Source organism: Streptomyces sp. NBC_00210, from assembly GCF_045160975.1.
Taxonomy (GTDB): domain Bacteria; phylum Actinomycetota; class Actinomycetes; order Streptomycetales; family Streptomycetaceae; genus Streptomyces.
In genome coordinates this window covers 6,486,004-6,601,044 of the sequence record NZ_CP108120.1, presented here as the reverse complement: position 1 = coordinate 6,601,044, position 115,041 = coordinate 6,486,004, and the positions used below count along the sequence as shown (strand labels likewise).

General features: G+C 70.5%; 105 protein-coding genes (2 of these 105 cut by a window edge). 33 read left to right on the top strand and 72 right to left on the bottom strand.

What is annotated here, in order from left to right; all coding sequences use genetic code 11:
* The 5 genes from OG729_RS29815 to OG729_RS29795 all read right to left on the bottom strand — a co-directional run.
* Positions 1-1,164, bottom strand: partial view of a SidA/IucD/PvdA family monooxygenase gene (locus tag OG729_RS29815; RefSeq protein WP_360873973.1) — the 5' portion only. It extends 276 nt beyond the left edge of the window; 1,164 of the gene's 1,440 nt are visible here — the first part of the coding sequence; its start codon is at positions 1,162-1,164; its stop codon lies off the left edge, out of view.
* Positions 1,161-2,543: a pyridoxal phosphate-dependent decarboxylase family protein gene (locus tag OG729_RS29810; RefSeq protein WP_405808953.1), complete on the bottom strand. Its 1,383-nt coding sequence runs from the start codon at positions 2,541-2,543 to the stop codon at positions 1,161-1,163. The genes OG729_RS29815 and OG729_RS29810 overlap by 4 nt, the downstream gene beginning before the upstream one ends.
* A 234-nt stretch (positions 2,544-2,777) precedes the next feature.
* Positions 2,778-5,270: an aminopeptidase N gene (gene pepN / locus OG729_RS29805; RefSeq protein ID WP_405808952.1), complete on the bottom strand. Its 2,493-nt coding sequence runs from the start codon at positions 5,268-5,270 to the stop codon at positions 2,778-2,780.
* A gap of 361 nt (positions 5,271-5,631) precedes the next feature.
* Complete coding sequence (locus tag OG729_RS29800; protein WP_360873982.1) at positions 5,632-5,937, bottom strand: chorismate mutase; 306 nt, start codon at positions 5,935-5,937, stop codon at positions 5,632-5,634.
* A gap of 11 nt (positions 5,938-5,948) precedes the next feature.
* Positions 5,949-6,836: a helix-turn-helix domain-containing protein gene (locus OG729_RS29795; protein WP_405808951.1), complete on the bottom strand. Its 888-nt coding sequence runs from the start codon at positions 6,834-6,836 to the stop codon at positions 5,949-5,951.
* Positions 6,837-6,991: 155 nt separating this feature from the next.
* On the opposite strand from OG729_RS29795, the gene OG729_RS29790 reads away from it, so the two are divergent.
* Positions 6,992-8,749: a glycoside hydrolase family 35 protein gene (locus OG729_RS29790; protein ID WP_405808949.1), complete on the top strand. Its 1,758-nt coding sequence runs from the start codon at positions 6,992-6,994 to the stop codon at positions 8,747-8,749.
* 276 nt (positions 8,750-9,025) lie between these two features.
* Here the strand turns inward: OG729_RS29790 and OG729_RS29785 are convergent, their stop codons facing one another.
* Positions 9,026-9,778, bottom strand: coding sequence for a serine protease (locus OG729_RS29785; protein ID WP_360873991.1), 753 nt, complete (start codon positions 9,776-9,778; stop codon positions 9,026-9,028).
* Positions 9,779-10,018: 240 nt separating this feature from the next.
* Here OG729_RS29785 and OG729_RS29780 point away from each other — a divergent pair, with 240 nt between their 5' ends.
* Positions 10,019-10,927 (top strand): hypothetical protein, encoded by a 909-nt coding sequence (locus OG729_RS29780; RefSeq protein ID WP_360873993.1) that lies wholly within the window; start codon positions 10,019-10,021, stop codon positions 10,925-10,927.
* Between the two features lie 23 nt (positions 10,928-10,950).
* On the top strand, positions 10,951-12,468 hold the full coding sequence (locus OG729_RS29775) for a HEAT repeat domain-containing protein (protein ID WP_405808947.1): 1,518 nt from the start codon (positions 10,951-10,953) through the stop codon (positions 12,466-12,468).
* A gap of 14 nt (positions 12,469-12,482) precedes the next feature.
* Here OG729_RS29775 and OG729_RS29770 read toward each other — a convergent pair whose 3' ends face one another.
* From OG729_RS29770 to OG729_RS29755, 4 genes are all read right to left on the bottom strand, one after another.
* A complete protein-coding gene (locus OG729_RS29770) occupies positions 12,483-12,869 on the bottom strand; it encodes a barstar family protein (protein ID WP_405808945.1) in 387 nt (128 codons plus the stop codon).
* An 18-nt stretch (positions 12,870-12,887) separates the two neighbouring features.
* Entirely contained in the window at positions 12,888-13,277 is a 390-nt protein-coding gene (locus OG729_RS29765) for a ribonuclease (protein WP_360874002.1), read from the bottom strand.
* A gap of 102 nt (positions 13,278-13,379) precedes the next feature.
* Complete coding sequence (locus OG729_RS29760; RefSeq protein WP_405808944.1) at positions 13,380-14,261, bottom strand: SDR family oxidoreductase; 882 nt, start codon at positions 14,259-14,261, stop codon at positions 13,380-13,382.
* Between the two features lies 1 nt (position 14,262).
* On the bottom strand, positions 14,263-15,015 hold the full coding sequence (locus OG729_RS29755; protein WP_405808943.1) for an SDR family oxidoreductase: 753 nt from the start codon (positions 15,013-15,015) through the stop codon (positions 14,263-14,265).
* Positions 15,016-15,071: 56 nt separating this feature from the next.
* Between OG729_RS29755 and OG729_RS29750 the strand changes: the two genes are divergently transcribed.
* The 4 genes from OG729_RS29750 to OG729_RS29735 are packed head-to-tail and all read left to right on the top strand — an operon-like array spanning position 15,072 to position 18,500.
* Positions 15,072-15,851 carry an enoyl-CoA hydratase family protein gene (locus OG729_RS29750; protein ID WP_360874011.1) on the top strand — a complete coding sequence of 260 codons (780 nt, stop codon included), beginning with the start codon at positions 15,072-15,074 and terminating at the stop codon, positions 15,849-15,851.
* Positions 15,848-16,699 (top strand): CoA transferase subunit A, encoded by an 852-nt coding sequence (locus tag OG729_RS29745; protein ID WP_405808940.1) that lies wholly within the window; start codon positions 15,848-15,850, stop codon positions 16,697-16,699. The genes OG729_RS29750 and OG729_RS29745 overlap by 4 nt, the downstream gene beginning before the upstream one ends.
* Positions 16,678-17,412 (top strand): CoA-transferase subunit beta, encoded by a 735-nt coding sequence (locus OG729_RS29740; protein ID WP_405808939.1) that lies wholly within the window; start codon positions 16,678-16,680, stop codon positions 17,410-17,412. The genes OG729_RS29745 and OG729_RS29740 overlap by 22 nt, the downstream gene beginning before the upstream one ends.
* Positions 17,412-18,500: an NAD(P)H-dependent flavin oxidoreductase gene (locus OG729_RS29735; protein ID WP_405808937.1), complete on the top strand. Its 1,089-nt coding sequence runs from the start codon at positions 17,412-17,414 to the stop codon at positions 18,498-18,500. The genes OG729_RS29740 and OG729_RS29735 overlap by 1 nt, the downstream gene beginning before the upstream one ends.
* Positions 18,501-18,546: 46 nt before the next feature.
* Here OG729_RS29735 and OG729_RS29730 read toward each other — a convergent pair whose 3' ends face one another.
* The 5 genes from OG729_RS29730 to OG729_RS29710 all read right to left on the bottom strand — a co-directional run bounded on the left by OG729_RS29730 (position 18,547) and on the right by OG729_RS29710 (position 23,194).
* A complete protein-coding gene (locus OG729_RS29730; protein WP_405808936.1) occupies positions 18,547-20,100 on the bottom strand; it encodes a DEAD/DEAH box helicase in 1,554 nt (517 codons plus the stop codon).
* A 92-nt stretch (positions 20,101-20,192) separates the two neighbouring features.
* A complete protein-coding gene (locus tag OG729_RS29725) occupies positions 20,193-20,396 on the bottom strand; it encodes a cold-shock protein (protein WP_003969786.1) in 204 nt (67 codons plus the stop codon).
* Positions 20,397-20,594: 198 nt separating this feature from the next.
* Positions 20,595-21,752, bottom strand: coding sequence for an acetyl-CoA C-acetyltransferase (locus tag OG729_RS29720; protein ID WP_405808934.1), 1,158 nt, complete (start codon positions 21,750-21,752; stop codon positions 20,595-20,597).
* Positions 21,753-21,769: 17 nt separating this feature from the next.
* A complete protein-coding gene (locus tag OG729_RS29715) occupies positions 21,770-22,390 on the bottom strand; it encodes a TetR/AcrR family transcriptional regulator (protein WP_405808932.1) in 621 nt (206 codons plus the stop codon).
* A gap of 15 nt (positions 22,391-22,405) precedes the next feature.
* A complete protein-coding gene (locus OG729_RS29710) occupies positions 22,406-23,194 on the bottom strand; it encodes an SDR family oxidoreductase (protein ID WP_405808931.1) in 789 nt (262 codons plus the stop codon).
* Positions 23,195-23,240: 46 nt separating this feature from the next.
* Here OG729_RS29710 and OG729_RS29705 point away from each other — a divergent pair, with 46 nt between their 5' ends.
* The gene (locus OG729_RS29705) at positions 23,241-24,380 is read left to right on the top strand and encodes an acyl-CoA dehydrogenase family protein (RefSeq protein WP_405808929.1); all 1,140 of its coding nucleotides are present in this window, start codon (positions 23,241-23,243) and stop codon (positions 24,378-24,380) included.
* On the top strand, positions 24,380-25,360 hold the full coding sequence (locus tag OG729_RS29700) for an acyl-CoA dehydrogenase family protein (protein ID WP_405808928.1): 981 nt from the start codon (positions 24,380-24,382) through the stop codon (positions 25,358-25,360). Before OG729_RS29705 ends, OG729_RS29700 begins: the two co-directional genes overlap by 1 nt.
* Before the next feature lie 9 nt (positions 25,361-25,369).
* Here the strand turns inward: OG729_RS29700 and OG729_RS29695 are convergent, their stop codons facing one another.
* Entirely contained in the window at positions 25,370-25,843 is a 474-nt protein-coding gene (locus OG729_RS29695; RefSeq protein WP_405808927.1) for a pyridoxamine 5'-phosphate oxidase family protein, read from the bottom strand.
* 110 nt (positions 25,844-25,953) lie between these two features.
* Here OG729_RS29695 and OG729_RS29690 point away from each other — a divergent pair, with 110 nt between their 5' ends.
* Positions 25,954-26,241 (top strand): hypothetical protein, encoded by a 288-nt coding sequence (locus tag OG729_RS29690; protein WP_360874043.1) that lies wholly within the window; start codon positions 25,954-25,956, stop codon positions 26,239-26,241.
* On the opposite strand, the gene OG729_RS29685 is transcribed toward OG729_RS29690, so the two are convergent.
* The 10 genes from OG729_RS29685 to OG729_RS29640 all read right to left on the bottom strand — a co-directional run bounded on the left by OG729_RS29685 (position 26,220) and on the right by OG729_RS29640 (position 41,246).
* Positions 26,220-26,804: a HutD family protein gene (locus OG729_RS29685; protein WP_405808926.1), complete on the bottom strand. Its 585-nt coding sequence runs from the start codon at positions 26,802-26,804 to the stop codon at positions 26,220-26,222. The genes OG729_RS29690 and OG729_RS29685 overlap by 22 nt on opposite strands.
* Positions 26,801-27,520, bottom strand: coding sequence for a VWA domain-containing protein (locus OG729_RS29680; RefSeq protein ID WP_360874048.1), 720 nt, complete (start codon positions 27,518-27,520; stop codon positions 26,801-26,803). Before OG729_RS29680 ends, OG729_RS29685 begins: the two co-directional genes overlap by 4 nt.
* 130 nt (positions 27,521-27,650) lie before the next feature.
* Positions 27,651-29,312, bottom strand: coding sequence for a glycoside hydrolase family 13 protein (locus tag OG729_RS29675; protein ID WP_405808924.1), 1,662 nt, complete (start codon positions 29,310-29,312; stop codon positions 27,651-27,653).
* Positions 29,313-29,359: 47 nt separating this feature from the next.
* Entirely contained in the window at positions 29,360-30,229 is an 870-nt protein-coding gene (locus tag OG729_RS29670) for a carbohydrate ABC transporter permease (protein ID WP_405808922.1), read from the bottom strand.
* Positions 30,226-31,239 (bottom strand): carbohydrate ABC transporter permease, encoded by a 1,014-nt coding sequence (locus OG729_RS29665; protein WP_405808920.1) that lies wholly within the window; start codon positions 31,237-31,239, stop codon positions 30,226-30,228. Before OG729_RS29665 ends, OG729_RS29670 begins: the two co-directional genes overlap by 4 nt.
* Before the next feature lie 88 nt (positions 31,240-31,327).
* On the bottom strand, positions 31,328-32,626 hold the full coding sequence (locus OG729_RS29660) for an ABC transporter substrate-binding protein (RefSeq protein WP_405808919.1): 1,299 nt from the start codon (positions 32,624-32,626) through the stop codon (positions 31,328-31,330).
* 212 nt (positions 32,627-32,838) lie between these two features.
* Positions 32,839-33,852, bottom strand: coding sequence for a LacI family DNA-binding transcriptional regulator (locus OG729_RS29655; protein ID WP_360874062.1), 1,014 nt, complete (start codon positions 33,850-33,852; stop codon positions 32,839-32,841).
* A 215-nt stretch (positions 33,853-34,067) separates the two neighbouring features.
* The gene (locus OG729_RS29650) at positions 34,068-35,528 is read right to left on the bottom strand and encodes a glutamate synthase subunit beta (RefSeq protein ID WP_360874065.1); all 1,461 of its coding nucleotides are present in this window, start codon (positions 35,526-35,528) and stop codon (positions 34,068-34,070) included.
* The gene (gene gltB / locus OG729_RS29645; protein WP_405808916.1) at positions 35,521-40,080 is read right to left on the bottom strand and encodes a glutamate synthase large subunit; all 4,560 of its coding nucleotides are present in this window, start codon (positions 40,078-40,080) and stop codon (positions 35,521-35,523) included. The genes OG729_RS29650 and gltB overlap by 8 nt, the downstream gene beginning before the upstream one ends.
* A gap of 437 nt (positions 40,081-40,517) precedes the next feature.
* Entirely contained in the window at positions 40,518-41,246 is a 729-nt protein-coding gene (locus OG729_RS29640; RefSeq protein WP_405808914.1) for a VIT1/CCC1 transporter family protein, read from the bottom strand.
* 208 nt (positions 41,247-41,454) lie between these two features.
* Between OG729_RS29640 and OG729_RS29635 the strand changes: the two genes are divergently transcribed.
* Genes OG729_RS29635 through OG729_RS29605 form a run of 7 tightly spaced genes read left to right on the top strand, consistent with a single transcriptional unit; the run spans position 41,455 to position 49,472 of the window.
* On the top strand, positions 41,455-42,489 hold the full coding sequence (locus OG729_RS29635; protein ID WP_405808913.1) for an ADP-ribosylglycohydrolase family protein: 1,035 nt from the start codon (positions 41,455-41,457) through the stop codon (positions 42,487-42,489).
* Positions 42,486-44,030 (top strand): ADP-ribosylglycohydrolase family protein, encoded by a 1,545-nt coding sequence (locus tag OG729_RS29630; protein WP_405808911.1) that lies wholly within the window; start codon positions 42,486-42,488, stop codon positions 44,028-44,030. Before OG729_RS29635 ends, OG729_RS29630 begins: the two co-directional genes overlap by 4 nt.
* Positions 43,996-45,159, top strand: coding sequence for an ADP-ribosylglycohydrolase family protein (locus OG729_RS29625; protein WP_360881612.1), 1,164 nt, complete (start codon positions 43,996-43,998; stop codon positions 45,157-45,159). The genes OG729_RS29630 and OG729_RS29625 overlap by 35 nt, the downstream gene beginning before the upstream one ends.
* Positions 45,156-46,598: an ADP-ribosylglycohydrolase family protein gene (locus OG729_RS29620; protein WP_405808909.1), complete on the top strand. Its 1,443-nt coding sequence runs from the start codon at positions 45,156-45,158 to the stop codon at positions 46,596-46,598. Before OG729_RS29625 ends, OG729_RS29620 begins: the two co-directional genes overlap by 4 nt.
* On the top strand, positions 46,595-47,482 hold the full coding sequence (gene rbsK, locus OG729_RS29615) for a ribokinase (RefSeq protein ID WP_405808907.1): 888 nt from the start codon (positions 46,595-46,597) through the stop codon (positions 47,480-47,482). The genes OG729_RS29620 and rbsK overlap by 4 nt, the downstream gene beginning before the upstream one ends.
* Positions 47,479-48,675: a CaiB/BaiF CoA transferase family protein gene (locus tag OG729_RS29610; RefSeq protein WP_405808905.1), complete on the top strand. Its 1,197-nt coding sequence runs from the start codon at positions 47,479-47,481 to the stop codon at positions 48,673-48,675. The genes rbsK and OG729_RS29610 overlap by 4 nt, the downstream gene beginning before the upstream one ends.
* Positions 48,672-49,472 (top strand): CoA ester lyase, encoded by an 801-nt coding sequence (locus OG729_RS29605; RefSeq protein ID WP_360881620.1) that lies wholly within the window; start codon positions 48,672-48,674, stop codon positions 49,470-49,472. Before OG729_RS29610 ends, OG729_RS29605 begins: the two co-directional genes overlap by 4 nt.
* Before the next feature lie 68 nt (positions 49,473-49,540).
* Here the strand turns inward: OG729_RS29605 and lgt are convergent, their stop codons facing one another.
* From lgt to hisI, 11 genes are all read right to left on the bottom strand, one after another.
* Positions 49,541-50,593, bottom strand: coding sequence for a prolipoprotein diacylglyceryl transferase (gene lgt, locus OG729_RS29600; protein WP_405808903.1), 1,053 nt, complete (start codon positions 50,591-50,593; stop codon positions 49,541-49,543).
* Positions 50,594-50,749: 156 nt separating this feature from the next.
* Positions 50,750-51,583 carry a thioredoxin domain-containing protein gene (locus OG729_RS29595; RefSeq protein ID WP_360881624.1) on the bottom strand — a complete coding sequence of 278 codons (834 nt, stop codon included), beginning with the start codon at positions 51,581-51,583 and terminating at the stop codon, positions 50,750-50,752.
* A gap of 64 nt (positions 51,584-51,647) precedes the next feature.
* Positions 51,648-52,463, bottom strand: a complete 816-nt coding sequence (gene trpA / locus OG729_RS29590; protein ID WP_405808901.1) for a tryptophan synthase subunit alpha — start codon at positions 52,461-52,463, stop codon at positions 51,648-51,650.
* Positions 52,460-53,701, bottom strand: a complete 1,242-nt coding sequence (gene trpB / locus OG729_RS29585) for a tryptophan synthase subunit beta (RefSeq protein WP_360881628.1) — start codon at positions 53,699-53,701, stop codon at positions 52,460-52,462. The genes trpA and trpB overlap by 4 nt, the downstream gene beginning before the upstream one ends.
* Before the next feature lie 391 nt (positions 53,702-54,092).
* Positions 54,093-54,332: a tryptophan biosynthesis modulator TrpM gene (gene trpM, locus OG729_RS29580; RefSeq protein WP_360881630.1), complete on the bottom strand. Its 240-nt coding sequence runs from the start codon at positions 54,330-54,332 to the stop codon at positions 54,093-54,095.
* Positions 54,333-54,339: 7 nt separating this feature from the next.
* Positions 54,340-55,149, bottom strand: a complete 810-nt coding sequence (gene trpC / locus OG729_RS29575) for an indole-3-glycerol phosphate synthase TrpC (RefSeq protein ID WP_360881632.1) — start codon at positions 55,147-55,149, stop codon at positions 54,340-54,342.
* 112 nt (positions 55,150-55,261) lie between these two features.
* Entirely contained in the window at positions 55,262-55,714 is a 453-nt protein-coding gene (locus OG729_RS29570; protein ID WP_405811332.1) for a DUF2752 domain-containing protein, read from the bottom strand.
* Between the two features lie 205 nt (positions 55,715-55,919).
* Positions 55,920-56,198, bottom strand: a complete 279-nt coding sequence (locus OG729_RS29565; protein WP_405808898.1) for an HGxxPAAW family protein — start codon at positions 56,196-56,198, stop codon at positions 55,920-55,922.
* A 137-nt stretch (positions 56,199-56,335) separates the two neighbouring features.
* Entirely contained in the window at positions 56,336-56,983 is a 648-nt protein-coding gene (locus OG729_RS29560) for a TIGR02234 family membrane protein (protein ID WP_360881638.1), read from the bottom strand.
* Positions 56,984-57,000: 17 nt separating this feature from the next.
* A complete protein-coding gene (locus tag OG729_RS29555) occupies positions 57,001-58,485 on the bottom strand; it encodes an anthranilate synthase component I (RefSeq protein WP_360881640.1) in 1,485 nt (494 codons plus the stop codon).
* Between the two features lie 11 nt (positions 58,486-58,496).
* Complete coding sequence (gene hisI, locus OG729_RS29550) at positions 58,497-58,868, bottom strand: phosphoribosyl-AMP cyclohydrolase (RefSeq protein WP_405811330.1); 372 nt, start codon at positions 58,866-58,868, stop codon at positions 58,497-58,499.
* A gap of 76 nt (positions 58,869-58,944) precedes the next feature.
* Here hisI and OG729_RS29545 point away from each other — a divergent pair, with 76 nt between their 5' ends.
* Positions 58,945-59,580, top strand: a complete 636-nt coding sequence (locus OG729_RS29545) for a TIGR03085 family metal-binding protein (RefSeq protein WP_360881644.1) — start codon at positions 58,945-58,947, stop codon at positions 59,578-59,580.
* Positions 59,581-59,627: 47 nt separating this feature from the next.
* Here the strand turns inward: OG729_RS29545 and hisF are convergent, their stop codons facing one another.
* The 8 genes from hisF to hisD are packed head-to-tail and all read right to left on the bottom strand — an operon-like array spanning position 59,628 to position 65,346.
* A complete protein-coding gene (gene hisF, locus OG729_RS29540) occupies positions 59,628-60,383 on the bottom strand; it encodes an imidazole glycerol phosphate synthase subunit HisF (protein ID WP_360881646.1) in 756 nt (251 codons plus the stop codon).
* Complete coding sequence (locus OG729_RS29535; RefSeq protein ID WP_360881648.1) at positions 60,380-60,778, bottom strand: RidA family protein; 399 nt, start codon at positions 60,776-60,778, stop codon at positions 60,380-60,382. Before OG729_RS29535 ends, hisF begins: the two co-directional genes overlap by 4 nt.
* Positions 60,775-61,500 carry a bifunctional 1-(5-phosphoribosyl)-5-((5-phosphoribosylamino)methylideneamino)imidazole-4-carboxamide isomerase/phosphoribosylanthranilate isomerase PriA gene (priA, locus tag OG729_RS29530; protein ID WP_360881650.1) on the bottom strand — a complete coding sequence of 242 codons (726 nt, stop codon included), beginning with the start codon at positions 61,498-61,500 and terminating at the stop codon, positions 60,775-60,777. The genes OG729_RS29535 and priA overlap by 4 nt, the downstream gene beginning before the upstream one ends.
* Positions 61,500-62,141, bottom strand: a complete 642-nt coding sequence (hisH, locus tag OG729_RS29525) for an imidazole glycerol phosphate synthase subunit HisH (protein ID WP_360881652.1) — start codon at positions 62,139-62,141, stop codon at positions 61,500-61,502. The genes priA and hisH overlap by 1 nt, the downstream gene beginning before the upstream one ends.
* The gene (locus tag OG729_RS29520) at positions 62,138-62,305 is read right to left on the bottom strand and encodes a hypothetical protein (protein ID WP_360881654.1); all 168 of its coding nucleotides are present in this window, start codon (positions 62,303-62,305) and stop codon (positions 62,138-62,140) included. The genes hisH and OG729_RS29520 overlap by 4 nt, the downstream gene beginning before the upstream one ends.
* Positions 62,306-62,309: 4 nt before the next feature.
* On the bottom strand, positions 62,310-62,912 hold the full coding sequence (gene hisB, locus OG729_RS29515; RefSeq protein WP_360881656.1) for an imidazoleglycerol-phosphate dehydratase HisB: 603 nt from the start codon (positions 62,910-62,912) through the stop codon (positions 62,310-62,312).
* Positions 62,909-64,027, bottom strand: a complete 1,119-nt coding sequence (locus OG729_RS29510) for a histidinol-phosphate transaminase (RefSeq protein WP_405808895.1) — start codon at positions 64,025-64,027, stop codon at positions 62,909-62,911. The genes hisB and OG729_RS29510 overlap by 4 nt, the downstream gene beginning before the upstream one ends.
* Positions 64,024-65,346 (bottom strand): histidinol dehydrogenase, encoded by a 1,323-nt coding sequence (hisD, locus tag OG729_RS29505; protein WP_405808894.1) that lies wholly within the window; start codon positions 65,344-65,346, stop codon positions 64,024-64,026. Before hisD ends, OG729_RS29510 begins: the two co-directional genes overlap by 4 nt.
* Positions 65,347-65,576: 230 nt before the next feature.
* On the opposite strand from hisD, the gene OG729_RS29500 reads away from it, so the two are divergent.
* From OG729_RS29500 to ybaK, 4 genes are all read left to right on the top strand, one after another.
* Positions 65,577-67,181, top strand: coding sequence for an oxidoreductase (locus OG729_RS29500; protein ID WP_360881662.1), 1,605 nt, complete (start codon positions 65,577-65,579; stop codon positions 67,179-67,181).
* 129 nt (positions 67,182-67,310) lie between these two features.
* Positions 67,311-68,333: a hypothetical protein gene (locus tag OG729_RS29495; RefSeq protein ID WP_405808893.1), complete on the top strand. Its 1,023-nt coding sequence runs from the start codon at positions 67,311-67,313 to the stop codon at positions 68,331-68,333.
* 11 nt (positions 68,334-68,344) lie between these two features.
* A complete protein-coding gene (locus OG729_RS29490; RefSeq protein WP_360881666.1) occupies positions 68,345-69,085 on the top strand; it encodes an LON peptidase substrate-binding domain-containing protein in 741 nt (246 codons plus the stop codon).
* A 15-nt stretch (positions 69,086-69,100) separates the two neighbouring features.
* On the top strand, positions 69,101-69,595 hold the full coding sequence (gene ybaK / locus OG729_RS29485) for a Cys-tRNA(Pro) deacylase (protein ID WP_360881668.1): 495 nt from the start codon (positions 69,101-69,103) through the stop codon (positions 69,593-69,595).
* 319 nt (positions 69,596-69,914) lie between these two features.
* On the opposite strand, the gene OG729_RS29480 is transcribed toward ybaK, so the two are convergent.
* The 4 genes from OG729_RS29480 to OG729_RS29465 are packed head-to-tail and all read right to left on the bottom strand — an operon-like array spanning position 69,915 to position 73,653.
* On the bottom strand, positions 69,915-70,562 hold the full coding sequence (locus OG729_RS29480; RefSeq protein WP_360881670.1) for a DUF2567 domain-containing protein: 648 nt from the start codon (positions 70,560-70,562) through the stop codon (positions 69,915-69,917).
* 34 nt (positions 70,563-70,596) lie between these two features.
* Entirely contained in the window at positions 70,597-71,415 is an 819-nt protein-coding gene (locus OG729_RS29475; RefSeq protein ID WP_405808892.1) for an ABC transporter permease, read from the bottom strand.
* Positions 71,412-72,377: an ABC transporter ATP-binding protein gene (locus tag OG729_RS29470; RefSeq protein ID WP_360881724.1), complete on the bottom strand. Its 966-nt coding sequence runs from the start codon at positions 72,375-72,377 to the stop codon at positions 71,412-71,414. Before OG729_RS29470 ends, OG729_RS29475 begins: the two co-directional genes overlap by 4 nt.
* A 46-nt stretch (positions 72,378-72,423) precedes the next feature.
* Positions 72,424-73,653, bottom strand: a complete 1,230-nt coding sequence (locus tag OG729_RS29465) for an NYN domain-containing protein (protein WP_405808891.1) — start codon at positions 73,651-73,653, stop codon at positions 72,424-72,426.
* A gap of 274 nt (positions 73,654-73,927) precedes the next feature.
* Between OG729_RS29465 and OG729_RS29460 the strand changes: the two genes are divergently transcribed.
* A complete protein-coding gene (locus OG729_RS29460) occupies positions 73,928-74,116 on the top strand; it encodes a hypothetical protein (protein ID WP_360881674.1) in 189 nt (62 codons plus the stop codon).
* Between the two features lie 120 nt (positions 74,117-74,236).
* Here the strand turns inward: OG729_RS29460 and dnaE are convergent, their stop codons facing one another.
* Complete coding sequence (dnaE, locus tag OG729_RS29455; protein ID WP_405808890.1) at positions 74,237-77,776, bottom strand: DNA polymerase III subunit alpha; 3,540 nt, start codon at positions 77,774-77,776, stop codon at positions 74,237-74,239.
* A 170-nt stretch (positions 77,777-77,946) separates the two neighbouring features.
* On the opposite strand from dnaE, the gene OG729_RS29450 reads away from it, so the two are divergent.
* The 5 genes from OG729_RS29450 to OG729_RS29430 all read left to right on the top strand — a co-directional run bounded on the left by OG729_RS29450 (position 77,947) and on the right by OG729_RS29430 (position 84,087).
* Positions 77,947-79,275 (top strand): DUF2252 domain-containing protein, encoded by a 1,329-nt coding sequence (locus OG729_RS29450; RefSeq protein ID WP_405808889.1) that lies wholly within the window; start codon positions 77,947-77,949, stop codon positions 79,273-79,275.
* A gap of 55 nt (positions 79,276-79,330) precedes the next feature.
* On the top strand, positions 79,331-80,014 hold the full coding sequence (locus tag OG729_RS29445; protein WP_405808888.1) for a hypothetical protein: 684 nt from the start codon (positions 79,331-79,333) through the stop codon (positions 80,012-80,014).
* Between the two features lie 57 nt (positions 80,015-80,071).
* The gene (locus OG729_RS29440) at positions 80,072-80,887 is read left to right on the top strand and encodes a DsbA family protein (protein ID WP_360881682.1); all 816 of its coding nucleotides are present in this window, start codon (positions 80,072-80,074) and stop codon (positions 80,885-80,887) included.
* A 228-nt stretch (positions 80,888-81,115) separates the two neighbouring features.
* Positions 81,116-82,768, top strand: a complete 1,653-nt coding sequence (locus OG729_RS29435) for an alkaline phosphatase D family protein (protein WP_405808887.1) — start codon at positions 81,116-81,118, stop codon at positions 82,766-82,768.
* 359 nt (positions 82,769-83,127) lie between these two features.
* Positions 83,128-84,087, top strand: a complete 960-nt coding sequence (locus OG729_RS29430) for a zinc metalloprotease (protein ID WP_360881726.1) — start codon at positions 83,128-83,130, stop codon at positions 84,085-84,087.
* A gap of 41 nt (positions 84,088-84,128) precedes the next feature.
* Here OG729_RS29430 and OG729_RS29425 read toward each other — a convergent pair whose 3' ends face one another.
* A complete protein-coding gene (locus OG729_RS29425; RefSeq protein WP_405808886.1) occupies positions 84,129-84,707 on the bottom strand; it encodes a dienelactone hydrolase family protein in 579 nt (192 codons plus the stop codon).
* A 47-nt stretch (positions 84,708-84,754) separates the two neighbouring features.
* On the opposite strand from OG729_RS29425, the gene OG729_RS29420 reads away from it, so the two are divergent.
* Complete coding sequence (locus OG729_RS29420) at positions 84,755-85,864, top strand: mechanosensitive ion channel family protein (protein ID WP_405808885.1); 1,110 nt, start codon at positions 84,755-84,757, stop codon at positions 85,862-85,864.
* Positions 85,865-85,871: 7 nt separating this feature from the next.
* Here OG729_RS29420 and OG729_RS29415 read toward each other — a convergent pair whose 3' ends face one another.
* From OG729_RS29415 to OG729_RS29395, 5 genes are all read right to left on the bottom strand, one after another.
* Positions 85,872-87,458, bottom strand: coding sequence for a Na+/H+ antiporter (locus tag OG729_RS29415; RefSeq protein ID WP_360881690.1), 1,587 nt, complete (start codon positions 87,456-87,458; stop codon positions 85,872-85,874).
* A gap of 347 nt (positions 87,459-87,805) precedes the next feature.
* Positions 87,806-88,279: a GNAT family N-acetyltransferase gene (locus OG729_RS29410; RefSeq protein WP_405808884.1), complete on the bottom strand. Its 474-nt coding sequence runs from the start codon at positions 88,277-88,279 to the stop codon at positions 87,806-87,808.
* On the bottom strand, positions 88,276-89,217 hold the full coding sequence (locus OG729_RS29405) for an RluA family pseudouridine synthase (RefSeq protein WP_405808883.1): 942 nt from the start codon (positions 89,215-89,217) through the stop codon (positions 88,276-88,278). Before OG729_RS29405 ends, OG729_RS29410 begins: the two co-directional genes overlap by 4 nt.
* A 17-nt stretch (positions 89,218-89,234) precedes the next feature.
* Positions 89,235-89,801 carry a signal peptidase II gene (gene lspA / locus OG729_RS29400; RefSeq protein ID WP_360881696.1) on the bottom strand — a complete coding sequence of 189 codons (567 nt, stop codon included), beginning with the start codon at positions 89,799-89,801 and terminating at the stop codon, positions 89,235-89,237.
* Positions 89,802-89,860: 59 nt separating this feature from the next.
* Positions 89,861-90,643, bottom strand: a complete 783-nt coding sequence (locus tag OG729_RS29395; protein WP_405808882.1) for a TraR/DksA family transcriptional regulator — start codon at positions 90,641-90,643, stop codon at positions 89,861-89,863.
* Here OG729_RS29395 and OG729_RS29390 point away from each other — a divergent pair.
* Together OG729_RS29390 and ileS are read left to right on the top strand one after the other, a co-directional pair.
* Entirely contained in the window at positions 90,624-90,947 is a 324-nt protein-coding gene (locus OG729_RS29390; RefSeq protein ID WP_405808881.1) for a hypothetical protein, read from the top strand. The genes OG729_RS29395 and OG729_RS29390 overlap by 20 nt on opposite strands.
* Before the next feature lie 548 nt (positions 90,948-91,495).
* Positions 91,496-94,633 carry an isoleucine--tRNA ligase gene (gene ileS, locus OG729_RS29385; RefSeq protein WP_405808879.1) on the top strand — a complete coding sequence of 1,046 codons (3,138 nt, stop codon included), beginning with the start codon at positions 91,496-91,498 and terminating at the stop codon, positions 94,631-94,633.
* 335 nt (positions 94,634-94,968) lie between these two features.
* Here ileS and OG729_RS29380 read toward each other — a convergent pair whose 3' ends face one another.
* From OG729_RS29380 to rsmH, 16 genes are all read right to left on the bottom strand, one after another.
* Positions 94,969-96,066, bottom strand: coding sequence for a DivIVA domain-containing protein (locus OG729_RS29380; protein ID WP_360881704.1), 1,098 nt, complete (start codon positions 96,064-96,066; stop codon positions 94,969-94,971).
* Positions 96,067-96,120: 54 nt separating this feature from the next.
* Entirely contained in the window at positions 96,121-96,411 is a 291-nt protein-coding gene (locus tag OG729_RS29375) for a YggT family protein (RefSeq protein WP_360881706.1), read from the bottom strand.
* A gap of 70 nt (positions 96,412-96,481) precedes the next feature.
* Positions 96,482-97,087: a cell division protein SepF gene (gene sepF / locus OG729_RS29370; protein WP_360881708.1), complete on the bottom strand. Its 606-nt coding sequence runs from the start codon at positions 97,085-97,087 to the stop codon at positions 96,482-96,484.
* A 128-nt stretch (positions 97,088-97,215) separates the two neighbouring features.
* Complete coding sequence (locus OG729_RS29365) at positions 97,216-97,935, bottom strand: YggS family pyridoxal phosphate-dependent enzyme (protein WP_360881728.1); 720 nt, start codon at positions 97,933-97,935, stop codon at positions 97,216-97,218.
* On the bottom strand, positions 97,932-98,708 hold the full coding sequence (gene pgeF / locus OG729_RS29360) for a peptidoglycan editing factor PgeF (protein ID WP_405808875.1): 777 nt from the start codon (positions 98,706-98,708) through the stop codon (positions 97,932-97,934). The genes OG729_RS29365 and pgeF overlap by 4 nt, the downstream gene beginning before the upstream one ends.
* A gap of 9 nt (positions 98,709-98,717) precedes the next feature.
* Positions 98,718-99,926: a cell division protein FtsZ gene (gene ftsZ / locus OG729_RS29355; protein ID WP_360881712.1), complete on the bottom strand. Its 1,209-nt coding sequence runs from the start codon at positions 99,924-99,926 to the stop codon at positions 98,718-98,720.
* Positions 99,927-100,201: 275 nt separating this feature from the next.
* Positions 100,202-101,008 (bottom strand): cell division protein FtsQ/DivIB, encoded by an 807-nt coding sequence (locus OG729_RS29350; protein ID WP_405808873.1) that lies wholly within the window; start codon positions 101,006-101,008, stop codon positions 100,202-100,204.
* 15 nt (positions 101,009-101,023) lie between these two features.
* Positions 101,024-102,118: an undecaprenyldiphospho-muramoylpentapeptide beta-N-acetylglucosaminyltransferase gene (murG, locus tag OG729_RS29345; protein WP_360881716.1), complete on the bottom strand. Its 1,095-nt coding sequence runs from the start codon at positions 102,116-102,118 to the stop codon at positions 101,024-101,026.
* Between the two features lie 6 nt (positions 102,119-102,124).
* On the bottom strand, positions 102,125-103,507 hold the full coding sequence (gene ftsW, locus OG729_RS29340; RefSeq protein WP_360881718.1) for a putative lipid II flippase FtsW: 1,383 nt from the start codon (positions 103,505-103,507) through the stop codon (positions 102,125-102,127).
* Positions 103,508-104,256: 749 nt separating this feature from the next.
* Positions 104,257-105,693 (bottom strand): UDP-N-acetylmuramoyl-L-alanine--D-glutamate ligase, encoded by a 1,437-nt coding sequence (gene murD / locus OG729_RS29335; protein ID WP_405808871.1) that lies wholly within the window; start codon positions 105,691-105,693, stop codon positions 104,257-104,259.
* On the bottom strand, positions 105,690-106,760 hold the full coding sequence (mraY, locus tag OG729_RS29330; protein ID WP_360866273.1) for a phospho-N-acetylmuramoyl-pentapeptide-transferase: 1,071 nt from the start codon (positions 106,758-106,760) through the stop codon (positions 105,690-105,692). The genes murD and mraY overlap by 4 nt, the downstream gene beginning before the upstream one ends.
* The gene (gene murF, locus OG729_RS29325; protein ID WP_360866276.1) at positions 106,757-108,178 is read right to left on the bottom strand and encodes a UDP-N-acetylmuramoyl-tripeptide--D-alanyl-D-alanine ligase; all 1,422 of its coding nucleotides are present in this window, start codon (positions 108,176-108,178) and stop codon (positions 106,757-106,759) included. The genes mraY and murF overlap by 4 nt, the downstream gene beginning before the upstream one ends.
* Positions 108,175-109,869, bottom strand: coding sequence for a UDP-N-acetylmuramoyl-L-alanyl-D-glutamate--2,6-diaminopimelate ligase (locus tag OG729_RS29320; RefSeq protein WP_360866279.1), 1,695 nt, complete (start codon positions 109,867-109,869; stop codon positions 108,175-108,177). Before OG729_RS29320 ends, murF begins: the two co-directional genes overlap by 4 nt.
* A 17-nt stretch (positions 109,870-109,886) precedes the next feature.
* The gene (locus OG729_RS29315; protein WP_405808868.1) at positions 109,887-111,815 is read right to left on the bottom strand and encodes a peptidoglycan D,D-transpeptidase FtsI family protein; all 1,929 of its coding nucleotides are present in this window, start codon (positions 111,813-111,815) and stop codon (positions 109,887-109,889) included.
* Positions 111,816-111,819: 4 nt separating this feature from the next.
* A complete protein-coding gene (locus tag OG729_RS29310) occupies positions 111,820-112,563 on the bottom strand; it encodes a septum formation initiator family protein (RefSeq protein WP_405808866.1) in 744 nt (247 codons plus the stop codon).
* The gene (gene rsmH, locus OG729_RS29305; RefSeq protein ID WP_405808864.1) at positions 112,560-113,513 is read right to left on the bottom strand and encodes a 16S rRNA (cytosine(1402)-N(4))-methyltransferase RsmH; all 954 of its coding nucleotides are present in this window, start codon (positions 113,511-113,513) and stop codon (positions 112,560-112,562) included. Before rsmH ends, OG729_RS29310 begins: the two co-directional genes overlap by 4 nt.
* Before the next feature lie 418 nt (positions 113,514-113,931).
* Here rsmH and OG729_RS29300 point away from each other — a divergent pair, with 418 nt between their 5' ends.
* Both OG729_RS29300 and OG729_RS29295 read left to right on the top strand, forming a co-directional pair.
* Positions 113,932-114,474, top strand: a complete 543-nt coding sequence (locus OG729_RS29300; protein WP_360866290.1) for a carbonic anhydrase — start codon at positions 113,932-113,934, stop codon at positions 114,472-114,474.
* A 196-nt stretch (positions 114,475-114,670) separates the two neighbouring features.
* Positions 114,671-115,041, top strand: partial view of a MoxR family ATPase gene (locus tag OG729_RS29295; protein WP_360866293.1) — the beginning only. 676 nt of this gene lie beyond the right edge of the window; only the first 371 of its 1,047 coding nucleotides appear in the window; its start codon is at positions 114,671-114,673; its stop codon lies off the right edge, out of view.

Below are 115,041 nucleotides of genomic sequence, written 5' to 3'. Positions count from 1 at the left end.
TCCGGCCGAGTCCCAGCGCATGTACCTGTCGAGGCCGACGAGCATCCGGTCCACCGGGCGCTCCCGGTAGCCGGTGGCCAGGACCACGGCGTCGGTGGTGAGCCGGGAGCGGCTGCCCTGCTGGGTGTGCTCCAGGTGGAGCTCGATCTTGGTGGTGCCGACCCGGCCCGCGGTGCGGACGGTGACGCCGGGGGCGAGGACGGCGTCGGGCCAGCCGCCGTGCAGCGTACGGCGGTAGAGCTCGTCGTGGATCGCCGCGATGGTGTCGGCGTCGATGCCCTTGTGGAGCTGCCACTGGCGCGGGACGAGGCCGTTGCGCGTCTGTTCGGGCAGCGCGTGGAAGTAGCGCATGTAGTCGGGGGTGAAGTGCTCCAGGCCGAGCTTGGAGTACTCCATCGGCGCGAACGCCTCCGAACGGCCCAGCCAGTGAAGCTTCTCGCTCCCCGCGGGGCGGGCCCGCAGCAGGTCGAGGAAGACCTCCGCGCCCGACTGCCCGGAGCCGATGATCGTGATGCGCTCGGCGGCCAGTAGCCGTTCGCGGTGGTGGAGATAGTCCGCGGAGTGGATGACCGGGACGGTGACGGCGTCGGCGAGCGGTTTGAGCGGCTCGGGGACGTACGGCTCGGTGCCGACGCCGAGCGCGATGTTCCGGGTGTATGCGCGGCCCAGGGCCTCGACCTCGCCCTCGGCGTCGAGCTGGGTGAAGTCGACCTCGAACAGGGCGCGTTCGGGGTTCCAGCGGACGGCGTCGACCTGGTGGCCGAAGTACAGACCGGGCAGCTTGTCGCTGACCCAGCGGCAGTAGGCGTCGTACTCGGCACGGTGGATGTGGAACTTCTCGGCGAAGTAGAAGGGGAAGAGCCGCTCCTGGGAGCGCAGATAGTTGAGGAAGGTCCAGGGGCTGGCCGGGTCGGCGAGGGTCACCAGGTCCGCGAGGAAGGGGACCTGGATCGTCGAACCCTCGATCAGCAGGCCGGGATGCCAGGCGAAGGCGGGCCGCTGCTCGTAGAAGGCGGTGGCGAGTCCGCCCGGGACGCCGTGCGCGAGAGCGGCGAGGGAGAGGTTGACCGGCCCGATGCCGACGCCCACGAGGTCATGGGGCTGGGAGTCCCCCCACCCCCCCAGGGCGTAGGGGGTGGGTTCGGTTGCAGGCGTTCCGGTCATCGGGGGGTGCTGCCTTCCACGAGTTCGATCAGGGCTTCCAGGTCGCCCAGGGTGGCGTGCGGGTTGAGCAGGGTGGCCTTGAGCCAGAGCCGGCCCTCCGCGCGGGCCCGGCCGAGAACGGCGCGGCCCTCGGCGAGGAGGGTGCGGCGGATGGCGGCGGTCTGCTCGTCGGTGGCCGCGGCGGGGCGGAACAGGACGGTGGGGAGGGTGGGCCGCTCGTACAGCTCCAGGCGGGGGTGCTGCTCGATCAGGCCGGCGAACTGGTGGGCGGCGGCGCAGCTGCGGTCGATCAGCGCGGCGAGACCTGTGCGGCCCAGGGCCCGGAGGGTGACGGCGACCTTGAGGATGTCGGGGCGGCGGGTCGTACGCAGGGAGCGGCCCAGCAGGTCGGGCAGGCCTGCCTCGGTGTCGTCGTCGGCGTTGAGGTAGTCGGCGCTGACGGCGAGGGGGGCGAGGCGGACCCGGTCCGGTACGGCGAGCAGGCCGGCCGCGACCGGTTGCCAGCCCAGTTTGTGCAGGTCGAGGGTGACGGAGTGGGCGCGCTGCAGGCCCGCGAGCTTGCCACCGTGTTCTTCGCTGAACACGAGCGGTCCGCCGTAGGCGGCATCCACATGGAGCTCGGCGCCGTGACGGTCGCAGAGGTCGGCGATCTCGGGGAGCGGATCGATTCGTCCCGTGTCGGTGGTGCCGGCGGTGGCGGCGACGAGGAGCGGGCCGGTCACCTCCGTGAGCGCTTCGTCCAGCGCGACGAGGTCGAGAACGCCGGAGGGGGTGGGTACGGTCACCGGCTCGGGCAGGCCGAGCAGCCAGGCCGCGCGGTGTACGGAGTGGTGGGCGGCGGCCCCGCAGATCACCTGGACCGCGCCGTGGCGTTCGCGGGCGAGCAGCAGGCCGAGCTGGTTGGACTCGGTGCCGCCGGTGGTGACCAGGGCGTCGGGGTCGGGCCCGTGCGGATAGACCTCGGCGGCGAGCGCGCGGCAGACCGCGGCCTCCAGCTCGGACGCGGCCGGGGCCTGGTCCCAGGAGTCCAGCGACGGATTGAGCGCGGAGGCGGCGAGGTCGGCGGCGACGGCGAGCGCGAGGGGCGGGGTGTGAAGATGCGCGGCGCACAGCGGGTCGGCGGGGTCGGCGGCGCCGTGCGCGAGGGTGTGGACGAGGGTGCGCAGGGCGGCTTCGGCGCCGGTGCCGAGGTCGGGGAGCACGGGTTCGGCGGCCTCGCGCACGCGCGCGGCGACGGCGCCGGGGCCGCCCTGCGGGAACGGCCCGCCGCGCGCCGCCGCGCCTGCGCTGAGTGCGTCGAGCACGACGGCGAGCAGCGGCCCCAGGGCGTCGGGGCCTGTGGTCCCTCCGGCGAGGGGCGGGCCTGGCGGCGTACTCATGCGGGTCCTTCGGGTGAGCGCGGGGTGTCGCGTACCTCAACGATCGGAACCCGAAGGTGGTATTGGCGGTGGGGGTGGGCCGCTGCGCGGGGCGTGTTCCCCGACCGCCCCTTCCTGACTGTGACAATTTGCGGCTCCGCCGCGTGGGGGGCTCCGCCCCGGACCCCGGTACGCCCTTCTGGGGGTCCCCCTACGCCCGCAGGGCGTAGGGGGCGGAGCCCCCCGGAACGGTTATTACCCCGCGCGCACCCTCAGCGCGCGGCGGAGGTCGTCGAGCTGGTCCACCAGCTTGCGGCGCAGCGCCGGGATCATCTCGGCGTCGCGCAGACACTCCTCGCCCAGGCTCAGCATCTCCGTGTCCACCGCATGCAGCGGGAAGGCGTACCGGCCCGCGGCCTCGGCGATGGCCGGGCCGCGGCGGGTGGCCACCGCCACCGCGTCCGGGTAGTAGCGGGGCACGTACTCCCGTACCAGATCGGCCTGCTCGGGTTGCCAGAAGCCCTGGGCGGTGGCGGTGAACAGGTAGTTGGACAGGGAGTCGGTGGTGAACATCCGCTGCCAGGCGGCCGCCTTCGCCTCCACGGTCGGCAGTGCGGCACGGCAACGGGCGGCGCCCTCCTGGCCGGTGGCGCTGGGGTCGCGGTCCAGTTCCGCGGCGATCGCCGCGTCGTCGGTCGCGCCGAGGACGGCGAGGCGGTACAGGATGCGCCAGCGCAGCTCGGGGTCGAGCTCCGGGCCGCCGGGCACGCTGCCGTCGCCGAACCACTCCTGGAGCGTCTCGGGCTGTGCGGCGGCGTCGATGAAGTGGCGTACGGCGGTGAGGCGCAGGCCGGGGTTGTTCCCGTCCTCGGTGCGACGCAGCAGATCGCGGCAGATGCCCCTGAGCACGCCGAGGGCGGCGGGCCGCTCGTCGGCGGGGAGGTAGCGGTCGGCGAGCTGGATGGCGGCGAAGGCGAGGACGCCCTGGACGACGGCGAGGTCCGACTCGCGCGGGAGGTGGGCGCGGGCGGCCTCCAGATAGGCGGCGGGGGCGAGTTCGCCGTCGCGGACCATGTCACGGGCGGCGTTCCACACGACGGCGCGGGTCAGCGGGTCCGGGATGCCGGAGAGGGAGCGTACGGCCGTGTCCCAGGAGGTGGCGTCGAGGCGGACCTTGGCGTAGCTGGCGTCGCCGTCGTTGAGGACGACGAGGGCGGGACGGCGGCCCGGCTGGGCGCCGTCGTTCCCGTTCTGCGGGATGTCCACGTCGAGGCGGGTGCGCAGCACGAGCCGCTCGGAGTCCACGGGGTCGATGTCGTACGCGCCCACCGCGATACGGTGCGGGCGGCTGCCGTCCTGGGCGATCCGGAGCGACCAGCTGCCGCCGGACTCGGCGACCGTCGGGGTGAGGGTGTCCACGCCGGTCGTCCGCAGCCAGGACTCGGCCCATGCGTGCACATCGCGGTCCGTGGCCTGCGCCAGGGAGTCGATGAAGTCGGCGAGGGTCGCATTGCCGAACTTGTGCCGGGCGAAATGGGTGTTGATGCCGGCGAGGAAGTCCTTCTCGCCGAGCCAGACGACGAGCTGCCGCAGCGCGGACGCGCCCTTGGCGTAGGAGATGCCGTCGAAGTTGAGCATCGCGGACGCGGTGTCGGGAACGGCTTCCGGATCGGGCGCGACGGGGTGGGTGGAGGGCCGCTGGTCGGCGTCGTAGCCCCACGACTTGCGGCCGATGCCGAAGTCGACCCAGGTGTCGGTGAAGCGGGTGGCCTCGGTGAGGGTCTGGTATCCCATGTACTCGGCGAAGGACTCGTTGAGCCAGATGTCGTCCCACCACTTGAGCGTGACGAGGTCGCCGAACCACATGTGAGCCATCTCGTGGGCGATGACCATGGCGCGGGTCTGCCGCTCGGTGTCGGTGACGGCGGAGCGGTAGACGAACTCGTCGCGGAAGGTGACCAGGCCCGGGTTCTCCATGGCCCCGGCGTTGAACTCGGGCACGAAGGCCTGGTCGTACGAGTCGAAGGGGTACGGCTCTTCGAACTTCTCGTGGTACCGGTCGTAGCACTGGCGCGTGATCTCGAGGATCTCGTCGGCGTCGGCGTCCAGGTAGGGGGCGAGCGAGCGGCGGCAGTGAATGCCGAAGGGCAGTCCGGCATGCTCGGTGCGTACGGAGTGCCAGGGTCCTGCGGCGACGGCGACGAAGTAGGTGGCGAGCGGCGGGGTCGGCGCGCAGGTCCACCTGCCGTGGCCGTCGTGCGTGGCGACTCCGTTGCCGAGGACGGTCCAGCCCTCGGGCGCGGTGACCGACAGCTCGAACACGGCCTTGAGGTCGGGCTGGTCGAAGGCGGCGAAGACGCGCTGGACGTCCTCCATGAACAGCTGGGTGTAGACGTATGTCTCGCCGTCGGTGGGGTCGGTGAAGCGGTGCATGCCCTCGCCGGTACGGGAGTAGCGCATGTCCGCCTCGATGCGCAGCTCGTGCTCTCCGGCACTCAGCCCGGGGAGCGCGAGCCGGTTCTCGACGAGCGACTCGGGATCGAGGGGCTGTCCGTCGAGGGTGACGGAGCGCAGCACTTCCGGCTTGAGCTCTACGAAGGTGTCCCCGTCCGCGCGAGCCGTGAAGTGTATGACGGTTCGTGAGTCGAAGGTCTGCTCCCCGGTGGTGAGATCGAGGTCGATCGTGTACCGGTGGACGTCGAGGAGCTTGGCTCGGATCTGCGCTTCGTCGCGCGTCAGTACGGACATGAGGGCAATGCTGCCTGATGGGACCTGTCCCGCACACGGGGTATTGATTGCGCTGTCAGCGCACGCACTTCTACGCGCCGGGGGCCTCGACCGGCAGGTCCCGCTCGGTGGCCGCCGCGGCCAGTCGCCTGTCGTAGGTGACGAAGGCGGTCAGCGCGCAGGATCGGGTCGGTGAGACGGATGGCGGCGTCGCCCACTTCGGGGTCCGCCCCTGCGCGTACGAGTGTGCCTTCTGCGGCCCGTGCGGCCAGGAAGGTGCGCAGTGCGTCCGTCTCGGGCTCGGGGAGGAGCAGCTTCAGCAGCGCGCAGGAACCGAGGTGGACCCGCTTTCGCCCTTACGAAGTACGCAGGAGCGGTGCGGTCAGGAGCGGGCGATCGTCTCGTGGTGACGGATCACCTCGGCGATGATGAAGTTCAGCAGCTTCTCGGCGAACGCCGGGTCCAGTTTCGCGCTCTCCGCGAGCTGCCTCAGCCGCTCGATCTGCCGGGACTCCCGCTCCGGGTCGGCCGGTGGCAGATGGTGCTGCGCCTTGAGGTGGCCGACCTGTTGGGTGCACTTGAAGCGTTCGGCCAGCATATGGACGACTGCCGCGTCGATGTTGTCGATGCTCTCGCGCAGTCGGTTCAGCTCGGCGCGCACGTTCTCGTCGATGTCCCTCGTGGTCATGGTCAGCGAGCTTACGTCGGACCGGTGGCGATCGTCGGGGGGTGTTCGGGATCCGGAATCTGGTTGCTCCAGCCGCCGGGGACCGTACGGCCCTGCTGCTCGCGGAAGCGGATGGGCGCGGTGCCGACGCGACGGGTGAAGAGCCGGGAGAAGTAGGCCGGGTCCTCGTAGCCGACGCGGCGGGCGACCGCGGCGACCGGGAGCTCGGTGGCCGCGAGGAGTTCCTTGGCGCGGCCGAGGCGGATGGCGAGGAGGTAGTCCTTGGGGCTGCAGCCCGCGCCGCGGCGGACCGCGGTGCGCAGCTCGGCGGGGGTCATACCGTGGCGGGCCGCGTGTTCGGCGACGGTGAGCGGCTGGAATGCGTCCCGCGCGAGGGCGCTGAGCACCGGGTCGCCGTCGGCGTTGGTGTCGGCGCGGGCACGGCGCAGGGCGACCAGGAGTTCATGGACGGCGGCGGCCGTCTCGACCTCCAGGAGCGGGTTGCCCCGGCGTGCGGCGCGGGCGATGCGGCCCACCGCGGCGCGGGCCCCGGCGGCGTCGGACAGGGGGACGACGGGACGCTCGGGCTCTATGTAGCCGAGTTCGGTGTACGTGGCGGTGGCAGGCCCGGCGAAGTCGACGAAGCTCTCGTCCCAGCCGCGGTCCGGATCGGGGCCGTAGTGGTGCGGTACGCCCGGGGTGAGCCAGATCAGTGCGGGCGCGGTGACGGCGGTGCGGCGCCCGTCGGTGCCGCGGAACCAGCCGCTGCCGGCGCTGATCACGACGGCGACGTGGTGGTCGAGGGTGCGGGGCCCGACGGTGGGCAGGACGCCGTGCTGGAGCCCCACGCCCAGACAGACAAGACCGAGCCGGTGATGGACCGGGCCGGGGGTGAAATAGCGCATCCAGGTGTGGTACATCCGCTTCCGCCCCTTCCTCGGGCGCCGAGTGCCTGCGCTGCGTGTGTGCTGCGTGCCTGCGCTGCGTCCAAACAGCGCCGATCTTTGTCCATGGACCCGCTCGCCGCCAGAGGGCGAAGGTTGGTCGCGGTACGTGACCGAGAGAGGGGCGATACGTGACCGATTTCACGGTGGGTGACCGGGATTTCCTGGTGGACGGGCTGCCCGTGCGGCTGTTGTCGGGAGCGCTGCACTACTTCCGGGTGCACGAGGCGCAGTGGGACCACCGGCTGGCGATGCTGCGGGCCATGGGCCTCAACTGCGTCGAGACGTATGTCCCCTGGAACCTCCATGAGCCGCAGCCCGGCCGGTACGCCGACGACGACGCGCTCGGCCGCTTCCTCGACGCCGCGCACGCCGCAGGGCTGTGGGCGATCGTGCGGCCCGGTCCGTACATCTGCGCCGAGTGGGAGAACGGCGGGCTGCCGCACTGGCTGACCGGCCGCCTCGGACGGCGCGTACGCACGGAGGACGCCGAGTATCTGGGGCATGTGGAGCGCTGGTTCACCCGGCTCCTGCCGCAGGTCGTCGAGCGGCAGATCACCCGCGGCGGCCCCGTGATCATGGTGCAGGTCGAGAACGAGTACGGCAGCTACGGCTGTGACCAGGGCTATCTCCGCCATCTCGTGGACCTGCTGCGCGGCTGCGGGGTGAGCGTCCCGCTGTTCACCTCCGACGGACCCGAGGACCATATGCTCACCGGCGGCTCGGTCCCGGGAGTGCTCGCGACGGCGAACTTCGGGTCGGGAGCCCGGGACGCCTTCGCGACGCTGCGCCGCCATCGGCCCGCCGGACCGCTGATGTGCATGGAGTTCTGGTGCGGCTGGTTCGACCACTGGGGCAGCGACCGTGCCGTACGGGATCCGGCGGACGCGGCGGCCGCGCTGCGGGAGATCCTGGAAGCCGGCGCCTCCGTGAATGTGTACATGGCGCACGGCGGGACCAGCTTCGCGGGCTGGGCGGGGGCGAACCGCGCGGGCGAACTGCACGACGGAGAGCTGGAGCCGACCGCGACTTCGTACGACTACGACGCGCCGATCGACGAGTACGGACGGCCGACGGAGAAGTTCTGGCGCTTCCGGGACGTACTCGCGCCGTACCTCGACGGCGCGCCGGCCGAGCTGCCGACTGCGCCCGCCGCGCTGGGCACGCCGGTGCGTGCAGAGCTCACCGACTGGTCACCGCTCGACGACGTACTGGAGGCGCTCGGCGACGAGGAATCGGAAGGTCCCGTACCGCCCACGTTCGAAGAGCTGTGGGTCGACCGCGGTCTGGTCCGCTACCAAGTCCGCGTCCCCGGCCCGCGCCGCCCGTATCCGCTGAGCGTCCAGGGTCTGCGGGACCTGGCCGTCGTGTACGTCGACGGGGTACGCGCAGGCGTACTGAGCGGCGAGAACGCCGCCCTTGAGGAGCCGGTGGCCGGACCCGCCGAGGTGGAGCTCTGGGTGGAGTCGCTGGGACGCGTGAACTACGGGCCGAGGACGGGCGAGCCCAAGGGCATCACCGGCGGCGTGCTGCACGAGCGGCAGTTCCTGCACGGCATACGGGCTCGGGCGCTGCGGCTGATGGCCTTCGACGAGGAGGGCGCGGTCGCGAAGGTCCCCTTCCGCACGGTCGAGGGCGGTGCCGCGGAGCCCGGCGCCGCCGGGCTGTACCGGGGTGTGCTGGAGGTGCGGGGCGCGGGGGACGCGAAGCTCGAACTGCCGGGCTGGCGGCGGGGGTTCGTGTGGGTGAACGGCTTCTGCCTGGGGCGCTACTGGTCGGCGGGGCCGCAGCGGGGGATGTACGTCCCGGGGCCGGTGCTGAGGGAGGGGGCGAACGAGGTGTGGGTGCTGGAGCTGGAGGGGGCGGGCGCGGGGGTCTGTCTGGGGTGACTTTCCAAGTCACCGGGTTCGTGGTTGCCCTGGGCCAGGGGGCGTTGGTGGTTGCTGTCCGGTGGGTGGTTTCGCGGCCGAACCGCTGCGGGGTCCGGGCCGGAGCCCCGAATTCGGCCCGTGCGGCGCTTGAGGCGCTGGGGCCCATGCCCGCAGGGCGTAAGGGGCGGGCCCGGGGCGGAGCCCCCCGGTGCGGGGTCCGGGGCCGAGCCTCAAGGCGCAGAGACCCGGCCCCCGGACCCCTGGCTCGGGGGTCCGGGGGCCGGGCCCCAGGAGTTACAGGTTCGCCGCCGCGGACTTGATCGCCGCCGCGAACGTGGACACCTCGGTGTAGACACCCGGGAAGTTGGGCCGCGCGCAACCCTCGCCCCAGCTCACGATGCCGACCTGGATCCACGCGTTGTTGTTGTCCTTGCGGAACATCGGGCCGCCGGAGTCACCCTGACAGGTGTCGACGCCGCCCTGCTGGAATCCGGCGCAGATCTCCTCACCGGCCACCAGTTCGGGGTACGCCTGCTTACAGCTGCCGTCGGAGACGAAGGGCACCTGCGCCTTGAGCAGGTAGCGCTGCTGGCCGCCACCCTCGCGGGCCGCACCCCAACCGGCCACCGTGAAGGTGCCGTTGTCGTACGCCTTCGTGTCGGCGATCTTCAGGGTGGGCAGGTCGATCGGCTTGGCGAGCTTGATCAGCGCCCAGTCCTTGCCCGTGCCGTTGTAGCCGGGGGCCTGGAGGACCTTGGTCGACTTGACCTTGATGGCGCTCGAGCTCTGCAGGTCGACGACGCCTGCGGTGGCGGTGATGCTGGTGTTGTTGCCCGAGCCGCTCACACAGTGCGCGGCGGTCAGCACGATCTGCTTGGTGTACAGCGCGCCGCCACAGCCCATGGAGAGCCGGACCATGAACGGGAACTCGCCCTGGGCGGCGCGGGTTCCGCCGACGACGGGCGGGGTGGCGGCCGAGGCCGAGGTGGGCTGGAGGCTGATCGCCGCGAGCACGACGGCACCGGCCGCGGCGCATCTCTGGAGCATACGAATGAACTGCTTCAACGGACTGCCTTTCGTGGGGGGTTGAGATGTACGCCGGCGCCGTTTCCAGGTGCAGCCCTACGCGCGCTGACATGGGCCCGACAAGGCGTGACCGGATTATGGAGAGTGGATCACTCGGGCCACAAGGCGCACTTTTCGGCCAGGCCGCCGCCGCGGATTCGCGCCCGCCGCCCCGTAGAGTTGAGCCGGGCCGACCGTCGTGCATGGGGGGTACGGGACGTGGTGACGAAGGGCAGTGAGGTCGTACACGGCTATCCGCACCTCGACACCGTGCGTGCGGCGATCACCGCGGTCCACAGACGGCTGTCACCGGAGGGCGTGCACTCCTACGCCCCCAGCGTCCTGCCCGCCGATGTGACCTTCTCCGACCAGGACGATCTCCACCTCGGCGCACAGCGCGTGGCCCGCGCCCTGGTCCAGCACCTCCATCTGCCGGACGCCCGGATGATCGTGAGCTTCCGCGAGATGCACCATGCGGCGAGCGTCGAACTCACCGCGGGCCCCGAGTACTTCATCGAGCTGAACGACCGCTTCCGCACCCACCGGAGGGACATCGGCGCCGCCCTCGCCCACGAGATCATGCATGTGCTGCTGCACCGGCTCGACCTGTCCTTCCGCGGCACCCGCGACAACGAGATCCTCACCGACACGGCGACCACCTACCTCGGCGCGGGCTGGCTGCTGCTCGACGCGTTCCGCGAGGACGACGTCTCCAGCCAGAAGCTGGGCTATCTCACCCCTGAGGAGTTCGGTTACGTACTCGCCAAGCGGGCGATCGCCTTCGACGAGGACCCCTCGCCGTGGTTCACCAGCCCGCAGGGCTACACCGCGTACACCAAGGGCCGCGCCCAGGCGCTGCGCGACGCCCAGCAGCCGCCGCTCACCACCGCGGGCTGGGCGGGTCGCCACCGCTATGCGAAGGAGCGGCGCCATGCGATGGAGCACCTGGGCCAGGCGGCCGCCCGGCACCAGGGCGCCGAGTCGTCCTCGTACTCCTTCGAGCGCGGGCCCGACGGGCCGCTCGTCTCCTTCCCCTGCCCCACCTGCCACCAGCGCATCCGCGTTCCCGTACGGGGGCGGGTGCGGGCCCGCTGCGGGCTGTGCCGCACGATTCTCGAATGCGACACCTGACCGATCTTCCGTAGGCTCGAAATATGACGAAAGAGCCGGCTGCGGAAGTCCGCGAGCTGTTCCGGGCGGTGTACAGCGGCACGGACGACGCCGTCGTGGCGCTGCTCCGCAGGGGAATCCCCGCGGACACGACCGATGAGGAAGGGCAGACGCCGCTGTACCGGGCGGCGGTGAGCGCCGAAGTGGGCATCGTGCGGCTGCTGCTGGCCGCGGGCGCCGACCCCGCGCGCGGCAGCGGTCCCGAGGGCGGGGATCTGCCGCTGTGCGGGGCGGCGGTCGGCGGACACACCGAGGTGGTGCGGGCCCTGCTGGCCGCGGGCGCCCGGCCCGATCAGCAGGAGGCGTACGGCTTCACGGCGCTGCGGTGGGCGGTGACGCTCGGCCATGCGGCGACCGCGGAGGCGCTGCTTGAGCACGGCGCCGATCCCGATCTTCCGGGGCCCGGCGGCGAGCTGCCGCTGGTGCTGGCGACCCGCCGCGGCTCCCCCTCGACGGTGCGGGCCCTGCTGCGGCACGGCGCCGGAGCCGGAGCCAAGAAGGCGGCGCTCGCCGAGGCCCGGCTGTGGCTCGGGCGGGATGTGGAGCAGGAGCTGCGTGAGGGGCTGCTCAGCGCGTACGAGCAGGGCGAGGAGTACGAGACGGTGGCGCGCCGGGTCGCCGAGGACGGCGGGGAGACCGTCATCGTCGAGGTGCTGCAGCCGGACGGCACGCCGCGGGCGGGCAATGAGCAGCAGACCGGCCATGCGGCGATCGTGACGCTCCTGGAGAAGGAGTTGGGTGTCCAGACGCCGTACGCGGACCTGGCCGAGCGGGCGCTGCGCTGCGGGGATCCCAACCAGGACGACTGGGTCGAAGCGGTGCTGGCGCTGTGGGCGCGGGGCGACGAGGAGACCTTCCAGGCGGCGGCCGCATGGTGCGCGAGCGACGACCCGATGCGCCAGGCGTTCGCGGCGGACGTGCTGGCCCAACTGGGGTTCGGGAACGAGGGCTTGGGTCCGTTCGCCGCCCGGTCGCTGCCGCTGCTGCGCGAGCTGTCCCGTGAGGCGCGGGAGCCGGAGCTGATCCAGGCGGTCGTGCTCGGGCTCGGACACCACGGGGATCCGGCCGTGCTGCCGGAGATCCTGCGGCATGCCGGTCATCCGGACGCGGAGGTGCGCAATCAGGTGGCGCTGTCGCTGTTCGGGCTCGTGCCCGGCGATCACGCCGAGGGCATCGACGCGCTGATCGCACTGAGCCGGGACGCGGACCCTCATGTCAGGGACTGGGCGACCACGGCGCTGGCGGACGTGGACGCCGATACGGACGAGATACGGGAGGCGCTGGCCGCGCGGCTCACCGACCAGGACGTGGAGACCTCGGCGGAGGCGGCCCGGGGTCTGGCGATCCGTCAGGATCCGCGTGCGGAAGCGGCCCTGGCGCGGATTCTCGCGGACGAGGACCCGGACGGATACGCCCGTGGGGCGGCCGCGGACGCCGTGCAGCACATAAGGGACGAGAAGCTCAAGCGGCGGCTCGAGCAGACCCTGCCGCGCTGCCGCTGACCCTCGTCGGCCTGTCAGAGCAGTCGCAGCGCGCCCGGCGCCCGCTCCTGCATGATCTCCACCAGCCAGTCGAACACGGTCGGGCCGAGGCCGGCCTTCGCCCGGTCCAACTGCTCCTGGACCGCGTCCCTGCTCAGCTGATGGCTCCGCCGCAGCCGCAGCTGAAGCTGCCGTACGGTCTCGTCGCGCCCCAGCGCAGTACGGGAGCGCTCGTGGTCGCGCCACTCGATGGCGAAGTCGCCGTCGTCCGGGGTTCCCATGCCGCCGCTGAGGCAGTCGGCGAAGGAGTCGAGATTGCGGCCGAAGTAGCCGCCGGGCCCGTTCACGGCCTCGCCGATCACCCGCCAGAAGCTGTCCAGGCCGGTGACCTCCGCCCCGTCGATCACATAGGTCCTGGTCACGGGGCGGAGGATACCGGCTCAGCAGCCGTAGTCGACGAGGTCGAACGTGGCGTAGTGGTCGGCGGTGTAGTAGTCCTCGGCGGATGCCTGGCCCGTGACGATGCGGCGGGCGCCGCGGGTCGAGGAGCCCGGCGTCTTGACCGTGTACTCGTGGTAGTAGCCGGACGAGTGCGAGGGCAGGACGCCCTCGCGGTTCGAGAAGACAGTGCCGTCCTGCTTGTACGGGAACGGGCCGCCCTGCTCGATCAGATCGAGGGTGTCGTGCGCCTGGGAGGGGAGGTCGGAGTAGCAGATGTCACCGACGGCGGCCGCAGCCGTGGGGGAGGCCGTGGCCTGTCCGCCGATGACGAGCGTGGATACCAGGGCGGCAATGCCGCCGAGCGTGGCGATTCGTGGGGGGATTCGCATACGGACATCATGACGCGCGTAGACATGGACGCGTCAAGGCCAACGTCCTTTAGTTTTCGACGAGTTAACCTGAGTGGCCGCCGGCCTTCGCGGGGGTGAAGCTCAGCCCGCTCCGTACACGGGTTGCGGATTCTCGGCGTCCGCCAGGAGCTTCAGCGCCGCCTTGCCCGCTTCGGCCGCAGTCCAGCGCGTGCCCTTGTCGGCGGTGGGGCCCGGCCGCCAGCCCTCCATGACGGTGATACGGCCCGCCTCGGCCTCGAAGACCTGCCCGGTCACGCCCGCACTCCCGGACGAGCCGAGCCAGACGACGAGCGGCGAGACGTCCTCCGGCAGCGCACAGAGCCCCGCGAAGGTCCGTTCGGTCATGCGCGTACGGGCCGCGGGCGCGATGGCGTTGACCTGAACGCCGTACCGGCCGAGCTCCGCCGAAGCGACCAGCGTCAGACCGATGATTCCTGCCTTGGCCGCGGCATAGTTGCCCTGGCCGACACTGCCCAACAGCCCTGCCCCCGAAGTGGTGTTGATGACCCGGGCGGACACGGGACGACCCGCCTTGGCCTCGGAGCGCCAGTGCGCGGCGGCGTGTTTCAGCGGCAGGAAGTGGCCCTTCATATGGACTCGCACGACCGCGTCCCAGTCGTCCTCGTCGAGGTTGACGAGCATCCGGTCGCGCAGAAAGCCCGCGTTGTTGACCAGGGTGTCGAGCCGTCCATAGGTCTCGAGCGCCGCCGTGACGAGACAAGCCGCTCCGTCGGTCGTCGCGATGTCGCCGCCGTGGGCCACCGCATCGCCGCCGGCCGCCGTGATCTCGTCGACGACCTGCCGGGCCGGGCTCGCCGACGAGCCCGCCCCGTCCAGGCCGACACCCAGGTCGTTGACGACGACCTTCGCTCCCTCGGCGGCGAAGGCGAGCGCATGGGCCCGCCCGAGACCCCGCCCGGCACCGGTGACGATGACGACGCGTCCTTCGCAGATCCGGGTCATCTCACTTCTCCTTGTTGACAGTTGCGGCATCGAGAAAGGCGGGGCGCTCCCCGCCGCCGTGCACGAGCAGTGCGGCCCCGCTCACATAGGCCGCGCGGTCCGAGGCGAGGAACACTGCCGCGTCCCCGATCTCCGAGGGCTCGGCCAGCCGTCCCAGCGGCACCGTGCGGCCGACCGCCGCGATGCCCTCCTCGTCCCCGTAGTGCAGTGCGGAGAGTTCGGTGCGGACCGTGCCGAGGACGAGCGTGTTCACCCGGACCTCCGGCGCCCACTCGACGGCCATGGAGCGGGCCAGGCTCTCCAGACCGGCCTTCGCCGCTCCGTACGCCGCCGTGCCGGGCGAAGGACGGCCGCCACTGACGCTGCCGATCATCACGATCGAACCGCGGGAGGTCCGCAGATGTTCATGGGCCGCGAGGGACGCGGTCAGCGGCGCGGTGAGATTGAGCTCGATCACCCGGGCATGGCGGGCCGCATCGCCCTCGCCGAGCAGCCGGTACGGCGTCCCGCCCGCGTTGTTGACGAGGGTGTCCAGGCGGCCGTGCCGCGAGACGACGCCGTCGAAGAACTCCCCCACGGCGGCCGCATCGCGCAGGTCCAGCGCTACGAACTCGGCACCGGGTATCGCGACTTCGGGACTTCTCCGGGCGCAGATCACCACCGTGGCGCCGGCCCGAAGGAACGCCCGGGCGATCCCGGCGCCGACGCCGCGCGTGCCGCCGGTGACGACGGCGACCCTCCCGTCCAGCTCCATCGGCTGCTACCTTCCTCACCTAACAAATGTTTGGTGGAAAGGTAGCTGATCCGCCCATGGGTGTCTCCACCGCAAGCCCCGAGAAAGGCATCGCTCTCGTCACGGTCGACTTCCCGCCCGTCAACGCCCTTCCCGTACAAGGCTGGTACGACCTCGCCGACGCCCTGCGCACGGCGGGCCGCGACCCCGAGGTCCGCTGTGTCGTCCTGGCCGCCGCGGGCCGCGGCTTCAACGCCGGGGTCGACATCAAGGAGATGCAGCGCGATGCCGGGCACGAGGCACTGCTCGGCGCCAACCGCGGCTGCTCCGAGGCCTTCGCCGCCGTGTACGAGTGCGAGGTGCCCGTCGTCGCGGCGGTGCACGGCTTCTGCCTGGGCGGCGGCATCGGCCTCGTCGGCAACGCGGACGCGATCGTCGCCTGTGACGACGCGGTCTTCGGGCTGCCGGAGCTGGACCGGGGCGCGCTCGGCGCGGCCACCCATCTCGCCCGGCTGGTCCCCCAGCATCTGATGCGCGCGCTGTACTACACCTCGCGCACCGTGACCGCCGCCGAACTGCACGCCCACGGCTCGGTCTGGAAGGTCGTGCCACGGGAGCAACTGGGCGATGCGGCACTGGGACTGGCCCGGGAGATCGCGCGGAAGGACGGCTGTCTGATCCGGCTGGCCAAGGCCGCCATCAACGGCATCGACCCCGTCGACGTACGCCGCAGCTACCGCTTCGAGCAGGGCTTCACGTTCGAGGCCAACCTCAGCGGGGTCGCCGACCGCGTCCGCGACACCTTCGGCAAGGACACCGTCGGCAACGACACCTTCGGCAAGGAGGACCGAGCGTGACCGACAAGACGATGACGCCCGACGAGGTGGTGTCCCGGCTGAGCAGCGGGATGACGATCGGCATCGGCGGCTGGGGCTCGCGCCGCAAGCCGATGGCGCTGGTGCGGGCACTGCTCCGGTCCGAGATCACTGATCTCACCGTGGTCTCCTACGGTGGCCCGGACGTCGGCCTGCTCGCCGCAGCCGGCCGCATCCGCAGACTCGTCACGGCCTTCGTCACGCTCGACTCGATCCCGCTCGAACCGCACTTCCGCGCCGCACGCGAACGCGGCTCGCTCGAACTGACGGAGATCGACGAGGCGATGTTCATGTGGGGGCTGCACGCCGCCGCGAACCGGCTGCCCTTCCTCCCCGTCCGGGCGGGCATCGGCTCCGACGTGATGCGGGTCAACCCCGGGCTGCGCACGGTGACTTCGCCGTACGAGGACGGGGAGGAGTTCGTCGCCGTACCGGCCCTGCGGATGGATGCCGCACTCGTCCATATGAACCGCGCCGACCGGATCGGCAACGGCCAGTACCTGGGGCCCGACCCCTACTTCGACGATCTGTTCTGCGAGGCCGCCGACGCTGCGTACGTCTCCTGTGAGCAGCTGGTGGAAACCGCCGAACTCACCAAGGACGCACCGCCCCAGTCGCTGCTGGTCTCGCGCCACAGCGTCAGCGGCGTCGTCGAGACCCCGAACGGCGCGCACTTCACCTCCTGCGTCCCCGACCACCACCGCGACGAGGCCTTCCAGAAGCTGTACGCGACCACCCCGTGGCCCGAGTTCGCCGCGCGCTTTCTGGCCGGCGCCACCGAGCACGACTACCAGTCGGCCGTCCAGGCATGGCACAAGGAGCAGCAGTGACGATCAGTCGTTCCGAGTACTGCGTCATCGCCTGTGCCGAGGCATGGCGCGACAACGGCGAGGTGCTGGCCGGCCCCATGGGACTGATCCCGTCCTTGGGGGCCAGGCTCGCCAGGCGTACGTTCTCGCCCGATCTGCTGCTGACCGACGGCGAGGCGATGCTGGTGTCTCTCGACGGGGCGGTGGAGGGCTGGCTGCCGTACCGCAGGCATCTGACGATGGTCACCGGCGGAAAGCGGCACGTGATGATGGGCGCCAGTCAGCTCGACCGCTTCGGCAACCAGAACATCTCCTGCATCGGCGACTGGGCGCGCCCGAAGCGGCAGCTGCTCGGGGTGCGCGGAGCGCCCGTCAACACCCTGAACAATCCGGTCAGTTACTGGGTGCCGAGGCATTCGACGCGGGTCTTCGTCGAACGCGTCGACATGGTGAGCGGCGTGGGCTACGACCATGCGGCGGGCGCCCGCTACCACCGCATTCCACGCGTAGTCTCCGATCTCGGCGTCTTCGACTTCGAGACCGACGACCGCTCGATGCGGATCGCGTCCATGCACCCGGGGGTCACCGTCGAGCAGATCCAGGGCGCCACCGGCTTCGATCTGGCGATCGGCCCGGACGTCCCGTACACCCGCGATCCGAGCGCCGACGAGCTGCGTCTGATCCGCGAGGTGATCGACCCGACGGGAGCGCGCGAGCGCGAGGTCCCCGCGTGATGGAGACGGCGCTGACCAGGCTGGTCGGGGTCGAGCACCCCATCGTGCAGACCGGGATGGGCTGGGTCGCGGGGCCCCGGCTGGTCTCGGCCACCGCCAACGCAGGCGCGCTCGGCATTCTCGCCTCCGCGACGATGAGCGTCGACCAGCTGCGCCGGGCCGTTCGCGAGGTCATGTCCCGCACGGACGCGCCCTTCGGTGTCAATCTCCGCGCCGACGCCGGCGACGCCCGCGAACGGGTGCGGATCATCATCGACGAGGGCGTACGGGTCGCCTCCTTCGCCCTTGCGCCCTCCGCCGAGCTGATCGCCGAGCTCAGGGACGCGGGCGTGGTCGTGATCCCCTCGATCGGGGCCCGCCGCCATGCGGAGAAGGTGGCGGCCTGGGGCGCGGACGCGGTGATCGTGCAGGGCGGCGAGGGCGGCGGGCACACGGGCGATGTCGCAACGACCGTGCTGCTGCCGCAGGTTGTGGACGCGGTCGACATACCGGTGATCGCGGCGGGCGGCTTCCACGACGGGCGGGGCCTGGTCGCCGCGCTCGCCTACGGGGCGGCGGGCATCGCGATGGGCACGCGTTTCCTGCTCACGTCCGACTCGACCGTCCCGGACGCGGTCAAGGCGAAGTACCTGGCCGCGACGGTCAAGGACGTCACGGTCACCACCGCGGTCGACGGTCTGCCGCACCGGATGCTGCGAACGGAACTCGTCGACTCCCTGGAGCGGGCGGGCCGTACGAGAGCGCTGGCGCAGGCGGTGCGGCGGGCCGCGGGGTTCCGGAAGCTCTCGGGCCTGTCGTGGTCGCGGATGCTCCGCGACGGGCTGGCGATGAAGCACGGCAAGGATTTGAGCTGGAGCCAGGTGCTGCTCGCCGCGAACACCCCGATGCTGCTGCGGGCGTCGATGGTCGAAGGCCGGACAGACGTGGGGGTGATGGCGTCGGGGCAGGTGGCGGGGCTGATCGAGGATCTGCCGAGCTGCGAGGAGCTGGTGAGGCGGGTGATGTCGCAAGCGGCGGGGGTGCTCGCCGCGCTGCCGGGGGCGCTGCCCCCGAACCCGGCCCCTACGCCCTGCCCCCGCAGGGCGTAGGGGGAGGGTCCGGGGCGGAGCCCCGGTTACGGGGACCCCGCACCGGCTACGCCGCCGTGCGCCGTCCGCCCTGCGCGCCGCCCCTCGCCGGGCGACCGCCCTGCCGAGCCTGTCCGGTCTGCGCCCCCTGGCCGCCGCCCTGCCCACCACGCCGACCACGGCTTCGTCCGCCGCCACCGCCCTGCGCGCCACCCTGCCCCGGCACCTGCGCGCGGCGGCGCTGCGGCCGCTGCTGCTGCACGACCGGCTGCGGGACCTCGATCGTGATCGCGATCCCCGACGGCTCGCGCGCCCCGGTGAGACGGGCCAGCTCCTCGTCGCTGGACTTGATCCTGGCCGTGCGCGGGCTGATGCCCGCGTCCGCCATCAGCCGCGTCATCTCACGCCGCTGCTCGGGCAGCACCAGCGTGACCACGCTGCCGGACTCGCCCGCCCGGGCGGTACGCCCGCCGCGGTGCAGATAGTCCTTGTGGTCGACGGGCGGATCGATGTTCACGACCAGGTCGAGATCGTCGACATGGATGCCCCGGGCCGCCACATTCGTCGCGACCAGCGCGGTGACCTGGCCGTTCTTGAACTGGTCGAGCGTGCGATTGCGCTGCGGCTGCGAACGCCCGCCGTGCAGCGCCGCGGCCCGTACGCCGCTGGCCAGCAGCCGCTTGGCGAACCGGTCGGCGGACCGCTTCGTGTCGACGAAGAGGATCACCCGGCCGTCGCGCGCCGCAATACGCGTGGCCACGGCCTTCTTGTCGGTCTCGTCCACGACGTGCAGCACATGGTGCTCCATCGTGGTCACCGCGCCCGCGGACGGGTCGACCGAGTGCACGACGGGGTCGGTGAGGAACATCCGTACGAGCCGGTCGATGTTCTTGTCCAGCGTCGCCGAGAAGAGCATCCGCTGGCCGTCCGCCTCGACCTGCTTGAGCAGCGCGGTGACCTGCGGCATAAAGCCCATGTCGGCCATCTGGTCGGCCTCGTCCAGGACGGTGATCGCCACCCGGTCCAGTACGCAGTCGCCGCGTTCTATGAGGTCCTTGAGCCGCCCGGGCGTGGCCACCAGCACCTCGGCGCCGCGCCGCAGCGCGCCCGACTGCTTGCTGATCGACAGACCGCCGACGACCGTGGCGAGCCGCAGCTGCACGGAGGTCGCGTACGGCGACAGCGCGTCGGTGACCTGCTGTGCGAGCTCGCGGGTCGGTACGAGGACGAGCGCGAGCGGCGCCTTCGGCTCGGCGCGCCGGCCCGCGGTGCGCGCGAGCAGCGCCAGCCCGAAGGCGAGGGTCTTGCCGGAGCCGGTGCGCCCGCGGCCGAGGATGTCGCGGCCCGCGAGTGAGTTCGGCAGGGTCGCGGCCTGGATCGGGAAGGGCTCGGTCACGCCCTGCGCCGCGAGGGTCTTGAGCAGGGCGGCCGGCATGTCCAGCTCGTCGAACGCGCCGACGGCGGGCAGCGCGGGCGTGACGGTTTCCGGCAGTGTGAATTCCTGCGGGGGCGCCACCTTGCGGGCAGCAGTCTTGCCGGAACCCTTCACGGGGCCCTTGGCGCGGGAACTGACCGGGCGCCTGCGGGCCACTCGGGCGGCCGGGCGTTCGGAGCGAGTCATTCGGAGTTTGCCTTCCTTGGCCTGAGAACAGCACAAACCGGGGCCCGCACCACGACGGTGCGGGCCCCGGCTGCGAGATACGCGTCCAGCGATTAGGCCGGGACGATGTTCTCCGCCTGCGGGCCCTTCTGGCCCTGCGTGACGTCGAAGGAGACCTTCTGGCCTTCCTGGAGCTCACGGAAGCCGGAGGTCGCGATGTTCGAGTAGTGGGCGAAGACGTCGGCGCCGCCGCCGTCCTGCTCAATGAAGCCGAAGCCCTTTTCCGAGTTGAACCACTTCACGGTTCCAGTAGCCATGTCATTCTCCTAAAACAGGGGCAAGCCGAAAACTCACACCTCGTGAGTTTCCCGTCGCTGCATTGACCCCCATCCGGAAAAGCCGGAAACAATAATGTGCGCCTGAGGAAGCATTCCCGTCAGGCGCACACAAAGTTCATGGGTACCAAAACTGCAACGTCGCCAACCGTAGCACGCCACGTCCCGAAACGCTCGTGATCACAGCCGTTCGATCATCGTGACGTTCGCCTGACCTCCCCCTTCACACATCGTTTGCAGTCCGTACCGGCCTCCCGTGCGCTCCAGTTCATGAAGCAGCGTCGTCATCAGCCTGACGCCCGTGGCGCCGAGTGGGTGGCCCAGGGCGATGGCGCCGCCGTTGACATTGACCTTGTCCGGGTCGGCGCCGGTCTCCTTCAGCCAGGCGAGCACTACGGGCGCGAAGGCCTCGTTGATCTCGACCAGGTCGATGTCGTCGATCGACAGGCCGGTCTTCTTCAGTGCGTACGCCGTCGCCGGGATCGGAGCCGACAGCATCCGGATCGGGTCCTCGCCGCGTACGGAGAGATGGTGGATACGGGCCCGCGGCGTCAGGCCGTGCCCGGCGACGGCCCGTTCGCTCGCGATCAGCATCGCCGCCGCGCCGTCCGAGACCTGCGAGGAGCACGCGGCCGTGATGGTGCCGCCGTCCAGGACCGGCTTCAGGGCCGCCATCTTCTCCAGCGTGGTGTCGCGGCGCGGGCCCTCGTCCACGGTCATGTCGCCGTACGCCACGAGCTCCCGCTCGAAGCGCCCCTCGTCGATGGCGCGGATGGCCCGCCGGTGGGAGAGCAGCGCGAACTCCTCCATGTCGCGCCGTGAGATTGACCACTTCTCGGCGATCAGCTGTGCGCCGTGGAACTGGTTGACGGGCTGGTCGCCGTACCGGGCACGCCAGCCCTCGCTGCCCGCGAACGGGCCGCCGGTCAGCCCGAGCGGTTCGGCGGCCTGCCGGGACGCGAAGGCAATGGGGATCTGCGTCATGTTCTGCACGCCGCCCGCGACGACCAGGTCCTGGGTGCCCGACAGCACGCCCTGCGCCGCGAAGTGCACCGCCTGCTGGGAGGAGCCGCACTGGCGGTCGATCGTCACGCCCGGCACCTCCTCGGGCAGTCCCGCCGCCAGCCATGCCGTACGGGCGATGTCGCCGGCCTGCGGGCCCACCGTGTCGAGGCAGCCGAAGACGACGTCCTCGACGGCGGCGGGGTCGATCCCGGAGCGTTCGACCAGGGCGGTAAGGACATGCGCGCCCAGGTCGGCCGGGTGCACCCCGGCCAGTCGGCCGTTGCGCCTGCCCACCGGAGTGCGCACCGCTTCGACTATGTAGGCCTCGCCCATGACAACTCCTTCGTCGGTCAGCTGCGTACGGCGATTCCGTCCAGCACCATCGACAGGTACTGGCGGGCGATCTCCTCGGGGCTGTGCTGTCCGCCCGGCCGGTACCAGGACGCCGCGACCCACACGGTGTCGCGCACAAACCGATAGGTGAGCCGGATGTCCAGGTCGGCGCGGAACACCTGCTCCCTGACCCCGCGCTCCAGGGTCCCGAGCCATGCCTTCTCGAACTTCTGCTGCGAGTCGGTGAGGTAGTGGAAGCGGGGCTGGGCGGCCAGGTGCCTGGACTCCTTCTGGTAGATCGCGACGGCGGCGCGGTGCCGGTCGATCTCCCGGAAGGACTCGGTGACAAGGGCCTCGATGGTCTCCCTGGGCCCGAGTCCGGCGGCGAGCACGCTGTCGTAGCCCTGCCAGAGCTCGTCGAGGAAGGTGGAGAGGATCTCGTCGAGCATCGATTCCTTGGAATCGAAGTGGTAGTAGAGGCTGCCGGCGAGCATCCCCGCCTCGTCCGCGATCTTGCGGACGGTGGTGGCGTTGTACCCCTGGGCGGCGAACACCTCGGCGGCGGTGTCCAGGAGCTCGCGGCGGCGCTCGGGCGAGGGGGTCACCTGGTTCTTCTTCTTGTTCGGCTGGTTCGGCACACGGTCATTCTCCGTCTACGCGTGCTGGCTGCTGATGGAGACGACCTCGCCGGTGAGGTACGAGGAGTAGCCGCTGGCCAGGAAGACGATGGCGTTGGCTATCTCCCACGGCTCGGCGTAGCGCCCGAAGGCCTCCTTGGTGATCAGCTCGTCGAGCACCTCGGGCGATGTGACCTTCACCAGATGCGGGTGCATGGCGAGGCTGGGGGCGACGGCGTTGACGCGTACGCCGTACTCCGCCGCTTCGATCGCCGCGCAGCGAGTGAGCGCCATGACTGCGGCCTTGGCGGCGGCGTAGTGGGCCTGGCCGGCCTGGGCGCGCCAGCCGACGACGGAGGAGTTGTTGACGATCACTCCGCCGCGGCCGGAGGTGCGGAACGAGCGCAGGGCGGCCCGGGTGCAGCGGAAGGTGCCGTTCAGGGTGACGTCGATGACCTTGTCCCACTGTTTGTCGCTCATGTCGACGAGGGCGGCGGTGCCGCCGAGGCCCGCGTTGTTGACGACGATGTCGAGGCCGCCGTGTTCCTGTACGACCGCCTCGAACAGGGCCTGGACCTGGCTCTCGTCGGTGACGTCGCACGGCAGTGAGGTCACGACGTCGGGCCCGAACTCCTCCGCGAGTGCCGCCTGGGACTCCTTGAGCCGGCGCGCGTGCGCGTCGCTGATGAGGATGCGGGCGCCCTCCTCCAGGAATTTGCGTGCGGTCGCGCCGCCGATGCCGGCGCCGGCCGCGGCGGTGATCACGGCGGTACGGCCCTTCAGCAGGCCGTGGCCCGGTACGTACTGCGCCCTGTTGTCCGTCACAGCAGCACGTTAACCTACCAAACACTTGTTAGGGAAGGAGCTCCGGATGGATCTGGACCACTCCGCCGACGACGAGGCGCTGCGGGCCGAGGCCCGCGCCTGGCTCGCGGCCAATGTGCCAGCCGAGCCGCTGCCGTCGCTGGAGACCCGGGAGGGCTTCGCGGCGCACCGGGCGTGGGAGGCACAGCTGCACGCGGACCGCTGGTCGGTCGTCTCCTGGCCGCGCCGGTACGGCGGGCGGGGCGCCGGCATCTTCGGCTGGCTGGTCTTCGAGGAGGAGTACTACGCGGCGGGCGCGCCGGGACGGGTCTCGCAGAACGGCATCAATCTGCTGGCCCCCACGCTCTTCGACCACGGGACGGACGAGCAGCGCGGGCGGGTGCTGCCCCCGATGGCGAGCGGCGAGGTGATCTGGGCGCAGGCGTGGTCGGAGCCCGAGTCCGGCTCCGACCTCGCGTCGCTGAAGTCCCGTGCGGTGCGCACGGACGGCGGCTGGCTGCTGAGCGGCCAGAAGACATGGTCCTCGCGGGCTGCCTTCGCGGACCGGGCGTTCGGCATCTTCCGCACGGACCCTGGTGCGCCGAAGCCGCATCAGGGGCTGACGTATCTGATGTTCGACCTGTCGGCGGACGGGGTGACGGTCCGCCCGATCGGCCGGCTGGACGGCAGGCCCGCGTTCGCCGAGCTCTTTCTCGACAATGTCTTCGTCCCGGACGAGGACGTGATCGGCGAGCCGGGCCAGGGCTGGCGGATCGCGATGTCCACGACGGGCAACGAGCGCGGGCTGATGCTGCGCTCCCCCGGCCGCTTCCTGGCCGCCTCGGACCGTCTCGTACAACAGTGGCGCGAGCGGGGCGAGGACCCGGGTGTACGCGACCGGGTCGCGGACGCGGTGATCGGGGCGCGGGCGTATCAGCTCTTCACCTACGTCGGGGCCTCGCGCTTCGCCTCGGGCGCGAGCGTCGGCGCGGAGTCCAGCCTGAACAAGGTCTTCTGGTCCGAGTACGACATCGCCCTGCACGAGACGGCGCTCGATCTGCTCGGCCCGGACGGCGAACGGGCCGACACCGACTGGGCCGAGGGCTATGTCTTCGCGCTGGCGGGTCCGATCTACGCGGGCACGAACGAGATCCAGCGCGACATCATCGCCGAGCGGCTGCTCGGCCTCCCGAAGGGCCGGCGCTGATGCGTTTTCTCCTCAACGATGAACAGCGGGCGTTCGCGCAGTCCCTGGACGCGATGCTGACGGCTTCGGATCCCGCGCCGACGGCCCGCGCCTGGGCGGCGGGGGACCATGCGCCGGGTCTGGCCCTGTGGTCCCGCCTGGCCGAGGCGGGTGTCTTCGCGCTGGCGGTCCCGGAGCCGTACGAGGGCGTGGGCCTGCTCCCGGTCGAACTGACGGTGGCCTTCGTGGAGCTGGGCCGCCACGCGGTTCCGGGTCCTGTGGTGGAGACGGTCGCGTCGGCGGCGCTGCTGACCCGCCTGTCGCAACAGGGCGACACGAGCGCGGCGAAACGCCTGCTGCCGAGCCTGGCCTCGGGCGAGGCACTGGCGACACTGACGACGGGTGGCGGCTACGCGTTGGACGCGGACGCGGCGACGGTGATGCTGGTGGCGACCGCCGAGGACTCGGCCCTGCGCGTCGCCTCCTCGCACGGTGCCGTTCGCGCGTCCCTCGATCCAGTACGGCGGTTGGCCGTTCCCACCCAGGGGGGCGAGGTTCTGGCCGAGGGCGCGCATGTCGCGGACGCCGCCGCCCACGGCGGTGACGTCGCGCGGCTCGCCACCGCCGCGCAAGCCCTCGGCGTCGGGCTCATGCTGCTCGAGCGGACCGTTGCATACGTCAAGCAGCGCACCCAATTCGGGGTCGCCATCGGGTCGTTCCAGGCGGTCAAGCACCGGCTCGCCGACGTCCTCGTCGGGCTGGAGTTCGCCCTGCCGCTGCTCTACGGGGCAGCGCTTTCGATGGCCCCCGCCGACATCGCCGCCGCAAAAGTCGCCGCGGGTGAGGCCGCGTACGCCGCCGCCCGTGCCGCGCTCCAGCTGCACGGCGCGGTCGGGTACACCGACGAGCTCGACCTCTCGCTCTGGCTGCGCAAGGCACGGCCGCTGCGCGATGCGTGGGGCACCCCCGCGGCGTGCCGGGCGCGCGTGCTCGACGGCTGACCCGGGCGCTCAGCGGCGCCGGTGCTCCCGTACGCCCTCGCCCGGGCGCCAGGACCGTACGACCAGCTCATCGCCGTCGACGTACGTCTGCACCACCTCGCCGATCTCCACCCGGAAGAGGTGGTACGGCTCCGGCGGCCCGGCCTCCGCCGTGAAGCGGGCCTTCGCTTCGGAGTCGGTCACTTCCACCGCGCGCCCAGCGATCCGGACGTCGCCGCCGTCCATCGAGTCGTCCGGCCCCGGGTTCGCATGGAGCGCGAGTCGCGGATCGCGCCGGAGGTCCTGCGCCTTGCGGGAGCCCGGCATCATGCCGAGCCACAACTCACCGAAGCGGAAGTCGGCTTCGAGCCCCGTCACCCGTGGGGACCCGTCCTTGCGCACGGTCGCCAGGACATGGTGCTTGTAGCGACCGAAGCGGTTCCGTACGGCCTCGGCAAAGGCGGGCTCAGCCGCCAGGAAATCCGCCCATGAACGAGAGGTCATGAGGCCATCGAACCGCCAAAAAGCGACATCTGCTGTCGGGTTTGCTCTCCGTGTGCCGATCCAGGGCGAACGTGCTCTGCTGGAAGGCGGGTAAACAAAGGAGGACCCCGATGGCGATCTTCGTGCATGCGACTCTCCCCGGCGTCACCACCGACCAGTACGACGCCCTCAATGCCGAACTGCAGAAAACGCCCGAGATCTTCGCGGGCTGTCTGTCGCACGCCTGCGTGCCCGGCGACTCGGGCCTGGAGATCTACGACCTCTGGGAGTCGGAGGAAGCCATGAACAAGTTCACCGCGGCCATGATGCCCGTCGCCGAACGTTCAGGCATGCCCGCGGGCCCGGGTGGCGGCCCGACGATCTCGCAGGTCCACAACTACTGGGTGCCCGGCGCCTGACCGGCCGCACTCCGCAGGGTGACAACCGCCACGTGCCCCTCCGTACGCAGCGAGCCGGGCGACTCGTCGAGCATGACGGCGTCGTACTGGCCGAGCGTCAGCCCCGCCTCCTTGAGGACGGTCGGCCCGTCCAGCGCGACGATCACGACCGTCGAGCCGGCCGGCACGACAACCAGCAGTCCTCCCCGCACCACCGAGGTCAGAGCGGCCGTGCGGCCCCCTCGGTACATGACGTTGAAGTTGACGACGGGCCCGGCCAGGAGCCTGCCGCCGGTCTCGACGTCGCCGGGGAAGTCGTAGGGCCGGTACCGCTCGGCGGCCAGTACCTGCTGCCCGCCGGCCGTGAGGTCCATCCCCGCGCCCTCGACCACGGTCAGCGTGCGCGCGATCCCGGGGAAGGCGGAGAACGGCCCGTCCGCTGCGACATCCGCGAGGCTGATGCGCCAGTCGAAGTCGTGCATCGACGCGCCCTCGGGCGAGAGGGCGATCTCACGGGTGACGCCGCCGCCGTTCTTCCACGGCACGGCGGTACGGTCCGCCGCCCGCAGCACCCGCGGCGTCATCGCACGATGCCCTGCGCCCGGGCTGCGGCCAGCCAGTGCGGGAACTCGGCGACCAGCCGGTCGTACAGCTCCTCGTCCGGGACCTTGCGCGGGTCGAGCCCGGCGTGGAAGAAACCGGCGTTGTCGACGGGCCGTTTGGCGGGCACGGCGAGCTCGTCGAGCTTGTGCAGGAAGTCGAACTGCGTACTGCGCTTGTTGCCGAAGCCGATGAACTGCCAGAACAGCGGCAGCTTCGCCGCCTTGCACAGATAGCGCTCCGCCGCGAGCTTGCTGATCGGGCCGCCGTCCGTCTGGAAGACGACGAGCGCGGGCGCGGTCGAACCGCTGTCGATGTAGTGGTCGATGACCGCGTCCATGGCCAGGTGGTAGCTGGTCTTGCCCATGTGGCCGAGGCCCGCCACGATCTCGTCGACCCGGCCCCGGTGGTTCTCCAGGGCGATGTCGGTGACCGCGTCTATGTCCGTGGAGAAGAAGACGAGGGGTACACAGCCGTCGTCGTCGAGGTTGGCCGAGAGACCGAGCACCCGGTCGGCGAGCGCCTGCACGCTGCCGTCCTTGTAGTAGTCCTTCATGGAGCCGGAGTAGTCGAGCACCAGATAGACGGCGGCGCGCTGCCCGCTCAGGCCGTGCTTCTGCAGCGATACGCCCGCGCTCTTGTAGAGGCTGACGAGCGCGGGCGCCTTCTCCTCGACCTTGGCGAGGCTGATGGCCGCCATGCGGGGCTCCGTTCGTGCGAGGGGACGGGAGAGTTGAGGCTACGTCACCGGAACTCGACCGGGCCGGTCCCCCGTCGACCGGGTCGGTCCACCGTCAAGGCGGAGAATCCGGCCCGGCCGACCCGTCTCCTCAGAGCGCCAGCCACACCGCGGTGTCGCTCGGCAGCCGGTCACCGTCCAGCGTCCCGCTGGCCAGCAGTACCCCGCTGTGGGCGGGCAGGTCCACCGGCTCGTCGGAGAAGTTCACCACGCACCGGAAGCCGGGCTCACGGCGGAACGAGAGAACGTCGCTGTCCGGGGCGCTCTCCCAGCCGATCGTGCCGTCGCCGAGGGCGCTCTGGCTCCGGCGCGCGCTCAGCGCGGACCGGTAGAGGTTCAGCATGGAGGCGGGGTCGCCGTCCTGAGCCTCGGCGGTCAGCGACTTCCACGCCTCCGGCTGAGGCAGCCACGGCGCCGAGGCGGTGCCGTCGGGGCTGAATCCGAACGGCGGGCCGTCACCGCTCCACGGCAGCGGGACGCGGCAGCCGTCACGCCCTCGGTCGGTGTGGCCGGAGCGTTCCCAGGTGGGGTCCTGGAGCACCTCCTCCGGCAGATCCTCGACCTCCCACAGGCCCAGCTCCTCGCCCTGGTACAGATAGGCACCCCCGGGCAGGGCCAGCGTGAGCAGGGCGGCGGCCCGGGCCCGCCGGGTGCCGAGCTCCAGGTCGGCCGACCGGTCCAGTTGGGACAGCGAGCGCTGCTGACCCTCGGGCTGCGGTCTGGCGTAGCGGGAGACATGCCGGGCGACATCGTGGTTGGACAGCACCCAGGTGGCGGGCGCACCCACCGCGCCGAGGGCGGTGAGCGACTCGTCGATCACCCGGCGCAGTTGGCCTGCCCGCCAGGGAGCCATCAGATAGTCGAAGTTGAACGCCGTGTGGAGCTCGTCCGGGCGGACGTAGCGGGCCAGTCGCTCCGGAGTGCCCGCCCATGCCTCCGCGACGAAGGCACGGGCCTCGCCGTACGAGTCGGCGACAGCCCGCCAGCCCTGGAAGATCTCGTGGACTTCGTCGCGGTCCCAGTGCGGGTGATCACCGACGCCCATTGAGTCGAGGAGCTTGACGTCGAGTGAGCCGAGGTCCGGCAGCCCCGGTGCCTTGATCAGGCCGTGCGCCACATCGATGCGCACCCCGTCGATGCCGCGGTCGAACCAGAAGCGCAGGATCGACTCGAACTCGGCGCGCACCTCGGCATTGTCCCAGTCGAGGTCGGGCTGCTCGGGTGCGAAAAGGTGCAGGTACCACGGCCCGGGTGAGCCGTCGGGCTCGGTGATCCGTGTCCAGGCGGGGCCGCCGAACACGCTGCTCCAGTCGTTGGGCGGCAGGTCGCCGCGGGGGCCTCGACCCGGCCGGACGATGTAGCGGTCCCTGGCCGGCGCCGAGGGACCGCCGGCCAGCGCCTCGCGGAACCACGCGTGCTCGCACGACGTGTGGTTCGGCACGATGTCGATGAGGACGCGCAGCCCGTGCTCATGCGCCTCTTCCACCAGGGCCTGTGCCTCGTCCAGGGTGCCGAAAGCCGGGTCGATGTCCCGGTAGTCGGCGACGTCATAGCCTCCGTCGGCCATGGGGGACGGGTACCAGGGGCTGAGCCAGAGCGCGTCGACACCGAGGCGGGCGAGGTGGGGAAGGCGCCGGCGCAGGCCGGCGATGTCGCCGATACCGTCGCCGTTGCCGTCGGCGAAGCTGCGGATGTACACCTCGTAGATGACGGCGTCGCGCCACCAGTTGGCGGGGGTCCGGGCAGGAGCCACGGTGTTTCTCCTCGAAAGAACGTAGGTGAGGGGCGGGCGGGGGCCGGTTACTTGACGGCGCCCGCGGTGAGTCCCGCGATGATCCTTCGCTGGAAGATCAGTACGAGGACCACCAGCGGCACCGTGACGACGACGCCGGCCGCCATCTTGGTGCCGTAGGGGATGTCGAACCCGGTCGACCCTCCGAAGCGGGAGATCGCGACGGTGGCGGTCTGCATCGAGTTCTTGTTCACCATCGAGACGGCGATGATGAACTCGTTCCACGCGGCGATGAACGTGAGGATGGCGGTGGTGAACACGCCTGGCGCGGTCAGCGGCATGATGACCTTGCGGAACGCTTGTCCTGGAGTACAACCGTCCACCATCGCGGCATGTTCCAGTTCGCGTGGAAGCTGCTTGAAGAACGCGGTCAGGTTCCACACGGCCAGCGGCAGTGCGAACGACATCGACGGCACGATCATCGCCTGGTAGGTGTTGACCCAGTGCAGCGTGTTGGAGAAGAGCTTCAGCATCGGCACGACCAGGGCGATCCCCGGGAACATGGAGGTCGCGATGATCACGGCCAGCACCGCGTTCTTGAAGCGGAACTCCAGCCTGGCCAGTGCGTAGGCGGTGAACACCGCGATCACCAGGGTGAGCACCGTGGTGATGCCGGCCACGAGCAGGCTGTTGAGCAGCGCCCGCCCGAAGCCCGTCCCCGGCCTCAGCACCGCCCGGTAGTTCTCCAGCGACCACGGCGAGGGGATCGGGGACTTGTCGAACAGATCGGAGCTGCGCCGCATGCTGGAGACGACCATCCAGTAGAACGGCGCCAGACAGTAGGTCATGATCGCGGCGACGCCGGTGGAGGCGAGCACGGCCGGTGCGGTGAATCGTCGCCGGGGCCGAATCCGTACGGTGGTCGAGGTGGCGCTCATGCCGTCGCTCCCTTCGTCGTTGCCCGCCGGGCGCGGCGGTCGCGCTTCTTGGTCCGCTGCTCGGAGAACACGTCGGCGCCCAGGAGTCTGACGAAGACGAAGGCGACCACGGCGACATAGAGGAAGAGGATCACCGCGTAGGCGGAGGCAGGCCCGTAACGGGTGTTGGCCGCCTCGTCGAAGGCCAGCATCGACAGCGTCTGAACCGACTCCTTGTGCGCGCCGACGAGGACGTACGGCAGGTCGAACATGCGCAGCGCGTCCAGCAGCCGGAACAGCACGGCCACCAGCAGCACCGGCCTGATCATGGGAAGGGTGATGCGGAGGAACTCCTGAAGGCGGTTCGCGCCGTCCACACGCGCCGCCTCGTACACCTCTCTCGGGATCAGCTGGAGACCGGCCAGTACCAGCAGCCCCACGAACGGGGCGGTTTTCCAGGTGTCCGCCACGATCACCGCCAGGGCCGCCTGGACCCCGTCCGTGGTCCACAGGATCTCCTGCCCCAGCAGGGCGTTTGCCGCACCGTCGGCCTGGAAGATCCACTGCCACAGCAGGGCGGAGACCACCGTGGGGATGGCCCACGGCACCAGTACCCCGGCCCGGACCAGGGCCCTGCCACGTACCGCGTGGTTCATCACCAGGGCCATCGCCACGCCGAGCACGGTCTCTATGAGCACGGTCGTGACGGTGAAGAACGTGGTGTTGGAGAAGGCGTTCCAGAACTGCTTCCCCGCCTCTCCGCCGAAGATCTCCGTGTAGTGCGTCAGGCCGGTGAACTGCTCGCCCTCCGATACGAATCCGGAGCTGTCCAGGCCGGACTTCTCGCTGAACAGGGACTCGCGGAAGGCCGCCAGCACCGGGTATCCGGCAACCAGCGCGAGAACCAGGAGCGTTGGGGACACAAGCAGTGCGGCAAGTCGGCCTGTGCCGCGTTTTCGGGACGGGCCGGGGGCGGTGGGCGCCTTGGGCGCCAGGGTGGCAGGGCGTTGCGGTGCCGTCAGGCTGGACATGGGAGGTCACCTTCAGCGGGGCGGGGAAAGGGCGGGCGAAGGCAGCCGCGCGGAGCCGCATCTGAGGCGGCCCCGCGCGGACCGGGGGTCACGGCTTCGCGATCTTCTCCAGACGTTCCTGGAGCTCCTTCAGTGCCGCCGCCGGCGGTGTGCCGCCCTGCAGTGCCCGGTACGCCGCGCCCTGGATCGCCGCCGTCGCGTCTCCGTAGCGCACCACGCGCGGCCGGGGTGCGGCGCCCAGGATCGAGCTCTTGAGCACCGGCAGGTACGGGTACTTCTCGATCATCGCCGGGTCGTCGTACAGGGAGGCGATGGTCGGCGCATTGGAGCTGAGCAGCAGATTCTCGCGCTGCGACTGCTCGCTGGTGATGAAGGTGATGAAGTCGAGTGCCGTGGCCTTGTTCTTGGCAAACCTGCTGATGGCCAGGTTGTGTCCGCCCAGGCTGGAGACGCCCGGTCCGTTCAGGCCCGGCAGCGGGGCGACGCCGAACTTCCCCGCGACCTTGGAGGAGCCGTCCTTGGCGTTGGCCAGGGACCACTGGTACGGCCACTGCCGGTGGAAGACGAGCCGGCCCTGCTGGAAGGCCTGCCGGCCCTCCTCCTCCTTGAAGGTGATGGCCTTCTTCGGTATCAGGCCGCTCTTGTAGGCGTCCGTGAAGAAGCTGAGGCCCTTGAGCGCCTCGGGTGAGTCGACGGTCGGCTTGCCGTCCTTGTCGACGACGGCGCCGCCCGCGCCGTCGATCATCTCGGAGAAGTTGACCGTCAGGCCCTCGTACTTGTCGAACTGGCCCGCGTAGCAGGACATGCCCTTGCCCTGCTCAAGCGCCAGGACCTTCTGGCAGGTCTGCTCCATCTCCGCCCAGGTGCGCGGGGGCTGGGCGCCCACCTGCTTCAGCAGGTCGGAGCGGTAGTACAGCAACCCGCCGTCGGAGGTCCACGGGGCGGCATAGAGACGGCCGAGGTACGAGGCGCCTTCCAGCGTGGGCCCCAGGTACTTGCCGGCCTCGAACCTGCCCTTGGGCAGTTCGGCCACCCAGCGGTTGGCGGCGAACTCGGCCGTCCACACGACGTCGAGGCTGAGTACGGAGAACTCGCCGGACTTCAGCGATGCGTTCTGGATCATCCGCTGGCGCTGGTCGTCGGCGTTGTCGGGCAGTTCGATGAAACGCACCTGCTCCTTGCGGTGGCCCTTGTTCCACTTGTCGAGCATCTTGGCGAGGACACCGGTGTTGTCCTTGCCGCCCGCCAGCGTGATGGGTCCGCGGCCCTTGAAGCTGTCGGTGCTGTTTCCGCCCCCGCTTCGCGCCTGGGTACCCCCGCTCCCGCATGCGGCCAGAACGGCCGCAGCCGTGCTCACCACGCAGGCTCTGAGCAGCAGGTGCCTCATGTTGATCTCCTTTGTGCGGCTCCCGGCGGTCGTCCTCCGCCAAGGTGCAGTGAGACTAAACAGCGAGGCGCAAGGGAGTCTACAGATACTCGCAAGTTACTTAACATTTCTTATGCAAGCAGCCGTCATTCGCGATCGTTTCCATGCAAAAAGGCGGCGTCCCTGAGGACGCCGCCTTCTCTTGGGGTGGGTTCTCCCCACCACTGACTCCGCTAGCCGCGCGCGACCGCTGTGCTGCCCCTCACCACCAGTTCGGGCTCGAACAGGAGCTCCTCGTTGCTGTTGTTCTTGCCGGCGATCCGGCTCGCCAGCAGTGACACCGCGGCCCTGCCCATCGACTCGACCGGCTGGCGCAGCGTGGTCAGCGGAGGGTTGGCCAGCGGCATGAACGTCGAGTCGTCGTACCCCACGACGGACACATCGCCCGGCACATCGAGTCCCATGCGCTGGAACGCCCGGACGGCACCGAGAGCCATCAGGTCGCTGCCGGACACCACGGCCGTGACGCCCTGCTGAATGAGTCTTTGCGCGGCCGCGGCGCCGCCCTCCAGCGAGTACATCGTGTGTGTGACGAACGGCTCGGGGTCCCGCACGCCGCAGAGCTCGCGCATCGCCGTGATGAACGCCGTCTTCTTGCGGACGGCGGGCACATGATCGTCGTACTCCCCCAGCGCCAGCCCGATGCGCCGGTGCCCCAGGGAAGCCAGGTGTCGTACCGCCAGCTCGGCCGCCATCCCGTCGTCGGTCGACACGGACGGGAACCTCAGCCCCTCCGCCATCCCGTTCACCCCGATGACGGGCAGTCCGCGCTCCAGCAGCCGTTCGTAATGGCTGTGGTCCGCCTTGATGTGCGAGTGGAGGCCGCAGACGAAGACCGCACCGGAGATCTGGTGCTCCAGCAGCAGGTCCACATAGTCGCTCTCGGACACGCCCCCGAAGGTGCGGGTGCACAGCACGGGCGTGAACCCCCGCTGCGCCAGCGTGGAGCCGATGACCTCGGAGAACGCCGGGAAGACCGGGTTGGTCAAGTCCGGGGCCACCAGCCCGACCAGGCGGTTGCCCCGCTCCCTCAGCTGCCGGGGCCGCTCGTACCCGAGGACGTCGCACGCGCTCAGCACCGCGGCCCGGGTCGACTCCGCGACCCCCGGCTTCCCGTTGAGGACGCGACTGACCGTCGCCTCACTCACCCCGGCGTATTCCGCCACCTCGACCAGTCGTTTCGCCATGACCGCAAGGCTACTGCAAGACTTGCATTCGTTTACATAAGTCCCTGAGGGCTGGAGCTCTCCGGGGCCCGCTCCCTGTCAGACAGACACACCGCGGCGCCCACCCATTGTCCGGTCGGGGACAGGGCAGGCGCCGCAGCGCCGGGGGTCCGGGGGTGCACCCCGGAAGAACCCAGCCCGTACGCCTTTGTACGGGACGTCTATTGAGGTGGGGCTCAGACCGTCAGCGCACGGTCCGTCGGGCGGATCGGGGCCGGCAGCTGGCTCGCACCCGTCAGATAGCGGTCCACACCGCGCGCCGCCGAGCGGCCCTCGGCGATCGCCCACACGATCAGCGACTGGCCACGGCCCGCGTCACCGGCGACGTACACGCCATTGACGTTCGTCGCGAAGTCCGCGTCCCGCGCGATGTTGCCCCGCTCGTCCAGCTCCAGGCCGAACTGCTCCACCAGGCCGTTCTCCTGGTCCGTGCCGGTGAAGCCCATGGCGAGGGTGACCAGCTGCGCCGGGATCTTCCGCTCCGTGCCGGGCTTCTGCTCCAGCTTGCCGTCCTTGAACTCCACCTCGACGAGGTGCAGGAACTGGACATTGCCGTCCTCGTCGCCCTCGAAGTGCGTCGTCGAGACGGAGTAGACCCGCTCGCCGCCCTCCTCGTGCGCCGATGTGACCTTGTAGAGCATCGGGAAGGTCGGCCACGGCTGACCCGTCGGACGGTCGTCGCCCGGCCGCGGCATGATCTCCAGCTGGGTGACCGAGGCCGCGCCCTGCCGGTTCGCCGTGCCCACGCAGTCCGCGCCGGTGTCGCCGCCGCCGATGACCACGACGTGCTTGCCCTCTGCCGTGATCGGCGGGGCCACGAAGTCGCCCTCCTGCACCTTGTTGGCGAGCGGCAGGTACTCCATCGCGAAGTGGATGCCGTTCAGCTCACGGCCCGGGACGGGCAGATCGCGCGAGACGGTCGCACCGGCCGCGATGACCACCGCGTCGTACCGCTTGCGCAGCTTCGCCGCGTCGATGTCGCGGCCGATCTCCACGCCCGTACGGAACTTCGTGCCCTCCGCCCGCATCTGCTCGATACGGCGGTTGATGTGGCGCTTCTCCATCTTGAACTCGGGGATGCCGTACCGCAGCAGTCCACCGATGCGGTCCGCGCGCTCGTACACCGCGACCGTGTGGCCCGCCCGGGTCAGCTGCTGGGCCGCGGCCAGACCCGCCGGGCCCGAGCCGATGACCGCGACCGTCTTGCCGGAGAGCCGGTCCGGGGCCTGCGGCTTGACGTCATTGGCGTCCCAGGCCTTGTCGATGATCGAGACTTCGACGTTCTTGATGGTGACGGCCGGCTGGTTGATGCCGAGCACACACGCGGACTCGCACGGCGCCGGGCACAGCCGCCCGGTGAACTCCGGGAAGTTGTTGGTCGCGTGCAGCCGCTCGCTCGCCGCCGCCCAGTCCTCGCGGTAGGCGTAGTCGTTCCACTCGGGGATGAGGTTCCCCAGCGGACAGCCGTTGTGACAGAACGGGATGCCGCAGTCCATGCAGCGCCCGGCCTGCTTGCTGATGATCGGCAGCAGCGAGCCGGGAACGTAGACCTCGTTCCAGTCCTTGAGGCGCTCACCCACGGGGCGGGTCTTGGCGACCTCGCGCCCCGTGGTCAGGAAGCCCTTGGGGTCAGCCATTGGTCGCCGCCTCCATCATCTTCTCGGTGGTCTCCTGGTCGGAGAGACCGGCGAGCTCAGCGGCGTCCTTGGCGGCGAGCACTGCCTTGTACGTGGTCGGAATGATCTTGCTGAAACGGTCCACGGCGACGTCCCACTCGGCGAGCAGCTTCGCAGCGACGGTCGAGCCGGTCTCCTCCTGGTGGCGGCGCACGACATCGTGCAGCCACTCCTTGTCGGCGTCCGACAGGGCCTCGACGGCATCGACATTGCCGACGTTGACGTTGTCCCGGTCGAGGTCGATGACGTACGCGATACCGCCGGACATGCCGGCCGCGAAGTTGCGTCCCGTCTCGCCGAGCACCACCGCGTAACCGCCGGTCATGTACTCGCAGCCGTGGTCGCCCACGCCCTCCGAGACGACCGTGGCGCCGGAGTTGCGGACGCAGAAGCGCTCGCCGGTGCGGCCGCGCAGGAACAGCTCGCCGCCGGTGGCCCCGTAGGCGATGGTGTTGCCCGCGATGGTGGAGTACTCGGCGAGGTGGTCGGCGCCACGGTCCGGGCGGACGATGACGCGGCCGCCGGAGAGGCCCTTGCCGACGTAGTCGTTGGCGTCGCCCTCCAGCCGCAGGGTGACGCCGCGCGGCAGGAAGGCGCCGAAGGACTGGCCGGCCGAGCCGGTGAAGGTGATGTCGATGGTGTCGTCGGGCAGGCCCGCACCGCCGAACCGCCGGGTCACCTCGTAACCGAGCATCGTGCCCACGGTCCGGTTGATGTTCCGTATGGCGATCTGCCCGCGGACCGGCTGGGCGTCCTCGGCGGACGCCGCGTTCAGCGCCTCGGCGGCGAGCTCGATCAGCTCCTTGTCGAGCGCCTTCTCCAGACCGTGGTCCTGCTCGATCAGCTGGTGGCGCACGGCGCCGTCCGGCAGCTCGGGGACGTGGAAGAGGGGCGCGAGGTTGAGGCCCTGAGCCTTCCAGTGGCTCACGGCCCGCTCGGTCTCGAGGAGTTCGGCGTGGCCGACGGCCTCCTCGATCGTACGGAAGCCCAGCTCGGCGAGGAGCTCACGGACCTCCTGGGCGATGAACTCGAAGAAGTTGACGACGTACTCGGCCTTGCCGGAGAACCGGTCCCTCAGGGTCGGGTTCTGCGTGGCGATGCCGACCGGGCAAGTGTCCAGGTGGCAGACGCGCATCATGATGCAGCCGGAGACGACGAGCGGCGCGGTCGCGAAACCGAACTCCTCGGCGCCGAGCAGCGCGGCGATGACGACATCGCGGCCGGTCTTCAGCTGGCCGTCGGTCTGTACGACGATCCGGTCCCGCAGGCCGTTGAGCAGCAGGGTCTGCTGGGTCTCGGCGAGACCGAGCTCCCAGGGGCCGCCGGCGTGCTTCAGCGAGGTGAGCGGCGAGGCGCCCGTGCCGCCGTCGTGGCCGGAGATGAGGACGACGTCCGCGTGCGCCTTGGAGACACCGGCGGCGACCGTGCCGACACCGACCTCGGAGACCAGCTTCACATGGATGCGGGCGGCCGGGTTGGCGTTCTTGAGGTCGTGGATCAGCTGAGCCAGGTCCTCGATGGAGTAGATGTCGTGGTGCGGCGGCGGCGAGATCAGCCCGACGCCCGGGGTCGAGTGCCGGGTCTTGGCGACCCAGGGGTAGACCTTGTGGCCGGGCAGCTGGCCGCCCTCGCCGGGCTTGGCACCCTGCGCCATCTTGATCTGGATGTCGTCCGCGTTGACCAGGTACTCGCTCGTCACACCGAAGCGGCCGGAGGCGACCTGCTTGATGGAGGAGCGGCGCTCCGGGTCGTACAGCCGGTCCGCGTCCTCGCCGCCCTCACCGGTGTTGGACTTGCCGCCCAGCTGGTTCATGGCGATGGCGAGGGTCTCGTGCGCCTCGCGGGAGATCGATCCGTACGACATCGCGCCGGTGGAGAAGCGCTTGACGATCTCGGAGGCCGGCTCGACCTCGTCGATGGAGATCGGCTGCCGGTCCGACGTGAAGCCGAACAGGCCGCGCAGCGTCATCAGTCGCTCGGACTGCTCGTTCACCCGGTCCGTGTACTTCTTGAAGATGTCGTACCGCTTGGTGCGCGTGGCGTGCTGGAGGCGGAAGACCGTCTCCGGGTCGAACAGGTGCGGCTCGCCCTCACGCCGCCACTGGTACTCGCCGCCGATCTCCAGCGCGCGGTGCGAAGCGGCGATGCCGGAGGCCGGGTACGCCTTGGCGTGCCGGGCGGCGACCTCCTTGGCGATGACCTCGAGTCCGGCGCCGCCGATCTTCGTGGCGGTGCCGTTGAAGTACTTCTCGACGAAGGCCTCGTCGAGGCCGACGGCCTCGAAGACCTGGGCACCGCGGTAGGAGGCGACGGTGGAGATGCCCATCTTGGACATCACCTTCAGAACGCCCTTGCCCAGCGCGTAGATCAGGTTGCGGATGGCCTTCTCGGGCTCCAGGCCCTCGATGAAGGTGCCGGCCCGGACCAGGTCCTCGACCGACTCCATGGCCAGGTACGGGTTGACGGCGGCCGCGCCGTAGCCGATGAGGAGCGCGACATGGTGCACCTCGCGGACGTCACCGGCCTCGACCAGCAGACCCACCTGGGTGCGCTGCTTGGTGCGGATGAGGTGATGGTGCACGGCAGAGGTGAGCAGCAGCGACGGGATCGGCGCGTGCTCGGCGTCCGAATGCCGGTCGGAGAGAACGATCAGGCGGGCGCCGTCCTCGATGGCCGCGTCGGCCTCGGCGCAGATCGCCTCGATACGGGCCGCGAGGGCGTCGCCGCCGCCGCTGACCCGGTACAGGCCCGAGAGCGTCGCGGCGTTCATGCCCGGCATGTCGCCGTCGGCGTTGATGTGGATGAGCTTGGCCAGCTCGTCGTTGTCGATCACCGGGAAGGGCAGCGTGACGCTGCGACAGGAGGCCGCGGTCGGTTCCAGCAGATTGCCCTGCGGGCCGAGCGAGGAGTACAGCGAGGTGACGAGCTCCTCGCGGATGGCGTCCAGCGGCGGGTTGGTGACCTGCGCGAAGAGCTGGGTGAAGTAGTCGAAGAGCAGCCGGGGGCGCTGGGACAGGGCCGCGATCGGGGAGTCCGTACCCATGGAACCGAGCGGCTCGCCGCCGGTCCTGGCCATGGGCGCGAGGATGACGCGCAGCTCCTCCTCGGTGTAGCCGAAGGTCTGCTGGCGGCGGGTGACCGAGGCGTGGGTGTGGACGATGTGCTCGCGCTCGGGCAGGTCCTCGAGCTCGATCTCGCCGGCCTCCAGCCACTCCTGGTACGGCCGCTCTGCGGCGAGGGCCGACTTGATCTCGTCGTCCTCGATGATGCGGTGCTCGGCGGTGTCGACGAGGAACATCTTGCCGGGCTGGAGGCGGCCCTTGCGGACGACCTTGGCGGGGTCGATGTCGAGGACGCCGACCTCGGAGGAGAGGACGACGAGGCCGTCGTCGGTGACCCAGTAGCGGCCGGGGCGCAGGCCGTTGCGGTCGAGGACCGCGCCGACCTGGGTGCCGTCGGTGAAGGTGACACAGGCCGGGCCGTCCCAGGGCTCCATCATCGTGGAGTGGTACTGGTAGAAGGCGCGCCGGGCCGGGTCCATGGAGTCGTGGTTCTCCCACGCCTCCGGAACCATCATCAGCACGGAGTGCGGCAGCGAGCGGCCGCCGAGGTGCAGCAGCTCCAGCACCTCGTCGAAGGAGGCGGAGTCGGAGGCGTCCGGCGTGCAGACCGGGAAGATCCGGTCCAGCTTGTCGCTGCCGAAGAGGTCGCTGACCAGCTGCGACTCACGGGCGCGCATCCAGTTGCGGTTGCCCTTGACCGTGTTGATCTCGCCGTTGTGCGCGACGAAGCGGTACGGGTGGGCGAGCGGCCAGCTCGGGAAGGTGTTCGTCGAGAACCGCGAGTGGACGAGCGCGACGGCCGTGGCGCAGCGCCGGTCGGAGAGGTCCGGGAAGAAGGGCTCCAGCTGGCCGGTGGTCAGCATGCCCTTGTAGACGATGGTGCGGGCGGAGAGCGAGGGGAAGTAGACCCCGGCCTCGCGCTCGGCACGCTTGCGCAGCAGGAAGGCCTTGCGGTCGAGCGCGATGCCCTTGCTCTCACCGTCCGCGACGAAGAGCTGCGAGAAGGCGGGCATGGTGGCGCGTGCGCCGCTGCCGAGCAGATCCGGGGTGACGGGGACCTCGCGCCAGCCGAGGACGGTGAGGCCCTCCTCGGCGGCGAGCGTCTCGATCCGTGAGACAGCCTGGGCGGAGTCGTCGGCCGGCAGGAAGGCGATGCCCACGGCGTACGAACCGGCCTCGGGAAGCTCGAAACCGCTGACCTTGCGCAGGAACGCGTCCGGGACCTGAAGCAGAATGCCGGCACCGTCACCCGAGTCGGGCTCGGAGCCGGTGGCGCCCCGGTGCTCGAGATTCCGCAGTACGGTCAGCGCCTGCTCGACCAGCTCATGGCTGGCAACACCGGTGAGGGTGGCCACGAACCCGACACCGCAGGCGTCGTGTTCGTTACGGGGGTCGTACATCCCCTGAGGGGCGGGGCGACCGTCCATGGGCGACCAGGCGTCGGAACGCATCGGCACTCCCGTCGTCGTCGTGGCATGTGTAACTACCGAGGGACGACGTTGGCCCTCCGCGAAATTTCGTGCAGGTTACATGATGGAGTGCTTCTCGGAAAGCGGATAGCCCATTCCAGCATGCGGACACCGCCCATAGCGGTGAGAGTGGGTCACAGCCGGACAGATCGATATCCGCTGGCCCGTCGCAGAGCAGGCTTCGTTGCCCACAGCGCCTACGGCTCATGCCCGGTGGTTAAGGACTCGAAACCACGGGGTAACGGCTACTTATGTAGCCCCTCGCATAGTGTCTCACCCAGGGCGGACTTCGTGGAGAGGACGTACGTCACAACCTTGCCGACCGCCGAGGGGAAACACAAGGACGCACCGGTCCCCGAGGGAGCCGGTGCGCCGTGCGCCGGACATGTCGCGCCCGGGCCGGACGGCGGTCGCCCGCCTCAGAAGGCGGCGCCGAACAGCGTCCCGAGCCCATAGGTGACGGCCGCGGCCGCGCCGCCCAGGACCAGCTGGCGCAGTCCGCTGTACCACCAGCTGCGCGCGGTCACCCGGGCGACGAGCGCACCGCAGCCGAAGAGTCCGACCAGCGCGAGCAGCACCGCGGGCCACAGGGCACTCGCGCCGAGGAGATAGGGCAGCACGGGCAGCAGCGCACCCAGCGCGAACGAGCCGAAGGACGAGACCGCGGCGACGGTCGGCGACGGCAGGTCGTCCGGGTCGATGCCGAGCTCCTCGCGGGCGTGGATCTCCAGGGCCTGCTCGGGGTCCTTGGAGAGCTGCATCGCGACCTCGCGGGCGAGCGCGGGCTCGACGCCGCGGGCCACGTAGAGGGCGGCGAGCTCCTCCATCTCGTCGACGGGGTGCTTTCGCAACTCCCGCCGCTCGACGTCCAGTTCGGCCTGGACGAGCTCGCGCTGGGAGGCGACGGAGGTGTATTCGCCGGCGGCCATGGAGAACGCGCCCGCGGCGAGACCGGCAAGACCGGTGATGACGATGGTCTGCTGGGACACCGCGCCGCCCGCCACACCGGTCATCAGGGCAAGGTTGGAGACAAGGCCGTCCATCGCACCGAAGACGGCGGGGCGCAGCCAGCCACCGTTGACATCACGGTGGGTGTGGTTGTCACGGTGCGCGACGTGGAGCGTCGCCTCGGTTTCGATGATGGACACAGCTCTCCCCTTCTCCGGCAGCGAACTTGGTGCGCCCGCTCCCCCTCAACACCCTCGAAAATACGCGCGAGGTAAGGGGCGCGCCAGCAAGGCAGGCCGTACTTACCTGGAGTCGAGCGGGTGACAGGGGCGTTTCTCAGACTCGTTGTCCGCCGCGCGTGGCACAGATCCAGGAAGAGGCTCGGTGCGCATGAAAGGGGCCCGGCCCATGGAGTTGATTGCATGCGATCCCGCTGATCCTGCCGGTGAGGCCTGCGCACTTCGCGAGCGGGCCTGTGGCGCACTGCTGGGCCTCGCGGTGGGCGATGCGCTGGGGGCTCCCGCCGAGAACATGCGGCCGTCCGAGATCCGCCGCCGGTGGGGCCGTATCGAGGGCTTCGTGAGCGAGGACCCGGCGGGCACGGACGACACGGAGTACGCGATCTTCTCCGGTCTGCTGCTCGCCAGGCACGGCTCGGCGCTGACCGTCGCCCATGTCGAGAACGCGTGGCACCACTGGATCGCGGACCTGGACGAAGGCCCGTTCCGCGGGGCGGGTTTCAGTGAACGCGGCACCCTGGAAAACCTCCGCCGCGGGCTCGAAGCCCCCATCTCCGCGCAGCACCGCCACGCATGGAGCGACGGCCTGGCGATGCGCGCGGCCCCGTTCGGCGTCTTCGCGGCGGGCCACCCGGCGGAGGCGGCGCGACTGGTCGCCATCGACGGCAGCGTCAGCCACGACGGCGAGGGCATCTACGGCGGCCAGGCGGTCGCGGCCGGGGTGGCGGCCGCGATGGCGGGCGGCGGCCCCGCCTCGGTGATCGGCGCCGCGCTGTCCGTCGTACCCATGGACTCCTGGACGGCGCGCTCCCTGCGCCGCGCGGTGGTGGCCGCGCGGCGCACCCACACGGACACGCTGGCGATGGAACGCGCGGTCCGCTCGGCGGTCGTCATCGGCGGCTATCCGTGGACGGACCTGGCCCCGGAGGCGGTGGGCCTGGCCTTCGGGGCATTCGCGGCGGCGCGCGGAGACTTCCGTACGTCGGTGCTCACCGCGGTCAACATGGGCCGCGACGCGGACACCACGGCGGCGGTGGCGGGCGCGCTGGCCGGCGCGGTGGCGGGCGCGTCGTCGATCCCTCCGACCTGGTCCACGGCCATCGGCCCGGTCCGCGGCAGCTGCCTCCCCTCGATGGCGGGATACCACGTGCTGGACATCGCGGAACTGCTGACGCCGGACGACGACAGCCAGGCGGCGTCATGAACGGGGCTCCGGGCTTCGAGACTGCCGGGGATGCGGAACTCGGGGCTGCGGGGGATTCAGACCTCGAGGATGCGGACCTCGGCGATGCGGGCGCCGCGGACGCCGCAGCGGCCGGGAGCGAGGCGCCCGGCTGCGGGCCCGCGCCAGAGCCGGACGCAGGCACACACCAGCCCACTCGCTCGGGCGAGGGGCCCGCGCCGAGTACCGCACGGGAACCCGGCGACGCGCCCATGGCACTGGCGCCCGCCACGCAAGAAACACCGGGCAAGGGGCCCGCGCCCGAGCCGGACGCGGGCACACACCAGCCCACTCGCTCGGGCGAGGGGCCCGCGCCGAGCACCGCACCGGCGCCCGAGAACCGCCCCCGCCCCGCCGCGCCCCGTACCCCGTCGCGGCCCATCGAAGGGCTCCTTCTCGGGCTCGCCGCCGGCGACGCCGCCGGGTGGCCCGCCGCGCGGCACCGGGCCGCACGAATGCCCGAGTGGACCCGCCGGCTCACCCGCGAGCTCGACACCTTCGCCGAGCAGAACGCCACCACCACCCTCCCCGTCCCCATCGCCCTCAACCAGCCGCCCGAACCGCTCCGCCTCGGCCCCTCCGACGACGCCGAATGGGCCGCCTTCGCCGCCGAGACCGTGCTCACCGCCGCCGGTGACCTCTTCGCCGGCCTCGCCCCCGCCCGCCGTATGCGCGCCGCCGTCGACCTCGCCTGGAACTCCCTCGCCAGCGAAGTCGCCGCCGCGGCCGACCGCGCCCCCGAGGTCGAGTCCGCCGTGCTCCCCCTCCGCGCCCGCATCTCCGTACGCGCCGGGCTCGGCAACCTCGCCACCGGACTGCGCCCACCCGCCACCGGCCACGACAACCCGCACTACTTCGACGACGCCGCCTGCATCCGAGCCTGCGTCCTCGCTGTCGTACACCCCGGCGACCCGGCCGCCGCCGCCGCGCTCGCCGAGTTCGACGCCCGCTACAGCCAGGACGGCGACGGGGTGCACGGCGCCCGCGCCATGGCCGCCGCCGTGGCCGCCGCGCTCGGCGGGGCGCCCGTCGACGACGCGGTGGACGCCGCCCTCGCCGAACTCCCCGACACCACCGAGATCGGCCGCAACGCCCAGCACGCCGTCAAGCTCGCCCGCGACGCGCACGGCGCCTTCGAGCTCGTCCCCCTGCTCGAGCACCAGATCGTCGACCACGTCTACAGCTACGGGATCGCCGCCGCCGAGACCGTCCCCGTCGCCCTCGCCGTCGCCACCGCCGCCCGCGGCCGGGTCGCCGAAGCCGTACCCGCCGCCGCCTGTCTGTCCCGCGTCGCCGACTCCGCACCCGCTCTCGCGGGCGCGCTGACCGGCGCGCTCGGCGGTGGCGATTCGGTCCCCGGCACCTGGCGCGAGGCCTGCCGTACGCTCGCCGGCTGCGCCCTCCCCCGCCTCGCCGGCACCGATCTCGTAGAACTCGCCGGGCTGCTCGCACACACGGAACTGACCGCCCCGGGTGGACAATTCCGACATGACGACGACACTCGCGACGCTCGCACTCGATGACCGGATCACCGGCAGCCTGCTCGGCGCGGCGGTCGGTGACGCACTCGGCGGCCCGGTCGAGGGCTACACCCCGGAGCAGATCGTGGAGCGGCACGGCGGCCGCGTCCACGGCATCGTCGGCCCGTGGCACGGCCCCGACTGGCGCACCGCCCGCCCCATCGCGCCGTTCCACAAGGGCGACGGGCACATCACCGACGACACCCTGATGACACACGCGCTGATCCGCGTGTACGCGACGGTCCGCGACCACCTCGGCGCGTACGCCGTCGCCGACCACCTGGTCCCGGACCTGATCTCGAACCCCCGCTGGATCCCGGAGCTGGAGGCGGAGGCGCTGCCCCTGCAGCGTGTCTTCCTCGCCGAGAAGTGGATGGTCGCCCGCCTCCACTACGGGCACAACGACCCGCGCGAGGCGGGCGTCGGCAACATCGTCAACTGCGGCGCGGCGATGTACATGGCCCCGGTCGGCCTGGTCAACGCGGCCAATCCCGCGGGCGCCTACGCCGAGGCCGTCGACATCGCGGGCGCGCACCAGTCCTCGTACGGCCGTGAGGCGGCAGGCGTCTTCGCGGCGGCGGTCGCCGCGGCCTGCGTGCCCGGCGCGACGCCGGCCTCGGTCGTGGACGCGGCGCTGTCCCTGGCCAAGGACGGCACCAACGCGGCGATCGAGGAGGTCGCCGAAGTCGCCGTGCGCCACACGGACTTCGAGTCGGCGCTCGCCCCGCTGCGGGCCGCGGTCGCCCCCTTCGACACGGTGGGCCCGGACTACCGCGCTCCGTCCCTCGCGGCCCGCCGCCCCTCCCGGCTGCACTCGATCGAGGAGCTGCCCATCGCCCTCGGCATGCTCGTGGTCGGCGGCGGCGACTACCGCCGTACGGTGCTCGGCGCCGTCAACTACGGCCGCGACTGCGACTCGATCGCCACGATGGCCGGGGCGATCGCGGGCGCGCTGCACGGCGAGGCCGCCGTCCCCGAGGAGTGGGCGAAAACGGTCGCCGAAGCCAGCCGCATCGACCTGCACGCCCCCGCGAGGGAACTGGCCGAGGTCACCCGTGAAGTGTTCGCCCGTGACACGGCCCGCCGCCGCAGCCACGAGTCGGCTTTCGCCCTCCTGACGGACACACGATGACGGGCCTGCGCCTCACCTGGGTCCAGCCGGAGGATCTGCTCGGCCACGAACTGCGCCAGGCGGAGGAGGACGGCCGCGACGCCTGGTCGATCCGCACCCGCTGGACCGGGGCGGGCGGCTCCCTGGCCCCATCGAGCGCAGGAGCGTCCCCCGCTCCGGCACCGCCCTATCTACGCGCCCTCGCCCGCGACCTCCTCGACGAACTGGCCGTACTCCCCTGTCCCTTGACGGAGTACGAGCCCACCTCACTCCCCTTGATCAAGGCGTCCTGCCCCGCCTGGCCCTCGGCCCCGCCGCACAGAGCGCCCCAGCCCAGCGGGTCCGGGGACCCGCCCCCTACCGCGCACGAAGGGCCGCCCCGAGGCCGGTCCCCGGCCGGGGAAGCCTGCCTCCACGCCCTCCACGCCGCCTGGCTCGGCCGGGGCGTCGGCTGTCTTCTCGGCAAACCCGTCGAAAAGCTCCCCCTCCACGCCATCCGCGCTCTCGCCCGTGCCACCGGCAACTGGCCGCTGAGCACCTGGTTCACCGCCAAGGGTCTGCCCCCCGACCTCGCCGCCGCCCACCCCTGGAACCGGCGCTCCGCCACCACCTCGCTCGCCGAGAACATCGACGGCATGCCCGAGGACGACGACCTCAACTACCCCCTGTTGAATCTGCTGCTCCTCCAGCGCCACGGAAAGGCGTTCACCACCGCCCAGCTCGGCGGGCTCTGGCTCGACGAACTCCCCGCCGGCCGTACCTTCACCGCCGAGCGCATCGCCTACCGCAACCTCCTCGAAGGCATCGAGCCGCCCTGCACCGCCGCCCACCGCAATCCTTTCCGGGAGTGGATCGGTGCCGCCATCCGCGCCGATGTGCACGGCTGGACGCACCCCGGCGACCCCGCGGCCGCCGCCGCCCAGGCGCATCGCGACGCGTCGCTCACGCACACCGCGAACGGCGTCTACGGCGCGATGTTCATCGCCGCCGCCATCGCCACCGCGGCCACCCGCACCGCCGATGTGCACGACGCGCTCGCCGCCGGCCTCAGCGTCGTCCCCCCTTCCTCACGCCTCTCCCGCGCCATCCGCTTCGGAATCGGCACCGCCCGTGCCGAGCCCGACTTCGACACCGTCGTGGACCGCATCCACTCCGTCCTCGGCCATTACCACTGGGTCCATGCCGTCCCCAACGCCGCCCTGCTGGCCGCCGCCCTCACGCACGCCGAGGGCGACTTCACCGGGTCCATCTGCCGTGCCGTCTCCGGCGGCCTCGACACCGACTCCAACGGCGCGACCGCCGGCTCCCTCGCAGGTCTGCTCGCCGGCCACCCCGACAAGCTCCCCGACCACTGGACCGCGCCGCTCAAGAACCGTCTCGCCACCTCCGTCGCCGGTTTCGACGGCATCGGCTTCGACACCCTCGCCCACCTCACACTTCAGGAGGCACTGCGCCCATGACCGCCATCGCCGTGCTCGGCAGCACCAACATGGACCTCGTCGCGTACGTAGCCCACGCGCCGAAACGCGGAGAGACAGTCACGGGGCGGGAGTTCCGGACGATCCCAGGCGGCAAGGGGGCCAACCAGGCCGTCGCCGCCGCCCGCGCCGGCGGTGAGGTCTCGATGGTCGGCGCGGTCGGCTCGGACGACTTCGGCGCCCTCCTCCGCCACACGCTCGTCTCCTCCGGCGTCGACATCGACCTGCTGCGCACCGCGGACGGCCCCTCCGGCACCGCGCACATCGTCGTCGACGACGAGGGCGCCAACTCCATCGTGGTGATCCCCGGCGCGAACGGCACCGTCACCGCCCTCGCCCCCGGCGACGAGGCCCTCATCGCCACCGCCGACATGCTGCTCCTCCAGCTCGAACTGCCCCTCAGTGCCGTGCTCGACGGCGCCGAAGCCGCCCGCCACCACGGCGTACGAACCATCCTGACCCCCTCCCCCGCCCAGCCCCTGCCTCCCGAACTCCTCGCCGTCACCGACCTGTTGGTGCCCAATGAGCACGAGGCGGCCACCCTCACCGGCGTCGCCGACCCGCACACCGCTGCCGAGGAACTGCTGCGGCTGGTCCCCGAGGTCGTGATCACGCTCGGCTCGGCGGGCAGCCTGTACGCGACCCGGGGCGCGACCCCCCTCACCGTCCCCGCCCCCGAGGTCACCGCCGTGGACACCACCGGCGCCGGTGACACCTTCGTCGGCGCCCTCGCCGTCGCCCTCGGCGAAGGCAAGCCCATGCCTCAGGCCCTCGGCTGGGCCGCCGCGGCCGCCGCCCTGTGCGTCCAGCGCCCGGGAGCCTCCACCTCGATGCCTTACCGCTCCGAGATCGACAACGCCTCATGACGCCGGCGCCCACTCCGCTGCGGGGGCTGCGCGTCCTCGACCTGGCCACCCTCTTCGCGGGACCGCTCGCCGCCACCATGCTCGGCGACTTCGGCGCGGAGGTCATCAAGATCGAGCACCCCACCAGACCCGACCCCTCCCGGGGCCATGGCCCCGACAAGGACGGCGTCGGCCTGTGGTGGAAGCTGCTCGGCCGCAACAAGCGCACCATCACGCTCGATCTGTCCACGCCCGGCGGCCGCGAGACCCTCCTCCGGCTCGCCGCCACCGCCGATGTGATCATCGAGAACTTCCGCCCCGGCACCCTGGAGAAGTGGCAGCTCGGCTGGGAGGAGCTGAGCGGTGCCAACCCCCGCCTCGTCCTGACCCGCGTCACCGGCTTCGGACAGTTCGGCCCCTACTCCCACCGCCCCGGCTTCGGCACGCTCGCCGAGGCCATGAGCGGCTTCGCCTCCATCACCGGCGAGCCCGAAGGTCCGCCCACCCTGCCGCCGTTCGGCCTCGCCGACTCGATCGCGGCGCTCGCCACCTCGTACGCCGTCATGACCGCACTCGCCGCCCGCGCCGCCACGGGCAACGGCCAGGTCGTCGACATGGCCATCATCGAGCCGATCCTGACCGTGCTCGGCCCCCAGCCGCTCTGGTACGACCAACTCGGTTACGTACAGCCGCGCACCGGCAACCGCTCCCGCAACAACGCCCCCCGCAACACCTACCGCACGGCAGACGGCTACTGGCTGGCCGTCTCCACCTCAGCCCAGTCCATCGCCGAACGCGTCATGCAGCTGGTCGGCCGGCCCGACCTGATCGACGAGCCGTGGTTCGGCACCGGCAGCGGCCGCGCCGAGCACTCCCATGTGCTCGACGAGGCGGTCGGCGGCTGGATCGCCCGCCGCACCCGCGCCGAGACCATGGCCGCCTTCGAGAAGGCCGAAGCGGCGATCGCCCCGATCTACGACATCCGCGACGTCATGGAAGACCCGCAGTACCAGGCGCTGGACACCATCACCGAGGTCGCCGATCCCGAACTCGGCCCCCTGCGTATGCAGAACGTCCTCTTCCGTCTGTCCGAGACCCCCGGCGCCATCCGCTGGGCGGGCCGCCCGCACGGCGCCGACACGGACGCGGTCCTCACCGAACTCGGCCTGTCCCGGGCCGACATCAGCGCACTGCGCACCCAGGGCGCCCTATGACGACCCCCCTCACCTATCTGTACGCCCCCGGGGACCGCCCCGAGGTCGTGCGCAAGGCACTCGCCTCCGGGGCCGACGTCGTGATCGTCGACCTGGAGGACGCCGTGTCCCCCGACCGCAAGTGCTACGCCCTGGCCGCCACGGCCGAACTTCTCGCTTCCCCTCAGACGCTCCCTGTCCATGTCCGCATCAACACCCCCCATGACATCGAGGCCCTCATCGCGCTCCCCGGCCTCTGTGCTCTGCGTATTCCCAAGGTCGCACACGCCACTGACATTCGGCGGATCGCGGCCGGCGCCCCGGGCGTCCCTCTCTATCCGCTCCTCGAATCGGCGCTCGCCATCGAGCACGCGTACGCGATCGCCACCGCCCACCCCGCCGTCCACGGCATCGCACTCGGCGAGGCCGACCTCCGGGCCGACCTCGGCGTACGGGACGGCACATCCCTCGACTGGCCGCGCACCCGCATCGTCATCGCCGCCCGTGCGGCCGGTCTCGCACCGCCGGCCCAGTCCGTCTTCCCCGACATCCGTGACCTGGACGCCCTCTACGCCTCCTGCACCCACGGCCGCGCGCTGGGCTTTCTCGGCCGGGCGGCCATCCACCCCCGCCAACTCCCGGTCATCGAGCGGGCGTTCCGCCCCACGCCCGAGGAGATCGAGGCGGCGGAGGAGATCGTCAAGGCAGCCGCCACGGACGAGGGCGCGCTGGCCCTGCCGGACGGCCGCTTCGTCGACGCCGCGATCGTGGCCGCGGCGCGGCGGACACTCTGCCTCGCCCAAAGGGCGGGCGGATAGCACAACGAGGCCGCCAGAACCTTTGGTCCTGGCGGCCTCGTGGCAGGTGCCCTGGCAGGTGCCCGCGGTCAGCCCTTCTTGGCCGACTCCGCGTCCGCCTTCTCGTCGCCGTCGGCCGCGTCCTTTGCCTCAGTGTCCTCGTCCGCGTCCTTTGCCGACTTTGCCGAAGCCGAAGTGTCCTCGGCAGCGCCGTCGGCAAAAGCATCGTCCGCGTCCTCGTCAGCGGCGTCCGCGGGGCCGTCGTCGTCGGCCTTGTCCTCCGGGTCCGCCGCCGTCTGGGACGGCTCGGACTTCGCGGAGTCCTCCGGCCGCTCCGGCTCGACGATCTCCTCGCGCCCCGGCCGCAGCCGCGACGAGATGACGATGTACGCCACCGCGAGCGCGAAGACCACGATCGAGGTCCATACGTTCAGACGCAGCCCCAGCACATGGTGCGCCTCGTCGACCCGCATGTACTCGATCCAGCCCCGGCCCAGGCAGTACGCCGCGACATACAGCGCGAACGCCCGCCCGTGCCCGAGCTTGAAGCGCCGGTCTGCCCAGATGACCAGCAGCGCGACGCCGATGCACCACAGGGACTCGTACAGGAACGTCGGGTGGTAGAGGCCCGCCTCGCGGTTCGTACCCTCGGTGATCTTGAGGGCCCACGGCAGATCCGTCGGCTTCCCGTACAGCTCCTGGTTGAACCAGTTGCCCCAGCGGCCGATCGCCTGCGCGAAGGCGATCGCGGGCGCGAGGGCGTCCGCCCAGGCCGGCAGCGGGATCCCGCGGCGGCGGCAGCCGATCCAGGCACCGACCGCGCCCAGCGCGATCGCACCCCAGATTCCGAGGCCGCCCTCCCAGATCTTGAAGGCGTCGACCCAGTTCTCACCCTCGCTGAAGTACAGCTGGTAGTCGGTGATCACGTGGTAGAGCCGGCCGCCGACGAGACCGAAAGGCACGGCCCAGACGGCGATGTCGGCCACGGTGCCGGCTTTGCCGCCCCGCGCGATCCAGCGCTTGTTGCCGTACCAGACGGCGACGAAGACGCCGATGATGATGCAGAAGGCATAGCCGCGCAGCGGGAGCGGTCCGAGGTGGATCACTCCGGTCGACGGGCTGGGAATGTAGGCAAGTTCCATGGCAGGACCGACGCTACCCTGCCGGGTGGGAGGCACGGCAACCCACCCGGCAACGTATGGATAACGAGCCGCGCTTGGTCGCACGGCGGGAAGCCTGCGTCTGCGGCGGGAAGCCTGCGCTGAGACGGGAAGCCTTCCTCGTACGGCGGGAAGCCGTCAGGAGGCCCCGGCGCTCGGGCCCGGCGTGGACGTGCCCGGCTTCTTGCCCTTGTTCGCCGCTTCGACCCACTTCTTGAGGTTGGCCACGGAGATCTGCTCGCCGCTCTTGTCCGGGAAGATGGGCTCCCCGTTGAGCAGCAGGGTCGGCGTGCCACGGAAGCCGCCGTTGACGAAGGCGGTGTTCGACTTGGCCACCCAGGCGTCGTGCTTCCCGTCCTCCACACAGCTGCGGAACGCGGGGGTGTCGAGACCTTCGACCTTGCCCGCGAGCTCGATCAGCCTGCTGTTCTTGCCGAAGGCGTCCTCCTGCTCCGGCGGCTGGTTCTCGTAGAGGACGTCGTGGTACGGGTCGAACTTGCCGGCGTCCTGCGCGCAGGCCGCGGCGTTCGCGGCGCGGAGCGAGCCGCTGCCGCCCATGTTCCCGTCGATGATGGTGGCGAGGTGGTACTCGACCTTCAGCTTGCCCGCCTTCTCCAGCTCGTGGAGGGTGTCCCGGAAGGCGTTCTCGAACTGCCCGCAGACCGGGCAGCGGAAGTCCTCCCAGACCGTGAGCGTGGCGGGGGCGTCGCTCGCGCCCACCGGGATGGCGAGCTGGTCCTTGCCCTGTACGCCCGCGGGCGCGAGGAGCGGACCGGCGTCGGAGCCGTCCTTCGACGCGTTCTTGCCCGCGTTGGCGGCGATCACGCCGACGACGGCGGCGAGGCCGAGTACACCGACGACCGCGGCGGTGACGATCAGCGTCCGCCGGCGTTTCTCACGGGCCCTCTGCGACGCACGTTCCTGCTGGAGCCGCTCGCGCGCGGTCCGCTTCCGTTCCTGATTCTCGCTCACGTCCCGCAAACGAACCGGGGAGGCATGTCGCATGCCTCCCCGGTCCGAGATCCACTCGTACGAGCTACCGGTCCCGGCGCACGCCCTGGGCGAGATCGGCCGCGAGTTCCCGTACGGCCAGCAGGCCCGCGGAGAGGTCCGGGGCGTCGAGGAGCCGCTTGACGAACGCGGACCCGACGATCACGCCGTCGGCGAAGCCGGCGACCTCCGCGGCCTGATCGGGGTTGGAAACGCCGAGGCCCACGCAGACCGGCAGGTCAGTGGCAGCGCGGGTACGCCGTACCAGGTCCTGGGCCTGCGCACCCACCGACTCACGGGTGCCGGTGACGCCCATCAGCGATGCCGCGTACACAAAGCCGGAACCGGCCGCCGTGATCTTCGCCAGCCGGGCATCCTTGCTGCTCGGCGCGACGACGAAGACCGTGGCGAGGCCGTGCTTCTCCGCATGCTCTCGCCACACACCGGCCTCCTCGACCGGCAGGTCGGGCAGGATGCAGCCCGCGCCGCCCGCTTCGGCGAGCTCGGCGGTGAAGCGCTCGATGCCGTACCGGTCGATCGGATTCCAGTACGTCATGACGAGCACCGGCTTCCCGGTGGCCTCGTGCGCCTCGCGGACAGTACGCATCACGTCGGCGATCTTCACGCCGCCGCGGAGCGCGATGTCGTCGGCGGTCTGGATGACCGGGCCGTCGAGGACGGGGTCGCTGTGCGGCAGTCCGACCTCGACCACGTCGGCGCCGCCGTCGAGGGCGGCCTTGATCGCCTCGATGCCGCCGTCGACGGTGGGGAAGCCGGCCGGGAGATACGCGATGAGCGCGGCCCGGTTCTCGCTCCTGGCCTGCGCCAGGGTCTCGCTCAACAGCTTGATGTTCCCGCTCACTTCGCGTCCCCCTCGCCGTCGTAGAGCCCGAAGTACCGGGCGGCGGTATCCATGTCCTTGTCGCCGCGGCCGGACAGATTGACCAGGATCAGCCCGTCCTTGCCGAGCTCCTTGCCCAGCTCCAGCGCTCCGGCGAGCGCGTGCGCGGACTCGATCGCCGGGATGATGCCCTCGGTACGGGACAGCAGCCGCAGCGACCGCATGGCCTCGTCGTCGGTCACCGCGCGGTACTCACCGCGGCCGATGTCCTTGAGGTACGAGTGCTCGGGGCCGATGCCCGGGTAGTCGAGTCCGGCGGAGATCGAGTACGGCTCGGTGATCTGGCCCTCCTCGTCCTGCAGCACGTACGAGCGCGAACCGTGCAGGATGCCGGGCTCGCCCGCGGTCAGGGTGGCCGCGTGCTCGCCGGACTCGATGCCGTGGCCCGCGGGCTCGCAGCCCACGAGGCGTACGTCCGCGTCCGGGATGAAGGCGTGGAACAGCCCGATCGCGTTGGATCCGCCGCCGACACAGGCGACGGCCACGTCCGGCAGCCGGCCGGCCCGCTGAAGGATCTGGCGGCGGGCCTCGACGCCGATGACCCGGTGGAAGTCGCGGACCATGGCGGGGAAGGGGTGCGGTCCGGCGACCGTGCCGAAGAGATAGTGCGTACGGTCCACATTGGCGACCCAGTCGCGAAACGCCTCGTTGATGGCGTCCTTCAGGGTCCGGCTGCCGGAGGTCACCGGGATCACCTCGGCACCGAGGATCCGCATCCGCGCCACGTTCAGGGCCTGGCGCTGGGTGTCGATCTCGCCCATGTAGATCGTGCACTCGAGGCCGAAGAGCGCGCAGGCGGTCGCGGTGGCGACGCCGTGCTGGCCGGCGCCGGTCTCGGCGATGACGCGGGTCTTGCCCATGCGCTTGGTGAGCAGCGCCTGGCCGAGAACGTTGTTGATCTTGTGCGATCCCGTGTGGTTCAGGTCCTCCCGCTTCAGGAAGACCCGCGCACCGCCGGCATGCTCGGCGAACCGGGGCACCTCGGTGAGCGCGCTGGGGCGGCCGGTGTAGTTGACCATGAGGTCGTTGAGCTCGGCGGCGAAGGCGGGGTCGGCCTTTGCCTTGTCGTACTCGACGGCGACCTCGTCGACGGCGGCGACGAGGGCCTCGGGGATGAACTTGCCGCCGAAGGCGCCGAAGTAGCCCTCGGGGCTGGGGACTTGACCGTCCGGGTCGGGAATGAAGAAGTCGCTCGACATGCGACATGCTCCTTGTCGGGGCGTTATGCCCCAGAAGTCTGGTGTACAGGGGACACGGTATGCGCGCGTGTGGCTGAGGGTGGCGGTGACCGGCGGGTCTTTCCCTCGCCCCGCCCCATCCCGTGGCCGGGGCCAGCCCCCGGACCCGCCTCCTACGCCCTGGGGCGTGGGGGGGGACCCCCAGCGCCTCAATCGCCGGTTGGGCTGACTTTCCGCCGGTCGGCCTGAGGGTTCAGGCCGACCGGCGGAAATTCGAGCCCGTCTGGGGGTCCCCCCGGACGAAGTCTGGGGGAGATTGAGGACATGCGGCCGAAGGTCGCATACGGGGTTGGGGGCGGAGCCCCGATTCGGGAAAGGGGCGGAGGGGAACAGTCCCGCGCAACGGCACCGCCTAGCGCGCGCAGGCCCCGCGCCATCGCATGCCGTTGACCTGTCCCGGCTCCGAGCCGATGACATACCGCACCCGCCGACCGTGCACCCGCCGGGCCGGCGCCCGGCAGCCGCGCGGCTTGCAGCCCCGCGCGAGCGGTGCGTGCGGGTCCCGCGCGGGCAGTCCGGCGCCGGCGCGCACACCGGCCCACCGCGGGCAGCGGCCCGCGGTGGTCGGTCGGCAGACGCAGCGGACGGTCATCGAAGGCTCAGCTCCGCCCGTGCCGCAGCGCCGGGTGCGCGCCCGCGGCCACCAGGTCGGCGACTGCCGACTTCGGGTCGCGGCCGGTGACCAGGGACTCGCCGACGAGTACGGCGTCGGCACCCGCATTGGCGTAGGCGATCAGGTCGTGCGGACCGCGCACCCCGGACTCGGCGATCTTGACGATGTGCGCCGGGATCTCGGGCGCGACTCGATCGAACGTCGCCCGGTCGACCTGGAGCGTCTTCAGGTCGCGCGCGTTGACACCGATGATCTTCGCGCCGGCCTCCACCGCCCGCTCGACCTCGTCCTCGTCGTGCACCTCGACCAGCGGCGTCAGCCCGATCGACTCCGCGCGCTCGATCAGCGAGACCAGCGCCTCCTGCTCCAGCGCGGCAACGATCAGCAGCACGAGGTCGGCGCCGTACGCCCTGGCCTCCCACAGCTGGTACGCGGTGACGATGAAGTCCTTGCGCAGCACCGGGATGTCCACCCGGGCGCGGACGGCCTCCAGGTCCTCGAGCGAGCCGCCGAAGCGGCGCTGCTCGGTCAGTACGGAGATGACGGCCGCGCCGCCCGCCTCGTAGTCCGCGGCGAGCCCGGCCGGGTCGGCGATCGCGGCGAGTGCGCCCTTCGACGGGCTGGAGCGCTTGACCTCGCAGATCACATGGACGCCCTCGCCACGCAGCGCGGCGACGCCGTCCTTGGCCGCAGGAGCCTTGCCGGCGCGCTCCTTGAGCTCGTCGAGGCTGACACGCGCCTGCCGCTCTGCGAGGTCGGCGCGCACGCCTTCAATGATCTCGTCGAGCACACTCACGCGAGCAGCCCCCTTCCGGGACGGTGATGGTTCAGGATCAGCCATGTCGATGGTATCCGCAGGAGGGCCCGGGGTTCGCATCCGGTTGACGGCTGTCCCACTACCTGGGACTTCACGGAGCCAGAGCAGAGCCGAACGGAAGGTTCCGCACCACGCTGAAGATCAGCCCGACGCCGCCGAGCGCCCACCACCACACCGGTGCCACGGCGATCCGCATGGGCACGCCCCGTACCGCGCGAATCAGCCACACCACCCACACCGCGGCGAAGACTCCGTAGCCCACGACGGCCATGGCATTGGACCCGAGCGCGGTGGTCAGATCGCCGTGGATGAAGGCGTGCGCGCTGCGCAGGCCGCCGCAGCCGGGGCAGTAGATCCCGGTGAAACGGAGCAGGGGGCAGACCGGGTAGTGGCCCGGTTCATTGGGATCGACCGTGCCGACGTAGGCGAAGGCCGCCGCGACTCCTGCCAGGGCGCCCAGGGGCGCGGCAAGACGCCGCCTGAGCGGCCCGGGAGTGGGCTCGCCGGGAAAGGGTGCAGGAGGCGAAGGGGGCGGGGAAGGCATGGCGTCCACCCCGTGATTCTGCCCGTTCACGCGGAAAGGCGCAGCCGGTGGGAACGGGGCTGCGCCTTGCGTACGGCAGTGCCGCGGCGGACGTCGGTCGGACGGCCTCAGACGGACGACGTCGGTCGGACGGCCTCAGACGGACGACGTCGGTCGGACGGCCTCAGACGGACGACGTCGGTCGGACGGCCTCAGACGGACGACGTCAGGCGGACGTCTCCGCCGTGACCGGCTGCGCCGTGGCGGTCGCCGGGCCCGCCTGCGCCCGGGCCCGCACCTGCGCCTCGGACTCCTTCGGCATGCCCAGGCCCGCGGCCTTCATCGCACCGCCGACAACGCCGCCGAGGAGGATGACGACGATGCCGCCCCAGAAGCCGAGCGGATTGGCGGCCACCATGAAGACGCCTGCGATGCAGAAACCGATGAAGGCGATGGTGACGCCGGTCCAGGCGGCCGGGGTGTGTCCGTGGCTGCTGCCCGCCATGAGTGTGCTCCTCGTGATGCTCTGTGGCTGATTGCTCGGTGGTGAGCCGGACGCTCACCCATCATTGTCCCGTACGCCGTGGAATGCGTTGACGTGGGGTGTGTCACGCCGGCTGTGTCTCTCGCCGGGGGCGGGCCTCACGCTTCTTGCGTCGGGTCCTCGCCGCGGTCCAGGGCCTTCCAGAGGTCCTCGGGCCGGTCCGGGTCCAGGACCGCGGCCTTCCGGGGCCTCGGGGTGCCGTCACGCTCGTACCGCCCGGACATCGCGGGCCACCGCTTGCCGTACCGCAGCGCGAGCAGGCCCGCGAGCAGGATCAGCAGGCCGCCCGCCACGGTCACATAGGGCCAGGGCGTGTGCGTGAGGGCGTCGACGGTGGCGGAGCTGTCGCCGGTGGCCTTTGCCGCCTTCTCGTCGAGTGCCGCGCTGTCCGAGGCCCCCAGAAAGGCGGCGAGCGCCGCGCCCGCGCCGCTGAGGGCCAGCAGTGCGGAGACGAGCAGGCGGCCGGCCCTGCGGACCGCGAAGACGGCGACGAGGGCGGCCAGGCCGACGATCGCGAGCGCCGTCGGGACGCCGGTGACATCACTGCCCTGGGCGTCGAGCGGCAGGCTGCCGCCGCCGACGGCCGCCGTGCCCTCGGCCCAGATCTGGCCGCCGGCGAGCAGGACGACGGCCGCGCCCACGGCGCCGAGGAACAGGGCCGCGGCGAGGCTGCGCCGGCTGCTCATGGCGGCGGAAGCGGCTTCGGCGCGTGGCTGGGGTATGGGTACAGCACTCACATACCCCACTATCCCTTACCGCCGATTCAACCGCCCAGGCGGTTCGCCGTGTGTACGGCGCGGAGCACCGCGGCCGCCTTGTTGCGGCACTCGGTGTCCTCGCCGACCGGGTCCGAGTCCGCCACGACACCGGCTCCGGCCTGCACGTATGCCGTGCCGTCGCGCAGCAGCGCGGTGCGGATGGCGATAGCGGTGTCGGAGTCCCCGGCGAAGTCGAGATAGCCGACGCAGCCGCCGTACAGCCCGCGTCGTGAGGGCTCCAGCTCGTCGATGATCTGCATCGCGCGGGGCTTGGGCGCACCGGACAGCGTGCCCGCGGGGAAGCAGGCGGTGAGCACGTCGAATGCGCTGCGGCCCTCGGCGACCCGGCCGGTCACGGTGGAGACGATGTGCATGACGTGGGAGTACCGCTCGATCGACATGAAGTCGACGACCTCGACGGTGCCCGGCGCACAGACCCGGCCCAGGTCGTTGCGGCCGAGGTCGACGAGCATCAGATGCTCGGCGCGCTCCTTGGGGTCGGCCAGCAGCTCGTCGGCGAGCGCCTGGTCCTCCTGCGGCGTCGCGCCACGCGGCCGGGTCCCGGCGATCGGGTGCACCATGGCGTGCCCGTCCTCGACCTTGACGAGAGCTTCGGGGGAGGACCCCACCACGTCGAAGCCGTCGAAGCGGAAGAGGTACATGTACGGCGACGGATTGGTGGCCCGCAGCACGCGGTAGACGTCCAACGCGCTTGCGCGGCAAGGGGTTTCGAACCGCTGGGACGGCACGACCTGGAAGGCCTCGCCCGCCCGGATGCGCTCCTTGATGTCGTCGACCGCGTCCTGGTAGGCCTTGCCGCCCCACAGCGCGGAGAACTCCGGCAGCTCGGAGGGCGGCAGCGCGGCGGGCACCGATGCCAGCGGCCGGGCGAGATCGCTCTCCATGGCGTCGAGACGGGCGACGGCGTCCGCGTACGCCTCGTCCACGCCCGTGTCGAGGTCGTTGTGGTTGATGGCGTTGGCGATCAGCAGGACACTGCCGTCCCAGTGGTCGAGCACAGCGAGGTCCGAGGTGAGCAGCATGGTCAGCTCGGGGAGCTTCAGGTCGTCGCGCTCGCCGGGGCCGATCTTCTCGAGCCTGCGGACGATGTCGTACCCGAGATAGCCGACCATGCCGCCGGTGAAGGGCGGCATACCGGAGGCGAGGTCGCGTGGAGTGTGCAGCGCCTCGACGGTCGTGCGCAGGGCCTCGAGCGGGTCGCCGTCGACCGGGACGCCGACCGGCGGGGTGCCGAGCCAGTGGGCCTGGCCGTCACGCTCGGTGAGCGTGCCCGCGCTGTGGACGCCCACGAACGAGTAGCGCGACCAGGAGCGGCCGTTCTCGGCGGACTCGAGGAGGAAGGTGCCGGGCCGCTCGGCGGCGAGCTTGCGGTAGAGGCCGACCGGGGTGTCGCCGTCCGCGAGGAGGCGGCGGCTGACGGGAATGACACGACGGTCGGCGGCCAGCTTGCGGAAGGTCTCGAGATCCATGGCGCCAGACCCTACTTGTCCAGAAGAACGTCGGCGTCGAAGCAGGTGCGGTCCCCTGTGTGGCAGGCGGCGCCGATCTGGTCGACCTTGACGAGGATCGCGTCGGCGTCGCAGTCCAGAGCCACCGACTTGACGTGCTGGACATGGCCTGAGGTGTCGCCCTTGACCCAGTACTCCTGTCGGCTGCGGGACCAGTAGGTGCAGCGGCCGGTGGTCAGGGTGCGGTGCAGGGCCTCGTCGTCCATCCAGCCGAGCATCAGCACCTCGCCGGTGTCGTACTGCTGGGCGATGGCCGGGAGCAGGCCGTCGGCGCTGCGCTTGAGGCGGGCGGCGACGGCGGGATCGAGGGAGCTTGCGGGGACACTGCTGGTCATAGGGCCCATTGTGCCGTGCCCGACGAGGGCTGCGGGCGGTGCGTCCACTGGGCGGACCCGGTGCCCCGGCCGTACGCTGGCGGGCATGTCGACCCATGCCAAGCGTGAACGACTTATCCTCGCGGACCTGTTGGAGACGGTGGGCCCCGATGCCCGGACTCTGTGTGAAGGCTGGCAGACCCGGGACCTCGCCGCCCATGTGGTGGTGCGCGAGCGGCGGCCCGACGCCGCGGGCGGGATTGTGCTCGGCGCGCTCAGGGACCGTTTGGAGCGGGTGCAGGCGGAATTCGCCTCGAAGCCGTACGAGGAGCTGATCCAGCTGATCCGTACGGGACCACCGCGCATGTCGTTCTACGGGATCAAGCAGATCGACGAGGCGGCGAACACCGTCGAGTTCTTTGTGCACTCCGAGGATGTGCGGCGGGCGCAGCCGGAATGGACGCCGCGCCCGCTGGACCAGGTGTTCGAGAACGCGCTGTGGTCGCGTCTTGAGAAGGCGGCCCGGCTGCTGGGCCGCAGGTCGCCGGTGGGTCTGGTGCTGCGGCGTACGGACGGGCAGACGGCGGTGGCCCACCGCGGCACTCCGGTGGTGACCGTGACCGGGGAGCCGAGTGAACTGACGATGTTCGCGTTCGGGCGGCAGGACGTGGCCCAGGTGGACCTGGAGGGCGACAAGGAGTCGATCGCCCGGCTGCACGAGGTCAGCCCCTTCGGCATGTGACCAGGCCTGGCGGCAGGGCTTCGGCGCGGCAGCTCTGCGCAGGGGCGTCAGCGCACCGGGTGCCCGGCCTCCCGCAGGGTGTCCTTCACCTGCGAGATGCGCAGATCGCCGAAGTGGAAGACCGAAGCCGCGAGCACCGCGTCCGCGCCCGCCGCAATCGCGGGCGGGAAGTCCGCAAGCCTGCCCGCACCACCGGAGGCGATGACCGGGACGGTGACGTGCTTCCGTACCGCCGCGATCATCTCCGTGTCGTAGCCGTCCTTCGTGCCGTCGGCGTCCATCGAGTTGAGCAGGATCTCGCCCGCACCGAGATCGGCGGCCCGGTGTGCCCACTCGACGGCGTCGATGCCGGTGCCCTTGCGGCCGCCGTGCGTCGTCACCTCGAACGATCCCGACTCGGTACGGCGGGCGTCGACCGACAGCACCAGCACCTGGCGGCCGAAGCGCTCGGCGATCTCGCGGATCAGCTCGGGTCGGGCGATCGCCGCGGTGTTCACGCCGACCTTGTCGGCGCCCGCGCGCAGCAGTTTGTCCACATCGTCCGCGCTGCGCACGCCGCCGCCCACGGTCAGCGGGATGAACACCTGCTCTGCGGTGCGGCGCACCACGTCGTACGTCGTCTCCCGGTTGCCGGACGAGGCCGTGATGTCGAGGAAGGTCAGCTCGTCGGCGCCCTCGGCGTCGTACAGCTTGGCCATCTCGACGGGGTCGCCGGCGTCGCGCAGATTCTGGAAGTTGACGCCCTTGACGACCCGGCCGTTGTCCACGTCCAGGCAGGGAATGACTCGGACCGCGAGGGTCATGACTGCTCTGCTCCTCGGAAGGCTTCGACTTCTACTTCGACCAGGATGCGCGGGTCGACGAAACCCTCCACCACCAGGAGGGTCGCGGCCGGGCGCACGGAGTCGAACAACTCCTTGTGTGCCCGGGACACCTCGTCGACATCGCGCACATGGGTCAGATACATCCGGGTGCGGATCACCGACTCGGCACCGAGCCCGAATTCCTTCAGCGCTTCAAGGGCGTTGCCGAAGGCCACCCGCGTCTGCTCGTACGGATCGCCCTCGCCGTACAGCACCCGGCCCTTGAAGGACGTGGTACCCGCCACGAGGACCCGGTCACCCGCCGCGACGGCGCGCGCGAAGCCGATGGTCTCTTCCCAGGGACTGCCGCTCTGCACGCGCCGTACTTCGGTCATCCGGACACAGCCTCCAAGGCCTCTTCCAGGGTGAACGCCTTCGCGTACAGCGCCTTGCCCACGATCGCGCCCTCCACACCCTGCGGCACGAGCGACGCGATGGCACGCAGGTCGTCCAGCGACGAGACGCCGCCGGAGGCGACGACGGGCTTGTCGGTGGCCGCGCAGACGTTCCGCAGCAGCTCCAGGTTGGGGCCCTGCAGCGTGCCGTCCTTGGCGATGTCGGTGACGACGTAACGGGCGCAGCCCTCGGAGTCGAGGCGGGCCAGCGTCTCGTAGAGGTCGCCGCCGTCGCGGGTCCAGCCGCGGCCGCGCAGCGTCGTGCCGCGTACATCCAGGCCGACCGCGATCTTGTCGCCGTGCTCGGCAATGACCTTGGCGACCCACTCGGGAGTCTCCAGCGCGGCAGTGCCCAGGTTGACCCGGGTGCAGCCGGTGGCCAGCGCTGCCGCGAGCGAGGCGTCGTCGCGGATGCCGCCGGAGAGCTCGACCTTGATGTCCATGGCCCCGGCGACCTCGGCGATCAGCGCCCGGTTGTCGCCGGTGCCGAACGCGGCGTCCAGGTCCACCAGATGCAGCCACTCGGCGCCGGCGCGCTGCCAGGTCAGGGCCGCCTCCAGCGGGGAGCCGTACGAGGTCTCCGTACCGGACTCGCCATGCACCAGGCGTACGGCCTGGCCGTCGCGGACGTCGACTGCGGGCAGGAGTTCAAGCTTCGGCATTACAGCGTCTCAATCCAGTTGGTCAGCAGCTGGGCGCCGGCGTCGCCGGACTTCTCGGGGTGGAACTGCGTCGCCCACAGCGCGTTGTTCTCCACGGCGGCGACAAAGCGCTCGCCGTGCGTGGCCCAGGTGACCTGGGGCGCGCGGATGGCGGGGTTGGTGACCTCCAGCTCCCACTCGTGCACGGCGTAGGAGTGCACGAAGTAGTACCGGGCGTCGGCGTCGAGTCCGGCGAAGAGCCGGCTGTCGGCGGGCGCCTCGACGGTGTTCCAGCCCATGTGGGGGACGATCGGGGCCTTGAGCGGGCCGACCGTGCCGGGCCACTCGTCGAGGCCTTCGCTCTCGACTCCGTGCTCGATGCCGCGCGCGAAGAGGATCTGCATGCCGACGCAGATGCCCATGACCGGGCGGCCGCCGGAGAGGCGGCGGCCGACGATCCACTCGCCGCGGGCCTTCTTCAGGCCCTCCATGCAGGCGGCGAAGGCGCCGACGCCGGGCACGAGCAGCCCGTCGGCGTTCATCGCCCGGTCGAAGTCACGGGTGATCTCGACATCCGCGCCGACCCGGGCCAGCGCCCGCTCGGCGGAGCGGACATTGCCGAATCCGTAGTCGAAGACGACGACTTTCTTGCTCGCGGTCATGCCCAGATCCCCTGAATCCGCAGGACACCGGCGACCAGGCACATCGCCGAGCCGATGCCGAGGAGCACGATCGGGCCCTTGGGCAGGTCCTGCTTCACGAACGAGTAGACACCGCCGGCGAGGAACAGCCCGACGACAATGAGGACGGTGGAGAGGCCGGTCATGGAGTTACAGGGCGCCCTTCGTGGAGGGGAGGATGCCGGCGGCGCGCGGGTCGCGCTCACAGGCGTAGCGCAGGGCCCGGGCCAGCGCCTTGAACTGGCACTCCACGATGTGGTGCGCATTGCGCCCGTACGGGACGTGCACGTGCAGCGCGATCTGGGCCTGTGCGACGAAGGACTCCAGGATGTGCCGGGTCATCGTCGTGTCGTACGAGCCGATCATGGGCGCCATGTTCTCGGGCTCGGTGTGCACGAGGTAGGGGCGGCCCGAGAGGTCCACCGTGACCTGGGCGAGGGACTCGTCCAGCGGCACGGTGCAGTTGCCGAATCGGTAGATCCCCACCTTGTCGCCGAGCGCCTGCTTGAAGGCGGCACCCAGGGCGAGGGCGGTGTCCTCGATGGTGTGGTGCGAGTCGATGTGCAGATCGCCCTCGGTCTTCACGGTGAGGTCGAACAGACCGTGGCGGCCGAGCTGGTCGAGCATGTGGTCGTAGAAGCCGACCCCGGTCGACACATCGACCTTTCCGTGACCGTCGAGGTCGATCTCGACGAGGACCGAAGTCTCCTTGGTGGTGCGTTCCGCTCTTCCAACACGACCCTCGCGAGTCATACGTCGTACTCCTTCTTCAGCTCACGAACCGCGTCGAGGAACGCGTCGTTCTCTTCGGGGGTGCCGGCGGTGACGCGCAGCCACCCGGGCACCCCGTTGTCACGTACCAGGACGCCGCGGTCCAGGATCTTCTGCCAGGCCTCGTGGCTGTCGGCGAAACGGCCGAACTGCACGAAGTTCGCGTCCGATTCGGTGACCTCCCAGCCGATCGCCCGCAGCTCGGCGACCAGCCGGTCCCGCTCGGTCTTCAGCTGCTCGACATACCCGAGCAGCGTATCGGTGTGCTCCAGCGCGGCGAGCGCGGTGGCCTGGGTGACGGCCGACAGGTGATACGGCAGCCGCACCAGCTGGACGGCGTCGACCACGGCGGGGTCCGCGGCCAGATAGCCCAGGCGCAGACCGGCCGCGCCGAAGGCCTTGGACATGGTGCGCGAGACCACCAGATGCGGCCGGCCCTCGATCAGCGGCAGCAGCGAGGGGCGGTGGCTGAATTCGACGTACGCCTCGTCGACCACGACTATCGCCCCGGCATGAGCAGCCTTGGCGGCCTGGGCGGCCTCGTACAGCGCGAGCACCGTTTCGGCCTCGACCGCGGTGCCCGTGGGGTTGTTGGGCGAGGTGATGAAGACGACGTCCGGCGCGTTCTCGGCGATGGCCTGCCCGGCCGCCGCGAGGTCGATGGTGAAGTCGTCGTTGCGCGGGCCCGAGATCCAGCCGGTGCCGGTGCCGCGCGCGATGAGCGCGTGCATCGAGTACGAGGGCTCGAAGCCGATCGCGGTACGGCCCGGGCCGCCGAAGGTCTGCAGCAGCTGCTGGATGACCTCGTTGGAGCCGTTGGCCGCCCATACGTTCTCGATGCCGACCGGGTGCTTTCCGGTCCGGGTCAGATACGCGGCCAGCTCCGTGCGCAGCTCCACCGCGTCCCGGTCGGGGTAGCGGTTGAGCCCACGCGCGGCCTCGGCGACCCGCTCGGCGATCCGTTCGACGAGCGGCTCGGGCAGCGGGTAGGGGTTCTCGTTGGTGTTCAGCTGTACGGGAACGTCCAACTGGGGCGCGCCGTAAGGGGACTTGCCGCGCAGCTCGTCCCGTACGGGAAGGTCGTCGATGCCCGTCATGCCTTCGGCACCTTCCATTCGAAGCGCGCCTTCATCGCGGCGCCGTGCGCCGGCAGGTCCTCGGCCTCCGCGAGCGTCACCACGTGGTGGGTGACCTCGGCGAGCGCGTCCCGCGTGTAGTCCACGATGTGGATCCCGCGCAGGAAGGACTGCACGGACAGGCCGGAGGAGTGGCAGGCGCAGCCGCCGGTCGGCAGGACGTGGTTGGAGCCCGCGCAGTAGTCGCCGAGCGAGACCGGCGCCCAGGGGCCGACGAAGATCGCGCCGGCGTTGCGGACGCGGGCGGCGACCGCAGAGGCGTCGGCGGTCTGGATCTCCAGGTGCTCGGCGCCGTAGGCGTTGACGACCCGCAGGCCTTCCGCGACGCCGTCGACCAGGACGATTGCGGACTGCTTGCCGCTCAGCGCGGGGACGATCCGGTCCTCGATGTGCTTGGTGGCCGCGATCTGCGGCTCCAGCTCCTTCTCGACCGCGTCCGCCAGCTCGGTGGAGTCGGTGACCAGCACGGCGGCGGCCATCGGGTCGTGCTCGGCCTGGCTGATCAGGTCGGCGGCGACGTGTACCGGGTCGGCACTCCCGTCGGCCAGGATCGCGATCTCGGTCGGTCCGGCCTCGGCGTCGATTCCGATACGGCCGGTGAAGTACCGCTTGGCCGCGGCGACCCAGATATTGCCCGGGCCCGTGACCATATTGGCGGGGGCGCACTCCTCGGTGCCGTACGCGAACATGGCGACGGCCTGGGCGCCACCCACGGCGTACACCTCGTCCACGCCGAGCAGCGCGCACGCCGCCAGAATCGTCGGGTGCGGCAGTCCGCCGAACTCCTTCTGCGGCGGCGACGCGAGCGCGATGGACTCGACGCCCGCCTCCTGCGCCGGCACGGCGTTCATGATCACGGAGGAGGGGTAGACGGAGCGGCCCCCCGGCGCGTACAGGCCGACGCGCTCGACCGGTACCCACTTTTCGGTGACACTGCCGCCGGGGACGACCTGGGTGGTGTGCTCACTGCGGCGCTGCGCCCGGTGCACAATCCTGGCGCGCCGGATCGACTCCTGAAGGGCGGCCTTGACCTTGGGGTCCAGCTGCTCCAGGGCGTCGGCGATGGCAGCCGCGGGCACCCGCACCTGCTTCAGCTTGACGCCGTCGAACTTCTCCGCGTAGTCGATCAGCGCCGCGGTGCCCCGATGATGCACGGCCTCGCAGATGGGCCGCACCTTCTCCAGGGCGGCTTCCACGTCGAACTCGGCACGGGGCAGCAGGTCGCGCAGAGCGCCACCCTCCGGGAGGGCGTCGCCGCGCAGATCGATTCGTGAGATCACGGAACCAATTCTCTCAGACCGGAATCGGCCGGTGGTCGTCCGTATCACTGGCTGATATGGGCCCACCTTCCCCCAGCTACCGCTGGGAGGTGCCCCCACCGACCACCGCCCCTCAACGAGGCGCTTTGCGCCACCCCCCTGGTTTCGGAACATGACCATGACCACTAGCGTTCAGTCCGTTACACAGCGGGAAGAACAGCTGTACGAAATAACGAAGCGGAGGAGCGGCATTGACCGAGCCGCTGGACGGCGGACCGCCGGACGGACTGAGCCCGACCGAGCTGCGCATGTGGAACGCCTTCAAAAACGGGAGTACGTACGACCTGAGCGATCCCAACCCCTTGCTGAACGATCCCTTCTCGCCACGCCCCTGGGGCGAGGAGCGCAGCGTCCGCGCGAGCATCGTCGCCCGGCTGCTGCTCAGCGGACCGCCCGCGCGGCCAGGCCGGGTCGCGGCCCTCAAGCTCCGCGGGGTGCAGATCACCGGCACCCTCAAGCTCGCGGGCGGCAGCATCGCCCCGTATGTCGAGCTGAACGGCTGCCGCTTCGAGAGCGAACTGCTGATGCCCGAGGCCCACTTCACCACGGTGCGCATGGTCGGCTGTGCGATCCCGCGGATAGAGGCCGCCCGGCTGCGCACCGAGGGTGATCTCCATCTGCCGCGCTGCCGGGTCGAGCACGGCATCCGGCTCACCGATGCGCAGATCGGCACCGATCTGCTGCTCAACCAGATCCATGTCCGGCCGGACCGCCGGGGCCGGGCCATCACCGCCGACGGAATGTCGGTCGCGCAGGACTTACAGGCGGAACTGATAGAGACCTACGGAGAGTTCAGCCTGCGCGGCGCGAAGGTGGGGGTCTCGCTCAGCCTGCGCGGCAGCCGGCTGCGCGCGGCCGCCGAGCGGCGGGCACTCAACGCCCCGCAGCTGAGCGTGGAGCGGACGCTCTATCTGACGGGCGCGTGGGTGAGCGAGTCCACGGGCAACCAAGGCTCCACTCCGCCGTTCGGCATCGCCACCAATGCCGGGACGCCCGCGCGCGGCACCCGGCTGCAGCCCTTCGAGTGCCACGGCGGGGTGCGGCTGGACGACGGGCGTTTCGGTGACGCGGTCGATCTGCACCGGGCGCGCTTTGTGCTGAGCTCGCGCGAGGAGCTGTCGCTGCGCCGGATCGTCACACCGGAGCTGCGGTTCAACGCGGAGCGCCCCGAGGAGGGGCGCGTCGTGCTGAACGGCGCGAAGGTGGTGACGCTGATCGATCTGGCGGCGAGCTGGCCCGGTCCCGGTGGGCTCGCGATGGGCGGCTTCGTCTACGAGAACCTCGTCCCGTACGAGGCCTTCCCGCTCAGCCGCCGGCTGGAGTGGGTGGCTTCGGCGACCCCGGAGTACTCCCCGGAGCCGTACGAACGACTCGCGACCGTGCTGCGCAACAGCGGCGAGGACGCGGACGCCCGCGAGGTGCTCCTCGCCAAGCAGCGCCGCCGCCGGGAGACGCTGCCGCTGGCCGCGAAGCTCTGGGGCTATCTCCAGGACTGGACGGTGGCGTACGGCTACCGCCCGGGCCGGGCCGCGCTGTGGATGGCGGTGCTCTGGGCGATGGGCGCACTGGCCTTCGCCCAGATCGATCCGGCGCCGATCAAGCCCGACGAGCACCCGCAGTGGAACGCGGCGCTCTATGCCCTGGACCTGCTGGTGCCGGTGATCAATCTCGGCCAGGACGGGTACTGGCAGCTCGACAGCAGCTGGCAGTGGGCATCGGCCGCGCTGGTGCTGCTCGGCTGGATCCTCGCGACGACGGTCGCGGCCGGCGCGTCCCGTCTGCTGCGCCGTGGTTGAGGGCGGTGGGGGCTGCGCTGCCCATGAGCCAGTTCTTTACGCTCTCTTGACTTTTGCCAGGACAACCATTGTGCCGCTACCAAAGCTTCACAGCTGCCCTCTGGCGCGCCCTCCGACCTGCAGTTTTCAATGGTCCGCACCATGTCATTGCTCCGTGCTCTGATCCGTACCGCGCGCATGATCCGTCATACGCCGCGGCTGGCCGACGGCCTGCCGCCCGCCGAGGCGGTACTGCTCGACGCCCCCGACGAGCGGCTGGGCCCGGCGCTGGTCGCGGCCGCACTCGGGGAGTACGAACCGGCCGCCAAGCTGCTGGCGACCACCCGGGAATCGGCCGAGTGGGAGAACCGCGACCGGTATGTGATGCGGCTCGCCACCTTCGCGCACAACCGCGACGAGTGGCTGACGAACTGGCTCGCCGCGGCGCCGCGCGACCCCGACGCACTGGTCGTCAAGGCCGAGCTCGCGGTCCGCAGGGCGTGGGAGTCACCGGCCAGGGCGGAGCGGCTGCGTGAACTGGGACCGCTGATCGACGCGGCGGCGGAGGGCGATACAAACGATCCGGTTCCGTGGCGGATCTCGCTGGACCACGCGCGCGGCACGCATGCCACGCACACGGCCTTCGAGTCGCTGTGGGAGCAGGCCGTGCGCCGCTCCTCGCACCACTACGGCTGCCATGTCGCGGCCCTGCAGTATCTGTCCGCGCAGTGGTACGGCTCGCACCGCGAGTGCTTCGACTTCGCCGAGCAGGCCGCGGCGGACTCGCTGCCGGGCTCGCTGGTGCAGGCGCTGCCGGTGCGGGCGGCGTTCGCGCAGTTGCTGAACGGCGACACCAACTCCGTACAGGACGACCGGATCGACGCGGCGGCCGATCTCGCCATCACGCTCTCGGGCGACTACGCGGCCGCGGACCCCTGGCCGGCCGAGGTGCGCAATCTGCTGGCGTACGTGCTGGTGGCGCGGGGACGATGGGCGGATGCGCTGGAGCAGTTCCGGCTGATCGGACCGCATGCGACGTCATTTCCGTGGACGTCGGTCACCGATGATCCGCTGGGGCAGTTCCTCGAAGCGCGGGACGGCGTACGGATCGAGATCGCATCGACGATGCCTCTGCGCCCAAGGGCCGGACGAAGCGGGTCCATGGGCCATTAGGCTAGACCGTTGTGACAACCGCACGTCTTCCTCTGTTCCCGCTGAACTCGGTACTGTTCCCGGGCCTCGTCCTGCCCTTGAACGTCTTCGAGGAGCGATATCGCGCCATGATGCGCGAGCTGTTGAAGACGGACGAGTCCGAGCCGCGCCGCTTCGCCGTGGTCGCCATCCGCGACGGCCGCGAGGTCGCGCCGACCGCGCCCGGCATGCCGGACCAGACCGCGCTGCCCCAGCGGGGTCCCGCGGCGGGCTTCGGCGCCGACCCGATCCAGGCGTTCCACCGGGTCGGCTGTATCGCGGACGCGGCGACGATCCGCGAGCGCGACGACGGCAGCTTCGAGGTGCTCGCCACCGGAACGACCCGGGTCAAGCTCCTCTCGGTCGACGCGAGCGGCCCGTATCTGACCGCGGAACTCGAAGAGCTCCCGGAGGAGTCCGGAGACGGCGCGGGCGCCCTCGCGGAAGGTGTGCTGCGGGCCTTCCGCAGCTACCAGAAGCGGCTGGCGGGGGCGCGGGAGAGGTCGCTGTCCACGAGCGCGGATCTGCCGGACGAGCCGTCGGTGGTGTCGTATCTGGTGGCGGCCGCGGCGGTGCTCGACACCCCGACGAAGCAACGCCTGCTCCAGGCGCCGGACACGGCCACCCGGCTGCGCGAGGAACTGACGCTGCTGCGCGCGGAGACCGCGGTGATCCGCCATCTGCCGTCGCTGCCCGCGGTCGACCTGACCCGGGCGCCGACGAGCCCCAACTGACAGGAGCAGCCTGCCGTGCCGAAGAAGCCCAAGAAGTCCGGCGGCACGCCCGCGACGGTCGCCCTGACCGCGGCGGGCACGGCCTTCACGGTGCATGCGTACGACCACGACCCGGCGTCGCCCTCCTACGGCGAGGAGGCGGCCGTCGCGCTCGGAGTCTCCCCCGACCGGGTCTTCAAGACCCTGGTCGCGGACGTCGACGGCGAACTGACGGTGGCGATCGTCCCGGTGGCGGGCCAGCTGGACCTCAAGGCGCTGGCGGCGGCGGTGGGCGCGAAGCGGGCGACGATGGCGGACCCGGTGGCGGCGGAGCGCACGACGGGCTATGTCCGCGGCGGCATCTCTCCGCTCGGCCAGCGCAAGCGCCTGCGCACGGTCCTCGATGCGACGGCGTCCGGCCATCCGACGATCTGCGTCTCGGCGGGCCGCCGCGGCCTGGAGGTCGAACTGGCCCCCGCGGACCTGGCGACCCTGACCGGGGCGGTACTGGCGCCGATCGGCCGCGCGTAGGGGGTCGACGGCGGGGCGGTCCTCGGCTACGACCGTAGGGACGCTCTGTCGGGGAGCGCGTACGCGGAGAGGACACGGCATGTCCAAACGCACCCGCAAACGCAAGTGGCGCGTCCGCAAGCACAGGGCCAACCACGGCCGCCGCCCGGCCCGACTGGGGGCTTCGCCCCCAGACCCCCAGTCCTCAAGCGCCGGACGGGCTTGATACGCCCGGGCAATCAAGCCCCTCCCGCGATTGAGGACACGGGGTCCCCCACGCCCGCAGGGCGTAGGGGGAGGGTCCGGGGCGGAGCCCCGGTTACGGGACGGGGCGGGTAGGTCAGGCCGGTCCGCCGGGCCCCGGTCCGTACCCCGTGGGCCACTCCGGTTCCGGGTCCCGCGGCCCGAACAGCGCCGTCAGCGCGAGGTGAACCACCATCGCCGCCACCGGCCACGCCAGCACCGCCCCCGTCGCCTTCAGCTCCAGTGGCGCGTCGAACGTCACGCCCTCCCCCACCGCCCGCGCATGCGCCACCACGTCGTCCGTCGGGCCGAACCACTCCCCGATGCCCCACGCCAGCAGCGAGCCCAGCAGGCCGCCCAGGGCCAGCGCCACCACCAGCGCGATGCCCCCGCGCCTGCGGATCCAGAACACCGCCGCCGCGCTCACCGCGCCGAAGGCGAGGGCCAGCAGCGCGAACGTACCGTCCGCACCCACCGCCTCCTCGCCCTCCGTGTCCTTGAGGAAGACGGCCTTGCCGTTCGAGATCAGCGGCACCCGCGGGGCCAGCCACAGCCACAGCAGCCCCAGCGCCACACCGGCGATCGCCACGGCCACCAGCACCACGGCCGCGTCCCGCAGGTCCGTCTTCAGATCGGCACCGCCGCCCTCCGCACCCGGTACGTGGTAGGGCGCGGCCGGCGGCGACTGCCACGGGTCGTCGTTGTTCGGCGAAGGCTGGTGCGGCGGAGTCAGAGGTGCGGTCACCCCGCCATCGTGCCAGGCTTGCCCGGACGGCGCCTCACCGGACTGCCGCCCGCCGGTACGCCCACGTCGCGACCGTCAGCGAAACGACACCGACCGCCGCGCAGACCGCGAGGTCGAGACTCACCACCGCCCAGTCGGGACGCGCGTCAAAGGTTCTGGCGAGCGCCTCGACTCCGTACGTCGACGGCAGCAGATCACGCGCGTACGAGACGGGACCGGGCAGCCGGTCGGCCGGCAGCACCCCGAGCAGCAGCGCCGCGGACATGCCCAACTGCCCGAGCAGCGTGGCCAGTTCCTGGCGCGGCGCGAGCAGCCCGAGCGCCGCGCCAAGACCGGCGAGGGCCGCCCCGGCGAGCGGGATCACCGCGGCGAGCACCCACAGATGCGTCAGCGGCAGCTGAAAGAGCACGCTGCCGGCGATCGCCGTGACGAGAGTCCCGGGCACCGTGAAGGAGGCGTACGCACCCGCCGCACCGAGCACCACCGCCGCGGGCGGCACCGGCAGCGTGGCGTAGTGGTCGAGGCCGCCTCCGGCCCGCAGCTGCCCGAAGTACTGGGCGAGGAGATTGAGCGCGACGAACGCGACGACGAGGACGCTCGACCCGGCGACGACGGCCCGCGCCTCGCCGCCGCCGTCGACGACCCCGCGCATCAGCACCATGATCCCGATCGACTGGAAGGTCGCCACGAAGAGCAGCGGGATCCGGGCGACCCGCGCCCGCGACAGCTGCGCGCGGTACACGGCGCCGAGCGCGGGCAGCAGCCGCGCCCGCGGCGCGAGCGGCGCGGCGGCCGCGGCCCGGCTCTCCACTGAGACCTTCGCGGACACCACCTCCGCGGGCACGATGCTCACGCCTTGACCAGCCCCTTCGTCGCGTTCCCGCCGAGCGCCAAGTACACGTCCTCCAGGCTGGGCGTGGCCAGCGTGAAGTCGTCGAGCGCCGCGAAGGCCGCGCCGCCCGTCACGGCCGCGACCGCCGCCCGCGCCTCGTCCGGCGCCAGCCTGAACACCCAACGGCGCCCGGACTCCTGCGCCAGGGCACGCAGCGCGGCGACCTCGGGCACCTCCAGCGGCGCCCGCTCGCGCCACACCAGCTCGACCCGCACCTCACCGGCGATCCGCTCCTTGAGCCCTGTCGGGGTGTCGCAGGCGATGACACGGCCGCGCTCCAGCACGGCGACCCGGTCCAGTACGGTCTCGGCCTCGATGACGTTGTGGGTGACGAGCAGGACGGTGGCCCCGTTCTCGGCCCGTCGCCGGTCGACCGCGGCCCACACCGCGCGCCGCGCGACGGGATCCATGCCGGTGGTCGGCTCGTCCAGTACCAGCACCGGCCGCTCCCCCACCAGCGTCGCCGCGAAGCACGCCAGCCGCCGCTGCCCGCCGGACAGCTTCTTCAGCGGACGCGTGGCGAGCTCGGTGAGACCGAGCTCGTCCAGTACGGCGTCCCGTTCGGCCCGCGCGTCCCGCACGGAAAGGCCGCGCAGCCGTCCCGTGGTCTCGGCGGCGAGCGCGACGGTCAGTTCGTCGAGTGCGGTGGACTGCTGGCCCAGGTAGCCGATGAGCCGGGCGGCCCGCTCCGGGTGGCGTACAAGATCGTGGCCCAGCACCTCGACGCTGCCCGCATCCGGGCGCATCAGCCCGGTGAGCTGCCGTACCAGGGTGGACTTGCCGGCGCCATTGGGCCCGAGCAGACCAAAGATCTCGCCACGCCGCACCTGGAGGGAGATCCCGTCGGTGGCGCGTACCTCAGGCGTTCCCGGAGCCCCGCGGCGACTGCGCACGGCGGGGTACGTTTTGACCAGATCCCGCACCACGCACACCGTACTCACAAGGGACGAGCCTACGGGGTCGGCAGGGCTATTCCCCCGCGGGGGCGTGTTCCGCGGCCGCGCGCACATCGATCTCGCGCCAGAATCCTGCCCGGATCGCATAGCGGTCGTGCTCGTCGATCTGGTCGTCCTTGTGCGCGAGCAGCCCGAAGCGCGCGGCGTAGCGCAGCAGTTCACCGTCGATGCGGTGCGGGATGCGCGGATACATGGTGGACAACTTCTGCACGTGGCTTGACTCGGCCAACCGTTCCATCCAGCGCCGGGCGAAGACCTGGCCTACCTCGAAGGGGTCGCCGCCGACCGTGGTGATGTCCTCCTCGCGGTCGGCCCAGCGCTGTTCGGCGGTGGTGAGCTGGGCCAGCGTCGGCAGCAAAGCGGTCTCCGCCGGCTCGCCCAGCGGCCCGGCACCGGGGCGCTCGACCCAGCCCTTGTCGGAGGACCAGCGCAGCGTGGCACTGGCCGGGTGCGGCGCCGAGTGCTGCCCGGGGGCGCGCAGGCCTGCCAGGTCCTTGGGGGTGGGGACGCCTTTCGCCGCGGGGGCCGGGACCTCCTCGGAGCCGTTCTCCGAGGGGGCGGGCTGCGAGCCGTTGCGTACGGCCTCGGCGGCACGCTCCTGCGAGGCAGCCAGCGCCGACTCGGGCAGCGGCGCGGAGAGGATGGCCGCAATCTCGGGGCGGGGCACGGGCGGTGGCGCGCAGATGCCGGTGAGTTCCTTGGCCCGTACCGCACGGGTGATCCAGGCCCGGTCGAGCACCCGGCGCTCGTCGGCCTCGGCCACCAGGTCCTCGGACTGGTTGTAGTCGCCGTCGGCGGCCTGCACCGCCCAGAGATGGACGGCGACTCCGTGCTCCTTGGCGGACATCAGACCGGGCAGCAGATCCCCGTCGCCCGTCACCAGGACCACATCGGAGCAGGCACGGTTTCTGGCGAGTTCGGTGAGCTCGGCGTGCATGGCCGCATCCACACCCTTCTGCGCCCAGCGGCCGTCGCTGCGGGTCAGGGCGCCGAGCCGGACCGTCACCCGTGGCATGACGCGCAGCCGCCGGTGTTCGGGTTGCGGTACGCGGTCGGGGGCGCCGTCGAACCAGTAGATACGCAGCAGTGGGCGCTCCGTATCGGCCTCGGCGAGCTCTCGCAGGCCCTGGATGAGGGCGGCGTGGTCGACAGTGATCCGGGAACGCGCCGGTTCCCCGGCGAGAAGACTCGCGGCGGCGCCCAGCAGATATCCGGCGTCCACCAGGACTACGCAGCGGTCCACGCGTTCCACCCTCTTTCGGGAACCTCGGGATCGGAGAATCGAGGAAAAATCCGGATCCGGGAAGAGTCCGGATCGGGGATTGTTCCGGGTTTCCTTCGAGTCTGCCCGACCACCGGAGGGTTAACGGCCGGAACTCGATCATCGGCGTGGCGGATCCGCGGACCGGCGCACAACAAACGCCCGTTACACACCGCAATGATCCAAAATGCGGCGGTTTATCCCGTATGTGAGTCTGACAGCGGCCCTGGCCCCGAGACCCACAGGAGGAATCACCATGGCCAAGAACAAGAACCGCAAGCAGAGTGGTCAGCAGGACCGCGCGTCGTCCTCGGAGCGCGGCCCCGAGCAGGCCGCCAAGTCGACTGCCTACGAGTCCCAGGCACAGGCCCACCCCCAGTCCCAGGCTCAGGGCAGCCCGGCGGACGTGGCCCGCAAGCACCAGAAGCGCTTCGGCCACAACTGATCGCGCCTTATAGCAGCACTCTCACGCCACAGGGGCGCGCCCGTGACGACGGGCGCGCCCCTTGCGTATGCGTACAGAGTCCTCCGCTCGGTACGAAAGTCTCCGCTCCGTACGGAGGTCTCAGCCGGCCAGGCAGGACGGGCCGAGCAGCACCTTCAGGTCGCCGAAGAGCGCCGGGTCGGGCTGGACGCGGTGCCGGTCGAGCCGGAGCACGGTGGTCTTGCGGGGACCCTGCAGCTTGATCCGCACCTCGGTGTTGCCCTTGTGGTGGCTGAGGATCTCGCCGAGCCTGCTGATCATCGGCGGGGTGACCTTGACCGTGGGGATGGTGACGACCACCGGGGCGTTGGTGCCCGCCGACGAGAGGTCGGGGACCATCAGCTCCATGGCGACGAGACGCGGGATGTCCTCGCGCTTGTCGAGCCGTCCCTTGACGAAGACCACGGTGTCCTCGACGAGCTGTGTCGACACCAGTTGGTAGGTCGCCGGGAAGAACATGCACTCGATGGAGCCGGCCAGATCCTCGACGGTGGCGATCGCCCAGGCGTTGCCCTGCTTGGTCATCTTGCGCTGCAGGCCGGAGATGATGCCGCCGATGGTGACGACCGCGCCGTCGGCGTGCTCCCCGCCGGTGAGCTGGGAGATCGCCGCGTCCGTCTTGTCGCTCAGGACATGCTCGATACCGAAGAGCGGATGGTCGGAGACATAGAGGCCGAGCATCTCGCGCTCCTGCGCGAGCAGATACGACTTGTCCCATTCGATGTCGGAGAACTCGACGTCGAGCCCGAAGCCCGGCTCGTCGTTGTCCTGTTCGCCCATCCCGCCGAACAGGTCGAACTGGCCCTCGGCCTCCTTGCGCTTGACCGCCACCACGTTGTCGATCATCGGCTCGTGGTGGGCGACCAGGCCCTTGCGGGTGTGGCCCATCTCGTCGAAGGCGCCGGCCTTGATGAGCGATTCAACGGTCCGCTTATTGCAGACGACGGCCTCGACCTTGTCAAGGAAGTCGGGGAAGGAGGTGTACTTCCCCTTGGCCTTGCGACTGCGGATGATCGATTCCACAACGTTCGTGCCGACATTGCGGACGGCGGAGAGGCCGAAGAGGATCACGTCGTCGCCCTGCGCGGCGAAGTTCGACTGGGACTCGTTCACATTGGGCGGCAGCACCTTGATGCCCATGCGGCGGCACTCGTTCAGATAGACCGCGGACTTGTCCTTGTCGTCCTTCACCGAGGTGAGCAGCGCGGCCATGTACTCGGCGGGATAGTTCGCCTTGAGATACGCGGTCCAGTAGGTGACCAGGCCGTACGCCGAGGAGTGCGCCTTGTTGAACGCGTATCCGGCGAACGGGACCAGCACGTCCCACAGGGCCTGGATCGCCTGGTCCGAGTAGTTGTTCTTGCGGGCGCCTTCCTGGAACAGAACGAAGTTCTTCGCCAGCTCCTCGGGCTTCTTCTTGCCCATCACCCGGCGCAGGATGTCGGCCTCGCCGAGCGAGTACCCCGCGATGATCTGGGCGGCCTTCTGCACCTGCTCCTGGTAGACGATCAGGCCGTAGGTGACGCCGAGGACCTCCTTGAGAGGCTCCTCGAGCTCGGGGTGGATCGGCGTGATCTCCTGCTGGCCGTTCTTGCGGAGCGCGTAGTTCGTGTGCGAGTTCATGCCCATCGGGCCCGGCCGGTACAGGGCCGAGACGGCGGAAATGTCCTCGAAGTTGTCGGGCTTCATCAGCCGCAGCAGCGAACGCATGGGGCCGCCGTCGAACTGGAAGACGCCGAGGGTGTCACCGCGGCAGAGCAGTTCGTACGTCGTGGGGTCGTCCAGCGGGAGGGAGAGCATCTCCAGGTCGATGCCCTTGTTGGCCTTCACCATCTTGATGGCGTCGTCCATGATCGTGAGGTTGCGCAGGCCGAGGAAGTCCATCTTCAGCAGGCCCAGCGACTCGCACTGCGGGTAGTCCCACTGCGTGATGGTGACGCCGTCGGTGTGCCGCACCCAGATCGGGGCGTGGTCGACGATGGGCTCGCTGGACATGATGACGCCGGCGGCGTGCACGCCCATCTGCCGGACCAGGCCCTCGACGCCCTTGGCGGTGTCGATCACCTTCTTCACGTCCGGCTCGTTCTCGTACATCCCGCGGATCTCGCCGGCCTCGCTGTAGCGCGGGTGCGAGGGGTCGGTGATGCCGGAGAGGTCGATGCCCTTGCCGAGGACATCGGCCGGCATCGCCTTGGTGAGCCGGTCGCCCATCGCGTACGGGTAGCCGAGGACGCGGGCGGAGTCCTTGATCGCGTTCTTCGCCTTGATCTTTCCGTACGTACCGATCATGGCGACCTTGTCGGCGCCGTACTTCTCGGTGACGTACCGGATCACTTCGACGCGCCGACGCTCGTCGAAGTCGATGTCGACATCGGGCATGGAGACACGCTCGGGGTTGAGGAACCGCTCGAAGATCAGGCCGTGCTCGATCGGGTCGAGGTCGGTGATGCCCATCGCGTACGCGACGATCGAACCGGCCGCGGAGCCTCGGCCGGGACCCACCGCGATGCCGTTGTTCTTGGCCCACATGATGAAGTCGGCGACCACGAGGAAGTAGCCAGGGAACCCCATCTGGATGATGACGTCCATCTCGTACTCGGCCTGCTTCTGGCGGTCCTCGGGGATGCCGCCCGGATAGCGGCGCTCCATGCCGCGCCGGACTTCCTCCTGGAACCAGGTGATCTCGGTGAAGCCCTCGGGGATGTCGAACTTCGGCATGAGGTTCTTCGCCTCGAACATGCCGGTGGTGTCGATCTGCTGCGCGACGAGGAGGGTGTTGGCGCAGCCCTCCTGCCAGGCGTCCGAGGAGTCCACGGCGTACATCTCGTCGGTGGACTTGAGGTAGTACCCGGTGCCGTCGAAGCGGAAGCGGTCCGGGTCCGAGAGGTTCTTGCCGGTCTGGATGCACAGCAGGGCGTCGTGCGCGCCGGCCTCTTGGGCGTAGGTGTAGTGCGAGTCGTTGGTGACGAGCGGCGGGATGCCGAGCTTCTTGCCGATCTCCAGCAGGCCGTCGCGGACCCGGCGCTCGATCTCGATGCCGTGGTCCATCAGTTCCAGGAAGTACTTGTCCTTGCCGAAGATGTCCTGGTACTCACTGGCCGCCTTGAGGGCATCGTCGAACTGGCCGAGGCGCAGCCGAGTCTGGAGCTCGCCGGAGGGGCAGCCGGTGGAGGCGATGAGCCCCTCCGACCACTGGGCGATGGTCTCCTTGTCCATCCGGGGCCACTTCTGCAGCCAGCCCTCGGCGTACGCGTCCGAGGAGAGCCGGAAGAGATTGTGCAGACCGGTCTTGTTCGCCGCCCAGATCGTCTTGTGGGTGTAACCACCGGAACCGGAGACGTCGTCCCGCTTCTGGTGCGGCTGGCCCCACTGGATCTTCCGTTTGTTCCGCCGGGACTCCGGGGCGACATACGCCTCGATGCCGATGATGGGCGTGACGTCCGCCTTCTTCGCCGAATGGAAGAAGTCGTACGCGCCGTGCAGGTTGCCATGGTCGGTCATGGCGATGTGCGTCATGCCCATCTCGTTGCAGGCGTTGAACATGTCCTTGAGCCGCGCGGCACCGTCCAGCAGGGAGTACTGGGTGTGGACGTGAAGGTGCGTGAAAGGCGGCTTGGTCACGGCGGAGGCCTCCAGCAAAACGGTGGATGACAGGCTGCGGGCAGTCTGGGGGAACAGCGTGGAAGTCTACGTCGCCGCACTGACAGTCGGCGGGCACTCCCGGGTACCTTCGTGCGTTGGAGGGGGCGGAACACCGCTCCTATTTGTCAGGCACCAGGAGGCACCCAGCGATGTCGGTACCGCGCCCCGCCGAGGTCACAGCCGAAGAGCGTGGCGAGCAGATTCTCACCGTCTTCGACACCGCTTTCGGCCAGCTGCTGGCCGCCGATCCCGCTGCCTTCCAGGTCAAGTTCCGGAAGATGGCCGCCTCGGCGTTCGCGTTCTACCGGGGCACGGCCTGCCTCTTCTACAACGACCTGGAGCGGGAGCAGCACGGCGGCCCGTTCCTGGACGAGCGCACCGGCCGGGTGTGGATCCACGGAGATCTGCACGCCGAGAACTTCGGCACGTACATGGACGCCAACGGCCGTCTGATCTTCAACGTCAACGACTTCGACGAGGCGTATGTCGGCCCCTTCACCTGGGACCTGAAGCGGCTTGCGGCATCGCTGGCGCTGATCGGCTACACCAAGGCGCTCAGCGACGAGCAGATCACCGAGCTGGTCCAGATCTGTGCCGCGGCCTACCGCGAGCGCATCCACGCCCTGGCGACGGGCGCGAAGAACGACGAGGTGCCGCCCTTCACGCTGGACACCGCCGAGGGCCCGCTGCTGGACGTGCTGCGCGACGCCCGCTCGCTGACCCGCTTCTCGCTGCTCGACTCGATGACCGAGATCCGCGACTTCGAGCGCCGGTTCGCGCCCGGCGGCGGCTCGATCGAGCTGGACGCGGCCACCCGCTACAAGGTGCTGGCCGCCTTCGACGGCTATCTGGAGACGCTGCCCGAGTCCAGCCTGGCCCGGCCCGACTCCTACCGCGTCAAGGACGTGGTGGGCCGTCGCGGCATCGGCATCGGGTCCGCGGGCCTGCCCTCGTACAACATCCTGCTGGAGGGCAACAGCGACGCCCTCGAGAACGACGTCATCATCTATATGAAGCAGGCGCAGACCCCCGCGGTCTCCCGGCACATCACCGACACCGCCGTGCGGGAGTACTTCCAGCACGAGGGCCACCGCACGGTGATCTCGCAGCGCGCGCTGCAGGACCACGCCGACCCGTGGCTGGGCTGGACCGAGCTGGACGGCGCCGGCCAGCTGGTCGCCGAGGTCTCTCCGTACGCGGTGGATCTGGACTGGTCCGACATCGACGACCCGGAGGAGATCGCGGCGGTCGTCGCCGACCTGGGCCGGGCGACGGCCACGATGCACGGCGCGGCGGACTACGAGAGCGGGCACTCGCTGGTGCCGTTCTCCACGGAGCGGGCCATCGACGCGGCGATCGCGGCCGACGAGGAGGGCTTCCCCGAGCTGCTGGTCGAGTTCGCGCACAGCTACGGCGCACGGGCGCGGGCGGACCACCAGATCTTCGTGGACCTGTTCCGCAACGGCCGCCTGGGCTGAGCCTCGGCGGATCTTTAGGGACCGCTTACCGGCAGCCATGGGACACTCCCGGGTGATGGACGTATCAGAGATGCAGCTCAGGGGGCTGCGGGCAGCGATCTTCACGGCACTGGTCGTGACGCTGTCCGTGGCTTCCCATGTGCTGCTCTCCCGGGCTCCGCTGCCGCTGGCCACCGTCGCGGGTCTGTCGGCGGGCGTCTTCGGCGTCGCGTACGCCCTGTCCGGCCGTGAGCGCGGCTACTGGCGGATCGCGAGTCTGCTCGTCCCGCTGGAGCTGGCCGCGGACACCGTGTTCACCACCGGCCAGGACGTCTGTTACGGCCCCGGGGGAGGGCCGGTCGCCGGTTCACTGCGCTCGGTCGGCTTCGACGTGCTGTGCGGCGACAGCGTCGGCGCACAGCTGCCGGGTGTGGCCACCGGCCATGCTGCGCTGCCCCTGCTCCACTCCACCGATCCCGCCCTGCCCTGGCTGCTGCTCGCCGCCCATGTGTCGGTGGGCCTGCTCGCCGCGGCCTGGCTGCGGCGCGGCGAGTCCGCGCTGGCCACTCTGGTGCGGGCGGTGGGCGCCTTCGCGTTCCGGCCGCTGCTGCTGGCGGTCGCCGCTTCGGGGACGGCGCGCCGGTCCGTACGCCGGGGGGCGTGCCCCGCGCTCGGCCGCCCCCGTGTCTCCCGCACCCGCCTGCTGGTGCACTCCGTCGGACGGCGGGGACCGCCGCGCTCGGCCGCAGTTTTCGCCTGAGCCCGCAGTCCCCCTTTTCCGTATCTCTCGATACGACATCACACGGAGTGAAACAGCATGAGTGCACGCAACAGCCAGGCCAACAAGGCGGCGGCCCGCGAGCGGCTGCGCCAGGAGCGTGAGCGCCAGGCCAAGAAGGACAAGGCCCGTCGGCAGCTTGTCGTCATCGGCTCGACGGTCGTGGTCCTCGCCATCGCGGGCGGCATCGGATACGCCGTCATGCAGGCGAACAAGCCGGGCCACTGGGAGTCGGTGAAGGACGAGAAGAACATCACCGCGCCGAAGAACACCGAGGGCGACAACGGGACGACCGTCGTCATCGGCAAGGCGACGGCGAAGAAGACGCTGGAGCTGTACGAGGACTCGCGCTGCCCGATCTGCGCGAACTTCGAGCAGTCGGTGGGCGCGACGGTGAAGAAGGACGTCGCCGCGGGGAAGTACAAGCTCAAGTACATAGGCGCGACCTTCATCGACAACGCGGACCAGGGCGAGGGCTCGAAGAACGCGCTGAGCGCGCTGGGTGCGGCGCTGAATGTGAGCCCGGAGGCGTTCTCGGAGTACAAGGCCGCGCTGTATTCGGCGAAGTACCACCCCCAGGAGAGCGACGACAAGTTCGCGAAGGACGCGTATCTCCTGGAGGTCGCGGACACGGTCCCGGCGCTGAAGAACAACGCGGAGTTCAAGAAGAACGTCGAGGAGGGGACGTTCGACGCGTGGGCGATGAAGATGTCGGCGACGTTCGACAAGAGCGGGGTCCAGGGCACGCCGTCGCTGAAGATGGACGGCAAGAAGATCACGGCGGAGGGGACGGACAGCCCGCCGATGACGGTGGCCCAGTACAACGCGGCGATCGCCAAGGCCCTCAAGGGCTGACCTCGCACACCGGGTGCGCCGTGATCCGGCGCACCCGGTCCGCCCTTCGCGGAGCTGACGGGCGCGCGGCGTTGAGGCGCAGGTCCCCGTCGCGCACCCCTCCCGACCGCTGCCGCCGGAGCCGCGGGCGGACGGCAGGGAACGGGCCGGTTGACCGTTACCGATGGGTAGGCGAACTTTCCCCGTTCGCCCGCGCATTCGGTTTACCGGTCAGTAGTCTGTTCGGCCGTGACCAGTCGATTCTCGCCAACTCCCAGCCGCCGCACGGTCGTCAAGGCCGCTGCCGCCACTGCTGTCGTCGCCGCGCCCGCTCTCGCGGTCGCCACCACCGCCACCGCTGCCTCCGCCGAGGAGGCCCCCGTCTTTCTGCACGGCACAGCCTCGGGCGACCCGTTGCCCGACGGCGTGCTGCTGTGGACGCGTATCACCCCCACGCCGGACGCCGTGCCGGGCTCGGGCAAGGGCCCGGACACCGCGGTGAGTTGGGAGGTCGCGGAGGACAAGGGCTTCGCCCGCATCGTCGCCCGCGGCAGCACGACGTCGAAGGCCGCCTCCGACCACACCGTCAAGGTGGATGTAAGGGGTTTGCGCCAGGCGACCGTCTATTACTTCCGCTTCACCGCCGGCGCGAGCGTCTCGCCCGTCGGCCGCACCCGCACGGCCCCCGCCACCGACGCCGCAACGCCCGGCGTCCGCTTCGGCGTGGTCTCCTGCGCCAACTGGGAGTCCGGCTACTTCTCGTCGTACCGCCATCTCGCCGCCCGTGCCGACCTGGACGCGATCCTCCATCTCGGCGACTACATCTACGAGTACGCGACCGGCGGCTACCCCGAGCCCAAGTACGTCGTACGGCAGCACTCCCCGAAGAACGAGATCATCACGCTCGCCGACTACCGCACACGGCACGCCACCTACAAGACGGACGCCGATCTGCAGGCGCTGCACGCCACCCACCCGGTGATCGCGATCTGGGACGACCACGAGTTCGCGAACGACACCTGGTCGGGCGGGGCCGAGAACCACACGCCGGGTACCGAGGGCGACTGGGCCGCGCGCGCCGCGGCCGCGCGCCAGGCCTACTTCGAGTGGATGCCCGTACGCGCCTCCACCGAGGGCACGGTCTACCGCCGGCTCCGCTTCGGCAAGCTCGCCGATCTGCACCTGCTGGACCTGCGCTCCTTCCGCTCGCAGCAGACGACGATCGGCAACGGCAGCGTCGACGACCCGGAGCGCACGATCACCGGCCGCGCACAGCTGGACTGGCTGAAGGCCGGTCTCGCCGGATCGGACGCGTCCTGGAAGCTCGTCGGCACGTCGGTGATGATCTCGCCGGTGGCCTTCGGCTCGCTGCCGGCCCATCTCCTGGAGCCGATCGCGGAGTTGCTCGGCCTGCCCAAGGAGGGCCTCGCGATCAACGTCGACCAGTGGGACGGCTACACGGACGACCGCAAGGAGCTGCTGGCGCATCTCACCCGGCGCGGCATCAAGAACACCGTCTTCCTCACCGGTGACATCCACATGGCCTGGGCGAACGATGTGCCGGTCAAGGCGGCGACGTATCCGCTGTCGCAGTCCGCGGCGACCGAGTTCGTCGTGACATCGGTGACGTCCGACAACCTGGACGACATCCTCCATGTCGCGCCCAACACTCTCTCGCTGGTGGCCGAGACGGCCGTCAAGGCGGCCAACCGCCATGTGAAGTGGCTGGACATGGACAACCACGGCTACGGCGTGCTCGACATCACCGCCGAACACTCCCAGATGGACTACTACGTCATCTCCGACAAGACGAAGCAGGACGCGACCACCAAGTGGAGCCGCTCCTACCGGACGCTCAGCGGAACGCAGAAGGTCGAGCGGGTGAACCAGCCGGTGCGCTGACCCCCGCCCCAACGGCGAATTCCAGCCACTCCGCGATGTGTTAACTCAAGATCACATCGCCGCGACGGGTGGCGTGATCCGCACCATGAATGCGGACACACCACCCGTCGCTTCAGCCCCACTTGTTACGCGGGCATCCCAACCCTCGGGCGGCACAGGCGATTTCACCCCTGATGCACCCCGGTCTACGCGAGTCAATTGGGCTTGATCAGCACTCATTGAGCCATGTCATGCACCCGTAATCTCCCCGCGGTGGCCAGAAAAAGGCCCTCCCCCACACCCCCACGCGAGGAGACCCTGTGCGTACTTTTGCCCGCATATCGCCGCGTTTGCGTAACCGCGTAATCGGCACGGCAATCATGGCCGGAACCCTGGCCCTCTCACCGCTCTCCGCCCCCTCGGGCATCGCCGCCGCCCAGGCACCCGGCACCAAGGCAACCGCCGCCACGTCCGCCGCCAACGAGTGCGCGGAGGACACCGGCACGAGCGCCGCCGCCCGCAAGTCCCGCCCCGTCGGCGGCACCCAGGCCCACGAGCCCAACGAGGTCACCGCCGCCAAGGCCCAGGCCATGGACGCGGATCTGAAGAAGAGAGTCGAGGCGGCCCGGGCCGACGGCCGCAGATTCTCCGCCGCCGCCACGACCACGATCCCGGTCTACTTCCACGTCATCCACAGCGGTTCGACCGGCAAGCTCACCGCCACCGACATCTCCAAGCAGATCTCGGTCCTCAACGCGGCCTACGCCGGCCAGGGCACCGGCAACACCAACTCGAGCTTCCAGTTCTCGCTGGCGGGCACGGACTACACGGACAACGCCACCTGGTACAACGGCATCCAGCCCGGCTCCTCCGCCGAGACGGCCATGAAGTCCACGCTGCGCAAGGGCGGCGCCGGCGCGCTCAACTTCTACACCGCCAGCCTCGGCGGCGGCCTGCTCGGCTGGGCCACCTTCCCGTCCTCCTACGCCTCCGACCCCTCCGACGACGGTGTGGTCGTCCTCGACACCTCGCTGCCCGGCGGTTCCGCGACCAACTACAACGAGGGCGACACCGCCACCCACGAAGTCGGCCACTGGATGGGGCTGTACCACACCTTCCAGGGCGGCTGCTCCGGCAACGGCGACTATGTCTCGGACACCCCGGCCGAGAAGACCGCGGCGACCGCCTGCCCGACCGGCCGTGACAGCTGCGCCAACAAGACCGGCGTGGACCCGATCCACAACTTCATGGACTACACCTACGACCCGTGCATGTACCAGTTCACCGCGGGCCAGGTGCAGCGGATGAAGGACAGCTGGACCGCCTACCGGGCCGGCTGACGCCAGGCTGCCCGCCGCACCCGCGGCGGGCAGCCACCCCGCTAGCGCTGCTCGAGCGTCGACAGGAAGCCCAGCGCCACCCGCCAGGTCTGCTCGGCCGCCGCCTCGTCGTAGTCGGGCAGCTCGGGGTCGGTGTACAGATGCCCGGCGCCCGGGTAGCGGTAGACCTCCACATCCGCACCCGCCCGCTGCATCTGCAGATACCAGGCGCTCAGCCAGTCGTGCGGCTCGAAGGGGTCGGGATCGGCGACATGCAGCTGTACGGGCAGCTCGTCCACGCTCGCGCCCTCCGCGATGTCGGACGTGCCGTGGACAAGCAGCAGCCCGCGCGCCTTCTCGTCGCCCATCGCGAGATTCTGTGCGATCGAGCCGCCGAGCGAGAAGCCCGCGTACACCAGACCCCGGTCCGAGTACGGCGAGGCGGCCAGGATCGCCCGGCGCAGCAGCTCCTCATTGCCGATCTTGTCCTTGAGTTCCCTGCCCTCTTCGACACTTTCGACGGTTTGTCCCTCGAAGAGGTCGGGCACGTGAACCTGGTGCCCGGCTTCACGCAGCCGGTCGGCTGCCGCGCGCACGGCCGGGCGCAGACCGTAGACCGAATGGAAGAGCATGATGTTCATTCGGCCATCCTGCCAGTTGACGTCGTAGTCAAGTTAGCGTCGGAGTCATGGAGAACGTACTGCGCCCGTTGATCGTCCTCGGTGGTTCGGTCGTGCTCACGCTGCTGCTCGGCTGGGTCCTTGACCTGCTGTTGCGCCGAGTGGACGACCGCCACCCCGAGACCCCGCTGTGGGGGCTGCTGCGCCGCTGCCGGCTGCCCTTCCAGGTGGTGCTGCTCACCGCGCTGCTGAGAGGGAGCTTCCGGGAGACCGGCTGGCAGCCCATCGAGGTGCACGAGGCGGGCATCGGCCATGTGCTGTCGCTGGTGCTGATCGGCGCCGGGGCATGGCTGGTGACCCGGAACGTGTCCGCCGTCGTCGAGTCCTCGTACGCCCGTTATGCGTCGTCGACTCGCGATCCGGCCCGGGTGCGGCGGGTGCGTACGCAGGTCACGCTGATCATGCGGATCGTCACCGCGATCGTCGTGGTGGTAGCGGCCGCGGCGATGCTGCTGACCTTCCCCGGCATGGAGAAGCTCGGGGCCTCGATGCTGGCCTCCGCGGGCATCATCGGCATCGTCGCCGGTGTCGCCGCGCAGTCCACACTCGGCAATCTCTTCGCCGGCTTCCAGATCGCGTTCGGCGACATGGTGCGGATCGGCGACACGGTGGTGGTGGACGGGGAGTGGGGTGTGGTCGAGGAGGTCACGCTCACCTTCCTCGCCGTACGGACCTGGGACGAGCGCCGGATCACGATGCCTGTGTCGTACTTCACCGGCAAGCCGTTCGAGAACTGGTCGCGCGGCGGGGTGCAGATGACCGGGACGGTCTTCTTCCATCTGGACCACTCGGCTCCGGTGGGTCTGATGCGCGAGAAGCTTCCGGAGATCCTGGGTGACTGCACGGCATGGGACGGCCGGGACTGGAGTCTGGCGGTCACGGACACGACGCCGACCACGATTCTGGTGCGGGCCGTGGTGACGGCCAAGGATGCGGACGACCTCTGGACGGCGCGGTGTGCCGTACGGGAGCAGATGATCGCCTGGCTGTACGAGAAGCATCCCTACGCGCTGCCGCGGGTCTCGACGGCCCCGGCCGCTCGTGACGGCGTGTCCGTCCCGCCTCCGCGGGACGAGACCCACGAGGGCGACACCCGGGCCCGCACGGGCCGCGGCTGACACATCGTCATCGCAGGCTGTGGACGTCCAGGTGCCGCAGCACCCGGTCCACGACTTCGGGGTCGGCGCCGGGTTCGTTGCGGGCCGAGAGGACCTCGTGCCGCGCCGCCGACAGCATCTCCCGCTGGATCCGCTGTACCGTCCTCATCCGGTCCACGCGCTTGGCGAACCACTCGCGCCGCTCCTCGTCCATGATGTCCGGGCTGATCCGCACCCCGATGTCGTACGCCCTGCGCAGCAGCCGTTCGCTGATGTCCTCCGGCAGCTCCTCCACCGCCTCGATCTCCCGCAGCCGGTGCTTCGCCGCCTTCGCGGCGCGCAGTGCCAGGCGCCGTTCCAGTTCGCGTTCGGCGTCCGCGTCCGCACGCACGCCGAGCCGCCGGACCAGCCAGGGCAGCGTCAGCCCCTGGAGGACGAGCGTGGCCAGGATGACCGCGAAGGCGATGAAGATGATCTCGTCCCGGGCGGGAAAGCCCGCCCCGCTGTCCGTCTTCAGCGGGATCGCGAGCGCCAGAGCCACCGACACCACCCCTCGCATCCCCGCCCACCACATGACGACGGTCTCCCGCCAGCTGACGGGGATTTCCTCGTCGTAGTCCCGCAGGGTGTGCAGCCGCTTGGCGAGCCAGGTCGCGGGCATCAGCCACAGCAGCCGTACGACCACGACAACGCCGGTGATCGCCGCGCCCCACCCCAGCATCTGCGTCTCGCGACCGTCGGCCGTGCCGAAGACGTTGTGCAGTTCGAGGCCGATGAGCCCGAACGCGACTCCGGTCACGAGGGTGTCGACGATCTGCCAGAAGGTGTTCCCGGCGAGCCGCCCCATCACGTCGTCGGCGTCGGCCGCATGCTCGGCCAGGAAGAGCCCGGTGGTGAGGACGGCGAGAACACCCGACCCTTTCAGCTCCTCGGCCAGTACATAGCTGACGAACGGCACCATCAGCGACAGGCCGATCTGCAGCGTCGCATCGCCGAGGAGCCCCATCAGCTTGTTGGAGAGCCAGCCGAGCGCCAGCCCGACGGCGACGGCCACCACGGCCGACAGCACCAGTTCACCCGCCGCGGCGGGCCAGGAGAACGTTCCGCTCACCGCCGCCGCGATCGCCACGTGGTAGAGCACGATCGCGGTGACATCGTTGAACAGCCCTTCCCCCTCCAGGATCGAGACCAGTCGTCGCGGCAGTCCGAGCGACCCGGCGACGGCGGTCGCGGCCACCGGGTCGGGCGGCGCGACCAGCGCGCCGAGCGCGACAGCCGCGGCGATCGGCACCCCGGGAACGATCGCGTTGGCGACGGCCGCCACCGCCGCCGTCGTCACGAATACCAGCGCGACCGCGAGCAGCAGGATCGGCCGGATGTTGGCGGTGAACTGCCGCCAGGAGGTGCGCTGCACGGCTGCGTACAGCAGCGGCGGCAGCAACAGCGGCAGGATGAACTCGGGCGGCACGTCGACATTCGGCACCGCCGGTACAAAGGCCAGAACAATCCCGGCCAGCGTCATCAGCACCGGCGCGGGCAGCTTGAGCCGCTCCCCCAGGGGCACCGTCACCACGGCCCCGAGCAACAGCGCGAACAGCAGCGCCAATTGGTCCACGGTGTGCCCTCCGGCGGTTTGAGACCTCCACGGTCAGGCCTTCCAGCGTGCCACGCAAATCGCCGTAATCATCCCAACACCCCCTGCGGAAGAGGCCTCTGATTCACGATCCTGAACAGCCATCGGATGTTTATTGCGCGAGAGGTCTTCCGGTTCTGCTGAGGCGCGGGCACCATGCGGGTCGTGGGACGACGTGATGTACTCGCCATCCAACTCCCGTGCCACGCAACGGCGGTGATCACGACAGCGGGCACACACCCGGCGACACCGCGGGACGTTCCGCCCCTGGGCCCGTGGACGAGCTGGGGCCTACCGGGCTGAGTCGCGGCCGCGGCCGCGCGGCCGCGCTACAGCGCCCGCCGCATCGCCCGGTGCCCGATCCCCGCGTCCAGGAACTCCGCCCCGTACGCGACATACCCCAGCCGCTCGTAGAACCCCGTCGCATGCGTCTGCGCATGCAGGTCCACCGCCGCCAGGCCCCGCTCACGCGCGGCCTCCTCGATCGCCCGGACCAGCGCCACACCCACCCCCAGGCCCCGTGCCGCCGTGCTCACCGCGAGGCGGCCCAGCGAACCCACCGACGGGTCGCCGCCGGTGCGGTCCGCCGCAGCCGGGCCGTACAGCAGGCGGCCCGTCCCCAGCGGCAGCCCGTCCGCGCCGACCGCCAGCACATGCACCGTGGCCGCGTCCACCTCGTCGAACGCGTCGTACTCGATCTCCGCCGGCACCTGCTGCTCGACGACGAAGACTTCCTTCCGTACGGCGAAGCACGCCTCACGGTCCGCGAGCCCCACCGCCACCCGCACCTCGAAGACACTCACGCGCTCTCCGCCGCGATCTTCTCCAGGGCCAGCTGCAGGTCCTCCGGGTACGAGCTCTCGAACTCCACCCACTGCCCGTCCGACGGATGCTCGAAGCCCAGCCGCACGGCGTGCAGCCACTGCCTGGTCAGCCCGAGGCGCTTCGCCATCGTCGGGTCCGCGCCGTACGTCAGATCGCCCACGCAGGGATGCCGGTGCGCCGCCATGTGCACCCGGATCTGGTGCGTACGCCCGGTCTCCAGCTTGATGTCCAGCAGCGACGCCGCCCGGAACGCCTCGATCAGGTCGTAGTGCGTGACCGACGGCTTGCCCTCCGCCGTCACCGCCCACTTGTAGTCGTGGTTGGGGTGCCGTCCGATCGGCGCGTCGATCGTCCCGCTCATCGGGTCCGGGTGCCCCTGCACCAGCGCGTGGTAGCGCTTGTCCACGACCCGGTCCCGGAACTGCGCCTTCAGCAGGGTGTACGCCCGCTCCGACTTGGCGACGACCATCAGTCCGGACGTACCGACGTCCAGCCGGTGCACGATCCCCTGCCGCTCCGCCGCGCCCGAGGTGGAGATCCGGTACCCCGCGGCCGCGAGACCGCCGATCACGGTCGTACCGGTCCAGCCGGGGCTCGGATGCGCGGCCACCCCGACCGGCTTCACGATCACGACGATGTCCTCGTCGTCGTGCACGATCTCCATGCCCTCGACGGGCTCGGCCACGATCTGCACCGGCGCGGATGCCTGCGGCATCTCGACCTCGAGCCACGCCCCGCCGCGCACCCGTTCGGATTTTCCGACCACCGAGCCGTCGACCTGCACCTTCCCGGAGGCGGCCAATTCGGCCGCCTTCGTACGGGAGAACCCGAACATCCGGCTGATGGCGGCGTCGACGCGCTCGCCCTCGAGGCCGTCGGGTACGGGCAGGGTGCGGATCTCGGGAAGCGTACTCACCCGTTGAGTATGCCTTGTCAGTCCTTGTGGACTGTCCCGTCGGGGTCCAGCCCCTTGAAGGACAGGATCACAATCAGGAAGCCGCCGCAGACGATCGCGGAGTCGGCGAGGTTGAAGACGGCGAAGTGCGCGGGCGCGATGAAGTCGACGACCGCGCCCTTGAAGACGCCCGGCGCCCGGAAGATCCGGTCGGTGAGATTGCCGAGCGCACCGCCGAGCAGCAACCCGAGGGCGATCGCCCAGGGCAGGCTGTAGAGCTTGCGCGCCAGCCGGGCGATCACAATGATCACCGCCGCCGCGATGACGGTGAAGATCACGGTGAAGGCCTCGCCGATGCCGAACGCGGCGCCCGCGTTCCGTACCGCCGAGAACTTCAGCAGATCGCCGATGATCTCGATGGGCTCGTGGTGCTCCAGCTTGGCCACCACGATCATCTTGCTGACGAGGTCGATCAGGTACGCCACGACCGCCACGCCGAAGAGCACGGCGATCTTGCGCCTGCCCCGGGGCTGCTCGGCGGGCGACGCAGCCTCGTCGGCTCCCGCTGAATCCGACGTACCGATGGTGCGCTCCGCCTCTGCCACGTGAGTCCCTCAACCTAGGTGCCTGACTGAGCACGAGGGTACGGCACACACGTACGGAGTCAGCCCCGCCGTTCCTGCTTCTGCTTGTCCTCGACGCACAGGGTGGCGCGGGGGAAAGCCTGCATACGAGCCTTGCCGATCGGGTTCCCGCAGACCTCGCAGAGACCGTACGTCCCGGCGTCCAGCCGCAGCAGTGCCCGCTCGGTCTGCTCCAGCATGTCCCGGGCGTTGGCGGCGAGCGCCAGCTCGTGCTCACGCGTGATGTTCTTGGTCCCGGTGTCGGCGTCGTCGTCGCCGGCGCCGTCCCCGGAGTCCCGCATCAGCCCGGCCACGGACTCCTCCGAGGAGCTGATCTCCAGTGTCAGCCGCGCCGCCTCGCTCTCCAGCTCGGCACGCGCCTCGGCCACCTCCTTGGGGGTCCACGGGTCCTCGCCGGGCCGCACCGCGAGCCCGCCGGGCGGTGTCGCGGCGGCTGTAGTGATCGTGGGCACCGTGGCCGCACCCTTGCCGGCTGCGGATGACGTACCCGCGGTCTTCTTCGCTCCCACCGTCCTGGCTCCTGTCTGCTGTGCGGCCTGGGCCGCCCCCTTGGCCGCGGTTGCGGCCTTCTTCGCGGCCTTCTTGGCCACGGCCTTCTTCGCAGGTGCCTTCTTCACCGGCGGCGTACGGTCCGCGGACACGGCCGTCGCCCTCTTCTTGGTGGCGGTTGTCTTGTTCGTGGCGGCCTTCTTCGCCGCGGTCTCCTTGGCGGCGGCCTTCTCGGTCGTGGTCGTCTTTACCGTGGCCTTATTCGCCGCGGCCTTCTTCGGGGCAGTCGTCTTCGTGGCGGTCGTCTTTGCCATGGTGGTCTTCGTCGGGGTCGCCTTCTTCGTCGCAGGGGCGTTCTTCGTCGCGGGGGCCTTCTTCGTCGCGGGGGCCTTCTTCGCCGTGGCTTTCTTCGCGGCAGGTGCCGCGAGCGCCGACACCCGCTTCACCGTCGCCGTCGCCGTGGCAGCCGACGCCTTCTTCGCCGCCGCCTTATTGGTGGCCGCTTTCTTGGTCACCGACTTCTTCGCCGCCGCCTTCTTCGCGGCGGTGGATCTTGCGGACGCCGTCTTCTCGGCGGTCTTCTTCGCCACCATGCCGCGGCCCCTTCACATATTGTGATCTTGCGCGCGAATCGTGCTGGGACGATAAATCGACCCAAGCCCCGCGGCAAACGGGGCACGCCGCCGCATCGGTCCGCCCCGGCCTGCGACAAGGCGAACCTGCATCCGTTGTGCCCAGCTCCCCGCCCGGTAATCCGCCCCCGGGGCGGAGCCGGACTCCGTCGGAGCGCGTATCGCCATTCGGGTCAATGACCCGCCTCGCGGGCGAGCCCGTGGACGGCCCGCTGAAATACGGTCGGCCGCCCCCGGTACGGGCCCGTACACTGGGCGCAGCGAAAGGCGTGGATGGGGACGAGTAGCGTCGTACGCAGCCATGAGCGACCCGGGGACGGTGAGAGCCCGGGGGCGAGCACGATGCGAAGCATCACCCCTGAGCCGCCGGAAGAAAGCCCTCGGAGCGTTCGGGGGCGAGTAGAACCGGCTTCGCGACCCCAATGAGGGGGCTCACCGGTCACGATCGGCGGGCCAAGGAGGGTGGTACCGCGGGAGCACAGGCTCTCGTCCCTCCGACGGAACGAATGACCTGTCCGTTGGAGGAGCTCCTCGATGACACCACCGCAGTACCGCCAGGTGCCCGCCCAGGTCGACCTGCCCGCGCTCGAGCACGCCGTGCTCGACTTCTGGCGCGAGAGCAAGGTCTTCGCCAAGAGCCTCGAGCAGTCCGAGGGCCGTCCCGAGTGGGTCTTCTACGAAGGCCCGCCGACTGCCAATGGCATGCCCGGCGCCCATCACATCGAGGCTCGCGTCTTCAAGGACGTCTTCCCGCGCTTCCGCACGATGCGCGGCTACCACGTCGCCCGCAAGGCCGGCTGGGACTGCCACGGCCTGCCGGTCGAGCTCGCCGTCGAGAAGGAGCTCGGCTTCGCCGGCAAGAAGGACATCGAGGCGTACGGCATCGCCGAGTTCAACGCCAAGTGCCGTGAGTCGGTGACCCGCCACACGGACGCGTTCGCCGAGCTCACGACCCGCATGGGCTACTGGGTCGACCTCGACGACGCGTACCGCACGATGGACCCCGAGTACATCGAGTCGGTGTGGTGGTCGCTGAAGGAGATCTTCGACAAGGGCCTCCTTGTCCAGGACCACCGCGTCGCCCCCTGGTGCCCGCGCTGCGGCACCGGCCTCTCGGACCATGAGCTGGCGCAGGGCTACGAGACGGTCGTGGACCCCTCCGTCTTCGTCCGCTTCCCGCTGACCTCCGGCCCGCTCGCGGGCGACGCTGCGCTGCTGGTCTGGACGACGACCCCCTGGACGCTGGTCTCCAACACCGCCGTCGCCGCGCACCCCGACGTGACGTATGTCGTCGCGACGAACGGCGAGGAGAAGCTCGTCGTCGCCGAGCCGCTGCTGGAGAAGGCGCTCGGCGAAGGCTGGGAGGTCACCGGGCAGTCCTTCACCGGCGCGGAGATGGAGCGCTGGACATACGACCGTCCCTTCGCCCTGGTCGAGTTCCCTTCGGAAGCGCACTACGTCGTCAACGCCGAGTATGTGACGACCGAGGACGGCACCGGTCTGGTCCACCAGTCCCCCGCCTTCGGTGAGGACGACCTCAAGGTCTGCCGCGCCTACGGCCTCCCGGTCGTGAACCCGGTCCGCCCCGACGGCACCTTCGAGGAGGACGTCCCGCTGGTCGGCGGCGTCTTCTTCAAGAAGGCCGACGAGGCGCTCGTGGACGATCTGCAGGCCCGCGGCCTGCTCTTCCGGCACGTCCCGTACGAGCACAGCTATCCGCACTGCTGGCGCTGCCACACCGCGCTGCTCTACTACGCGCAGCCGTCCTGGTACATCCGCACCACCGCGATCAAGGACCGGCTCCTCGAGGAGAACGAGAACACCAACTGGTTCCCGGACTCGGTCAAGCACGGCCGCTTCGGTGACTGGCTGAACAACAACGTCGACTGGGCGCTCTCCCGCAACCGCTACTGGGGCACGCCGCTGCCGATCTGGCGCTGTGAGGAGAACCACCTCACCGTCGTCGGCTCGCGCGCGGAGCTCGGCGAGCTGACGGGCGAGGACCAGTCGGCGCTGGACCCGCACCGCCCGTTCATCGACGAGGTCACCTTCCCGTGCCCGCAGTGCTCCGGCACGGCGACGCGCGTCCCTGAGGTCATCGACGCCTGGTACGACTCGGGCTCGATGCCGTTCGCGCAGTGGGGCTATCCGTACAAGAACAAGGAGATCTTCGAGAAGCGCTACCCGGCGCAGTTCATCTCGGAGGCCATCGACCAGACGCGCGGGTGGTTCTACACGCTGATGGCCGTGGGCACGCTCGTCTTCGACAAGTCCTCGTACGAGAACGTGGTCTGCCTGGGCCACATCCTCGCCGAGGACGGCCGCAAGATGTCCAAGCACCTGGGGAACATCCTTCAGCCGATCCCGCTGATGGACCAGCACGGCGCCGACGCGGTCCGCTGGTTCATGGCGGCGGGCGGGTCGCCGTGGGCGGCACGCAGGGTGGGCCACGGCACGATCCAGGAGGTCGTGCGCAAGACCCTCCTCACGTACTGGAACACGGTGGCCTTCCAGGCCCTGTACGCGCGCACGTCCAACTGGGCGCCGTCCGCGGCCGATCCGGCCCCGGCCGAGCGCTCGGTCCTGGACCGCTGGCTGCTGAGCGAGCTGGGCGCGCTGGTGGACCAGACGACCCAGGCGCTGGAGGGGTACGACACGCAGCGCGCCGGAAAGCTGCTCTCGGCCTTCGTCGACGACCTGTCCAACTGGTACGTACGCCGCTCGCGCCGCCGCTTCTGGCAGGGCGACGCGGCCGCGCTGCGCACGCTGCACGACGTCATCGAGACGGTGACCCGCCTCATGGCCCCGCTGACGCCGTTCATCACGGAGCGGGTCTGGCAGGACCTGATCGTCCCGGTGACGCCGGACGCGCCCGAGTCTGTGCATCTGTCGACCTGGCCGACGGCCGACCTGGACGCCATCGACCCCACCCTCTCCTCCCAGATGGCGCTGGTCCGCCGCCTGGTGGAGCTGGGCCGCGCCACCCGCGCGGAGTCCGGGGTCAAGACGCGCCAGCCGCTGTCGCGGGCACTGGTCGCGGCGGCGGGCTTCGAGTCGCTCTCTCCCGAGCTGCAGGCGCAGATCACCGAGGAGCTGAACGTCTCGTCCCTCGCCTCGCTCTCCGAGGTCGGCGGCTCGCTGGTCGACACGACGGCGAAGGCGAACTTCCGCGCGCTGGGCAAGCGCTTCGGCAAGGGCGTCCAGGCGGTGGCCAAGGCGGTCGCCGAGGCGGACGCCGCGGCGCTCTCCCTGGCCCTGCGCGAGGGGACTGCTTCCGTCGAGGTCGACGGCTCGCCCGTCACCTTGTCCCCGGAGGAGGTCATCATCACGGAGACCCCGCGCGAAGGCTGGTCGGTGGCCTCCGACTCGGGTGCGACGGTCGCGCTCGACCTGGAGATCACGCCGGAGCTGCGGCTCGCGGGTCTGGCGCGTGACGCGATCCGCCTGATCCAGGAGGCCCGCAAGAACAGCGGCCTGGACGTGGCGGACCGGATCGCGGTGACCTGGTCGGCGACGGACCCGTCCACGACGGAGGCGCTGACGGAGCATGCGGGTCTGATCGCGGACGAGGTCCTGGCGACGGAGTTCGGCCGGGACGCGGCGGCGGAGGGCTTCGGTGACCCGTTCACGGACGAGGGCCTGTCGCTGACGTTCCGTCTGCGCAAGGTGTAGCGCGTCGACGCAAGGGGGCTCGGGCGATGGCTCGGGCCCTTTTGCTTTCCCCACCCCGAAAACAAGCCCCTCCGGCGATGGAGGAGCGGTGCCCGGGCCGAAGCCCCGAAGCAAGCCCGGCCGGCGATTGAGGCGTGGGGTCCGGGGCGGAGCCCCGGTTCGGGATGGGGGTACCTCCCACGGCCGCCAGACCGTAGGGGGAGGGCGGGTAGGGGACAGAGCCCGCCGCAGGCGACCCGGACGCAGCGCACGACAAAGGGCCGGGCCCGGGACGTCATGTCCCGGGCCCGGCCCTCAGCCTGCCGACGGCTACGCGCGATCCGCGCGACCCGCCGTCAGTTGTCGTCCTCGTCGATCAGAAAGCCCCGCATCGGCGACGGCGCCTGCTGCATCGGCTGCGGCGCCTGCGGCCGCACCGGTGCCATCGGCTGGGTCATCGCCGGGGACATCTGCTGCTGGCCGCCGTACGACGGGGCACCACCCATCGACTGGTTGCCGCCCATCGACTGGCCCATGGACTGACCCATCGACTGGCCCATGGACTGGTTGCCGCCCATGGTGTGACCCATCGCACCCGCACCGGCCGAAGCCATCGAAGGGGACGGCGGCAGCGAAGCGGTCGGCGGAGTACGCGGCGGGGCCAGCGAGTCGTCCGCCTGGGTCTCCAGCTGACGCAGCTGCGACTCCAGGTAGGACTTCAGACGCGTGCGGTACTCGCGCTCGAAGCCCCGCAGGTCCTCGACCTTGCGCTCCAGCGTGGCGCGCGCGGACTCCAGCGAGCCCATCGCGACGCGGTGCTTCTCCTGGGCGTCCCGCTCGAGCGCGTCCGCCTTGGCGCGGGCATCCCGCTCCAGACCCTCGGCGCGGCTGCGCGCCTCGCCGACGATCTTGTTGGCCTCGGAACGGGCCTCCGCGATCGCCTGGTCCGCGGTCTGCTGAGCCAGCGAGAGGACGCGCGCGGCGCTGTCGCCGCCGGGGCCCTGCTGCGGCATCTGCGGGCCGTGACCGCCCATGTGGCCGCCCATCGGGCCACCCATGGGACCGCCCTGCATCGGACCGGGGCCCATCGGGCCCTGCGGACCGCCGTGGCTGGGACCGGCGGGCAGCTGCGGAGCACCACTGGGCAGCTGGGGGGGACCCATCTGCGGGGGCTGCTGCTGGACCGGCGGTCCGGATATGGCGGCGGGCACCGGCCCACCCGGACCTCGGCCGTCCTGCGGCTCCGGCTTGCGCATGCCCTGCTGCTGGTTCTGCGCGGCCGCACGTGTCGCCGCGGCCAACTTGGCACGCAGGTCCTCGTTCTCGCGGAGCAGGCGGGTCAGTTCGGACTCGACCTCGTCGAGGAAGGCATCGACCTCGTCCTCGTCATAGCCTTCTCGGAGGCGGACGGTCGTGAACTGCTTGTTCCGCACGTCCTCGGGGGTCAGCGGCATCTCTTCTTCACCTCTACGTAGTCGTCGGCAGTCGGCAGGACCGTATCGCTCACATCAGTTCCCCACGCCGTTCACGACGGAGATCAGAATGTAGACGATGATCATCAGAACGAAGAAGGACAGGTCGAGTGCCACGCCCCCGAGACGCAGCGGCGGAATGAACCGCCGCAGAAGCTTGAGCGGTGGATCGGTGACAGTGTAGGTGGCCTCCAGAACGACCACCATCGCCTTACCGGGTTGCCATGAGCGGGCGAACTGGAAGACGTAGTCCATGACCAGCCGGAAGATCAGCACGACAAGGAAGCACACCAGCGCGATGTAGACCACCTGCAGCGCCACGCCCATTCCTTGCTTCCCTCTCCCCTGGCTCTCGTCTTACCGGCCTTGCGGCCGGGTCGTTCCCGGTGTCGTGTTCTCAGCTCTGGTTGAAGAATCCGCCCTCTGCGATGCGGGCCTTGTCCTCCGCCGTGACATCGACGTTAGCAGGCGACAACAGGAACACCTTCTGCGTCACTCGCTCAATGCTGCCATGCAAGCCGAAGACGAGTCCCGCGGCAAAGTCGACAAGTCGCTTCGCATCGGTGTCATCCATCTCCGTCAGATTCATGATCACCGGGGTCCCTTCGCGGAAGTGTTCCCCGATGGTACGGGCCTCGTTGTAGGTCCGCGGGTGCAGTGTGGTGATGCGGTAGGGCTCCCGCTCGGACACGACCTTGGGCATGATCACCGGTGCGTTCTTCTCCAGGTTGGGACGTTCAGGTGTGATGGACGCCACGGGGGCAATTCGCGCCGGACGTCCGATTTCGGCGGGAAGCGGAACCGGCTCGCGCTGCGCGGGCGGTTGCACCACCCGTACCGGTTCGTCCCGCTCAACCTGGTGCGGGGGCTGGTGGCGCCGGTGGTCCCGCTCGGGCTCCGGCTCGGGTTCGAAGTCGTCGTCGGGATCGAAACCTCGGCCGTCGTACCCATCGTCCTCCACGAGGCCGAGGTAGACCGCCATCTTGCGCATCGCGCCGGCCATTCTCTGAGTCCTCCGCTCTGTGGTGGATCGGATCGGCCTCGTCACCAAGTGCCCGCGATCCACTCGGTCTGCCCGCATTTGCCGGGAATGACCATATTTTCTGCTGTGGTCCGACTTGCTTCGCGACGTTACCCGAGCCGGGGTCGGAGTCCGAGTACCGCAGTGCCGACGCGCACATGTGTCGCTCCGGCCGCCACGGCCTCTTCGAGGTCCGCACTCATCCCTGCTGACACCATGTTCGCAGCCGGATGCCCGGCGCGCAGGCGGGATGAGAATTCCATCAGCCGCTCGAACGCCGCCTGTTGCCGTCCCGCGTACGGTCCGGCGAGCGGCGCGACGGTCATCAGGCCGTCGAGCCGCAGTCCTGGTGCTTCCTCCACCGCGGCAGCCAACTCCTCGATACCGTCCGGCGCAATGCCGCCCCGCGCCCCGCGCTCCCCCGACCCGGCGTCCAGCGCGACCTGGATCAGGCAGCCGAGCTCGCGCTCCTCGCGTACCGCGGCGGCGGACAGAGCGGTGACGAGCTTGAGCCGGTCGACAGACTGCACGACATCGGCATAACTCGCCACGGAACGGACCTTGTTGGTCTGCAACTGTCCGACGAAGTGCCAGCTGAGGTCCAGATCCGAGCAGGCGGCGGCCTTCGGCGCCGCGTCCTGGTCACGGTTCTCGGCGACGTGCCGCGCCCCGAGCTCGTACAGCAGCCGCACATCGCTCGCGGGGTAGGTCTTGGTGACCACGATGAGGGTCACCTCCTCCCGCTTGCGGCCGGCGGCCGCACAGGCGGAGGCGATACGTTCCTCCACCAACGCCAGATTCCCTGCGAGTTCGGTTCTGCGGTCGGTCATGCGGTCTCTCCTGCCGGGGGTCCGGGGGTCTCCCCCCGGGAAGGCACAGCCAGCCAGACATATCCGGCGAGCCGCCCGGTGGTGCGGTCGCGGCGGTACGAGTAATGGTCGCGCGATTCCAGTGTGCAGACCTTCGAGCGCTTCCGGTCCTGCACGCCGAGCGCTTCGAGCTGGGCGTGGACCGCGGCCGTGACATCGACGGCCGGAGTACCCCAGCTGGTCTCGGACCAGGCGGCAGGCTCGACCGCGGCAACTTCCGCCCGCATCTGTTCGGGAACTTCGTAGCAGCGACCGCAGACGGCGGGTCCTGTTCTGGCGATGATCCGCTCCGGGCGCGCACCCAGTGATCTCATCGCCTCGATCGCCGCGGGCACGACCCCCGCGACCATCCCGGGCCGGCCCGCGTGCGCGGCGCCCACCACCGACGCGACCGGGTCGGCGAGCAGTACGGGAGTGCAGTCCGCGGTCAGTACGGCGAGGGCGAGCCCGCGCCGCGCAGTGACCAGGCCGTCCACGGGCGTGGTCGGCCCCTCGCCCCACGGCCCGTTCACCTCGGCAACGTCCTTGCCGTGGACCTGGTTCATCCAGACGACCTCGTCCGGGTCGAGCCCCAGTTCCTTCGCGGCGATCGCCCGGTTGGCCAGGACGGCCGCGGGGTCGTCGCCGACCGCTCCGCCGAGGTTGAGCTCTTCGTACGGAACGGCGCTCACCCCGCCCCACCTGTCGGTGAAGGCGAAGTTCGCGCCGCTCACGATGTCGTGCTGTCCTATCACTTCAAGAGGTCACTTCAAGAAGTCCGGGACATCGAGCTCTTCGGCCTGGGTGTCCGGGTACGGACGGGCCGGCGGGACCTGCGCCGACGAGCCCGGGGAGTTCAGGTCGCCGGCGACCGGAGCCGGCTCCGCGGGAGCCGAGGGCTCATCGCGGTGCGGCACGGAGCCGAGCGAGGAGCGCGCGCTCTCGCTGGAGCGGGCGGAGCTCGCCGGCTGCTCGTCGCGCTTGCCCGCGCCGGCCCCGAGGACGGTGTCCCGGCGGGCCGGCGGCTGTCCGCCGTCGAAGCCGGCCGCGATGACCGTGACCCGTACCTCGTCGCCCAGGGCGTCGTCGATGACCGCACCGAAGATGATGTTGGCCTCGGGGTGGGCGGCCTCGCTGACCAGCTGGGCCGCTTCGTTGATCTCGAAGAGACCGAGGTCGGAGCCGCCGGAGATGGAGAGCAGCACCCCGCGGGCGCCGTCGATGGAGGCCTCGAGCAGCGGCGAGGAGATCGCCATCTCGGCCGCGGCCACCGCGCGGTCGTCGCCGCGGGCCGAGCCGATGCCCATGAGCGCCGATCCCGCCTCGGACATCACGGACTTGACGTCGGCGAAGTCGAGGTTGATCAGGCCGGGCGTGGTGATGAGGTCGGTGATGCCCTGGACGCCGCTCAGCAGCACCTGGTCCGCGGACTTGAATGCGTCAAGCACGCTCACCTGGCGGTCCGAGATGGACAGCAGGCGGTCGTTCGGGATCACGATCAGGGTGTCGACCTCTTCGCGGAGCTCGGCGATGCCGTCCTCCGCCTGGTTCGCCCGGCGGCGGCCCTCGAAGGTGAACGGACGGGTGACGACGCCGATCGTCAGGGCGCCCAGCGTGCGAGCGATATTGGCGACCACGGGTGCGCCGCCGGTGCCGGTGCCGCCCCCTTCGCCTGCGGTGACGAAGACCATGTCGGCCCCCTTGAGGACCTCCTCGATCTCCTCACGGTGGTCCTCTGCCGCCTTGCGGCCGACTGCCGGGTTGGCTCCGGCCCCCAGGCCGCGGGTCAGTTCACGACCGACGTCGAGCTTGACGTCGGCGTCGCTCATCAACAGGGCTTGCGCGTCAGTGTTGATCGCGATGAACTCGACGCCCTTGAGGCCGACCTCGATCATTCGGTTGATGGCATTGACACCACCGCCGCCGACACCGATGACCTTGATGACTGCGAGGTAGTTCTGCGGTGCTGCCACGTCGAAGGCCTCTCGCCTCGAGTTACGTGTCGTCGCTGCGCGGTTGCCGCGTCGCGACGACGGATGCCGATGGGACGGTCCGAAACGCCGACCCAAACCCTAACGCTGAAGTTTAGGGTTACCAGTGTGTCTGCTTCCTGGACTCTCCGAACAGGACACTAAGTCGACAAGTGGCGCGCGTTCAACGAACACGCCGAACCTCCCGTTTTTCTTTTCACCCTATGTGATCAGCCGTTGCGCTGCCCAGTCAGGGTGCTGAACAGCGCATATGTCCGTCAACTCCTCGATGCGGCAGGGGCGGTGGGCGCGCTCACGTCGAAGTGCCGGGCCTTGGGCGCGGCTTTCATCAGTGCGGTGAGCGCACGCGCCTTCGCCGGTCCGTGCTCGGCGCTGCCCCAGACCACCGTACGGTCCCGGCTCAACTCCACGGTGATGTAGTCGTACGAGCGGACTGTGACCTTTGTTGTGTCCGCGGCGACATTTCCGGGGAGTTCGTCCCTGACCCGTACCGCCGCGGCGACGAGCCGGTCGGTGCCGAAGCGGCGCAGACTCGGGGACTGGCCCACTGCCATTTCGAGCAGCGGAACAGCCTTGGGAGCCTTGTCCACTGTGGCGAACCGTACGCCCTTCGTGTCCACTTCGACGAACCTTGCGCCCTTTTCCAGCAGCAGGACAGGCTTTCGCTCGGTCACTTTCAGACCGATCCCGTGCGGCCACGACCGTGCGACGTCCACCGTGTCGATACGGGGCAGCTTCTGCCGCAGCCGGGCCTCAATGGCGTCCGTATCGACGGAAATCAGCGGCGAACCGATAGGCACGGCCGCCGCATCCATGACCTCCCGCGGCGTCAGAACCTCAACTCCGGAGGTCTCCACCCGCTCCACGCGCAGCCATGGGGAGCCGTAGAGCACCCAGATTCCGCCCGCGAGAAGCAGGATCGAGGCGGCGGCGGTCAGCAGGGCGCGGCGGCCGGGGAGGCGCAGCCGCCGGGCCGGGGGGCCCTGGCGGGACGGGCCCGCCGACCCCGCGTTCCCGCCGGCGGGCTTGCCTGCCCCCCGTTCGGCGGTGGTCGGTCCGGCCACGCTCCCCTGCCCTTCTTACGCCTGGCGGCGTGCAGCGATCGCCTCGTACACCATGCCGACGAGCAGGTCGTCGGCGTCCCTGCGGCCGAACTCGGCGGCGGCACGCGACATCTCGTACAGCCGGTGCGGATCGGCAAGCACCGGAAGGACATTGCCCTGGACCCACTCGGGGGTCAGTTCGGCGTCGTCGACGAGCAGTCCGCCGCCGGCCTTCACCACCGGTTGGGCGTTGAGCCGCTGTTCGCCGTTGCCGATCGGCAGCGGTACGTACGCGGCGGGCAGCCCCACGGCGGAGAGTTCGGCGACGGTCATCGCGCCCGCGCGGCAGAGCATCATGTCGGCCGCGGCGTACGCGAGGTCCATCCGGTCCACGTACGGTACCGGGATGTAGGGCGGCATACCGGGCATGTTGTCCACGCGCGGCAGTTCGTTCTTCGGGCCGACCGCGTGCAGGATCTGGATCCCGGAGCGCTGCAGCACCGGGGCGATCTGCTGGATCACCTCGTTGAGGCGGCGGGCGCCCTGCGAGCCGCCGGAGACCAGCAGCGTCGGCAGGTTGGGATCCAGACCGAAGGCGGCGCGCGCCTCGGGTCGCACTCGCGCGCGGTCGAGGGTGGCGATGGTGTGGCGCAGCGGGATGCCGATGTAGCGGGAGTTGCGCAGCTTGCTGTCGGGCGTGGCGACGGCCACGCCCGCGGCGTACCGCGAGCCGATCTTGTTGGCCAGACCGGGCCGGGCGTTGGCCTCGTGGACCACGATCGGCACCCCGAGCCGCTTGGCGGCCAGATAGCCGGGCAGCGCGACATAGCCGCCGAAGCCGACGACGCAGTCGGCCTTCGTACGCTCCAGGATCTGCTCGGCGGCCTTGATGGTGCCGCGCAGCCGCCCGGGGACGGTGATCAGCTCAGGGGTGGGCTTGCGCGGCAGCGGAACGGCGGGGATGAGCGCCAACTCGTAACCCCGCTCGGGCACGAGCCTGGTCTCGAGCCCCTTCTCCGTGCCCAGTGCCGTGATCCCCACGGTCGGGTCCTGCCTGCGCAGGGCGTCCGCGAGGGCGAGCGCGGGCTCGATGTGGCCGGCGGTCCCCCCACCGGCGAGTACGACATGCACCGAAATTCACCGCTCTCCGGACGGACGCTTCTTACCGCGCCGTCTCATTGTCTTCCATCTCACCCCGGGCCTCCGCACGGCCAGGGCCGCCTTCGCGGCTGGGTCCTCTCGCGCGAAGGCGATCAGCAGCCCGACAGCGAACATGGTCGGCAGCAGGGCCGATCCTCCGTAGGAGAACAGCGGGAGCGGGACACCGGCGATCGGCAGCAGACCGAGCACCGCACCGATATTGACCACGGCCTGGGCCGTGATCCAGGTGGTCACGCCTCCCGCGGCATACCTCACGAAGGGGTCCTCCGTACGTCCGGCCACGCGGATACCCGCATAGCCTAGAGCCGCGAAGAGAGCGAGCACCGACAGCGTCCCCGCCAGCCCCAGTTCCTCGCCGGCGATGGCGAAGATGAAGTCGGTGTGAGGTTCGGGGAGTTGCCCCCATTTTTCCACACTTGCGCCGAGACCGGAACCGAACCATCCGCCGGAGGCAAGAGCATAGATGCCGTGCACGGCCTGCCAGCACTCGCCTTTCGGCCCCAGGTCGATGGCGCCGATGCAGGAGAGCCGGGACATCCGGTTCTCATTGGTCTTGATCAGCATGAAGCCGACGAGCCCGGCGATGCCGAGCACACCCGCGAACAGCCTGGTGGGCGCTCCGGCGAGCCACAGCAGGCCGAAGAGGATCGCGGTGAGGATGATCGCCGTGCCCATGTCGCCGCCGAGCATGATCAGGCCCAGCAGCAGAAAGGCGACCGGGACGAGCGGCACCAGCATGTGCTTCCACTGGGTCAGCAGCCGCTTGTCCTGCTTACGGGCGAGCAGGTCGGCGCCCCAGAGGATCAGCGCCAGCTTGCCGAATTCGCTGGGCTGGAGCTGGAAGGGGCCGCCCAGATAGATCCAGTTCTGGTTGCCGTTGACCGCGTGCCCTATCCCGGGGATCTGGACGAGCACCATCAGAAAGATGGCGCCCATCAGCAGCGGATAGGACAGGGCGCGATGCAGCTTGGCCGGCATCCGGGAGGCGATCAGCAGCAGACCGGTGCCGAGGGCGGCGGCGAGGAACTGCTTCCGGAAGAAGTAGGAGGCCGGGAGCGAGAGCTCGAGCGCCTTGATCATCGAGGCGGAGTAGACCATCACCAGGCCGAGCACGGTGATCAGCAGGCTGCTGCCGAGGATCAGGTAGTACGCGGTCAGCGGCCGGTCCCAGGCGCGGCGCGCCTGCTCGTACAGGCGCCGGGGGCCGCGGTCGCGGGGCGGTCGGGGGGTGCTGGGCCTGCGTGCGGTGCGGCGGGCGGTAGGCGGGCGGCGTACTGCTCCGCCGGCGCGACTGCGCAGGACGAGCCCGACGGGGCTGGGGCCGGGACCGGGGCCCGCCAGGGCGGGCATGGCGGGCATGGCGGGCATGAGAACCGGGCCGATCCCGGCGACACGCTCGCGCAGGGTGCGCAGAAAGGCCGGTCCGACCTCGGCGGCGTGCTCCCGCAGGGTGCGGACGGAGCCCGCGAGGGCGCGAGGCCCGGCGTACGCGCTCCCGCGCGCGGCTGGACGCCGCGGGCTCGGGCCCGGGGCGGCACCATCCGGGCCGGGCGCGGCAGCGCGGCTGAGGCTCGGCGCCTGGGCGGCACCCTCCGGCCCCGGCGCGGCAGCGGGCCGCGGGCTCGGCCCGGAGACGGCGCCATCAGGCGCCGGCGCGGCAGCGCCGCTCGGGCTCAGTCCCGGGACGGCACCATCCGGCCCCAGCGCGGCATCGCCGCTCGGGCTCGGCCCGGAAAGGGCGTCGGCCGGCCCCGGCGCGGCAGCGGGCCGCGGGCTCGGCCCGGAGACGGCACCCTGCGGCCCCGGGACGACGGACGCCGTCCCAGGCGCGGCAGCGCCGCTCGGGCTCAGGCCCGGGGCGGCACCATCCGGCCGCACCGCGACGGCAGCGGGCCGCAGGCTCGGCCCGGAAAGGGCGTCATTCGGCCCCTGCGCGGCAGCGTGGCGCGAGGTCGGGCCCAGGGCAGCGGCAGCCCGGCGCGGCGCGGCGGGGTGGTGGCGTGGGCCCGGGCCGGGGGTGGTGTCATCGGCCGGCATGGTCGCTGTCCCCTCCAGTCGTGCCTGGCGCGGCCGCCGGGACGCACGGCACGGCGCGGGAGTCGGTCCGGTCAGGCGCGCTCGGCGGCAAGTGCGCGGACCGCGTCCGCAAACGCCTCGCCTCGCTTGTTGTAGTTGGCGAACATGTCCATCGACGCACAGGCCGGGGCCAGCAGAACCGTGTCCCCCGGCCGGGCGAGGCGCGCAGCTTCCGAGACCGCCGCCAACATCGCCCCAGTGTCTGTCCGGTCGAGGTCGACGACCGGGACCTCGGGCGCGTGTCGCGCGAGGGCTTCGCGGATCAGCGCCCGGTCCGCACCGATAAGTACGACTGCGCGCAGTCGCTTTGCCGACTTCTCGACGATCTCGTCGAAGGTCGCACCCTTGGCAAGGCCGCCCGCGATCCACACGATCGGGTCGTACGCCGCCAGAGACGCTTCCGCGGCATGGGTGTTGGTGGCTTTGGAGTCGTCGATGTACCCGACCCCGTCCACGTCCTCGACGCGCTCGATGCGGTGCGGATCGGGCCGGAAGTTGCGCAGTCCGTCGCGTACGGCAGCGGGCGCGACGCCGTACGCACGCGCCAGCGCCGCCGCCGCAAGGGCGTTGGCGATGTTGTGCGGGGCCGGCGGGTTGACGTCCGTGACCTCCGCGAGCTCCTGTGCCTGCTTCTGCCGGTTCTCGACGAAGGCGCGGTCGACCAGGATCCCGTCCACGACTCCGAGTTGGGAGGGGCCCGGCGTGCCGAGGGTGAAGCCGATCGCCCGGCAGCCCTCCTCGACGTCCGCCTCGCGCACCAGGTCCTCGGTCGCCTTGTCGGCGGCGTTGTAGACGCAGGCGACGGTGTTGCCCTCGTAGATCCGGCCCTTGTCGGCGGCGTACGCCTGCATCGAGCCGTGCCAGTCGAGGTGGTCCGGTGCCAGGTTGAGCACGACGGCGGAGTGGGCGCGCAGCGACGGCGCCCAGTGCAGCTGGTAGCTGGAGAGTTCGACGGCGAGTACATCGAGATCGCTGTACGGCTCCTCGCCGAGGACCGCGTCGAGCAGCGAGACGCCGATGTTGCCGACGGCCGCCGTACGCAGACCCGCGGCCTCAAGGATCGAGGCGAGCATCCGTACGGTCGTGGTCTTGCCGTTGGTGCCGGTGACCGCGAGCCAGGGCACCGCTTTTCTGCCGTTCCGCCCGCGCAGCCGCCAGGCCAGTTCGACGTCGCCCCAGACGGGGACACCGGCCTCGGCGGCGGCCAGGAACAGCGGCTTGTCCGGCTTCCAGCCGGGCGTGGTGACGATGAGCTCCGTACCGGCGGGCAGCGTTGCCCCGTCGCCGAGGCGGACGGTGATTCCCGCCGCCTCCAGCTCGGCCGCCTGCGCACGGGAGCGCTCGTCGTCCCCGTCGTTGACGACCGTGACGACGGCGCCGAGACCGTGCAGCACGCGGGCCGCCGGGATCCCGGAGACCCCGAGACCTGCGACGGTGACCCGCTTGCCCCGCCAGTCCTGTGTGCTCACTTGTCGGCCGCCCAGCCCGCGTAGAAGAGCCCAAGACCCACGATGACGCACATGCCCTGGATGATCCAGAAGCGGACCACCACAAGGACTTCGGACCACCCCTTGAGTTCGAAGTGGTGCTGGAGCGGCGCCATCCGGAAGACCCGCTTGCCGGTCATCTTGAAGGAACCGACCTGGATGACCACGGACATGGTGATCAGGACGAAGAGTCCGCCGAGGAGGGCGAGCAGGAACTCCGTACGGGAGCAGATCGCCAGACCCGCGAGCGCGCCACCGAGGGCGAGCGAACCTGTGTCGCCCATGAAGATCTTGGCGGGCGACGTGTTCCACCACAGGAAGCCGAAGCAGGAGCCCATCAGGGCGGAGGCGACGACCGCGAGGTCCAGCGGATCGCGTACCTCGAAGCAGGCGTTGGGGTTGGTCAGCGTCACCGCGTTGGCACAGGACTCCTGGAACTGCCAGAGCCCGATGAAGGTGTACGCGCCGAAGACCATCACCGACGCGCCGGTGGCCAGGCCGTCCAGACCGTCCGTCAGATTCACGCCGTTCGACATCGCGAGAATCATGAACAGCGCCCAGACGACGAAGATCACCGGGCCGATCGACCAGCCGAAGTCCGTGATGAACGAAAGCTTGGTGGAGGCGGGGGTGTTGCCCCGGCTGTCGGCGAACTGCAGCGACAGCACGGCGAATGCGATGCCGACGATCAGCTGGCCGGCCATCTTCGCCTTGGCCCGCAGACCCAGCGAGCGCTGCTTGACGATCTTGATGTAGTCGTCGAGGAAGCCGACCAGGCCCATGCCCGCCGTAAGGAAGAGCACCAGCACACCCGAGAACGTCGGGTCCTCGCCGGTGATCACCTTGGCCAGGGCGTACGCGATCAGCGTGGCCAGGATGAAGGCGATACCGCCCATGGTGGGCGTGCCCTGCTTGCTGCCGTGGCTGCGCGGGCCGTCGTCCCGGATGAACTGCCCGTATCCCTTGCGGGCCAGGAGCTTGATCAGCAGCGGAGTGCCGACCAGGGTCAGGAAGAGCCCGATGGCTCCCGCGAAGAGGATCTGCCTCATCGGCCGGCCACCTCGCCCTCGGCCGTGTCCTCGAGGAGCGCCTGGGCGACCCGCTCAAGACCGACCGACCTGGAAGCCTTCACCAGCACGACGTCTCCCGGTCGCAGTTCACTGCGCAACAGGTCGACCGCCGCCCGCGCGTCGGACACGTGCACCGACTCCTCACCCCACGAACCCTCGTTATATGCGCCCAGTTGAAGCCAGGACGCTTCCCTGCCCCCGACTGCGACGAGCTTGCTGACGTTGAGCCGGACGGCGAGCCGTCCGACCGCGTCGTGCTCGGCGAGCGCTTCGTCGCCGAGCTCGGCCATCAGGCCGAGCACCGCCCACGTTCTCCCCCCCTTTGCCTGCGAGGCTTTGCCCATGGCCACGAGCGCGCGAAGGGCGGCTCGCATGGACTCGGGGTTCGCGTTGTAGGCGTCGTTCACGACCGTCACGCCGTCCGGTCGCTCGGTGACCTCCATGCGCCAGCGGGAGAGGGTGCCCGCCTCGGAGAGCGCGAGGGCGATCTCGTCGACGGACATGCCCAGCTCATGGGCGACGGCGGCCGCGGCGAGCGCGTTCGACACGTGGTGCTCACCGTACAGGCGCAAGGTCACGTCGCTGCACCCGGTGGGTGTGTGAAGCCTGAAAGCGGGCTGTCCGGATTCTGTGAGCCGGACATTCTCGGCACGTACGTCGGCGTCGTCGGCCTCTCCGAAGAGGACGACGCGTGCCTTGGTACGGGAAGCCATGGCGCGTACGAGCGGGTCATCGGCGTTGAGTACGGCCACGCCGTCCTCCGGCAGGGCCTCCACGATCTCGCCCTTGGCCTCGGCGATCTGCTCGCGGCCGCCGAACTCGCCGATGTGGGCGGTGCCCACGTTCAGTACGAGACCGATCTTCGGCGGGACCAGACCGGTGAGGTAGCGGATGTCGCCGATGTAGCGGGCGCCCATTTCGAGGACGAGGTGTTCGGTGTCCTCGGCGGCCCGCAGCGCGGTCAGCGGCAGGCCGATCTCGTTGTTCAGATTGCCCGCCGGGTAGACCGTTGGGCCCTTGCGCTCGAGGAGTTGGGCGATCAGGTCCTTGGTGCTGGTCTTGCCGGCCGAGCCGGTGAGCGCGACGGTGGTGGTGCCGAGGCGTTCGACGACGCGGCGTGCCAGGGCGCCGAGCGCGGCGGTCACGTCGGGCACGACGATCGCGGGTACGCCGACGGGGCGGGTGGCCAGCACGGCCACCGCTCCTGCCGCCACGGCCCGCTCGGCGTAGTCGTGGCCGTCGACGTGCTCGCCCGCGAAGGCGACGAAGAGGGCACCGGGCTGCACCGCGCGGGAGTCGGTGACGACGGGACCGGTGACCGAGGCGGCCGTATCCGGTATGTCGTACGACTGCCCGCCGACGATTTCGGCGATCTCGGCGAGGGAGAGGGCGATCACTGCTTCTTCCCACTGTTCTGAACGGCTGCAGCGTGCTCGATGGCGGCGCGCAGGACCTCACGGTCGTCGAAGGGGCGGACCACTCCGGCGATGTCCTGGCCCTGCTCATGGCCCTTGCCCGCGATCAGCACGGTGTCGCCGGGCTGTGCGCGGGCGACGACCGCGGCGATGGCGGCCGCCCGGTCTGCCTCGACCAGGACGTCACCGCGCTCGTGGATCGGGACTTCGGCCGCCCCGGCGAGCATCGCGGCGAGGATCGCGAGCGGGTCCTCGGAGCGGGGGTTGTCCGAGGTCAGTACGGCGGTGTCGGCGAGGCGGGCGGCGGCGGCGCCCATCGGGCCGCGCTTGGTCTTGTCCCGGTCGCCGCCGCAGCCGAGGACGATGTGCAGCCTGCCGTCGGTGACCTTGCGCAGGGAGCGCAGGACCGATTCGACGGCATCCGTCTTGTGGGCGTAGTCCACGACGGCGAGATACGGCTGGCCCGCGTCCACGCGCTCGAGCCGGCCCGGCACACCGGGGACGGCGGCGATGCCGTCGGCCGCGGTCTGCGGGTCGATCCCCGCGACGGCGAGGGTGACGACGGCGGCCAGGGTGTTGGCCACATTGAACGGTCCCGGCAGCGGGGCCTGGGCGCGGATCCGCTCGCCGCCCGGTCCCACCGCGGTGAAAGTCGAGCCGACTGCGCTGATTTCCACGTTCTCGGCCCGCCAGTCGGCGTCCGGATGTCCCTCGGCGGAGAAGCTCGTGACCGGTACGGACGCCTCCTTGAGGAGCCTGCGACCGTACTCGTCGTCGAAGTTGACCACCCCGAGCTTGCTGCGCTTCGGCGTGAACAGCTGCGCCTTCGCCTGGAAGTAGTCCTCCATGTCGGAGTGGAATTCCATGTGCTCGGGGCTGAGGTTGTTGAAGACGGCGACGTCGAAGACGCAGCCGTCGACCCGGCCGAGCACGAGGGCGTGACTGGAGACCTCCATGGCGACCGACTCGACGCCGCGCTCGCGCATGACGGCGAACAGGGCCTGGAGGTCGGTGGCTTCCGGGGTGGTGCGCTCGGACTTGATCCGCTCGTCGCCGATGCGCATCTCGACCGTGCCGATCAGACCGGTGCTGTGGCCGGCGGCTCGCAGGCCGCCCTCGACGAGATACGCCGACGTGGTCTTGCCGGAGGTGCCGGTGATGCCGATCTGGAGCAGATCGTCGCCGGGGTGCCCGTAGATCTCGGCGGCGAGCTCGCCCATGCGGCCGCGCGGGTCGTCGGTGACCAGGACCGGCAGTCCGGTCGCGGCCGCGCGCTCGGCGCCCGTCGGGTCGGTGAGGATCGCGGCCGCCCCGAGGTCCGCCGCCTGTGCGACGAAGTCGGCGCCGTGGAGCCGGGCACCGGGAAGGGCGGCATACACATCACCGGGCCGTACCGCCCGCGAGTCGTGGGTGATGCCGGTTGCTTCACCGGGGCCCGGGCTCTGCACACCCAGCCGGGCGGCCAGCTCCCCCAGGGGTGTCGGGCGGGGCCTGTCCGGACGGGGCGCTCCCGGCTGTTTCGCGGTGGCGTCCTGCTGGGCGGTTCGGTACTGATCAGCTTGTGACACGGCCGTGAGCGTACCCGGCGCACCCGGCCCGGGGGAAAAGGAGGGGGTGCTGCGGGCAGCGTGCTCGTCCGGCCGGTTCCCGGAATCGGAGGCGATGGTCGTCACTGGGTGTTTCCTCCGGGTTACTCGCCGGGCTTGAAGGTCACGGGCAGCCGGGCGGGGTCGCTGCCGGTCGGCGCCACCTGGAGGGTCTTGAGCGCGAACTCCATGACCTTCTGGTAGATCGGGCCACAGATCTGGCCGCCGAAGTAGCTGCCCTTGGTGGGGTTCTGGATGGCGCAGTAGACGGTGATGCGCGGCTTGTCGGCGGGCGCGAACCCGGCGAAGGAGGCCGTGTAGCCGCGGTAGCGGCCCAGTTCCGGGTCGACCCGGTTGGCCGTGCCGGTCTTGCCCGCGACCCGGTATCCGGGGATGCGGGCCTTGGTGCCGGTGCCCTCCTCGTCGCCGACGACCGACTCCAGCATCGTCGCGAGCGTGCTCGCGGTCTGCTGACTGACGACACGGGTCTTCTTGGGAGCGGGCGCCGGGGCGAAGTGGCCGTCGGGGCCCTTGGTGCCGCGGATCAAGGTGGGCTCGATGCGTACGCCGCCGTTGGCGATCGTCGAGTAGACGGAGGCCGCCTGCATGGCGTTGAGCGAGAGGCCCTGGCCGAAGGGGATCGTGTACTGCTGCGAGGTGGACCAGTTCTGCGGTTTGGCGAGGATGCCCGGCGTCTCGCCCGGGTAGCCGATGCCGGTGGGGCTGCCGATGCCGAACTTCCGCAGATACGAGTGGAGGACCTGGTTGGCCTCCGGCTGGGTCTTGCCGAGCTGCCCGGCCGCCAGGATGGTGCCGATGTTGCTCGACTTGGCCAGTACCCCGTTGAGCGTGAGATACCAGGTGGGGTGGTCGATGTCGTCCTTGAAGAGCCGGTCGCCGCGGTGCAGCCGGTTGGGGACGACGACATGGGTGCCGGGCCCGGCGGCCTTCTCCTCCAGCACGGCGGCCATGGACATCACCTTGGCGGTGGAGCCCGGCTCGTACGCGTCCTGGAGCGCGGCGTTGCCCATGGCGGCCGAGTTGGCCTGGGTGAGGTCGTTGGGGTCGAAGCCGGGCGCGTTGGCCATGGCGAGGACCTCGCCGGTCCGGGTGTCCTGCACTATCACGTAGCCGCGGTCGGCATCGGACTTCCTGACCTGCTCGGCGATGGCCTGCTGGGCCGCCCACTGGATGTCGCGGTCGATGGTCAGCTCGATGTCGGAGCCGGGGACCGCGGGGACCTCGCGGGAGCCGGCGGTGGGGACGCGGCGGCCGCCGGACTGCGCGTAGGTGATCTTCCCGTCCTGGCCGGCGAGGGCTCTGTCGAGCATGGACTCCACGCCGCCGCCTCCGCGGCCCTCGGCGTTGACGTAACCGAGTATCCCGGCGGCGAGATCGCCGTTGGGGTAGACGCGTTTGCTGCTCGGCTCCTGGAACACGCCGCTCAGCACATTGGCGCCGGGTCCGCCCTTGCGCTTGTCGGCGACGGCCTTCTCGGCGAAGACCGACTTGAGATCCTTGATCTGGTTCCAGACCTGAGGGGTCTGGCGGCGGGCCAGCACGGTGTAGCGGGACTTGGGGGTCTTCAGCTTCTTGGCGAGCTCACCGGCGTCCTTGCCGAGGATGGGGGCGAGCAGTGCGGCCGCCTGTTCCGGGGCGTCGGGAGCCTTGCTCTCCTTGGGCATGAACATCTTCGGGTCGGCGGTGATGTCGTACGCATCGACGCTGGTGGCCAGGGCGATGCCGGCCCGGTCGGTGATCTCACCGCGCTCGGCCGTGAGCACATGGCTGAGGTAGCGGTTCTTCTCCGCCTTGGCGGCGTACGCGCTGGCGTCGACGGCCTGCACCTGCAGGAGGCGTACGACGAAGACCAGCATCACCAGGGTCAGGCCGAGGCTGACCAGGCGCAGCCGGGGGCGCGGGCTGCCCAGCCGGATGATGCGCGGGCCAGGCCGCGGGCGGCGGGCCGCGGGGCGGACGGACGGACGCCGGGCGGGTCCTGGCACCCGGCGGCGCGGAGCTTCCTTGGGCACTGCGTCACCTGCCGGGGGTCGTCGGGGTCGGCTTGGCGGGCGGGCGGGACGGCTTGGCTGCCTGGGTGGGACCGGCCGCCTGGCTGCTGGGCCCGGGGCCGGCCGCCCGGCCGGGCTTGGGGGGCGTCGGGGGTTTGAGGGGCGCGGGCTGCTGCTGGGCGGCTGGTGCGGATGACGGTGCGGCGGGGGCCGTCGCCGATGAGGGCGAGGCGGGCGACGGAGACTGCGAGACGGGGGGCGACGCCGGCGTGCCGGGATTCGCGGGGGTGCCGGGATTCGCGGGGGTGCCGGGCGACGCGGGAGTGCTGGGCGACGCGGGCGACGCGGACGCGGCCACCGGAGCCGGGATCTCCATCGGCGTCGGGGCCGGCGACGGCCGGGCGGTGGCCCGGCGGGGCACGCCGCGGACCGTGCCGTCCGGCTCGAGGAAGGCGGGGCTGCCGCCGGGCACCATGCCCAGTTCGCGGGCGCGCCGCTCCAGGGCGTCGGGCGCGGAGCGGGCGTCCACGTCGCGCTGCAGCGCCTGCTGCTCGTCGGTGAGCTCAGTGGTCTTCCGCTTGAGCTCGCTCAGCTTGAACGAGCCTTGGTTGAGCGCGGAGTTCAGCAGCAGCAGCGTGATCAGCCCGCCGCCGAGAAGCACCACGACCAGCAGGACGAAGGGGGTACGGGCCGCGGTGCTCGGCCCTGACGGCATCAGCTTGGCCAGCCGCGCCGCCCGCCCCTTCAGCTGCTTGGCCGCAGCGCTCACACGTCCTCCCGGATGCGCTGCGCTCCCCTGAGCCGCGCGGGCGCCGCACGGCGGTTCTGGGCGACCTCTTCCTCGGTCGGCAGCTCCGCACCGCGAGTCAGCAGCTTGAGCCGCGGCTGGTACTCCTCGGGCACCACCGGCAGGCCGGGCGGCGCCGTATTGGCCGCGCCGGCCGCAAAGACCTGCTTGACCAGCCGGTCCTCGAGGGAGTGATACGACAGGACGGCGATGCGGCCACCGACGGCGAGGGCCTGGACCGCCGCTGGGATCGCCTGCTCCAGGACGGTGAGCTCGCCGTTCACCTCGATGCGCAGGGCCTGGAAGGTGCGCTTGGCCGGGTTGCCGCCGGTGCGCTTGGCGGCCTGCGGCAGCGCGTCGCGGATCAGCTCGACGAGCCGGGCGCTGTTGGCGAAAGGCTCCTTCTCGCGCTCCCGTACGACTGCCGAGACGATCCGCTTGGCCTGCTTCTCCTCGCCGTACGTACGCAGGATCCGCACCAGCTCGCCCGGCGGGTAGGTGTTGAGGACCTCGGCGGCGCTGACGCCCGTCGTCTGGTCCATGCGCATGTCGAGAGGGGCGTCCTGGGCGTAGGCGAACCCGCGCCCGGCCTCGTCGAGCTGCATGGAGGAGACGCCGAGGTCGAAGAGGATGCCCTGGACGCGCGGGATCTTCAGCCGCTCGAGGACCTCTGGCAGCTCGTCGTACACGGCGTGCACCAGGGTGGCCCGGTCGCCGAAGGGGGCGAGCCGCTCGCCGGAGAGCCGCAGCGCTTCCTTGTCCCGGTCCAGCGCGATCAGGCGCGCCTCGGGGAACTGCGTGAGCAGGGCCTCGCTATGTCCGCCGAGGCCGAGGGTGCAGTCCACGACGACCGCCCCGGGCTGCTCCAGGGCCGGTGCCAACAGGTCCAGGCACCGCTGGAGCATCACCGGGACGTGTCGGGTCTGACTCATGCGCGCCCCTCGCAGAGCTCGGGGCGACATTCGCCAGGCGCACGGCTTCCAATGATTCGCTCGCTGCGCTCGCTCATGCGCCCTCTCAGATCCGGAGCGGGCGTACGTACTGCCGGGTCCCCGCCCGCTCAGAAGAGTCGTACGTACGCCGCACACGCGGGGAATTACGTCAAAATTGCAGTATGTGCAGGATGTGTCCCTGAACTTCGCGTCACTTTAGTCCACAGGCCCTCCGGGTCAATCAACCGGCCGCTGCGTGGCGCGGGGCGGGTGGGACAGGTGTCGCGCGAGCGGACAGTTCACTCGTAAGGAGGCGGCCGCATCACTCCTGTGGGTTAGCTCACAACAAGGCTCATTGATGTTCTTTGTCCCGTCTCACAGCAGGCCTCGGTCGCGTGTGCCCATTACCGTCGTCACCATGTCGACTTCCGCGCATCACCCTGCTGACGCAGCCCGCTCCGGCGGTACGGTCACCGACCGTCTTGTCGAGGCGAACCTGCGCTACGCCGCCGGCTTCCAGGACCCTGGGATGGACGCACGTCCCGTGTTGGGCGTGGCCGTGGTCGCCTGCATGGACGCCAGGCTCGACCTGCACGACGCGCTCGGCCTCGAACTGGGCGACTGCCACACCATCCGCAACGCGGGCGGCGTGGTCACGGACGATGTGATCCGCTCGCTGACCATCAGCCAGCGCGCGCTCGGTACACGCAGCGTCATACTCATCCACCACACCAACTGCGGCCTGGAGTCGCTGACCGAGGACTTCCGGCACGAGCTGGAGGACGAGGTGGGGCAGCGTCCGTCATGGGCGGTGGAGGCGTTCCGGGACGTCGACCAGGACGTACGGCAGTCGATGCAGCGGGTCCGCACCTCGCCGTTCCTGCCGCACACCGACGACGTGCGAGGCTTTGTCTTCGATGTGACACAGGGTCTGCTGCGCGAGATCGATCCCTCGGTGTGACCGAGCGGACACCTCAGAAAACACGGCAAAGCATCCATATCCCACCCCTTTATCCACAGGCGAGTGACACAACGCGGTAACGCCAACAAGAATGCGTGTGTGGCACCTTCCGGAAGCTTCCGGAGATGGTGTGTGAGTTGGGGTGGGCCGGGCCGTCTGACGAGCCCGGCCCGTAGAACGGGCCGAGGAGGGCCGGGTGACGACCTATGACGATCGAGCGAGCCTCACAGATCTGACCACCACAGCGGAGCGGGTCCGCAGGTCGGTGGAGGGTGTGATCGAGGGCAAGCCTGAGGTCGTACGGCTTTCGCTTACTGTGCTGCTCGCCGAGGGGCATCTGCTCATCGAAGATGTGCCGGGCGTGGGCAAGACGATGCTGGCGAAGGCGCTGGCGCGGTCCATCGACTGCTCGGTGCGGCGTATCCAGTTCACGCCGGACCTGCTGCCGTCCGACATCACCGGTGTGTCGATCTTCGACCAGCAACAGCGTGACTTCGAGTTCAAGCCGGGCGCGATCTTCGCCCAGATCGTGATCGGCGACGAGATCAACCGCGCATCGCCGAAGAC

Bases quoted from the DNA above. Each gene is read 5' to 3' on its own strand.
- OG729_RS29535 (WP_360881648.1), bottom strand. From the start codon at position 60,778: ATGACCGAAGTACGGCGCGTGCAGAGCGGCAGTCCCTGGGAAGAGACC.
- hisH (WP_360881652.1), bottom strand. From the start codon at position 62,141: ATGACCGCGAGCAAGAAAGTCGTCGTCTTCGACTACGGATTCGGCAAT.
- OG729_RS29430 (WP_360881726.1), top strand. From the start codon at position 83,128: ATGGCCGGAACCCTGGCCCTCTCACCGCTCTCCGCCCCCTCGGGCATC.
- OG729_RS29700 (WP_405808928.1), top strand. From the start codon at position 24,380: ATGCGTTTTCTCCTCAACGATGAACAGCGGGCGTTCGCGCAGTCCCTG.
- OG729_RS29785 (WP_360873991.1), bottom strand. From the start codon at position 9,778: ATGCTCCAGAGATGCGCCGCGGCCGGTGCCGTCGTGCTCGCGGCGATC.
- OG729_RS29665 (WP_405808920.1), bottom strand. From the start codon at position 31,239: ATGTCCAGCCTGACGGCACCGCAACGCCCTGCCACCCTGGCGCCCAAG.
- OG729_RS29760 (WP_405808944.1), bottom strand. From the start codon at position 14,261: ATGACCCGGATCTGCGAAGGACGCGTCGTCATCGTCACCGGTGCCGGG.
- OG729_RS29680 (WP_360874048.1), bottom strand. From the start codon at position 27,520: ATGGCGGCCATCAGCCTCGCCAAGGTCGAGGAGAAGGCGCCCGCGCTC.
- hisB (WP_360881656.1), bottom strand. From the start codon at position 62,912: ATGACTCGCGAGGGTCGTGTTGGAAGAGCGGAACGCACCACCAAGGAG.
- OG729_RS29630 (WP_405808911.1), top strand. From the start codon at position 42,486: ATGAACGGGGCTCCGGGCTTCGAGACTGCCGGGGATGCGGAACTCGGG.
- OG729_RS29730 (WP_405808936.1), bottom strand. From the start codon at position 20,100: ATGACTCGCTCCGAACGCCCGGCCGCCCGAGTGGCCCGCAGGCGCCCG.
- OG729_RS29655 (WP_360874062.1), bottom strand. From the start codon at position 33,852: ATGGCGAAACGACTGGTCGAGGTGGCGGAATACGCCGGGGTGAGTGAG.
- OG729_RS29610 (WP_405808905.1), top strand. From the start codon at position 47,479: ATGACGCCGGCGCCCACTCCGCTGCGGGGGCTGCGCGTCCTCGACCTG.
- OG729_RS29750 (WP_360874011.1), top strand. From the start codon at position 15,072: ATGGGTGTCTCCACCGCAAGCCCCGAGAAAGGCATCGCTCTCGTCACG.
- OG729_RS29795 (WP_405808951.1), bottom strand. From the start codon at position 6,836: ATGTACCACACCTGGATGCGCTATTTCACCCCCGGCCCGGTCCATCAC.
- OG729_RS29740 (WP_405808939.1), top strand. From the start codon at position 16,678: ATGGCACAAGGAGCAGCAGTGACGATCAGTCGTTCCGAGTACTGCGTC.
- OG729_RS29620 (WP_405808909.1), top strand. From the start codon at position 45,156: ATGACGGGCCTGCGCCTCACCTGGGTCCAGCCGGAGGATCTGCTCGGC.
- OG729_RS29425 (WP_405808886.1), bottom strand. From the start codon at position 84,707: ATGAACATCATGCTCTTCCATTCGGTCTACGGTCTGCGCCCGGCCGTG.
- OG729_RS29720 (WP_405808934.1), bottom strand. From the start codon at position 21,752: ATGGGCGAGGCCTACATAGTCGAAGCGGTGCGCACTCCGGTGGGCAGG.
- sepF (WP_360881708.1), bottom strand. From the start codon at position 97,087: ATGGCCGGCGCGATGCGCAAGATGGCGGTCTACCTCGGCCTCGTGGAG.
- OG729_RS29725 (WP_003969786.1), bottom strand. From the start codon at position 20,396: ATGGCTACTGGAACCGTGAAGTGGTTCAACTCGGAAAAGGGCTTCGGC.
- OG729_RS29520 (WP_360881654.1), bottom strand. From the start codon at position 62,305: ATGACCGGCCTCTCCACCGTCCTCATTGTCGTCGGGCTGTTCCTCGCC.
- OG729_RS29510 (WP_405808895.1), bottom strand. From the start codon at position 64,027: ATGACGGGCATCGACGACCTTCCCGTACGGGACGAGCTGCGCGGCAAG.
- OG729_RS29690 (WP_360874043.1), top strand. From the start codon at position 25,954: ATGGCGATCTTCGTGCATGCGACTCTCCCCGGCGTCACCACCGACCAG.
- mraY (WP_360866273.1), bottom strand. From the start codon at position 106,760: ATGAGGCAGATCCTCTTCGCGGGAGCCATCGGGCTCTTCCTGACCCTG.
- OG729_RS29450 (WP_405808889.1), top strand. From the start codon at position 77,947: ATGTCGGTACCGCGCCCCGCCGAGGTCACAGCCGAAGAGCGTGGCGAG.
- OG729_RS29440 (WP_360881682.1), top strand. From the start codon at position 80,072: ATGAGTGCACGCAACAGCCAGGCCAACAAGGCGGCGGCCCGCGAGCGG.
- OG729_RS29375 (WP_360881706.1), bottom strand. From the start codon at position 96,411: ATGGGCGTGGCGCTGCAGGTGGTCTACATCGCGCTGGTGTGCTTCCTT.
- OG729_RS29670 (WP_405808922.1), bottom strand. From the start codon at position 30,229: ATGAGCGCCACCTCGACCACCGTACGGATTCGGCCCCGGCGACGATTC.
- OG729_RS29685 (WP_405808926.1), bottom strand. From the start codon at position 26,804: ATGACGCCGCGGGTGCTGCGGGCGGCGGACCGTACCGCCGTGCCGTGG.
- pepN (WP_405808952.1), bottom strand. From the start codon at position 5,270: ATGTCCGTACTGACGCGCGACGAAGCGCAGATCCGAGCCAAGCTCCTC.
- OG729_RS29555 (WP_360881640.1), bottom strand. From the start codon at position 58,485: ATGGATCTCGAGACCTTCCGCAAGCTGGCCGCCGACCGTCGTGTCATT.
- rsmH (WP_405808864.1), bottom strand. From the start codon at position 113,513: ATGAGTCAGACCCGACACGTCCCGGTGATGCTCCAGCGGTGCCTGGAC.
- ileS (WP_405808879.1), top strand. From the start codon at position 91,496: ATGACACCACCGCAGTACCGCCAGGTGCCCGCCCAGGTCGACCTGCCC.
- OG729_RS29570 (WP_405811332.1), bottom strand. From the start codon at position 55,714: ATGCCTTCCCCGCCCCCTTCGCCTCCTGCACCCTTTCCCGGCGAGCCC.
- rbsK (WP_405808907.1), top strand. From the start codon at position 46,595: ATGACCGCCATCGCCGTGCTCGGCAGCACCAACATGGACCTCGTCGCG.
- OG729_RS29460 (WP_360881674.1), top strand. From the start codon at position 73,928: ATGGCCAAGAACAAGAACCGCAAGCAGAGTGGTCAGCAGGACCGCGCG.
- trpM (WP_360881630.1), bottom strand. From the start codon at position 54,332: ATGACCGTCCGCTGCGTCTGCCGACCGACCACCGCGGGCCGCTGCCCG.
- OG729_RS29800 (WP_360873982.1), bottom strand. From the start codon at position 5,937: ATGACCACGAGGGACATCGACGAGAACGTGCGCGCCGAGCTGAACCGA.
- OG729_RS29495 (WP_405808893.1), top strand. From the start codon at position 67,311: ATGGTCCGCACCATGTCATTGCTCCGTGCTCTGATCCGTACCGCGCGC.
- OG729_RS29605 (WP_360881620.1), top strand. From the start codon at position 48,672: ATGACGACCCCCCTCACCTATCTGTACGCCCCCGGGGACCGCCCCGAG.
- OG729_RS29765 (WP_360874002.1), bottom strand. From the start codon at position 13,277: ATGCGAATCCCCCCACGAATCGCCACGCTCGGCGGCATTGCCGCCCTG.
- OG729_RS29365 (WP_360881728.1), bottom strand. From the start codon at position 97,935: ATGACCGACCGCAGAACCGAACTCGCAGGGAATCTGGCGTTGGTGGAG.
- hisF (WP_360881646.1), bottom strand. From the start codon at position 60,383: ATGACCCTCGCGGTCCGAGTCATTCCCTGCCTGGACGTGGACAACGGC.
- OG729_RS29420 (WP_405808885.1), top strand. From the start codon at position 84,755: ATGGAGAACGTACTGCGCCCGTTGATCGTCCTCGGTGGTTCGGTCGTG.
- OG729_RS29635 (WP_405808913.1), top strand. From the start codon at position 41,455: ATGGAGTTGATTGCATGCGATCCCGCTGATCCTGCCGGTGAGGCCTGC.
- OG729_RS29300 (WP_360866290.1), top strand. From the start codon at position 113,932: ATGTCGACTTCCGCGCATCACCCTGCTGACGCAGCCCGCTCCGGCGGT.
- OG729_RS29625 (WP_360881612.1), top strand. From the start codon at position 43,996: ATGACGACGACACTCGCGACGCTCGCACTCGATGACCGGATCACCGGC.
- trpB (WP_360881628.1), bottom strand. From the start codon at position 53,701: ATGTCGAGCGACTTCTTCATTCCCGACCCGGACGGTCAAGTCCCCAGC.
- OG729_RS29705 (WP_405808929.1), top strand. From the start codon at position 23,241: ATGGATCTGGACCACTCCGCCGACGACGAGGCGCTGCGGGCCGAGGCC.
- gltB (WP_405808916.1), bottom strand. From the start codon at position 40,080: ATGCGTTCCGACGCCTGGTCGCCCATGGACGGTCGCCCCGCCCCTCAG.
- OG729_RS29660 (WP_405808919.1), bottom strand. From the start codon at position 32,626: ATGAGGCACCTGCTGCTCAGAGCCTGCGTGGTGAGCACGGCTGCGGCC.
- OG729_RS29565 (WP_405808898.1), bottom strand. From the start codon at position 56,198: ATGGCGGGCAGCAGCCACGGACACACCCCGGCCGCCTGGACCGGCGTC.
- ftsW (WP_360881718.1), bottom strand. From the start codon at position 103,507: ATGCCCGCCATGCCCGCCCTGGCGGGCCCCGGTCCCGGCCCCAGCCCC.
- hisI (WP_405811330.1), bottom strand. From the start codon at position 58,868: ATGGGCCCTATGACCAGCAGTGTCCCCGCAAGCTCCCTCGATCCCGCC.
- OG729_RS29380 (WP_360881704.1), bottom strand. From the start codon at position 96,066: ATGCCGCTGACCCCCGAGGACGTGCGGAACAAGCAGTTCACGACCGTC.
- OG729_RS29695 (WP_405808927.1), bottom strand. From the start codon at position 25,843: ATGACCTCTCGTTCATGGGCGGATTTCCTGGCGGCTGAGCCCGCCTTT.
- OG729_RS29650 (WP_360874065.1), bottom strand. From the start codon at position 35,528: ATGGCTGACCCCAAGGGCTTCCTGACCACGGGGCGCGAGGTCGCCAAG.
- lgt (WP_405808903.1), bottom strand. From the start codon at position 50,593: ATGGAACTTGCCTACATTCCCAGCCCGTCGACCGGAGTGATCCACCTC.
- priA (WP_360881650.1), bottom strand. From the start codon at position 61,500: ATGCCGAAGCTTGAACTCCTGCCCGCAGTCGACGTCCGCGACGGCCAG.
- OG729_RS29395 (WP_405808882.1), bottom strand. From the start codon at position 90,643: ATGGCAAAGACGACCGCCACGAAGACGACTGCCCCGAAGAAGGCCGCG.
- OG729_RS29545 (WP_360881644.1), top strand. From the start codon at position 58,945: ATGTCGACCCATGCCAAGCGTGAACGACTTATCCTCGCGGACCTGTTG.
- OG729_RS29810 (WP_405808953.1), bottom strand. From the start codon at position 2,543: ATGAGTACGCCGCCAGGCCCGCCCCTCGCCGGAGGGACCACAGGCCCC.
- OG729_RS29445 (WP_405808888.1), top strand. From the start codon at position 79,331: ATGGACGTATCAGAGATGCAGCTCAGGGGGCTGCGGGCAGCGATCTTC.
- OG729_RS29755 (WP_405808943.1), bottom strand. From the start codon at position 15,015: ATGGAGCTGGACGGGAGGGTCGCCGTCGTCACCGGCGGCACGCGCGGC.
- OG729_RS29775 (WP_405808947.1), top strand. From the start codon at position 10,951: ATGACGAAAGAGCCGGCTGCGGAAGTCCGCGAGCTGTTCCGGGCGGTG.
- OG729_RS29735 (WP_405808937.1), top strand. From the start codon at position 17,412: ATGGAGACGGCGCTGACCAGGCTGGTCGGGGTCGAGCACCCCATCGTG.